Source organism: Enterococcus sp. AAFC-DPL-5182, assembly GCF_058216605.1.
This window is the reverse complement of the sequence record NZ_CM177101.1, coordinates 1,960,828-2,076,170: the sequence shown is the minus strand read 5'-3', so window position 1 is coordinate 2,076,170 and position 115,343 is coordinate 1,960,828. Positions and strand designations below refer to the sequence as shown.

At 36.3% G+C, this 115,343-nt stretch carries 116 protein-coding genes, 1 pseudogene and 1 riboswitch (2 of these 118 only partly in view); of the genes and pseudogenes, 93 read left to right on the top strand and 24 right to left on the bottom strand.

The features are described 5' to 3' along the window. Positions 1-1,199, top strand: partial view of a sensor histidine kinase gene (locus AC4BB7_RS09610; RefSeq protein ID WP_086313262.1) — the 3' portion only. It extends 268 nt beyond the left edge of the window; 1,199 of the gene's 1,467 nt are visible here — the last part of the coding sequence; its start codon lies beyond the left edge, outside the window; its stop codon occupies positions 1,197-1,199. A 41-nt stretch (positions 1,200-1,240) separates the two neighbouring features. Here AC4BB7_RS09610 and AC4BB7_RS09605 read toward each other — a convergent pair whose 3' ends face one another. The 3 genes from AC4BB7_RS09605 to AC4BB7_RS09595 all read right to left on the bottom strand — a co-directional run bounded on the left by AC4BB7_RS09605 (position 1,241) and on the right by AC4BB7_RS09595 (position 4,708). Beyond that, positions 1,241-1,792 (bottom strand): hypothetical protein, encoded by a 552-nt coding sequence (locus tag AC4BB7_RS09605; protein ID WP_490482869.1) that lies wholly within the window; start codon positions 1,790-1,792, stop codon positions 1,241-1,243. Between the two features lie 4 nt (positions 1,793-1,796). After that, entirely contained in the window at positions 1,797-2,507 is a 711-nt protein-coding gene (locus AC4BB7_RS09600; RefSeq protein ID WP_490482868.1) for a hypothetical protein, read from the bottom strand. 107 nt (positions 2,508-2,614) lie between these two features. Next, on the bottom strand, positions 2,615-4,708 hold the full coding sequence (locus AC4BB7_RS09595; RefSeq protein ID WP_490485139.1) for an LTA synthase family protein: 2,094 nt from the start codon (positions 4,706-4,708) through the stop codon (positions 2,615-2,617). A 321-nt stretch (positions 4,709-5,029) separates the two neighbouring features. On the opposite strand from AC4BB7_RS09595, the gene AC4BB7_RS09590 reads away from it, so the two are divergent. Continuing rightward, positions 5,030-6,202 (top strand): class I SAM-dependent rRNA methyltransferase, encoded by a 1,173-nt coding sequence (locus tag AC4BB7_RS09590; protein ID WP_490482867.1) that lies wholly within the window; start codon positions 5,030-5,032, stop codon positions 6,200-6,202. Positions 6,203-6,357: 155 nt separating this feature from the next. Here AC4BB7_RS09590 and AC4BB7_RS09585 read toward each other — a convergent pair whose 3' ends face one another. Next, a complete protein-coding gene (locus AC4BB7_RS09585; RefSeq protein ID WP_086313256.1) occupies positions 6,358-7,254 on the bottom strand; it encodes a LysR family transcriptional regulator in 897 nt (298 codons plus the stop codon). Between the two features lie 454 nt (positions 7,255-7,708). Between AC4BB7_RS09585 and AC4BB7_RS09580 the strand changes: the two genes are divergently transcribed. From AC4BB7_RS09580 to ybaK, 5 genes are all read left to right on the top strand, one after another. After that, positions 7,709-9,757 (top strand): oxidoreductase, encoded by a 2,049-nt coding sequence (locus AC4BB7_RS09580; protein ID WP_086313254.1) that lies wholly within the window; start codon positions 7,709-7,711, stop codon positions 9,755-9,757. Positions 9,758-9,781: 24 nt separating this feature from the next. Then, a complete protein-coding gene (locus tag AC4BB7_RS09575; protein WP_490482866.1) occupies positions 9,782-10,660 on the top strand; it encodes a shikimate dehydrogenase in 879 nt (292 codons plus the stop codon). Between the two features lie 29 nt (positions 10,661-10,689). Continuing rightward, a complete protein-coding gene (locus AC4BB7_RS09570) occupies positions 10,690-11,892 on the top strand; it encodes an MFS transporter (RefSeq protein ID WP_086313250.1) in 1,203 nt (400 codons plus the stop codon). 13 nt (positions 11,893-11,905) lie between these two features. Continuing rightward, positions 11,906-12,661 carry a type I 3-dehydroquinate dehydratase gene (gene aroD, locus AC4BB7_RS09565; protein WP_086313248.1) on the top strand — a complete coding sequence of 252 codons (756 nt, stop codon included), beginning with the start codon at positions 11,906-11,908 and terminating at the stop codon, positions 12,659-12,661. A 138-nt stretch (positions 12,662-12,799) separates the two neighbouring features. After that, complete coding sequence (ybaK, locus tag AC4BB7_RS09560) at positions 12,800-13,252, top strand: Cys-tRNA(Pro) deacylase (protein WP_490485138.1); 453 nt, start codon at positions 12,800-12,802, stop codon at positions 13,250-13,252. A 23-nt stretch (positions 13,253-13,275) separates the two neighbouring features. Here the strand turns inward: ybaK and AC4BB7_RS09555 are convergent, their stop codons facing one another. Continuing rightward, positions 13,276-13,671, bottom strand: coding sequence for a ribonuclease HI family protein (locus AC4BB7_RS09555; RefSeq protein ID WP_490482865.1), 396 nt, complete (start codon positions 13,669-13,671; stop codon positions 13,276-13,278). 83 nt (positions 13,672-13,754) lie between these two features. Between AC4BB7_RS09555 and AC4BB7_RS09550 the strand changes: the two genes are divergently transcribed. Beyond that, entirely contained in the window at positions 13,755-14,198 is a 444-nt protein-coding gene (locus AC4BB7_RS09550; RefSeq protein WP_490482864.1) for an EbsA family protein, read from the top strand. Positions 14,199-14,271: 73 nt separating this feature from the next. Here the strand turns inward: AC4BB7_RS09550 and AC4BB7_RS09545 are convergent, their stop codons facing one another. Further along, the gene (locus tag AC4BB7_RS09545) at positions 14,272-14,472 is read right to left on the bottom strand and encodes a cold-shock protein (protein WP_025869040.1); all 201 of its coding nucleotides are present in this window, start codon (positions 14,470-14,472) and stop codon (positions 14,272-14,274) included. Between the two features lie 400 nt (positions 14,473-14,872). Between AC4BB7_RS09545 and AC4BB7_RS09540 the strand changes: the two genes are divergently transcribed. The 17 genes from AC4BB7_RS09540 (at position 14,873) to AC4BB7_RS09460 (ending at position 32,097) form a co-directional block, all read left to right on the top strand. Beyond that, a complete protein-coding gene (locus tag AC4BB7_RS09540) occupies positions 14,873-15,256 on the top strand; it encodes a hypothetical protein (protein ID WP_490482863.1) in 384 nt (127 codons plus the stop codon). Next, positions 15,256-15,957, top strand: coding sequence for a CBS domain-containing protein (locus AC4BB7_RS09535; protein ID WP_490482862.1), 702 nt, complete (start codon positions 15,256-15,258; stop codon positions 15,955-15,957). Before AC4BB7_RS09540 ends, AC4BB7_RS09535 begins: the two co-directional genes overlap by 1 nt. A gap of 6 nt (positions 15,958-15,963) precedes the next feature. Beyond that, positions 15,964-16,440, top strand: a complete 477-nt coding sequence (gene lspA, locus AC4BB7_RS09530) for a signal peptidase II (RefSeq protein WP_490482861.1) — start codon at positions 15,964-15,966, stop codon at positions 16,438-16,440. Then, on the top strand, positions 16,427-17,332 hold the full coding sequence (locus AC4BB7_RS09525; RefSeq protein ID WP_086313236.1) for an RluA family pseudouridine synthase: 906 nt from the start codon (positions 16,427-16,429) through the stop codon (positions 17,330-17,332). The genes lspA and AC4BB7_RS09525 overlap by 14 nt, the downstream gene beginning before the upstream one ends. Positions 17,333-17,753: 421 nt before the next feature. After that, a complete protein-coding gene (gene pyrR / locus AC4BB7_RS09520; protein WP_086313234.1) occupies positions 17,754-18,311 on the top strand; it encodes a bifunctional pyr operon transcriptional regulator/uracil phosphoribosyltransferase PyrR in 558 nt (185 codons plus the stop codon). A gap of 33 nt (positions 18,312-18,344) precedes the next feature. Next, positions 18,345-19,631 carry a solute carrier family 23 protein gene (locus tag AC4BB7_RS09515; protein WP_490482860.1) on the top strand — a complete coding sequence of 429 codons (1,287 nt, stop codon included), beginning with the start codon at positions 18,345-18,347 and terminating at the stop codon, positions 19,629-19,631. 146 nt (positions 19,632-19,777) lie between these two features. Further along, positions 19,778-20,704 (top strand): aspartate carbamoyltransferase catalytic subunit, encoded by a 927-nt coding sequence (locus tag AC4BB7_RS09510; RefSeq protein ID WP_086313232.1) that lies wholly within the window; start codon positions 19,778-19,780, stop codon positions 20,702-20,704. A gap of 9 nt (positions 20,705-20,713) precedes the next feature. Further along, entirely contained in the window at positions 20,714-21,997 is a 1,284-nt protein-coding gene (pyrC, locus tag AC4BB7_RS09505; protein ID WP_490482859.1) for a dihydroorotase, read from the top strand. A gap of 2 nt (positions 21,998-21,999) precedes the next feature. Further along, on the top strand, positions 22,000-23,079 hold the full coding sequence (locus AC4BB7_RS09500) for a carbamoyl phosphate synthase small subunit (RefSeq protein ID WP_086313228.1): 1,080 nt from the start codon (positions 22,000-22,002) through the stop codon (positions 23,077-23,079). Further along, the gene (gene carB / locus AC4BB7_RS09495) at positions 23,079-26,258 is read left to right on the top strand and encodes a carbamoyl-phosphate synthase large subunit (RefSeq protein ID WP_490482858.1); all 3,180 of its coding nucleotides are present in this window, start codon (positions 23,079-23,081) and stop codon (positions 26,256-26,258) included. Before AC4BB7_RS09500 ends, carB begins: the two co-directional genes overlap by 1 nt. 261 nt (positions 26,259-26,519) lie before the next feature. Further along, positions 26,520-27,302 carry a dihydroorotate dehydrogenase electron transfer subunit gene (locus tag AC4BB7_RS09490; RefSeq protein WP_490482857.1) on the top strand — a complete coding sequence of 261 codons (783 nt, stop codon included), beginning with the start codon at positions 26,520-26,522 and terminating at the stop codon, positions 27,300-27,302. Then, a complete protein-coding gene (locus AC4BB7_RS09485; RefSeq protein ID WP_086313222.1) occupies positions 27,299-28,228 on the top strand; it encodes a dihydroorotate dehydrogenase in 930 nt (309 codons plus the stop codon). The genes AC4BB7_RS09490 and AC4BB7_RS09485 overlap by 4 nt, the downstream gene beginning before the upstream one ends. Then, entirely contained in the window at positions 28,225-28,944 is a 720-nt protein-coding gene (gene pyrF, locus AC4BB7_RS09480; protein ID WP_490482856.1) for an orotidine-5'-phosphate decarboxylase, read from the top strand. The genes AC4BB7_RS09485 and pyrF overlap by 4 nt, the downstream gene beginning before the upstream one ends. Then, positions 28,941-29,576: an orotate phosphoribosyltransferase gene (gene pyrE / locus AC4BB7_RS09475; RefSeq protein WP_490482855.1), complete on the top strand. Its 636-nt coding sequence runs from the start codon at positions 28,941-28,943 to the stop codon at positions 29,574-29,576. The genes pyrF and pyrE overlap by 4 nt, the downstream gene beginning before the upstream one ends. 177 nt (positions 29,577-29,753) lie before the next feature. Further along, complete coding sequence (locus AC4BB7_RS09470) at positions 29,754-30,455, top strand: carbonic anhydrase family protein (protein WP_490482854.1); 702 nt, start codon at positions 29,754-29,756, stop codon at positions 30,453-30,455. 14 nt (positions 30,456-30,469) lie between these two features. Next, complete coding sequence (locus AC4BB7_RS09465; protein ID WP_490482853.1) at positions 30,470-31,360, top strand: LysR family transcriptional regulator; 891 nt, start codon at positions 30,470-30,472, stop codon at positions 31,358-31,360. A gap of 119 nt (positions 31,361-31,479) precedes the next feature. Beyond that, positions 31,480-32,097: a hypothetical protein gene (locus AC4BB7_RS09460; protein WP_490482852.1), complete on the top strand. Its 618-nt coding sequence runs from the start codon at positions 31,480-31,482 to the stop codon at positions 32,095-32,097. A gap of 66 nt (positions 32,098-32,163) precedes the next feature. Here AC4BB7_RS09460 and hisC read toward each other — a convergent pair whose 3' ends face one another. Next, the gene (gene hisC / locus AC4BB7_RS09455) at positions 32,164-33,225 is read right to left on the bottom strand and encodes a histidinol-phosphate transaminase (RefSeq protein ID WP_490482851.1); all 1,062 of its coding nucleotides are present in this window, start codon (positions 33,223-33,225) and stop codon (positions 32,164-32,166) included. A 216-nt stretch (positions 33,226-33,441) separates the two neighbouring features. On the opposite strand from hisC, the gene AC4BB7_RS09450 reads away from it, so the two are divergent. Then, positions 33,442-34,611: a pyridoxal phosphate-dependent aminotransferase gene (locus tag AC4BB7_RS09450; protein WP_086313206.1), complete on the top strand. Its 1,170-nt coding sequence runs from the start codon at positions 33,442-33,444 to the stop codon at positions 34,609-34,611. 137 nt (positions 34,612-34,748) lie between these two features. Then, positions 34,749-35,654: a phosphate ABC transporter substrate-binding protein PstS family protein gene (locus AC4BB7_RS09445; protein ID WP_490482850.1), complete on the top strand. Its 906-nt coding sequence runs from the start codon at positions 34,749-34,751 to the stop codon at positions 35,652-35,654. A gap of 61 nt (positions 35,655-35,715) precedes the next feature. Here AC4BB7_RS09445 and AC4BB7_RS09440 read toward each other — a convergent pair whose 3' ends face one another. Both AC4BB7_RS09440 and AC4BB7_RS09435 read right to left on the bottom strand, forming a co-directional pair. Continuing rightward, positions 35,716-37,476: a sensor histidine kinase gene (locus AC4BB7_RS09440; RefSeq protein ID WP_490482849.1), complete on the bottom strand. Its 1,761-nt coding sequence runs from the start codon at positions 37,474-37,476 to the stop codon at positions 35,716-35,718. Beyond that, complete coding sequence (locus tag AC4BB7_RS09435; RefSeq protein ID WP_490482848.1) at positions 37,473-38,186, bottom strand: response regulator transcription factor; 714 nt, start codon at positions 38,184-38,186, stop codon at positions 37,473-37,475. Before AC4BB7_RS09435 ends, AC4BB7_RS09440 begins: the two co-directional genes overlap by 4 nt. Before the next feature lie 145 nt (positions 38,187-38,331). On the opposite strand from AC4BB7_RS09435, the gene AC4BB7_RS09430 reads away from it, so the two are divergent. The 4 genes from AC4BB7_RS09430 (at position 38,332) to ffh (ending at position 40,859) form a co-directional block, all read left to right on the top strand. After that, on the top strand, positions 38,332-38,805 hold the full coding sequence (locus AC4BB7_RS09430; protein ID WP_086313201.1) for a 2-thiouracil desulfurase family protein: 474 nt from the start codon (positions 38,332-38,334) through the stop codon (positions 38,803-38,805). Between the two features lie 76 nt (positions 38,806-38,881). Continuing rightward, the gene (locus tag AC4BB7_RS09425; RefSeq protein ID WP_170922950.1) at positions 38,882-39,031 is read left to right on the top strand and encodes a hypothetical protein; all 150 of its coding nucleotides are present in this window, start codon (positions 38,882-38,884) and stop codon (positions 39,029-39,031) included. A gap of 66 nt (positions 39,032-39,097) precedes the next feature. Continuing rightward, complete coding sequence (locus tag AC4BB7_RS09420; RefSeq protein WP_086313199.1) at positions 39,098-39,436, top strand: putative DNA-binding protein; 339 nt, start codon at positions 39,098-39,100, stop codon at positions 39,434-39,436. Positions 39,437-39,440: 4 nt separating this feature from the next. Further along, positions 39,441-40,859: a signal recognition particle protein gene (gene ffh / locus AC4BB7_RS09415; RefSeq protein WP_490482847.1), complete on the top strand. Its 1,419-nt coding sequence runs from the start codon at positions 39,441-39,443 to the stop codon at positions 40,857-40,859. Positions 40,860-40,920: 61 nt separating this feature from the next. Here ffh and AC4BB7_RS09410 read toward each other — a convergent pair whose 3' ends face one another. Genes AC4BB7_RS09410 through AC4BB7_RS09400 form a run of 3 tightly spaced genes read right to left on the bottom strand, consistent with a single transcriptional unit; the run spans position 40,921 to position 43,369 of the window. Further along, positions 40,921-42,090 (bottom strand): ABC transporter permease, encoded by a 1,170-nt coding sequence (locus tag AC4BB7_RS09410; RefSeq protein ID WP_490482846.1) that lies wholly within the window; start codon positions 42,088-42,090, stop codon positions 40,921-40,923. Continuing rightward, entirely contained in the window at positions 42,087-42,986 is a 900-nt protein-coding gene (locus AC4BB7_RS09405) for an ATP-binding cassette domain-containing protein (RefSeq protein ID WP_490482845.1), read from the bottom strand. Before AC4BB7_RS09405 ends, AC4BB7_RS09410 begins: the two co-directional genes overlap by 4 nt. Before the next feature lie 2 nt (positions 42,987-42,988). After that, positions 42,989-43,369: a GntR family transcriptional regulator gene (locus AC4BB7_RS09400; RefSeq protein ID WP_490482844.1), complete on the bottom strand. Its 381-nt coding sequence runs from the start codon at positions 43,367-43,369 to the stop codon at positions 42,989-42,991. Between the two features lie 143 nt (positions 43,370-43,512). On the opposite strand from AC4BB7_RS09400, the gene AC4BB7_RS09395 reads away from it, so the two are divergent. Beyond that, complete coding sequence (locus AC4BB7_RS09395) at positions 43,513-44,076, top strand: DNA-3-methyladenine glycosylase I (RefSeq protein WP_490482843.1); 564 nt, start codon at positions 43,513-43,515, stop codon at positions 44,074-44,076. 56 nt (positions 44,077-44,132) lie between these two features. Here AC4BB7_RS09395 and AC4BB7_RS09390 read toward each other — a convergent pair whose 3' ends face one another. Then, positions 44,133-44,684 (bottom strand): NADPH-dependent FMN reductase, encoded by a 552-nt coding sequence (locus AC4BB7_RS09390; protein ID WP_490482842.1) that lies wholly within the window; start codon positions 44,682-44,684, stop codon positions 44,133-44,135. Between the two features lie 286 nt (positions 44,685-44,970). Here AC4BB7_RS09390 and AC4BB7_RS09385 point away from each other — a divergent pair. From AC4BB7_RS09385 to AC4BB7_RS09365, 5 genes and pseudogenes are all read left to right on the top strand, one after another. Then, positions 44,971-45,054, top strand: a pseudogene (locus AC4BB7_RS09385) (hypothetical protein); the annotation flags it as partial. Positions 45,055-45,133: 79 nt separating this feature from the next. After that, positions 45,134-45,970, top strand: a complete 837-nt coding sequence (locus AC4BB7_RS09380; RefSeq protein WP_490482841.1) for a GNAT family N-acetyltransferase — start codon at positions 45,134-45,136, stop codon at positions 45,968-45,970. Between the two features lie 225 nt (positions 45,971-46,195). Next, the gene (rpsP, locus tag AC4BB7_RS09375) at positions 46,196-46,471 is read left to right on the top strand and encodes a 30S ribosomal protein S16 (RefSeq protein ID WP_010761445.1); all 276 of its coding nucleotides are present in this window, start codon (positions 46,196-46,198) and stop codon (positions 46,469-46,471) included. Positions 46,472-46,482: 11 nt separating this feature from the next. Continuing rightward, entirely contained in the window at positions 46,483-46,728 is a 246-nt protein-coding gene (locus AC4BB7_RS09370; protein ID WP_086313185.1) for a KH domain-containing protein, read from the top strand. A 106-nt stretch (positions 46,729-46,834) separates the two neighbouring features. Continuing rightward, positions 46,835-47,380, top strand: coding sequence for a TIGR01440 family protein (locus AC4BB7_RS09365; protein ID WP_086313183.1), 546 nt, complete (start codon positions 46,835-46,837; stop codon positions 47,378-47,380). Positions 47,381-47,437: 57 nt separating this feature from the next. Here AC4BB7_RS09365 and AC4BB7_RS09360 read toward each other — a convergent pair whose 3' ends face one another. Then, positions 47,438-47,776, bottom strand: coding sequence for a hypothetical protein (locus AC4BB7_RS09360; protein WP_490482840.1), 339 nt, complete (start codon positions 47,774-47,776; stop codon positions 47,438-47,440). After that, positions 47,754-49,082: a DUF1576 domain-containing protein gene (locus tag AC4BB7_RS09355; protein ID WP_086313180.1), complete on the bottom strand. Its 1,329-nt coding sequence runs from the start codon at positions 49,080-49,082 to the stop codon at positions 47,754-47,756. Before AC4BB7_RS09355 ends, AC4BB7_RS09360 begins: the two co-directional genes overlap by 23 nt. A 333-nt stretch (positions 49,083-49,415) precedes the next feature. Here AC4BB7_RS09355 and AC4BB7_RS09350 point away from each other — a divergent pair, with 333 nt between their 5' ends. After that, a complete protein-coding gene (locus tag AC4BB7_RS09350; protein ID WP_086314302.1) occupies positions 49,416-49,958 on the top strand; it encodes a TetR/AcrR family transcriptional regulator in 543 nt (180 codons plus the stop codon). A 125-nt stretch (positions 49,959-50,083) separates the two neighbouring features. Here the strand turns inward: AC4BB7_RS09350 and AC4BB7_RS09345 are convergent, their stop codons facing one another. The 3 genes from AC4BB7_RS09345 to AC4BB7_RS09335 form a co-directional block, all read right to left on the bottom strand. Next, positions 50,084-50,299 carry a hypothetical protein gene (locus AC4BB7_RS09345; protein ID WP_086313179.1) on the bottom strand — a complete coding sequence of 72 codons (216 nt, stop codon included), beginning with the start codon at positions 50,297-50,299 and terminating at the stop codon, positions 50,084-50,086. 106 nt (positions 50,300-50,405) lie between these two features. After that, complete coding sequence (locus AC4BB7_RS09340; protein WP_490482839.1) at positions 50,406-50,909, bottom strand: EutP/PduV family microcompartment system protein; 504 nt, start codon at positions 50,907-50,909, stop codon at positions 50,406-50,408. A 58-nt stretch (positions 50,910-50,967) separates the two neighbouring features. Next, entirely contained in the window at positions 50,968-51,726 is a 759-nt protein-coding gene (locus tag AC4BB7_RS09335; RefSeq protein WP_490482838.1) for a peptidylprolyl isomerase, read from the bottom strand. Positions 51,727-51,905: 179 nt separating this feature from the next. Here AC4BB7_RS09335 and AC4BB7_RS09330 point away from each other — a divergent pair, with 179 nt between their 5' ends. The 10 genes from AC4BB7_RS09330 to AC4BB7_RS09285 all read left to right on the top strand — a co-directional run bounded on the left by AC4BB7_RS09330 (position 51,906) and on the right by AC4BB7_RS09285 (position 60,560). Next, the gene (locus tag AC4BB7_RS09330) at positions 51,906-52,997 is read left to right on the top strand and encodes a DUF871 domain-containing protein (protein ID WP_086313173.1); all 1,092 of its coding nucleotides are present in this window, start codon (positions 51,906-51,908) and stop codon (positions 52,995-52,997) included. Positions 52,998-53,129: 132 nt separating this feature from the next. Then, a complete protein-coding gene (locus AC4BB7_RS09325; protein WP_490482837.1) occupies positions 53,130-53,759 on the top strand; it encodes an NUDIX hydrolase N-terminal domain-containing protein in 630 nt (209 codons plus the stop codon). 122 nt (positions 53,760-53,881) lie between these two features. Beyond that, on the top strand, positions 53,882-54,814 hold the full coding sequence (locus tag AC4BB7_RS09320) for an alpha/beta hydrolase (protein WP_086313169.1): 933 nt from the start codon (positions 53,882-53,884) through the stop codon (positions 54,812-54,814). A 161-nt stretch (positions 54,815-54,975) separates the two neighbouring features. Beyond that, positions 54,976-55,866: a site-specific tyrosine recombinase XerD gene (gene xerD / locus AC4BB7_RS09315; RefSeq protein ID WP_490482836.1), complete on the top strand. Its 891-nt coding sequence runs from the start codon at positions 54,976-54,978 to the stop codon at positions 55,864-55,866. Between the two features lie 30 nt (positions 55,867-55,896). Continuing rightward, on the top strand, positions 55,897-56,259 hold the full coding sequence (locus tag AC4BB7_RS09310) for a GNAT family N-acetyltransferase (RefSeq protein ID WP_490482835.1): 363 nt from the start codon (positions 55,897-55,899) through the stop codon (positions 56,257-56,259). A gap of 44 nt (positions 56,260-56,303) precedes the next feature. Beyond that, on the top strand, positions 56,304-57,083 hold the full coding sequence (locus AC4BB7_RS09305) for a segregation/condensation protein A (protein WP_490482834.1): 780 nt from the start codon (positions 56,304-56,306) through the stop codon (positions 57,081-57,083). Next, positions 57,080-57,697: an SMC-Scp complex subunit ScpB gene (gene scpB / locus AC4BB7_RS09300; RefSeq protein ID WP_490482833.1), complete on the top strand. Its 618-nt coding sequence runs from the start codon at positions 57,080-57,082 to the stop codon at positions 57,695-57,697. Before AC4BB7_RS09305 ends, scpB begins: the two co-directional genes overlap by 4 nt. Further along, positions 57,698-58,414 carry a pseudouridine synthase gene (locus tag AC4BB7_RS09295; RefSeq protein WP_490482832.1) on the top strand — a complete coding sequence of 239 codons (717 nt, stop codon included), beginning with the start codon at positions 57,698-57,700 and terminating at the stop codon, positions 58,412-58,414. It begins immediately after the preceding gene. 156 nt (positions 58,415-58,570) lie between these two features. After that, a riboswitch (FMN riboswitch) is annotated at positions 58,571-58,695 on the top strand. A 385-nt stretch (positions 58,696-59,080) separates the two neighbouring features. Further along, entirely contained in the window at positions 59,081-59,695 is a 615-nt protein-coding gene (locus AC4BB7_RS09290; RefSeq protein ID WP_490482831.1) for an ECF transporter S component, read from the top strand. Between the two features lie 139 nt (positions 59,696-59,834). After that, a complete protein-coding gene (locus AC4BB7_RS09285; RefSeq protein ID WP_490482830.1) occupies positions 59,835-60,560 on the top strand; it encodes an alpha/beta hydrolase in 726 nt (241 codons plus the stop codon). A gap of 143 nt (positions 60,561-60,703) precedes the next feature. Here the strand turns inward: AC4BB7_RS09285 and AC4BB7_RS09280 are convergent, their stop codons facing one another. After that, complete coding sequence (locus tag AC4BB7_RS09280) at positions 60,704-60,916, bottom strand: ferredoxin (protein WP_086313147.1); 213 nt, start codon at positions 60,914-60,916, stop codon at positions 60,704-60,706. Positions 60,917-60,955: 39 nt separating this feature from the next. On the opposite strand from AC4BB7_RS09280, the gene AC4BB7_RS09275 reads away from it, so the two are divergent. The 5 genes from AC4BB7_RS09275 (at position 60,956) to rpsA (ending at position 66,258) form a co-directional block, all read left to right on the top strand. Beyond that, entirely contained in the window at positions 60,956-61,987 is a 1,032-nt protein-coding gene (locus tag AC4BB7_RS09275; RefSeq protein ID WP_490482829.1) for a YpbB family protein, read from the top strand. Further along, positions 61,984-63,426: a RecQ family ATP-dependent DNA helicase gene (locus tag AC4BB7_RS09270; RefSeq protein ID WP_490482828.1), complete on the top strand. Its 1,443-nt coding sequence runs from the start codon at positions 61,984-61,986 to the stop codon at positions 63,424-63,426. The genes AC4BB7_RS09275 and AC4BB7_RS09270 overlap by 4 nt, the downstream gene beginning before the upstream one ends. A gap of 79 nt (positions 63,427-63,505) precedes the next feature. Then, positions 63,506-64,051 (top strand): SAG1386/EF1546 family surface-associated protein, encoded by a 546-nt coding sequence (locus AC4BB7_RS09265; protein ID WP_490482827.1) that lies wholly within the window; start codon positions 63,506-63,508, stop codon positions 64,049-64,051. 114 nt (positions 64,052-64,165) lie between these two features. Beyond that, positions 64,166-64,834, top strand: coding sequence for a (d)CMP kinase (gene cmk, locus AC4BB7_RS09260; RefSeq protein WP_086313126.1), 669 nt, complete (start codon positions 64,166-64,168; stop codon positions 64,832-64,834). 212 nt (positions 64,835-65,046) lie between these two features. Next, a complete protein-coding gene (gene rpsA / locus AC4BB7_RS09255; RefSeq protein ID WP_086313117.1) occupies positions 65,047-66,258 on the top strand; it encodes a 30S ribosomal protein S1 in 1,212 nt (403 codons plus the stop codon). 92 nt (positions 66,259-66,350) lie between these two features. Here the strand turns inward: rpsA and AC4BB7_RS09250 are convergent, their stop codons facing one another. Continuing rightward, positions 66,351-67,127: a helix-turn-helix domain-containing protein gene (locus tag AC4BB7_RS09250; protein ID WP_086313116.1), complete on the bottom strand. Its 777-nt coding sequence runs from the start codon at positions 67,125-67,127 to the stop codon at positions 66,351-66,353. 229 nt (positions 67,128-67,356) lie between these two features. Between AC4BB7_RS09250 and AC4BB7_RS09245 the strand changes: the two genes are divergently transcribed. The 6 genes from AC4BB7_RS09245 (at position 67,357) to AC4BB7_RS09220 (ending at position 74,269) form a co-directional block, all read left to right on the top strand. Then, entirely contained in the window at positions 67,357-68,697 is a 1,341-nt protein-coding gene (locus AC4BB7_RS09245; protein ID WP_490482826.1) for an aldehyde dehydrogenase family protein, read from the top strand. Between the two features lie 179 nt (positions 68,698-68,876). After that, positions 68,877-70,187, top strand: coding sequence for a ribosome biogenesis GTPase Der (gene der / locus AC4BB7_RS09240; RefSeq protein WP_086313114.1), 1,311 nt, complete (start codon positions 68,877-68,879; stop codon positions 70,185-70,187). 247 nt (positions 70,188-70,434) lie between these two features. Beyond that, positions 70,435-70,710 carry an HU family DNA-binding protein gene (locus AC4BB7_RS09235; RefSeq protein ID WP_010761417.1) on the top strand — a complete coding sequence of 92 codons (276 nt, stop codon included), beginning with the start codon at positions 70,435-70,437 and terminating at the stop codon, positions 70,708-70,710. Positions 70,711-71,414: 704 nt separating this feature from the next. Next, a complete protein-coding gene (locus AC4BB7_RS09230) occupies positions 71,415-72,461 on the top strand; it encodes a hypothetical protein (protein WP_490482825.1) in 1,047 nt (348 codons plus the stop codon). Positions 72,462-72,464: 3 nt separating this feature from the next. Beyond that, positions 72,465-73,724, top strand: a complete 1,260-nt coding sequence (locus AC4BB7_RS09225; protein ID WP_490482824.1) for a tetratricopeptide repeat protein — start codon at positions 72,465-72,467, stop codon at positions 73,722-73,724. Positions 73,725-73,732: 8 nt separating this feature from the next. After that, on the top strand, positions 73,733-74,269 hold the full coding sequence (locus AC4BB7_RS09220; RefSeq protein ID WP_490482823.1) for a ReoY family proteolytic degradation factor: 537 nt from the start codon (positions 73,733-73,735) through the stop codon (positions 74,267-74,269). A 53-nt stretch (positions 74,270-74,322) separates the two neighbouring features. Here the strand turns inward: AC4BB7_RS09220 and AC4BB7_RS09215 are convergent, their stop codons facing one another. Continuing rightward, positions 74,323-75,216, bottom strand: coding sequence for a YitT family protein (locus AC4BB7_RS09215; protein WP_490482822.1), 894 nt, complete (start codon positions 75,214-75,216; stop codon positions 74,323-74,325). 160 nt (positions 75,217-75,376) lie between these two features. Between AC4BB7_RS09215 and AC4BB7_RS09210 the strand changes: the two genes are divergently transcribed. The 25 genes from AC4BB7_RS09210 (at position 75,377) to AC4BB7_RS09090 (ending at position 98,349) form a co-directional block, all read left to right on the top strand. Continuing rightward, complete coding sequence (locus tag AC4BB7_RS09210; protein ID WP_086313109.1) at positions 75,377-75,724, top strand: nucleotide pyrophosphohydrolase; 348 nt, start codon at positions 75,377-75,379, stop codon at positions 75,722-75,724. After that, positions 75,717-76,505: a 4-hydroxy-tetrahydrodipicolinate reductase gene (dapB, locus tag AC4BB7_RS09205; protein ID WP_086313108.1), complete on the top strand. Its 789-nt coding sequence runs from the start codon at positions 75,717-75,719 to the stop codon at positions 76,503-76,505. Before AC4BB7_RS09210 ends, dapB begins: the two co-directional genes overlap by 8 nt. Then, complete coding sequence (locus AC4BB7_RS09200) at positions 76,502-77,713, top strand: CCA tRNA nucleotidyltransferase (protein WP_490482821.1); 1,212 nt, start codon at positions 76,502-76,504, stop codon at positions 77,711-77,713. The genes dapB and AC4BB7_RS09200 overlap by 4 nt, the downstream gene beginning before the upstream one ends. 5 nt (positions 77,714-77,718) lie before the next feature. Further along, positions 77,719-78,090 (top strand): thioesterase family protein, encoded by a 372-nt coding sequence (locus AC4BB7_RS09195; RefSeq protein ID WP_490482820.1) that lies wholly within the window; start codon positions 77,719-77,721, stop codon positions 78,088-78,090. Between the two features lie 82 nt (positions 78,091-78,172). Continuing rightward, on the top strand, positions 78,173-78,625 hold the full coding sequence (locus AC4BB7_RS09190; protein ID WP_086313105.1) for a hypothetical protein: 453 nt from the start codon (positions 78,173-78,175) through the stop codon (positions 78,623-78,625). A gap of 73 nt (positions 78,626-78,698) precedes the next feature. Next, positions 78,699-79,679, top strand: a complete 981-nt coding sequence (locus tag AC4BB7_RS09185) for an NAD(P)H-quinone oxidoreductase (protein WP_490482819.1) — start codon at positions 78,699-78,701, stop codon at positions 79,677-79,679. 16 nt (positions 79,680-79,695) lie between these two features. Then, positions 79,696-80,034 (top strand): nitrous oxide-stimulated promoter family protein, encoded by a 339-nt coding sequence (locus AC4BB7_RS09180; protein WP_490482818.1) that lies wholly within the window; start codon positions 79,696-79,698, stop codon positions 80,032-80,034. A gap of 396 nt (positions 80,035-80,430) precedes the next feature. Further along, on the top strand, positions 80,431-81,300 hold the full coding sequence (gene aroE, locus AC4BB7_RS09175) for a shikimate dehydrogenase (RefSeq protein ID WP_490482817.1): 870 nt from the start codon (positions 80,431-80,433) through the stop codon (positions 81,298-81,300). Between the two features lie 29 nt (positions 81,301-81,329). Further along, positions 81,330-82,352, top strand: coding sequence for a 3-deoxy-7-phosphoheptulonate synthase (aroF, locus tag AC4BB7_RS09170; protein WP_490482816.1), 1,023 nt, complete (start codon positions 81,330-81,332; stop codon positions 82,350-82,352). 62 nt (positions 82,353-82,414) lie between these two features. Next, complete coding sequence (gene aroB / locus AC4BB7_RS09165) at positions 82,415-83,476, top strand: 3-dehydroquinate synthase (protein WP_490482815.1); 1,062 nt, start codon at positions 82,415-82,417, stop codon at positions 83,474-83,476. A gap of 11 nt (positions 83,477-83,487) precedes the next feature. Continuing rightward, entirely contained in the window at positions 83,488-84,654 is a 1,167-nt protein-coding gene (aroC, locus tag AC4BB7_RS09160; protein ID WP_490482814.1) for a chorismate synthase, read from the top strand. 29 nt (positions 84,655-84,683) lie between these two features. After that, a complete protein-coding gene (locus tag AC4BB7_RS09155; RefSeq protein WP_490482813.1) occupies positions 84,684-85,781 on the top strand; it encodes a prephenate dehydrogenase in 1,098 nt (365 codons plus the stop codon). A 176-nt stretch (positions 85,782-85,957) separates the two neighbouring features. Continuing rightward, positions 85,958-87,205: a 3-phosphoshikimate 1-carboxyvinyltransferase gene (gene aroA / locus AC4BB7_RS09150; RefSeq protein ID WP_490485137.1), complete on the top strand. Its 1,248-nt coding sequence runs from the start codon at positions 85,958-85,960 to the stop codon at positions 87,203-87,205. Positions 87,206-87,220: 15 nt separating this feature from the next. Then, entirely contained in the window at positions 87,221-87,721 is a 501-nt protein-coding gene (locus tag AC4BB7_RS09145; protein ID WP_086313097.1) for a shikimate kinase, read from the top strand. A 12-nt stretch (positions 87,722-87,733) separates the two neighbouring features. Then, positions 87,734-88,582 (top strand): prephenate dehydratase, encoded by an 849-nt coding sequence (gene pheA, locus AC4BB7_RS09140; RefSeq protein ID WP_490482812.1) that lies wholly within the window; start codon positions 87,734-87,736, stop codon positions 88,580-88,582. A gap of 110 nt (positions 88,583-88,692) precedes the next feature. Continuing rightward, on the top strand, positions 88,693-89,820 hold the full coding sequence (locus AC4BB7_RS09135) for an LCP family protein (RefSeq protein WP_490485136.1): 1,128 nt from the start codon (positions 88,693-88,695) through the stop codon (positions 89,818-89,820). Between the two features lie 75 nt (positions 89,821-89,895). Continuing rightward, positions 89,896-90,744, top strand: a complete 849-nt coding sequence (locus AC4BB7_RS09130; RefSeq protein ID WP_490482811.1) for a DegV family protein — start codon at positions 89,896-89,898, stop codon at positions 90,742-90,744. Between the two features lie 134 nt (positions 90,745-90,878). Further along, positions 90,879-91,496 carry a DUF5052 family protein gene (locus AC4BB7_RS09125; protein ID WP_490482810.1) on the top strand — a complete coding sequence of 206 codons (618 nt, stop codon included), beginning with the start codon at positions 90,879-90,881 and terminating at the stop codon, positions 91,494-91,496. A 155-nt stretch (positions 91,497-91,651) separates the two neighbouring features. Continuing rightward, positions 91,652-91,843, top strand: a complete 192-nt coding sequence (locus tag AC4BB7_RS09120) for a hypothetical protein (RefSeq protein WP_490482809.1) — start codon at positions 91,652-91,654, stop codon at positions 91,841-91,843. Between the two features lie 74 nt (positions 91,844-91,917). After that, positions 91,918-92,400, top strand: coding sequence for a hypothetical protein (locus tag AC4BB7_RS09115; protein WP_490482808.1), 483 nt, complete (start codon positions 91,918-91,920; stop codon positions 92,398-92,400). A 165-nt stretch (positions 92,401-92,565) separates the two neighbouring features. Beyond that, a complete protein-coding gene (locus AC4BB7_RS09110; protein WP_086279471.1) occupies positions 92,566-92,844 on the top strand; it encodes a hypothetical protein in 279 nt (92 codons plus the stop codon). A 19-nt stretch (positions 92,845-92,863) separates the two neighbouring features. Further along, complete coding sequence (locus tag AC4BB7_RS09105; protein ID WP_490482807.1) at positions 92,864-94,927, top strand: cation:proton antiporter; 2,064 nt, start codon at positions 92,864-92,866, stop codon at positions 94,925-94,927. A gap of 56 nt (positions 94,928-94,983) precedes the next feature. Beyond that, positions 94,984-96,870 carry an ABC-F family ATP-binding cassette domain-containing protein gene (locus tag AC4BB7_RS09100; protein WP_490482806.1) on the top strand — a complete coding sequence of 629 codons (1,887 nt, stop codon included), beginning with the start codon at positions 94,984-94,986 and terminating at the stop codon, positions 96,868-96,870. 12 nt (positions 96,871-96,882) lie between these two features. Beyond that, positions 96,883-97,830: a thymidylate synthase gene (locus AC4BB7_RS09095; protein WP_490482805.1), complete on the top strand. Its 948-nt coding sequence runs from the start codon at positions 96,883-96,885 to the stop codon at positions 97,828-97,830. An 18-nt stretch (positions 97,831-97,848) separates the two neighbouring features. After that, positions 97,849-98,349 carry a dihydrofolate reductase gene (locus AC4BB7_RS09090; RefSeq protein WP_490482804.1) on the top strand — a complete coding sequence of 167 codons (501 nt, stop codon included), beginning with the start codon at positions 97,849-97,851 and terminating at the stop codon, positions 98,347-98,349. Between the two features lie 70 nt (positions 98,350-98,419). Here the strand turns inward: AC4BB7_RS09090 and lexA are convergent, their stop codons facing one another. Then, positions 98,420-99,040: a transcriptional repressor LexA gene (gene lexA / locus AC4BB7_RS09085; RefSeq protein ID WP_170922946.1), complete on the bottom strand. Its 621-nt coding sequence runs from the start codon at positions 99,038-99,040 to the stop codon at positions 98,420-98,422. 332 nt (positions 99,041-99,372) lie between these two features. On the opposite strand from lexA, the gene AC4BB7_RS09080 reads away from it, so the two are divergent. After that, a complete protein-coding gene (locus AC4BB7_RS09080) occupies positions 99,373-99,615 on the top strand; it encodes a DUF896 family protein (RefSeq protein ID WP_086313085.1) in 243 nt (80 codons plus the stop codon). Positions 99,616-99,713: 98 nt separating this feature from the next. Further along, entirely contained in the window at positions 99,714-101,708 is a 1,995-nt protein-coding gene (gene tkt / locus AC4BB7_RS09075) for a transketolase (protein WP_086313084.1), read from the top strand. A gap of 63 nt (positions 101,709-101,771) precedes the next feature. Here the strand turns inward: tkt and AC4BB7_RS09070 are convergent, their stop codons facing one another. After that, the gene (locus AC4BB7_RS09070; protein WP_490482803.1) at positions 101,772-102,914 is read right to left on the bottom strand and encodes an LPXTG cell wall anchor domain-containing protein; all 1,143 of its coding nucleotides are present in this window, start codon (positions 102,912-102,914) and stop codon (positions 101,772-101,774) included. Positions 102,915-103,232: 318 nt separating this feature from the next. On the opposite strand from AC4BB7_RS09070, the gene AC4BB7_RS09065 reads away from it, so the two are divergent. Further along, a complete protein-coding gene (locus AC4BB7_RS09065; protein WP_490482802.1) occupies positions 103,233-104,090 on the top strand; it encodes a glucosaminidase domain-containing protein in 858 nt (285 codons plus the stop codon). Between the two features lie 56 nt (positions 104,091-104,146). Here the strand turns inward: AC4BB7_RS09065 and AC4BB7_RS09060 are convergent, their stop codons facing one another. Further along, complete coding sequence (locus AC4BB7_RS09060; protein WP_490482801.1) at positions 104,147-105,142, bottom strand: 4-hydroxy-3-methylbut-2-enyl diphosphate reductase; 996 nt, start codon at positions 105,140-105,142, stop codon at positions 104,147-104,149. A 187-nt stretch (positions 105,143-105,329) separates the two neighbouring features. Here AC4BB7_RS09060 and cysK point away from each other — a divergent pair, with 187 nt between their 5' ends. The 6 genes from cysK to AC4BB7_RS09030 all read left to right on the top strand — a co-directional run. Further along, the gene (gene cysK, locus AC4BB7_RS09055; RefSeq protein WP_490482800.1) at positions 105,330-106,259 is read left to right on the top strand and encodes a cysteine synthase A; all 930 of its coding nucleotides are present in this window, start codon (positions 105,330-105,332) and stop codon (positions 106,257-106,259) included. A 197-nt stretch (positions 106,260-106,456) separates the two neighbouring features. Further along, positions 106,457-106,894: a peroxide-responsive transcriptional repressor PerR gene (gene perR, locus AC4BB7_RS09050; RefSeq protein WP_086313079.1), complete on the top strand. Its 438-nt coding sequence runs from the start codon at positions 106,457-106,459 to the stop codon at positions 106,892-106,894. 13 nt (positions 106,895-106,907) lie between these two features. Further along, positions 106,908-107,288: a RidA family protein gene (locus AC4BB7_RS09045; RefSeq protein WP_086313078.1), complete on the top strand. Its 381-nt coding sequence runs from the start codon at positions 106,908-106,910 to the stop codon at positions 107,286-107,288. Between the two features lie 254 nt (positions 107,289-107,542). Continuing rightward, entirely contained in the window at positions 107,543-108,892 is a 1,350-nt protein-coding gene (locus AC4BB7_RS09040; protein ID WP_490482799.1) for an NADH oxidase, read from the top strand. Positions 108,893-109,019: 127 nt separating this feature from the next. Next, positions 109,020-109,661, top strand: coding sequence for a YczE/YyaS/YitT family protein (locus AC4BB7_RS09035; protein WP_086313076.1), 642 nt, complete (start codon positions 109,020-109,022; stop codon positions 109,659-109,661). A gap of 463 nt (positions 109,662-110,124) precedes the next feature. Further along, positions 110,125-115,343 carry the 5' portion of an Ig-like domain-containing protein gene (locus AC4BB7_RS09030; RefSeq protein ID WP_490482798.1) on the top strand. Its footprint extends 379 nt past the window's final position, so 5,219 of the gene's 5,598 nt are visible here — the first part of the coding sequence; its start codon is at positions 110,125-110,127; its stop codon lies off the right edge, out of view.

Sequence of the window (115,343 nt, the reverse complement as noted above, 5' to 3'; positions counted from 1 at the left end):
ACAGAAATATGCAAGTTCAATATCCTTTAAATACACAACACAAACTAGATAATTCCGTTATAAAAGAAAATTGGGACGCTTTGATGGAAGGCCAGCAAGAATACGCAACAATCAACAAAGACATCTATGGAAATAAAAACATGTCGTCTTATGTGATGATGCCAGTTAGTACGACGAATGCCCAGAATGAAAATATAATCATCGGTGCATTAGTTATTACCCAGCCAGCCAAAAACGTTTCTGATAGCGTGGATGCAATCACAGCAAATTTATTTAAGGGATTTATCATCTCGAGTATCGTAGGCTTGATTTTAAGTTATTTCTTTGCCAGCTTCCAAGTGAAGCGGATCAATCGCATGAGAAAGGCTACAAAAGAGATAACAAGCGGTAATTTTGATGTAAAACTGGTTACCCATGATAAAGATGAATTTGATGATCTAGCTGAAGACTTTAATAAAATGGCGGAGTCACTGAAAGAATCTAGAGAAGAGATCGATCGTCAGGAGGATCGTCGTCGTCAATTCATGGCAGATGCTTCTCATGAGATGAGAACACCGTTGACAACGATCAATGGTTTGCTGGAAGGATTGCAATATAACGCGATTCCAGAAGGGCAAAGAGAGAATGCGATTAAACTTATGCAAAATGAAACATCTCGTTTAATCAGGCTTGTAAATGAAAATTTAGATTACGAAAAAATCAGAACCAATCAAATCAGTATTGTAGTGAAGAAATTTAATGCAACTGAAACGCTGAAAGACATTCTTACTCAGTTAGAAGGAAAAGCAGAATCAGCCAATGACAAGCTTATATTAGAAGCTGATGAAGCAATTGATGTTTATGCTGACTATGATCGCTTTGTTCAAATTATGGTCAACATTATTCAAAATGCGATACAATTTACTCAGGATGGAGAGATTCGGGTCCATTTGCAAAAAGGATACCTAGAGACGATCATTACGATTTCTGATACGGGTATTGGGATGACAGAAGAGCAAGTCCAAAATATCTGGGATCGTTACTATAAGGTTGATCCGTCGAGGAAAAATACAAAATATGGTGAATCAGGATTAGGTCTATCAATCGTTCAGCAGTTGGTTCGCTTACACAAAGGGAAAATTAGTGTGGAAAGTCAGGAAAACAAAGGAACTAGTTTCACTATTTCATTCCCTGATGTCGAAATAGAAGATGGTGCATAAAAAAATACCAGTTAAGCAGATTTTGCTCAACTGGTATTTTTTTATGCTATTTTGATGATTTTATCCATATATGGGCTTTCAGCAATTTGAATATCATTAGTCAAAACTAAAATGGCTTTCTGTTTTTCTTTTGCTATTTTTTGAAGTAAGGGCAATAATTCTTGTCTTTGACTAATGGATAGCTCTTGGAAAATATCGTCAATAATGATGATATCTTTTTTGATTAATAAGAGTTGAACTAATTGAAGTTTGACTAGTTCAAAGGCGCTTAATTCATCTTTAGACTTGTTTAAGATACTTGCGGTAAGTCCGACATAGTCAAAGAGAGCATTAAGTATCTTCTTTTTCTCTTTTTCTTTGATCGAGGAACCAACAAATAGATTATCTCTGATTGAAAGGTAAGGTAAAAAGATATTTTCAGAGAGAATAAAACCAATGGCCATAGATTGTTTCATATCAAATGTTTTATCAATAAGGAAATAAAAATCGGCTTGAATACTGCTCTGATCTTCCAAAACAACCGTCATATGTTGTTGTTGGAATAGTTCTTGGAAGCTTTCTTCAGTCCAGTTTTTTGCTAAAGGAAAATTCATTTACTCACATCCTAAATACGTTTTTCATTTTCTTTGAAAGAAAATAGGTTGATAACAAGGTAATTCCTGTCGTAATGGATAATAATAGAAGACAATTTTTTGAAAAAGCTTTGAAAATTGTTGAAGATGTTAAACTACTTATTCTCAGAGATACAAAATGTGTATCCCCAGTAGTATTGATTACTTGATTGGGAGTACTCTCAATAAGTACCTGGGAAGAGAATAACGGAATCCGTTTAATGCCCATGCCATTTGCAAGGAGTGGCCTAATGTGGAGTAAAATATATTCATATGTATGCTGACAAATGATCAGAAATAAAGCCGTGATAATAACACCTGCTATTACGGGAATGATACTTTCTATAATAGATTGCTTGATAACGAAGCGATTAGAAAAACCCATAATCCTCCATTTTATCATGTCCTGATTTTTTATTTTTAATGCGATAAATACCATGGTTGTAATCAGTATTATCCAAATCAATAAGGTTGTGAAGTACATAGAAGAATACATTTGCATGATTTTTCGATAATTCATGTGGTACTCAGTATTGTGGATCATAGAACTCATTTGATCATAAAACGATTTTTCTATATCTCTAAGATTCATAATACTCGTTAATAAAAATAGAAAAAAAACTGAGCAAACACCAATACTAAATGAAATTTTTTTATGATAAGAAACGCTGGCAAAAGCGTAACGTAAGTTTTTCAAATATGTTCACCTCACTAATTCAAGTATAAAAGAAGAATATGAATTAATTATGAATAAGATATAAAAAAGCTTGAGTAATTTACTCAAGCTTTCATGATTATTTTGTGTTATTTTGCAGATTTTAGATAATCTTGATAAGACTCAGTATGGTATTTATCAACAGTTGAGGTATTATTATTTTTACTATAAACACTCGTTGATTTTTTACCTTTGTCATCTTCGATTTTTTCCAATTGTTTTAATTGATCCTTGTAATTATAATCATCTGGATTTACTGGTGTTAAGCCACTGTTTGTATAGAAGCGTAATAGGTCACCATTTGTTGTTTGGTCTGACATTTGAAGCTGTAAGTTCGCTTTATCTTTTAGTTCTTTGGCTTCTTGTTTTTCTTGTTCAGTAGGTTCTTCTAGCAAACGACCAGTTGCCGTTTCATAGATACTAGAACCTAACATAGTGTATTTAGGTGACACATAATTGCCATTTCTAAAAGCAACTAATTGTGAATTTTCTTTAGAGAATAAGTCTTGTCCCATTTGAATATAATTCTTTGTATCGATCCCCATTAAGTGTAATAAGGTAGGTAAAGCATCAATTTGACCACCATAAGTATGGTTGATACCGCCGTTTGTTTGACCCGGAACATGAATCATGTAAGGAACACGCTGCATTGTTGAGTTATCAAAGTCGTTCCAAGTTGATTTTGTTTTACCAAGTAATTCAGCTAAGTTATCATTTCTAGAAGTAGAAATACCATAATGATCGCCATATAGGACGATGACAGAGTTGTCATATAAACCACTAGCTTTTAGATAGTTAAAGAACTCTTCGACTGATTTGTCAAGATAGTTTGCTGTAGCGAAATAGCCATTGATTGTTTCATCAGACGTTTGAGCAATCGGGAATCCAGCTTCATCATTTGTAAATTGAGAATACGGATAGTGATTTGAAACAGCAATAAATTTAGAATAAAAAGGTTGTTGTAGTCGTTCCAAATATTGTGCAGACTGTTGGAAAAATGGTTTGTCATGCAAGCCATATTGGAATGAATTATCTTCATTGACATCATAGTAGTTAGCATCAAAGAAGTAGTTATAACCTAAATGTTTGTAAGTTTCATTACGATTCCAGAAATTACCAGCATTTCCGTGGAAAACAGCACTCGTATAACCAGCTTCTTGACCCAAAATAGCAGGAGCTGCTTCAAAGGTATTTTTACCACCGACTTGAGTGAATAAAGAACCTTGATCTAATCCGAATAATGAATTTTCAAACATTGTTTCCGCATCACTTGTTTTTCCTTGTCCCACTTGGTGGAAGAAGTTATCAAAACTATACGTACTGTTGCTGTGATACAAGCTATTAATAAAAGGAGTAACGACGTGTTCAACGCCTTTTTCATCTTTTAATTTATAATCGATCAAAAATTGTTGGAAGCTTTCTAAGTGAATATAGATAACATTTTTTCCTTTAGCCATCCCGAAAGTATCAGGGTTTGGAGCTGCGTAGTGTCCTTTTACATAATCGGAAACAGCGTCCATATCATTTTCACTGGCTTCAGCTCGAACTTGGTTTGTTTGATAGGTTGTCACACCATCATAGACAGTAAACGCATTTAAACCTAAAAACTTAACGATATAATCACGGGAGAATTGGCGTCCTAATAATTGCGGGCGAGCTGTTTCAGCTAATGTTAAGTTTGCTACAAAAAATAAAGCAGATAACATGCTGATCGATACAGCAACACGAGCTCTAACGGGACGTTCATCCATCTTGATTTTTTTAGTCAGCAATAAAATACCAACAATAATAAAATCAATCCAATAAATCACATCATAGGGTCTAAATAGACGTAAGGCACTTTCACCAAGACCACTAGCAACTTTTCCAGCACCAAGCATAGTGTTAACAGTGATAAAGTCAGTAAATTCTCTATAATAAACAACATTTGAGAATAAAAGTAATGACATTAAGAAGTAAATCACCATCATGGTAATGTATGAAGCTTTCTTTCTCCTTACATACAGCGCAACTGCCAATAAGAAAAAGGTAGAGGCAATTGGATTGATGAAAAGAATGAAATATTCAAAAGCATTTTCAATTCGCAAATGAAAATCGACAGTATAAGCAAAAATATTTTTCAGCCAAATCAACACCGCAACTACCCCGAAAAGTCCTAATCGAGTGTCTAAAAACTTAGGCATATGCAGTTTTTTTATAATATTCAAAGTAAACGTATCCTTTCTAAAATCAGATCTAAAAGAAAGCAAATGAAAATAGTTCAAGTGCTTTTCATATACCCTTATAATTCTACTCTCTCTGCAAATCTATGTCAATTTAAATCAGGCTAGAACGAGTAAAAGTTAACAAAATTTTACTTTTCTTAAGATAATAGAACATTCATCTATAAATAAGAGCACTAACGACAGATGGCACATTATTTGATATACTAGCGAATGACGAGAAATCAAGCGGCTGAGTAGCGGCTTTAAGAAATTAAATTTGGATAAAGGATGTCGTTATATATGAATATAATAGTAACAAAAAAATCAGAAAAAAAATTCAAAGGAGGATATCCTCTCGTGCAGAAAGAGGATTTACTAAGCGTCCCTAATGATTTTTCGGATGAGTGGGTTACATTTGTTGACAGTAAAGGTCAATTTATTGCGACAGGCTATCTTGGTGAACAGAACAAGGGAATCGGTTGGTTAGTAAATTGGGATGGAAGGATAGATCCTTTCTTTTTAGAAAAATTATTTTCAGAAGCTAAAACGCATCGAGTTAAATATGAACAAGATGAATCAACATCTGCTTACCGCTTGTTTAATGGAGAAGGAGACGGACTTGGCGGGTTGATTATTGACCGTTATGATGATTATGCTGTTTTTTCTTGGTATAATGCAACCTTATATCAAAAAAAGGACGAAATCGTTCAAGCCTTTAGAAATAGTGTTCCAGAAATCAAAGGTGCGTATGAAAAAATTCGTTTTTCTACAACTTCACTGCCGGAATCTCAAAAATTATTTGGTTCTGATGCGCCTGAACCACTTTTAGTTTGTGAAAATGGGGTAACCTATGCAACGTATTTGAATGATGGTTTAATGACCGGGATTTTTCTGGATCAAAAAGAAGTAAGAGGCCGTTTAGTTGAAGGGCTTGCTGCTGGAAAAACTGTTTTGAACATGTTTAGTTATACTGGTGCTTTCTCAGTTGCGAGTGCGATGGGAGGATCTAGCACAACTACAAGTGTGGATTTAGCTAAACGAAGTTTGCCAAAGACAAAAGAACAATTTGAAGTCAATCATTTAGCAGTAGATGACCAAAAAATCATTGTAATGGATGTTTTTGAATATTTTAAATATGCTAACCGCAAGCAACTCAGCTACGACGTTATCATTCTTGATCCGCCAAGTTTTGCTAGGAATAAGAAAAAAGTTTTTTCAGTAGCAAAAAATTATGGAGACTTGGTAAAGGATTCCATTGATATCTTAAAGAAAGACGGTTTTTTGATTGCTTCCACAAATGCAGCCAACATTTCGTTGGAGAAATATAAAAAAATGATTATCCAAGCTTTGGAAGAAAAGCATGTACGTTATCAATTTAAAGAAACCTATCAATTACCTGATGATTTTAAAACAAATCAATACTTTGAAGAAGGTAACTATCTAAAAGTATTTTTTATTGAGATAAAAAAATAGCAAAAAAGTATAGTGATAAAACTCGGATAAATAGTGTAAAAAAATGAGTTTGGGACTGAATTCTATGTGAGTGGGGTATGACATAAAGAGTCATGTCCCACTCATTTTTTATCGAATCACTCAAGCTTATAAAGGGTTTTTATCAGAAGCAGATTTTATTGATAAAACATATTTTGAGCATAGGACACAATAAATTCTTTGAAACGCAACGCGGCAGGTGAAAGAAAATGATCCTTTTTTGTTGCTAAATAAATATAGCGGGGGAAAAAATTGTCTTCAAGGGAAATAGACTTGACGTTATAAGCTGAAATCGATGGGATTTTCGGCATCAATGCAATACCATAATCATGAGCAACAAAGCCTAACATGGTATGATCTTCTTCCACTTCGCAAGCAATCTCAGGTGTGATGGCTACAGCGGCTAGCATTTTATCTAGGTAGGGACGCAGGCCACTTCTTTCATTGAAGTAAACAAAAGGATAATCACTCGTTTCTTTCAATGAAATGCTGTCATAAATCGCTAAAGGATGATCAAAAGGAACAACCAAAACAATCTCTTGTTCTGTTAGAATCTCGTAATGGAGCTGTACATCTTCTTTTAATTTTGAAGTAATTGCAATATCCACTTCTTCTTTTAAGAGCAAATCAGTCATATCAGAAGAATTTCCTTGAAATAAATTGAACCGAATCTGCTCGTTACCAGGGTAGGCAGAAAATTCTTTCATCAACTTGGGTGCTAATAAAGAACCTGCAGTGTAAATAAAACCAAAATCAATAAGTCCTTTCTCTGGGCTCACTAATTCTTTTAGTGCTCGTTCGCCTTTTGCTAATTCTTCTAGAGCCGTTGACACATATGTATAGAAAAATTTGCCATATTTTGTCAGTTGAATATTTCGTCCTTTTTTTTCAAATAATTGAGCCTCTAATTCTTTTTCCAATTCAGACATGGAATGGCTTAAATTAGGTTGCGTTGTATTTAATAATTTTGCAGCATGCGTCATATGCTGGGTATCTGCCAACATTCTAAAAAATTCCAATTGTCGTAAATTCATGTGTAAAAACTCCTTGTCGTTCATTAATTTATAAGCACAGTTTATCAATAATCAAAGGAAGATGCACCAAAAAACATAAAATCGTTTCATTTCTAATGTATAAATTGTATTTATCAAAAGTATAAAAAACATTCATTGGAATTTATCAATATGTTGAATTAAAATAAGTTCATACCAATTGTGAAAAGAGTAACAATGAAAAAGCTAGGTAGATTGAGTTTGTTTTAGCTTTGGTGTTACTAGTTACATGACCAGTTCTTCAGATATGAATGAGATAAAAGTGATGTAACAATTTCACTAAGAACTGACGAGGTTTACTATACTTTATTTGTTATCGAGCTGTACAAGTCAATCCTGAATCAAGTAGATAAATTGTGAATAATACACAAAAATTTCATTGTCAATTTATAAAGGATCGATAGAGTTGTGCTGCTTTTAAATCGAGGAGGCAATCATGAATAATTATCAAGCAATCTTTGAACCATTAACTGTGAAACGTATGACATTGAAAAATCGTGTCGTCATGCCGCCTATGGGGACTAATTTCGCCAATATGGATGGGACATTCAGTATGCAGCATGTTTCGTATTATGAACAACGTGCTAAGGGAGGAACAGGTCTAATCACCTTAGAAAATGTTTGCATTGATTACCCTATGGGGACCAATGGCGCCCGTCAATTAAGAATGGACAATGATCAATATATTTCGGGATTATGGCATTTTAACGAAAAAATGCATGCATATGGTGCGTGTACTTCTGTTCAAATCAATCATGCGGGGGCTTCAGCGTATGGTTTACGTTTAGAAGGAGAACAACCAGTTTCAGCTTCTAATATTCCATCAAAAAAAGGGAACCCTATACCGCGTCCATTAACAGAAGAGGAAATTTATGGCATTGTTGACCGTTATGCGGATGGCGCTTTAAGAGCGCAAAGAGCTGGATTTGATTGTGTAGAAATTCACGCAGGACATTCGTATCTTTTAAGTCAATTTTTATCTCCTTTATATAATAAACGAACAGATAAATTTGGCGGAAGTCCAGAAAATCGTGCTCGGCTGACTAAATTAGTGGTTGAGGCTGTTAGAAAAGCTGTGGGGCCGTTTTTCCCAATTTCTCTTCGTTTTAGTGCGGATGAATTATTAGAAGGTGGCAATACATTGGAAGATACGATTGAAATTTTGAGTTATTTTGCCGATGAAGTAGATATCTTAAATGTTTCTGCCGCATTGAATGACAGCTTACAATATCAAATCGATAAAATGAACTTGGAAGATGGTTGGCGTGCTTACATGTCAAAAGCAGTGAAAGAACGTTTTCCTGATAAAGTGACCGTAACTTCTGGGAATATTCGCAGTCCTAAAAGAGCAACTGAAATTCTCGAATCAGGAGATGCAGACTTACTGGCGATGGGCCGCGGCTTGATTGCTGAGCCTAACTGGGTCAACAAAGTTGCCAATGGACAAGAAGATCTGCTTAGAAAATGTATTTCGTGTAACATTGGTTGTGCAGATCACCGAATTGCTAAAGCTCGTCCAATGCGTTGTACAGTCAATCCAGATTTACATTATGAAGACGATTATAAGATGAAACCAATTTTACACCCGACGAAAATGGTTGTGATCGGTGGTGGGACAACAGGACTTGAAGCAGCAGCGACTGCAGCGGAAGTTGGCGTAAGTGTGGAGTTATTTGAACAAAAAGGCTATTTAGGCGGCTTAGGTCATGAAATTGCTCGTTTCCCAGATAAGAAAAGAATCGATGATTTTATTACCTACGAAATTAATCGCTGTAAAGAATTGGATAATTTAGCAATTCATTTAAATCATGCAGCATCATTAGCAGATATTGAAGCAATTGGACCAGATATCATCGTTAATGCGACTGGAGCAAAACCATTACTTCCACCAATCAATGGGTTAAAAGAGCAACTAGAAAATCCAGATAGAAAAATCTTCTCTATTTTTGATATTTTAGAGGATATGTCAAAATTTCAAGAATTTGAAGGGAAAGAAGTCGTTGTAATCGGTGGAGGTGCTGTCGGTTTAGATGTTGTAGAATACTACGCTGAACGTGGTGCTAAAAAAGTGAGCATCGTGGAAATGCAAGGTGAAATCGGGAAAGATCTAGATTTAATTACAAAACTTGCAATGATGGAAATCGTCGAAAAATTCGATGTGGAAGTTCATGTAGAAACGAAATTAACAGAAGTTAGAGAAAATAGTTTCTTAGTTGAAAAAGATGGAGAAATGATTGAGTTACCGTTTGATTTAGGGTTCGTATGTCTTGGAATGCGTGCAGAAGCACCAATGATCCGTGAACTTGATAATTATGCTAGACGTAATGGTGCCGTTCTTTTAAATATGGGAGACAGCAAAGTGGCTAGAAGAATCATGGAAGGCACAAGAGAAGCACGAGATATTTTAAAAACGATTGAAGTTCTAGAAAATACTCGAACTCAAAAAATGTTATTTGAGCAAGCGAAAAGTCTTCAAGCAACATAAATTAAATAAAGTGAGGGAATTAATATGACAGAAAGAATTGATGGACACACATTATTAATCAGTTTAATTGCAACACCGATTCGCCACAGTTTATCACCAACAATGCACAATGAAGCATTTGCTAAATTAGGGTTGGATTATGCCTATATGGCGTTTGAAGTGGGAAATGAAGAGTTGAAAGATGCAGTTCAAGGAATTCGCGCGTTAGGAATTCGCGGCTCTAATGTATCTATGCCGAACAAACAAGCAATTATTCCTTATTTAGATGAACTTTCACCTGCTGCAAAATTAGTGGGTGCGGTCAATACTGTAACGAACAAAGATGGAAAAGGTCATTTAGTTGGACATGTGACAGATGGTACTGGCGCGATGCGAGCATTGAAAGAAGAAGGCGTAAACGTCAAAGATCAAATCGTGACAATGACGGGTGCAGGTGGTGCAGGAACAGCCATTGCGATTCAAGCGGCATTAGATGGCGTCAAAGAATTGCGGATTTTCAATATCAATGACCAACACTACAAAAATGCTGAAGAAACAGTCAAAAAAATCAACGAAAATACAGAATGTACAGCAACGCTAACTGATTTATCGAATCAAGCAGCTTTTAAACAGTCCATTGGTGAGAGTAGTATTTATATAGATGCTACAGGTGTAGGTATGAAACCTTTACAAGAGGAAAGTTTGATCAATGACCCAGAGGTTATTCGTCCAGATTTAGTCGTTTTTGATGTTGTATATATTCCTAAAGAAACAAAACTGCTGAAATTTGCCCGCGAACATGGTGCAAAGAAAACGATTAATGGACTTGGCATGATGCTTTATCAAGGTGCAGAAGCATTTAAACACTTCACTGATGAAGATATGCCTGTCGACTATATCAAAGAGCTACTATTTAAAGACTAAAAAGAATCTTATTTACAGGAGAGAAATAAATGAAAAACAAGTATGTACCAACAGCGTTAGGGCTGTATATCAATTATATTGTTCATGGGATGGGCGTTTTGATCATTATGCAAAATAAAGACGCTTTAGCAGCACAATGGCATACCAACATAGAGGGAGTCTCAGGGGTTGTTGCAATGCTTGGAATTGGAAGACTAGTTGCAATTTTAATTTCAGGTTGGCTGTCTGATAAATTTGGCCGTAAACCATTTGTTTATCTTGGAATGCTGATTTATGCACTATTTTTTGTTGGAATTTTGTTTAGTCCAAGTGTCCCAGTTGCGATGGCATTCGGTGTGATTGCAGGAATTGCCAATTCTTGTCTTGATTCTGGAACATATCCAGCGCTAATGGAGTCATTTCCTAAGACAGCGGGTACAGCTAGTGTACTGATTAAAGCAGCTGTCCAGATCGGTCAATTTGCTTTGCCATTTCTAATTGCATTTTTGGCTAGTAGTGGTCTATGGTTTGGTTGGTCGTTTATTGTCTGTTTAGTTTTATTATGCGCTAATGGTCTGTTCTTATTAAAATTACCATTCCCAGACTCAGATAACAAAGCGGCAGAAAAAGAGGGTGTTGAAGTTGAAGCCGCGCCCGTTACAAAATTCAAAAGTAAACCTAAAATGCATATTGAAGGCGTTGCATTTGTGATTTACGGATTTATTTCTCAAGCAACGTTTTATTTGATTAGTCAATATATTGCCGTCTATGGACAAGAAGTCGCTTCTATGTCTGAAAATGCAGCCAAATTACTTGTTTCATATTATTCTACAGGGTCATTGGTTTGTGTGGGGGTAACGGCAGTTGTTGCCGCTAAAATCCGCCCAGTTAACCTAGTGTTACCATATACTTTTGCTTCATTCTTGGCAATCACTGCGATGTGGTTATTCCCGACACCAATAGTCTTAACAATTGGTGCTGTCTTAGTCGGTTTTTTTGCAGCAGGTGGGGTTATGCAATTAGGCTTAACTGTGATGGGAGAAATGTTCCCAGCTGGTAAAGGAACTATTACGGGTATCTTTTACACATTCGGAAGTATTGCTTCCTTTGCTATTCCTGTAGTTTCTGGTAAAATCGCTAGTAGTAATCCACACGGTATTATGTTATTAGATGCTATTATTGCAGGAATCGGTTTTGTTTTAGCCGTTATTATTTTTATTCGCTATCGTCAAACGATCGATACATCCAAATAAGGAGGATGCAAAAATGAATACAGTCACCGTTAAAAATGTGACTCTTGGAAGTGGGAGTCCTAAAATTATTGTTCCTTTGGTAGGAAAAAATGAAATAGAATTAATAGAAGAAGCCAAACACTTATTGACGATCGATTGTGATTTAGTTGAATGGCGTGTTGATTTTTTTGACCGAGTTGCTGATTTTCAAGCGGCTGCTGAGATGTCCAAAAAAATTGCAGCGATTTTAACAGATAAACCTGTTCTGTTCACTTTCCGTACGAAACAAGAAGGAGGCGAAATTCCGTTTTCAGATGAACAATATTTTGGATTATACAAAACTGTCATCGAAAATGGCGCAATTGATTTATTAGATGTGGAGTTGTTCATGGATGAAGAGCTTGTTCAACAAACTATTGAAGCCGCTCATGAAAAAGAAATCAAAATTGTGATGTGTAACCATGATTTCGATAAAACTCCTGCTAAAGAAGAAATCGTTTCTAGATTATGTAGTATGCAGAAGAAACATGCGGATATCTGTAAGATTGCTGTTATGCCGCAATGCTCAGATGATGTGTTGACACTTTTAGAAGCAACCAATGAAATGAAAAAAGTGCACGCAGATCGCCCAATTGTAACGATGTCAATGGGACAATTAGGTATGGTTAGCCGGATGTGTGGCGAAGTTTTTGGTTCAGCGATGACTTTTGGTGCAGCGAAAAAAGCTTCCGCACCTGGACAAGTACCTGTAAATGAACTACGTGAGATTCTTCAAACTCTGGCATTTTAAAAAATAGGCTAGTTAGAAATGAGTGGTAACTTGTTTCTAGCTAGTCTATTTTTCTTGCATCGATCCATTTCTTTGATAAACTGAACTGTGAGGTGAATTCAATTGGTTAAGAAAAAGAAAATACAAAAAACAAATGCAATGAGAATCGTTGAACAACATAAAATTGCTTATAAAGAATATGAATTTGAATGGAGTGAGGATCATTTAAGCGCAGAGAGTGTTGCTCAAAAGATAGGAATCGAAGATGGGAAAATTTTTAAAACCTTAGTAACTATAGGAAATAAGACAGGACCTGTTGTTGCTGTAATTCCAGGAGATAAAGAATTAGATTTAAAAAAATTAGCTAGTGCAAGCGGCAATAAAAAAGTTGATATGCTTCATTTGAAAGATTTAGAAGAAACAACAGGTTACATCAGGGGCGGTTGTTCTCCGATCGGAATGAAAAAACTATTTCCAACCTTTATTGCATTGGAGGCAAATAAGTTTGATAGTATTATCATTTCAGCTGGCAAAAGGGGAATGCAGATCGAGTTGCCGCCAACCTCGATCCTTAAAATAACGAAGGGTAAAATGGTAGACTTGACAATGTAAAAGCAAATTCTTTTGATATAAGGTTACTGGTATTTTTGCAATGCTTGTCGTGCTAAAGTATCAGCACCTTTGTTTTGGCTTTCAGGCAGCCATTTTACCAATAATAAAGAAAAATGGCTTTCTAATTGCAGAAAGTCATGCAAGTATGGTTGAAATAAAGGGTTTTTAGCATGCTGTTTCTCGATTGTTTGGACAACGATTTTACTATCAGAATGAATCAACACAGTTTGATTGTTTAACTCTTTTTCAACGACTAGTTGCAATGCTTTAATAAAAACTTTAAATTCTGCTTCGTGATTGGAACACTCGCCCAGTGGCACATGGATTTGTTCGTGAAGTGAGTCTCCTACGAGAACGATACCACCGCCACTTGGACCAGGATTTCCTTTTGTTGCAGCGTCGACATATATTCGTAACATAAATATCTCCTTATTTTCTTTTCGTTCAAAGTTGAAGTATGTTACTATTATAACACACTGAATTTTTATTAAGGGGTCGCTACATGAAGAAAAAAGTCTATCATTGGCAACCAGAATTATCGACAGCGATAATTTATTGGTCTTGTACATTTGGCATTTTATTTTTTAGTTTGATATTGACATTGGAGCATACTCGTCCTTATTTGATTAGTAATATCGTTTTAGTCATTTTCTTTTTCTTTGCTTTATTAGGGTGTAATCGTTATTTTATGATTGACGATGAGTATTTAATCGTTCATGCATTATTACCAGTAAGACGAAAAAAAATAACATTATCTACTATCGAAATGATTCGGGTGGGGCCTAAATGCATTGAAATAAAATCTTCTGAATTTAAAGAAGGCACGCAAATGTTTATTATGACCAAGAAAAATAAGACAGCATTTTTAGAGTCAATCAAGGAAAAACCATTGTTTACAGCAACAGTTATTGATGATCCTGACTTGACCATTAGTAAACATTATTAAAAAGAGAAGAGCTGAACGAAACATAGATGTTTCGCTCAGCTCTTCTCTTTGTTACACAAAAACGCTAAATTTTTTATATTTTTTTCACATGTGCAGCTTGTAAACCACGTGTACCTTCCATTACTTCAAATTCGACAGCTTGATTTTCTTCCAAAGATTTAAAGCCATCTTCTTCAATTGCTGTGAAATGAACAAAGATTTCTTCGTCCTCATTGTAACCAATAAAGCCGTAACCTTTTCTATTATCGAACCACTTGACGAACCCTTTTTCCATTCAAATCACGCTCCTTTATTTTCTAAAGTCTAGCATCATTATAAAGTGAAAAAAGCACCCCGTCAATCTTTTGAAAAAAAGTTGATTTTCAGATAGAAAAGAGCTGAACGAAAGGCTATCTTAAAGAGCATTTTGGATAAGAATAAAGGAAGACTAAGTAAGGACGGAAATAGAAATACTTTAACGCGATGTCTACTGAGCATTTTTTGAGGGTGCGTATTTCTTAAAACGATCTTTCTAGGATTCATATTAAAGTCGGTTATTCAAAAAAATAGGCATTCTTGTTCGATAGATTGTTATTTATAAATACAACTATTTAATCATCAAAAAACTAACTTCTTTCTTCCAGTCTGTAGCTTTTTGTTATATACTTTAAACTAAAGCTCGAGGAGGGATCAACATGAAGATTCGTTGTACTAGAAATACCGGATTTTATGGAATGGGTAGTCCAATCGAGATTAAAAAAGACGATGAAAAATGGTTTTATTTAAGTCAGAATCAAACCAAACAAGTTGAAGTTGAAGCAGCAGAATGTACAATCCAAGCCAAATTTTTCTTTTTAAAAAGTGTCCCTTTTAAAGTGATTGATCAGGGACATATAATTGATTTAGAAATTACGATGAATCCAACGTTGATTTTCGTTTATGTTATACTATTTGTTGGCATGTTTTTAATTCCTGTGCTGCATTTGAACGTAATAGGAATTTTATTACTATTAATAATCTATTTTATTTTTGTATTTTCCATGTTAAGTAAAGCATATGTGATCAAGGAGAAAAACTGATGGGTGAAAGAGCAGAAGAGTTTTTAAGTAGTTTTAACCGTATCGAAAAGTGGTTTCGCGAGCAATTAAATAATCCTACAAATATGGGATTTAGTGAAATGGTTCGGAGACTATCAAGAAAAAAGGATAGCCACATCCCTTTGTTTCAGGATGATTTACTGCAAATGGCTCAATTGAGAAATGCAATCGTACACGAACAAATATCAACTGATTTCATCATTGCTGAACCGAATGAGTGGGCAGTCAATCGCATGCATGAAATTGAAGAAGCCTTGATCAGTCCTGAAAAAGTTCTACCACGTTTTGCTAAAAAAGTGACTGGATTTGACATAAATATTTCAATCAAAGAAATCCTATCCATTGTCGCTCGTAAGCAGTATTCACAATTTCCAATTTATGATAATGGCGTATTTAAAGGTTTGATTACAGTCAGAGGTTTGGGTATTTGGTTAGCTGTAGAAAGTTCTAAAGGTGATATTCAGTTAGAAGGAAGACGGGCTTCTGAGCTTTTGGTAAGTAATTATAAAGGCAGTAACTTCCAGTTCGTCAGTAAAGAGACCACGGTGTTTCAAGTGGAGGAAATGTTTGCAACACAAGTCAGACTAGAAGCGATATTGATTACAAAAGATGGCGATCCCAATGGCAGTTTGCTTGGGATTATCCGTCCGAGAGATTTATATAATAATTTAGAGAAGGAATGAAAGCCGTTGTTAGCAGTCTATTTAATAATCAGTGCCGTTTTGATCGGTTTAGATCAATGGGTGAAATATTTAACAGTAACAAATATCCAATTAGGAGAAACGAAAGAGTTTATTCCTGGATTCTTATCGTTTACGTATCTTCGTAATACGGGAGCGGCTTGGAGCCTGTTAGAAGGGAAAATGTGGTTCTTCTATATTGTTACGGTAATTGTGGTAGCCGTGGTTCTGTATATTTTAGTTAAAAATATTAATGGAAGCAAATGGTTTACAGTCGGTTTGAGTTTAGTCTTAGCTGGAGCAATTGGCAATTTTATCGATCGCTTGCGTCTAGGGTATGTTGTTGATATGTTCCAAACAGAATTTATTAACTTTCCTATATTCAATGTTGCTGACTCAGTGTTAGTAATTGGTGTAGTTTGTATTTTTATTTATTTGATTTTAGACGAAAAAGCAGCGAAGGATGGAAAAAATGGACCAAATTAATGTAAAGATAAAACAAGAAAAAGGACGGATCGATAAAGTTTTAAGTGATTTATTAAAAGATCATTCCCGTTCACAAATTCAGCAATGGCTAAAAGACCAAAATATCACAGTGAACGGTGAAATTACTCGCCCAAATTATAAAGTTAAAGAAAATGATGAAATCAGTATCAATGTGCCAGAACCAGAAGAACTAGATGTTTTGGCTGAAGATATTCCAATCGAAATCGTTTATGAAGACGATGATGTATTGGTCGTTAATAAACCCCAAGGGATGGTCGTTCATCCATCTGCTGGACATCAACATGGAACATTAGTAAATGCTTTGTTGTACCATATTAAAGATTTGTCTTCGATCAATGGGATTATTCGTCCAGGAATTGTGCACCGTATCGACAAAGATACCTCTGGCTTGTTAATGGTTGCCAAAAATGACAAAGCGCATATTGCATTAGCAGAACAATTAAAAGATAAAACTTCGCTCAGAAAGTACGTTGCCTTAGTCCATGGTGAAATCTCACATGATAAAGGTGAAATCAATGCACCCATTGGACGGTCTAAAAATGATCGTAAGATGCAAGCCGTGATCGAAGGCGGAAAACCAGCTGTCACACACTTTGAAGTCTTAGAACGATTTGAAGGATATACTTTGGTTCAATTGCAATTGGAGACAGGACGTACTCATCAAATTCGTGTCCATATGAAATATATTGGATTTCCAGTTGCAGGCGATCCACTTTACGGACCAAGAAAAACGTTAAAAGGTAATGGTCAGTTTTTACATGCCGAAGTACTGGGCTTTAAACATCCTACAACTGGTCAAATGATGGTCTTTGAAGCACCGTTACCTGATCTTTTTGAAAAAACTTTAGACCAATTAAGAAATAATGATTGATTTATTTCAAAAGAAAAGGTACACTGTTTTAGAAAGAAAATTAAATAAGTAATCCTTTAAGAGTAGTCCCGTGAGGCTAAGAAGGAAACATGCAGAACAATATCTAGGTGCGCCTAGAAAAAATCTGTGTGAACTGAATGGTATCTTTGTATAGATAAAAGATAAATTCAATCCTCCTATCCGAACACGGGTGGGAGGATTTTTTGTTTGCTGCGAATTGCTGTGAATCACGAAGAACAAAGTGATTCGATGATGAACAGTACTTGGCGAACGAAGTGAGCGAAGCTACTCCCAAAAACTCAACTACTTAAAATTGGAAAAGTCACACTATCACGTGAAAAAGAGCAAGCGTTCCGCCTTAAACGCTGAAACAGGAAGCTCATGAGGCAAATGAAAAACATTTTTTAGGAGGAGCAAAAAAATGCAAGGAAAAGAAGTCGTTGATGCAGTAACAATGAAACGCGCGCTTACTAGAATCACTTATGAGATTATCGAAAGAAATAAAGGAATTCAAGATATCGTTTTAGTGGGTATCAAAACCCGTGGTATTTACATTGCTCAAAGAATCGCTGAACGATTAAATCAATTGGAACACATTGAGGTTCCAGTCGGTGAACTGGACATCACTTTGTACCGCGATGATATGGACGGACAATCAATGAAAGAACGTTCATTAGAAGAACCTGAACTTCATTCATCCAATATTCCAGTTTCATTGGAAGGCAAAGAAGTGATCTTGATTGATGATGTGTTATTTACAGGACGAACGATTCGAGCAGCAATGGATGCTGTGATGGATTTAGGACGACCAAGAAAGATCTCATTAGCAGTTTTAGTCGATAGAGGACACAGAGAACTTCCGATCCGAGCGGATTATGTTGGGAAAAATATCCCTACTTCCATGGCAGAAGAAATCATTGTTGAAGTGGAAGAAAAAGATGGTGCAGATCGGATTTTGATTGCTAGCACTAAAGAATAAACAAATACAATAGCAAAGATAGGATAGGTTGAGATGACAGAAAAAGAATTTCGCAATGAAGAAGCAGTTTTAGATATTCACGATAAACCAAAGGCGGCACATTGGATCGGTTTAAGTTTACAGCATTTATTCACAATGTTTGGCGCAACAGTGTTAGTTCCGATTCTAGTAGGAATCGATCCAGGAATTGCCTTAGTTAGTTCGGGGCTTGGAACAATCGTCTATTTATTCGTAACGAAAGGGAAAATTCCAGCATATCTAGGAAGTAGTTTTGCCTTTATCGCTGCTATGCAGATGTTGATGAAAAGTGACGGCTACCCAGCAATCGCACAAGGTGCCATAACGACAGGACTGGTTTACTTGATTGTTTCCATCATCATCAGTAAAATCGGTTCGGATTGGTTAGATAAAATTTTACCGCCGATCGTAGTAGGACCTGTGGTGATGGTAATTGGATTAGGATTGGCTTCTAACGCAGCAAATAATGCCATGTTCAACAATGGAGAATACGATTTCAAATTCATTACAGTTGCACTTATTACACTTGGATTAACCATTTTTTATAACATGTTTTTCAAAGGTTTTCTAGGCTTGATTCCAATTTTGTTGGGCATCGTCAGTGGATATTTAGTTGCATTGTTATTCGGTATCGTCGATATTGAACCAATCAAAAATGCGGCTTGGTTTGCTATGCCGAATTTTGAAATTCCTTTTGTTCAATATCAACCGAAACTACATCTAAATGCAATTACAACGATGGCCCCAATCGCATTTGTCACAATGACAGAGCATATCGGACACTTGATGGTTTTAAATAAATTAACGAAACGAAACTTCTTCCAAGACCCAGGTTTATCCAAAACATTAATGGGTGATGGTGCTGCGCAAATCGTAGCAGGTTTGGTCGGTGGGCCTCCTGTCACAAGTTATGGTGAAAACATCGGAGTTTTAGCCATTACACGGGTACACAGTGTATTTGTGATTGCAGGTGCCGCGGTCTTTGCTGTAGGACTTGGGTTTGTAGGGAAATTAAGTGCAGTTATTTTGAGCATACCTGGCCCAGTTATCTCTGGTATCAGCTTTGTCTTATTCGGAGTAATTGCAGCGAGTGGATTGAAAATATTGATTGATAATCAAATCAATTTTGATAAGAAAAAGAATTTATTGATTGCATCAGTGATCTTAGTTATCGGTATCGGCGGTTTAGTCTTTAAACTTGATACCTTTGAATTATCATCAATGGCACTCGCGACAGTCTTAGGAATTATTCTAAACTTGATTTTACCTGAAACAGCACGCAGTGAAGAGAAGTCTAACTAGTGAAACGGAACGTTGTTACTATCGTTATCTAGCTTTAAGAGCTAGTCTCAAGGAAAAAAGATAGATTATAAATGAGGTTAAGAGCACCTCAGTCATATTTTTCTGTACGAGCTCTTACAGCTTTTAAAACAAGGAGGAATGAATGCATGATCATCACATCTGAACGTATCAGTTTAAAACATCTTTTAACAGTAGAAGTATTGAGTGATCAAGAAGTTATGGGCTTGATCCATCGTGCACAAGAATTTAAACAAGGAGCCACTTGGCAGCCTGAAAAAAAACAATACTTTGCAACAAACTTATTCTTTGAAAATAGCACACGAACGCATAAGAGCTTTGATGTTGCTGAGAAAAAGTTAGGAATCGAAGTGATTGAGTTTGAAGAAAGTATGAGCTCAGTGAAAAAAGGTGAGACACTTTATGATACAGTGCTGACAATGTCGGCAATCGGAGTTGATGTGGCAGTTATTCGTCATGGAGAAGAAAATTATTATGATGAACTGATCCAAAGTAAAACGATCCAATGTTCCATTATTAACGGTGGAGACGGCAGTGGACAACATCCCACTCAGTGCTTGTTGGATTTGATGACTATATACGAGGAATTTAAACACTTTGAGGGGTTGAAAATAGCAATTGTTGGAGATATCACGCATTCTAGAGTTGCAAAATCAAATATGCAAATGCTAAAACGGCTTGGTGCAACGATTTTTTTCTCAGGACCAGAAGAATGGTACGACAAACAATTTGAAGCTTATGGGCATTACATGCCTTTAGATGAAGTAGTTGAAACGGTAGACGTGATAATGTTGCTTAGAGTTCAGCATGAACGGCATGATGGGTCAGAACTATTTTCAAAAGAAGAGTATCATCAGGAATATGGTTTGACTGTTGAGCGGGCTAAACGACTTCAAAAACATGCTGTCATCATGCATCCAGCCCCTGTCAATCGTGATGTGGAACTGGCGGATTCTCTAGTCGAAGGGATTCAATCCAGAATCATTCAACAGATGAGCAATGGTGTTTATATGAGGATGGCAATTTTAGAAGCAGTATTACATGGAAAGGCATAGGTGAACAAAATGAAAACACTTATCAAAAATGGAAAAATCATTAAAAAAGATAATCAATTAATTCCAGCTGAAATTTGGATCGAAGATGGTAAGATCAGAGCAATTGGTGAAATGTTTGATGAAACGACTTTTGAAAAAGTATACGATGCAAAAGGCCAGCTGATCACACCGGGATTAGTAGATGTTCATGTTCATTTAAGAGAACCTGGATTTACGTATAAAGAAACGATTGAAACAGGGAGTAAATCTGCTGCTAGAGGCGGATATACAACAGTATGTGCTATGCCTAACTTGAATCCAGTTCCAGATACTGCCGAAAAATTAAAAGAAGTTTACGAGATCATCAAAAAAAATGCGGTGGTAAAAGTACTACAATATGCACCTATTACAGAAGAGTTGCGCAGCGAAACGTTAACAGATCAGAAAGCGTTAAAAGAAGTTGGCGCTTTCGCATTCACCAATGACGGTGTAGGGGTACAAACGGCTGGAACAATGTATCTTGCGATGAAAGAAGCAGCTGCGCTTGGCATGGCGATCGTGGCTCACACAGAAGATGAGTCACTGCTTTTTGGCGGAGTGATGCACGAAGGACAAATTTCTAAAAAATTAGGACTACCAGGAATTTTAAATTCGACAGAAGCCTCACAAATTGCTCGAGATGTCGTTTTAGCTGGTGAAACTGGCGTTCACTATCATGTTTGCCACGTTTCAACGAAAGAAAGTGTTCGGGTGATTCGTGATGCAAAACGGGCAGGCATTCATGTAACGGCAGAAGTTGCTCCCCACCACTTGATTTTGATTGATGAGGATATTCCGGAAGATAATGGTTTTTGGAAAATGAATCCCCCGCTTAGAGCAACAGCTGATCGTGATGCACTGATTGAAGGATTACTTGATGGTACGATCGATTGTATAGCAACCGATCATGCACCACATGGCTTAGAAGAAAAAGATCAAACATTCTTAAAAGCGCCCTTTGGAATCGTGGGAAGTGAAACTGCATTCCAGCTGATTTATACAAATTTTGTTGAAACAGGTAAATTTACTCTGGAGCAAGTCATCGATTGGATGGCTACAAAACCAGCTGAAATTTTTGGAATAGATGCCGGTACTCTTACAATTGGAGCGCCAGCTGATATAGCAGTTTTTGACTTAGAGTTGGAAGAAGCTATTGATGATAAAGACTTTGAGTCGATGGGTGTAAATACACCATTTGTCGGCTGGAAAGTTAAAGGAAATACATTAATGACTTTTGTTGATGGGCAATCAGCGTGGTCTAAGGGAGATGCATAAATTTGAAGCGACTATTGATACTAGAAGACGGAACCGTTTTTGAAGGAAAAGCATTTGGTGCAGAGGTCAATGTTGTTGGAGAAATCGTGTTTACAACAAGTATGACAGGCTATCAAGAAACGATCACTGACCAAAGTTTCAATGGTCAAATCATTACATTTACCTATCCAATGGTTGGGAATTATGGTGTCAATCGTGATGATTATGAATCAATCTCCCCAACTTGTAAGGGTGTAGTAGTAAAAGAGCATGCTCGACTTGCTTCGAATTGGCGTGCGCAAATGACGTTGGACGAATTTTTAAAAAGAAAAGGGATACCTGGAATTTCTGGCATTGATACTCGGGCATTAACAAGAAAACTTCGGTCTGTCGGAACGATGAAAGCTGGATTCATTGATGCTGATGATGATTTGACGCACGAATTTGATCAATTGAAAGCAACTGTTTTGCCTAAAAATCAAGTAGCACAAGTTTCCACGACTAAGCCATATCCGAGTCCTGGAATTGGGCGCAATGTAGTAGTGGTCGACTTTGGCTTAAAACATAGTATTTTAAGAGAATTGTCGAAACGTCATTGTAACTTGACTGTATTACCATACAACACAAGTGCTGAAACAATTTTAGAACTTTCTCCTGATGGCGTGATGTTGACAAACGGACCTGGAGATCCTAAAGATGTGCCAGAAGCAATTAAAATGATTCAAGAAATCCAAGGAAAAGTACCGATTTTCGGCATTTGCTTAGGGCATCAATTGTTTGCTTTAGCAAATGGAGCGGACACGTACAAAATGAAATTTGGTCATAGAGGCTTGAATCATCCAGTTCGAGAAATCGCAACTGGAAAAATCGATTTTACTTCACAAAATCATGGATATGCAGTAGATGAAAAAACTGTCGATCCTGAGAAATTGATGGTCACTCATGTGGAAGTAAATGACGGTTCAGTTGAAGGGGTGAGACATCGTCAATATCCAGCCTTCACAGTTCAGTATCATCCGGATGCTGCTCCTGGTCCGCATGATGGACTTCATTTGTTTGATGAGTTTATGGAATTAATGGATGCATGGAAGGAGCAAGACTAATGCCAAAAAGAACAGATATAAAGAAAATCATGGTCATCGGTTCAGGACCGATCATCATTGGTCAAGCTGCTGAATTTGATTACGCCGGTACTCAGGCTTGTCTTGCTTTGAAAGAAGAAGGCTATGAAGTTGTTTTGGTCAACTCAAACCCTGCAACGATCATGACAGATAAAGAAATTGCAGATCAAGTGTACATCGAGCCAATTACACTAGAATTTGTTTCTCGCATTGTACGAAAAGAGCGTCCTGATGCGTTACTTCCGACTTTAGGCGGACAAACAGGGCTGAATATGGCGATGGATCTTGCAGCGTCAGGTATTTTGGATGAATTGAATGTAGAGTTATTGGGGACAAAATTAAATGCCATCGACCAAGCTGAAGACCGCGATTTATTTAAGCAATTGATGGAAGAATTAGAGCAACCAATTCCTGAAAGTGAAATTGTTAACACCGTCGAACAAGCAGTAGCGTTTGCGAATACAATTGGGTACCCAATCATTGTTCGTCCAGCATTCACCTTAGGCGGAACAGGCGGTGGAATGTGCGATAATGAAGAAGAACTACGTATTATTGCTGAAAATGGGTTGAAGTTATCACCAGTGACTCAATGTCTGATTGAAAAAAGCATTGCGGGTTTTAAAGAAATAGAATATGAAGTGATGCGTGATTCTGCTGATAATGCAATCGTTGTTTGTAATATGGAAAATTTTGATCCTGTGGGAATTCATACAGGTGACTCGATTGTTTTTGCACCCAGCCAGACATTATCCGATCATGAATACCAAATGTTGCGTGATGCCTCTCTTAAAATCATTAGAGCATTGAAAATAGAAGGCGGCTGTAATGTTCAATTGGCTTTAGATCCTCATAGTTTCAATTATTATGTAATAGAAGTCAATCCACGTGTTTCCCGTTCGTCAGCGTTGGCGAGCAAAGCTACAGGGTATCCAATTGCTAAGCTCGCAGCCAAAATCGCTGTGGGACTTACCTTAGATGAAATGAAAAATCCAGTCACAGAAACAACCTATGCGGAATTTGAACCCGCCTTAGATTATGTTGTAGCTAAAATTCCCCGTTGGCCTTTTGATAAATTTGAAAAAGGTGAACGCCGTTTAGGAACTCAAATGAAAGCGACAGGGGAAGTTATGGCGATTGGTCGAAACATTGAAGAGTCCTTATTAAAAGCTGTCCGTTCACTTGAAATTGGCGCTTATCATAATGAGTTGAAGGAAATACAAGACGTTAGTGATGAATTATTGACTGAAAAAATTGTAAAAGCTCAAGATGATCGTTTATTTTACCTATCAGAGGCTATTCGAAGAGGGTTTACGATTGAAGATTTAGCTATGTTGACTAAAATCGATTTATTCTTTCTTGATAAATTGCTTCATATCGTTGAGTTGGAAACGTCCTTAGAGCAAAATATCAAGGATGTTGAGACATTGAAAGAAGCGAAACAGAATGGCTTTACCGATAAAAAAATTGCTGAGTTATGGCATATGAGTGAACAAGAGGTTGCTGATTACCGCCATGAGCAAATGATTCTGCCAGTCTATAAAATGGTAGACACTTGTGCGGCCGAATTTGAGTCTCAAACACCTTATTTTTATAGCACCTATGAGTTTGAAAATGAGAGTATTCGCTCTGAAAAACCATCAGTATTAGTTTTAGGTTCAGGTCCAATCAGAATCGGTCAAGGGGTCGAGTTTGACTATGCAACAGTTCATTCAGTCAAAGCAATTCAAGAAGCGGGTTTTGAAGCAATTATTATGAACAGTAATCCTGAAACTGTTTCAACAGATTTTTCAATTTCAGATAAACTTTATTTTGAACCTTTAACCTTAGAAGATGTCATGAATGTGATCGAATTTGAAAAACCAACAGGCGTTATTGTTCAATTCGGCGGTCAAACAGCAATCAATTTAGCTGAGCCATTAGTAAAACAAGGTGTCAAGATTTTGGGAACGTCGATCGAGGATTTAGATCGAGCTGAAAATCGAGACTTATTTGAACAAGCCCTACAGGCCTTAGATATTCCGCAACCACCAGGAGATACTGCTACGAGTGCTGAAGAAGCTGTAGCTGTGGCAAATAAAATTGGTTATCCAGTATTGGTTCGCCCAAGCTATGTACTAGGTGGACGAGCGATGGAAATTGTGGAAAATCAAAGAGATTTAGAAGATTACATGCGCAACGCGGTAAAAGCTTCACCAGAACATCCAGTGTTAGTTGATCGCTATCTCTTGGGGAAAGAGTGTGAAGTTGATGCGATTTGTGACGGTCAAACGGTCTTGATACCAGGCATCATGGAACATATTGAACGTGCTGGTGTTCATTCGGGAGATTCGATGGCTGTTTATCCTCCGCAAACTTTGTCAAACGACATTCAACAGATAATTGCAGATTATACTAAAAAACTTGCAATTGGATTAAATTGTATTGGTATGATGAATATCCAATTTGTAATCCATGAAGAGAAAGTTTATGTGATTGAAGTCAATCCACGAGCTAGTCGAACAGTCCCTTTTTTAAGCAAAATCACAGGAATTCCAATGGCTCAAATAGCAACGAAAGCTATTCTTGGTGAAAAATTAACGGATTTAGGCTATCAAAATGGTCTATATCCTGAGAGTCAGCAAGTACACATCAAAGCACCAGTGTTCTCTTTCACTAAACTTCAAAAAGTAGATACGTACTTGGGGCCTGAAATGAAATCAACTGGTGAAGTGATGGGTTCAGACTATAGTTTAGAAAAAGCATTATATAAGGCTTTTGAAGCTTCTGGACTTCATTTACCAAGTTTCGGAGCTGTCTTGTTTACAATTGCAGATGAAACAAAAGAAGAAGCGCTGGCTTTAGCAAAACGGTTCAATGAAATCGGTTATAGCTTGATTGCGACACAAGGTACTGCAAAATTTTTAACAGACAATGGTTTGTTGGTTAAAACAGTGCTTAAAATCAACCAAGGTGGAGAAACTGTACTTGATTTGATCCGAAGTGGTGAAGCTCAGGTTGTTGTGAATACGATGGATAAAAATCGTTCTGACCTAACTCAAGATGGATTTTTGATTCGTCGAGAAGCAGTAGAACATGGCGTTCCATTATTCACTTCATTAGACACAGCCGAAGCTATCTTAAAAGTTTTAGAATCACGAGCTTTTTCAACTCAGTCGATTTAAACTAAAGTGCTAGAGGCATAACACTACGAGTTATATGCTTGACTCAAGGAATCGCAATAAACGGTGGAAGCAGAAGCAACTCCTGTTAAAAGTAAGAGAGAATTCAAAAAAATTGAAAAGCACCGATTAGGAACCATTCAACATCAGAATTAAAAAATCCGTGTTTCTTGTCATTTTCGTGAATTCCCTCATATTTTTCGGAGTTAGACACTTCCGTCCACCCTCTTTTACTACAATAAAAGTTGCAAAGGAGCGGAATACATGAAACAGGAAATAATGACGATTACGTCTCAACAACAATTAGCACCTAGAATTTTCCAATTGACGTTAACGGGTGAGTTAGTCAATGAAATGGAAAAACCAGGTCAGTTTCTTCATATCAAAGTTCCACGAGCGGATATGCTTTTAAGAAGACCGGTCAGCATCAATCAAATTAATAAAGAAGACAAAACCTGTACAATCATTTATCGCACAGAAGGAGATGGGACTAAAATCTTCTCGGAACTTTCTGCTGGAGATACTTTAGATGTGCTAGGACCTTTAGGAAATGGATTTGATGTTGATTGTCTGTCTAGCGGTCAAAAAGCGTATGTCATTGGCGGTGGGATCGGCATTCCGCCACTGTATGAATTATCGAAACAATTGAAGCAAAAAGGCATTGAAGTTGTCCATTTTCTCGGTTATGCGTCAAAAGAAGTTGCGTATTTTCAAGAAGAATTTATGGCTTTAAGTGACACACGATTTGCAACAGATGATGGTTCTTTTGGCGTAGAAGGAAATGTCGGTAACCTGATACTAGAAGCTATTAAAGAAGAGCAACCTGACGCAGTGTATGCTTGCGGTGCTAATGGCATGTTGAAAATGGTTGCCCAAGTTTTTTCTGAAAATCCGAACGTTTTTCTTTCTTTAGAACAACGGATGGCTTGCGGAATGGGCGCCTGTTACGCTTGTGTATGTCATGTACCAGATGATGAAACTGGAACGAAAAGTGTCAAAGTTTGTGATGAAGGGCCGATTTTTAGAGCCAGTGAGGTGGTTTTATGATGCAAAATTCGTTAGCGATCAGTATTCCTGGTTTAGAATTAAAAAACCCAATCATCCCAGCTAGTGGTTGTTTTGGGTTTGGTGAGGAATATGCTAAATATTATGATCTTAGTAAATTAGGTTCAATCATGGTCAAAGCAACAACACCCAAGGCGCGCTTTGGAAATGCAACCCCAAGAGTGGCAGAAACACCTAGCGGTATGCTAAATGCAATTGGTTTACAGAATCCAGGTTTAGATGTAGTGATGCAGACTAAACTTCCAGCTTTAGAGGCCTATGATTTACCAATTATTGCCAATGTTGCTGGGGCCTGTGAAGAAGATTACGTAGAAGTTTGTAGTAAAATTGGTGATGCTCCTAATGTTAAAGCAATCGAATTAAATATTTCGTGTCCAAATGTAAAACATGGCGGTATTGCCTTTGGGACTGATCCGGATGTTGCGTTTCAATTAACACAAGCTGTAAAAAAAGTGGCCAAAGTTCCGATTTATGTGAAACTTTCTCCCAATGTGACAGATATTGTGCCAGTTGCACAAGCAATCGAAGCAGGAGGTGCTGATGGCTTTTCGATGATCAATACACTACTAGGAATGCGAATCGATTTAAAAACTCGCCGTCCAGTCCTAGCCAATCAAACAGGAGGGTTATCAGGTCCTGCAATCAAGCCTGTTGCTATTCGATTGATTCATCAAGTTTCTCAAGTATCCAATCTGCCGATCATTGGTATGGGTGGTGTACAAACGGTAGATGATGTATTAGAAATGTTTATGGCAGGAGCAAGTGCTGTAGGAGTAGGAACGGCTAATTTTACAGATCCTTATATTTGTCCTAAATTGATCGATGCTTTGCCTAAAAGAATGGCTGAACTTGGTATTGAATCATTAGAGCAACTAATCAAAGATGTTAGGGAGGGAAAAAATCAATGAGTCAACGACCGATCATCGCTTTAGATTTTCCTTCAAAAATTGAAGTAGAAACCTTTTTAGACAAGTTTCCTAAGGAAGAGTCATTATTTGTAAAAGTTGGAATGGAACTATTTTATCAAGAAGGACCAGAAATAGTTCGTTGGTTAAAAGCATTGGGGCATTCTGTTTTTCTTGATTTGAAATTACATGACATTCCTAATACTGTTGAAAAATCAATGGTTGGTCTTGCAAAACTTGGTGTCGATATCACCAATGTACATGCAGCTGGCGGGATCAAAATGATGAAAGCGGCTATGGCAGGACTAAAAAAAGGGACGAGAAATGGTGCGAAGATTCCGATTTTGATTGCTGTAACACAACTTACTTCAACAAGTGAACAAGAAATGCAGCACGATCAATTGATTGAAGTTCCATTAAAAGATAGTGTGATTCATTATGCTAAGTGTACAGAGACAGCGGGGCTAGATGGGGTTGTTTGTTCTGCATTAGAAGCCCAAGACATCCATCAAGCAACGAGTGAGTCTTTTGTTTGTTTAACACCTGGTATACGCTCAAGCGGCAGCGAGGTAGGAGATCAACAACGTGTAGTGACACCGACAGATGCAAGAAAAATTGGTTCGACATATATTGTAGTAGGACGACCAATAACTCAAGCAAAAAAGCCATATGAAGCATATCTATCAATAAAAAATGAGTGGAATGGAGAAAATAAATGACCGAATTAGCTAAAAAAATTGCCAAGGATTTACTAGAAATTGAAGCAGTATTTTTAAGTCCAAATGAGCCTTTTACTTGGGCTAGCGGCCTTAAAAGTCCGATTTACTGTGATAACCGTATCACAATGAGTTATCCAGTTGTGCGTAAAGATATCGCTAAAGGATTAGCAGAAAAAATCAAAGAAACATATCCAGATGTGCAAGTTATTGCGGGAACAGCAACTGCGGGAATTCCTCATGCAGCTTGGGTTGCGGATATTTTAGATCTGCCAATGGTTTACATCAGAAGCAAAGCTAAAGAACATGGAAAAGGAAATCAAATCGAAGGTCGAATTTTTAAGGGGCAAAAAATGGTTGTGATCGAAGATCTGATTTCAACTGGCGGTAGTGTCCTTGAAGCAACAGACGCGGCAAAACGTGAAGGAGCAGACGTTTTGGGTGTCGCTGCAATATTTACCTATGAATTACCGAAAGGCAAAGAAAAATTTGCAGAGCAAAAGATGGACTTACTTACATTAACGAATTATTCAACTTTGATTGAAGCTGCTTTGGAATCGAATTATATCGAGGACAATGATGTTACACTATTAAAAAACTGGAAACAAGATCCTGAAAATTGGTTAAATAAATAGTTAAAAATATAAAAGTGTAATTTTTGATAAGAATCAAAAGTTATACTTTTTTATTGATAGATGGCTGTATTCAGGTGTGTTATACTTTGATAAAATACAAAGCAGCGGTTGAAAATTGACTGTTTATAGTAATTAGTATAAAGTTATTTAAACAATAAAATCAAAAGGTGGGGTTTGATGAAAAATATTCGAAATATGGACGTAGAATGGGGATATGAAGGTGAGCTTGGTCCTGAACATTGGCACACGCTTTGTGATTGGTTTTCAACCGGCGCGAAATATCCTTATCAATCGCCAATCAATTTGTCAAAAAACTTAATCAATGGAGACTCTACGAATAGAGAGATTGATTTTTTTTATAAAACAGAAGAATTTACTGAAAAAGAATTTAAAAACACGTTTCATTTCATTCCACCAAATACAGAGAGCTATGTGGTTTTTGAAGATGAAAAATATTATTTAACAGACATTCACTTTCACACACCAAGTGAGCATACATTTGATGGAGAACATGCTCCACTGGAATTCCATCTTGTTCACATGAATAATTCTGGTGATAATTTAGTTGTGGGTTGCTTATTTACGATTACGAAAGATGACAATAGGTTTTCAAAAAAACAAACCACACTGGAATGGAATTCTGAAACCCATCAACAATGGTTTGATCCTTCGATCTTTTTACCAGAACAAAAATCACATTTTCATTATTTAGGTTCATTAACGACACCACCAACAAAAGGACCTGTCCATTGGTTTGTTTTCGATTCTATTCAGAAAATGGATCAAGATTTTTTTGAGCGGATCGATGAAGGCATGCTGCCATTTAATAATCGCCCAGTCCAAGCGTTGAATGGACGTAAAATCTATTTTTCTGAATAAGACGGAGGGCATCTATGAATATTCAACAGATGAAATACGTTGTAGCTGTTGCAAATAATGGTAGTTTTAGAGAAGCTGCAAAAAAACTTTTTATCACACAACCAAGTCTTTCTAACGGTATTCGTGAATTGGAAGAAGAAATCGGTGTAACTTTATTTATTCGTACCAATAAAGGTGCTTCATTGACTGAAGAGGGGTTGACCTTTTTAGAACATGCGGAAAAAATTTTGACCCAAATGGACATAATTGAAAATCGTTATCAAGAAGTGACGAAGAGTGAACGTTTTTCGATTTCATCTCAGCATTATGATTTCTTAGGAGAAGTAATGGGCAAAGTCATCCAGCAATTCAAAGACCAGTATAAAAACTTTCGGGTTTTTGAAACAACAACTCTAAAAGTGATCGAAGATGTAAAAAGTTATCACAGTGAACTGGGAATCATTTATTTAAATAGTCAAAATCAATCTGGAATCGAACGATATTTAGAACAAGCAAATTTAACATACGAGGTTGTTGGAAGCTTTAAAACCCATATTTTTCTTGGCAAAAACCACCCTTTAGCGAAACAAAAGGAGATAGAGTTAGAACAACTATGCTGCTATCCTCAAGTTCGATTTACACAAGAAGGGAGTAATTTTGCTTATTTTTCAGAAGATTTAATTGAAAATCAGGAGCAAGAAACAGTGATCTATACAAATGATCGAGGGACGTTGATGAATTTACTTGTAGAGACAGATGCGTATGCATCAGGATCGGGTGTAGTGACTGGATTTACGAAAAAAGAAATTAGGTTAGTCCCTTTAGCAGAAAGTACGAATAATAAAATCTGTGTCCTTTATCAAAAAAATCGTACCATCAGTACAATTGGTCAATTTTTTATGAAAGAATTAAAACAGCTGTTTTGAAATACACAAAGATTTTGTCTAAGCATAGAGAGTAGCTTACAACCTTCTAAGTTGAGTGAATAAGAGAACGATAGTGTTTTATAAGGACAATAAAGAGATCAGAAAAAGGAGAGCATCAAGTGAAAAGGAATAAAGTTGGGAAAACTTTCATTATTTTAGGGTTAGGTCTTCTCTTAACAAGTTGTGCTACAGTTGAAAAAAATAGTAAACAAGTGACAAATACAGAAAAAACTGAACAGAAAAAAGCCCCTGCAAAATCAAAAAATGAATCATCCACTAAAGCTAGTAGTGAGGATGAGACTGAAGAAATCATTGAGACTGAAAATGGTACTTTTTCTGTTTCCTTGCCTGATGGCTGGGTAGAAATAGACCCAACGGAATTAAACGATGATGCAGATGTTGGGTTAGAACATGAAGACAAAATGATGTATGTTGCTGTTTTAAGTGAATCAAAAGAAGACTACGATGGTTTTGAAGGATTTAAAGAAGTGACAGAATTTCCGGTAGAGGTCGAAGAAGAGACAGAAAAACCGATTGATCTTAACGGCTGGAAAGGAACTCGTCGTTTAATGACCGCTAAGATGGATGGCCTTAGATTCTACTATGTGTATGATCTAGTAGAATCAGATGCAGGACATTATGCTCAGAGAATGGCTTGGACAATGAACAGCAAAAAGAAAAAATATGGTAAAGAGTTGGAAAATATGTTGGATTCTATAAAAGATGTAACAAATTAATCCTATTGTTATATAAGAAGGAGGTTGGGGTGTGACTTTTAGAGTTACATCCCAACCTCCGTTCTTTCAGTTATTCTTTGTATCTTTAACAAAACGATTTAGTAACTGATTCACGGCTTCCATTTCATTTTGCGTACCAATCGAAATGCGTAAATAATTGTTCAGCCGTTTTATTTTTGGAAAGTAACGAACAAAGATATCGTGTGCTTCCAAGTAAAGATAAAGCTCCTTTATTATCAAATCAGGATGCGTTATCAGCACAAAATTTGTTTTGGAAGCCAATGAGGAAAAGCCTGATTTTTCAATATTTTTCGAAAACCAATCTCTCGTTTCACAAATGTCTTTAGTTATTCCTGCATAATACGCTTCATCTTCGACAGCAGCAGTAGCTAGATCTTCCGCTAACATATCAACAGAATAGGGATTAAATGATGACTTGATACTTTCTGCAATTTGAATATACGCTGGATTGCCAATGGCATAACCAACTCGTAACCCTGCTAAAGAATTTGCTTTTGAAAAGGTTCGAATAATAATCAGATTTGGGTATCTATCTAAAAGTGAGAGGGCAGACTGACCAGCAAAGTCAATGTACGCTTCATCGATGATCACGATAACGTCTTGATTGTCCTTTAATAAATGTTCGATTTCTTCAAGAGGTTTGAACAAACCTGTAGGTGCATTTGGATTGGCTATGATGATACCGCCGTTTAGTTGTGTATAGTCTTCCTCGACTAGCTCAAAATTATTGTTTAGCGGCACCTCTTTGAATGGAATTTGAAATAAATCAGCCCAAACTTTATAAAAGCCATAAGTAATATCTGGAAACAAAATAGGATCAGAGCTATTGAAAAAAGCGAGAAAGCAAAAAGCTAAGACTTCATCTGAACCATTACCAATTAAAAAGTGATCAGGAGATAGATTATGTTTCGCACTTAAAGCCTTTTTTAAAGAGAGGTTATCAATGGAACTATATCGTTTCAATCGTTCAACATCGAAATTTTTTAAACTCTCTGCTACTTTTGGAGAAGGTGGATAGGGATTTTCATTGGTGTTTAACTTGATCATATCAGAATAATTCGGTTGTTCTCCCGGAACATAGGGTGTGATTTTTCTAATGCCTTTCATCTGGTTCTCTCCCTTCATTTCACTTAACTATAAAGAAGAGAAGAAAGTTTCGCAAGAGGAAAATGTGAATTTGGGGAGAAAAAATCTAAAATTGAAATACAAATTTCATTTTAGGCTGACTTGTGCTATGATAGTTCCATTAAGAAAAATACAAAATGAGAGCACAACTATTTTAATTATCGTCGATTTGGCGATTAGATAAGAGGGGATGGTTTGATGGATTTAACAAAAAGATTTAACAAGCAAGTAGGAAAAATCGCTGTTTCGATGATTCGCCAATTTGATGAGCAGGTGACAGATATCGAAGGGATCATAAAACTTACTTTAGGAGAACCAGATTTTAATACCCCTGAACATGTAAAAACAGCTGCCCATGATGCGATCAATGCTAACTTTTCGCATTATTCAGGCATGGCAGGATTGACGGATGTCCGTGAAGCAGCTACATTTTTTATGAAAGAAAAATATGGTGTCAGCTATCAACCAGCTTCTGAAGTTTTGGTAACAGTAGGAGCCACTGAGGCGATTTCAGCTAGTTTATTATCTATTTTGGAACCTGGTGATAAAGTCTTGATGCCTGCCCCAATCTACCCTGGATACGAACCTGTAATTACATTGGCTCAAGCAGAACCTATTTATATTGATACGACCTCAAACCATTTTGTGTTGACACCTGCAATGATTGAAGCAGCGATGTTAGAGCATGGTGATCAAGTCAAGGCAATTATTTTAAACTATCCAAGTAACCCAACTGGCGTAACGTACAACCGTGAAGAAGTTCAAGCAATTGCAACTGTATTGAAAAAGTATCCGATTTTCGTAATCAGTGATGAGATATACAGTGAATTGACATACGAAGATCAACATGTATCAATCGCTGAGTTTATTCCTGAACAAACGATTTTGATTAATGGTTTATCAAAGTCACATGCAATGACTGGTTGGAGGATTGGCTTTATTTTTGGTCCAGAGAAATTAATTGCTGAAATAATCAAAGTACATCAATATTTGGTTACAGCTGCGTCTACCATTTCTCAAAAAGCTGCGGTCAGAGCATTAGTTGAAGGGATGAACGATGCTGCAGTGATGAAAGAAGAATACCGTGAACGTCGAGATTTTGTTTACGAACAAATGACTTCTTTTGGTTTTGAAGTTGCTCGACCTAATGGAGCATTTTACATTTTTGCTAAAATTCCTTCTGGGTACGAACAAGATTCGATGAAATTTTGTGTGGATTTAGCTCAGCAACAAGCAGTAGCAATTATTCCAGGAGTTGCATTTGGTAAAGAAGCACAAGGGTACGTTCGAATTAGCTATGCAGCTGATATGGCTACCTTAAAAGAAGCAATGAGAAGAATAGGAACATATATTAAAACGAACAGTTAAGCGAGCAATCGCCTAACTGTTTTTTTGCCTAAACAAAACCTTTACATTCCTTTACTCGTTATTTACAAAACGTTGAAACAGAATTAACACTACCTTGTTAAACTAAGCTTGTAACTAATTGAAAAGGACGTGTAAGAATGAAGAAACGTTTATTATCGGCAGTTGTATTAAGTGTAGGGCTTTTAATCGCAGGGTGTGGCAATCAAGGAGCTACGACTAGCGAGAGTACTAATAAATCTAAAGAGAGCAGTAATAGTAATCAACCCGTTAAAATTGTAGCAGTTGGTTCAACCGCTTTGCAGCCTCTAGTAGATGCGGCAAAAGATCAGTTCATATCTGAACATCCTAATTATACGATTTCAGTCCAAGGAGGAGGTAGTGGAACAGGACTATCTCAAGTCTCTGATGGCGCTGTAACAATTGGAAATTCAGATGTTTTTGCCGAAGAAAAATCAGGTGTTGATGCGTCGAAACTTGTTGATCATCGCGTAGCAGTTGTTGGCATGGGGCCTGTAGTCAATAAAGAAGTTGGTGTCAAGAATATCAGCAAGCAAGAATTGATCGATATTTTTACTGGAAAAACTAAAAATTGGAAAGACCTAGGCGGGAAGGATCAAGAAATCGCTGTTATCAATCGTCCAAGTGGCAGTGGTACGCGGGCAACTTTTGAAAAGTGGGGACTTGACGGCGCAACGGCTGTTCAGTCACAAGAACAAGACTCTTCAGGAACAGTTCGTCAAATCGTTGCACAAACACCAGGTGCAATCAGTTATCTTGCTTTTTCTTATATGGATGACTCAACGTTAGCATTGAGTATTGACGATGTAAAACCAACAGAAGAAAATGTAGCGGATAATTCTTGGAAAATCTGGTCTTACGAACATATGTATACAAAAGGCGAGCCAGATACTGATGTAAAACCTTTCTTAGACTTTATGTTGACAGATGATGTTCAAGAAGGTGTTGTGAAAGAGTTGGGCTACTTACCAATGACTTCGATGAAAGTTGAACGAGATGTATCAGGAACAATCACCAAAAAATAAATTCTTCCCCAAAAATAAAACAGCAGCTGAGATTCGTTTTACGACCAGCTGCTGTTTTATTTTATTTATTTTTAGGTAGATTTATTATAAAGGTTGATCCTAGTCCCAAGTGACTGTCGATCGTAACTGTACCACCTAATAATTCAGTATAATTATGCACGATCGACAAGCCTAATCCAGTTCCGCCAGAATGGCGACTGCGTGCTTTGTCGACTCGGTAAAACCGTTCAAAGATTCGCTCTTGATCCTCTAAACTAATACCGATCCCCATATCTTTCACTATATAAAAGAATGTATCTGAAAAACCAAAATCAATTGTAATCGTTCCATTTGATTGGGAATACTGAATCGCATTTTCAATCAAATTTTTCACGATCGGATAGAAAAGTTCATACTTTGTTGTATAGGTTATTGTCTCGTTACCAAGTATTTCAATCGTTAGATTCTTTTCTTTGATTGCTTTTCGATAGGAGCGTAGAATTTCTTGAGTAAAAGAGAATAAGGAAACTTCTTGGTCATCATATGAAATATTCTTTCCATCACGAGAAAGCTGTAGAATTTCTTGAATCAATTGTTGCAGACGCAACGTATCTTTTTGCATAATCTCTAAAAATTGTGATAAGGTTTCAGGATCATCTTTAGCACCATCCAATAGAGTTTCAGTAAAGCCTAAAAGGGACGTAACAGGGGTTTTTAATTCGTGTGAGACATTACTAACAAAGTCTTTTTGGATTTTTTCTAATTGTCTAACACGTGTTAAATCATAAGCAATTCCTAGCACTTGGTAATTATTGCCATCTTCTTCTATAAATCTTAAAGAGATATCCAGAATTTTTTCATTCAATGATTCGGTTAGCTTGATTTCTTGATGTATTGAGCTTTTTTCTGTAATAACTTGATGTATTAAATGAATCAGAGCAGGTTCGTTGATTACTTCAAAGTAATCTTTCCCTGTATCTTTTTCAGCAATCATTAAAATATCCAGCATTTTAGGATTGATCAGCTGTAATTTTCCATCAACATCAATCATAAACACACCAATCATCAATTCGTCTAATAAAGCATGAAATTGCTCTTCAGTAGATGTATAGGCTAAATAAGTTTGACTCATTTGTTGGCTCAAAAGGTTGACTGTTTGATACAGTTCATTCCATTCAGGAGAATCTTGAATGATTGAACGAGCTTCATCTGGGTATTTCACGATTTTTTTCAACACAGGTAAAACAGTCACTAGTGGTTCATTTTTTTGATGTAATAACAAAAAAACAAATGCCGTAATAATCAAAAATAATAGCCCCAATGTGAGTAAAATATACCGTTTAAATGATTGTATACTATTAGAAAATTGTGTTGTTTCTTCTGACATGCGAAGGATACCTATTCGCTCACCCTCTTTATCGACGGGTAAAGCTAAATAAAGTAATTCTTCTTTTAAAGTAGTGCTTTTTCTTAATGCAGAACCAAAATCAGCACCTGAAAGAATAGCTTTTACTTCGGGACGAGTACTTCTGGATTCATGAAGCGTCGAATCTACACTGTCGTAAAAAATATCTCCTTTGGCAGTCATCAAAGTCAGTCGTTCATTTTTGTCTGTTGCATAATGTTCAATGATTTTTTTTTCCTGATCTGAAAACTTTTGAGTCAAAAATAAATTAGGAGAGAGTTGATCGAGAATCAGAGTTCCTTTTTTTTGTAAGTATTCTTCTTGTTGAGATAATAACTCTTTTTTAAAAAATGAGTTTGTTAAAAAAATACTGCCTACAAATAAGGCAAGCATCACGATCCCAACTAACCAATATTCAAGACGCTGACGTTTTCTCATTTTTTAGGCTCCTGAAAACGATAGCCGAATCCTCTAACTGTGACTAGATAGGCAGGCCGTTTTGGATCGATTTCAATTTTATCTCTCAAATGGCTAACATGTACATCGACGATACGGCTTTGACCAGCGAAATCATAGTTCCAAATTCGGTCCAGTAAAGTATCACGATCGATCACTCGATCTTTACGTTTCATAAAGTAAACAAGAAGCTCAAACTCTTTTGGGGTCAACTCAATTTTTTCACCACGCACGCTCACTTCATAATTCTGCTCATCCACAAGGATTTCTCCTAATGTCAAAGGCGCTTTAGCTGCTTCATTAAAATCTTCTGATTTAGTTGGCGCGGGTTTTAAGCGGCGGAAGATTGCTTTCATCCTGGCTAAAACTTCTCTAGGGCTAAAAGGCTTAGTTAGATAGTCATCTGCACCAATTTCCAATCCAATGATTTTATCAACTTGATCATCTTTAGCTGTCAATATCAAAATCGGTGTATCGATTTTTTCTCTACGTAATGATTTTGTAATTTCCAAACCATCCATGTGCGGCAACATAACATCTAAAATAATAAAATCAAATTGATTGGAAAGAGCTAACTCATATCCAACTGCACCATCGACAGCTGTTGTCACCTTATAACCGTCTTTTTCTAAATTAAATGTCAACAACGTTACAATAGAAGGTTCGTCATCGACAACTAGTACTTTTTTCATCTGTTGGGCTCCTTTGAATGCGAAATAATCACAAAGTTATTTTATCACAGATTCCTAGCTATCAAAAACTTTATGGAATATTTGTAAAACTACTTTCAACGTCAAAGAAATGGTATAATAATAAAGATTGAAAAGAGGGAAGCAAATGATTGGAATTAGCGCATGCCTTGGTGGTATTTGCTGCCGCTATGATGGTCAGTCAAAAGAAATCACGGCTTTAAAGAAATTAGTAGAGAATGGTCAAGCAATACTTGTTTGTCCAGAAGTTTTAGGTGGCTTACCAATACCTCGGGAACCTGCTGAAATTAGTGGAGGAGATGGTTTTGACGTTTGGAATGCCAAAGCCAAAGTTCTTACTAAAACAGGAGAAGATATGACAGCTTTATTTAAACAAGGTGCAATTATCGCCTACCAAAAGTTAGTTGAAAAAGGTGTTACAACGATTATTTTGAAAGAAAATAGCCCATCGTGCGGAGGCAGTAACATTTATGATGGTACATTTTCTGGTGATCGTCGCAACGGGCCAGGTGTTGCAACAGCTTACTTCATATCCAAAGGCTTGGATGTAGTTTCAGAGAATGAGTGGCAAACAGTCATCAATGGTGAGGAATATCAATGACGGAAAATGGAGTACTAACATTATTTGATGAATAAAAGACAAAAAATGCAAGAAATCCATCTGAAAGGTTATAGGGATGAACTATCTTATTCCTAGTTATCGTCAGAATAATGATCAACAAGAAAGCATAGAATACTGCTTATCTAAAAAGGATTTTTGTGTAAATCCGCAAAGTTATTATGATCAATTGATTAAATCATTTGAAAAAAACGTGAAAATCAAATAAGAACTATTGACTAATCACTCTGAAATCGGTAACCTAAAAGGGATTGAAGATAGGAGTAAAAAAACTATGGAAATTGAAAAAACCAATCGAATGAACGCATTATTTGAATTTTACTCCACTTTGTTGACAGAAAAACAAATGAATTATATGGAGATGTACTATGCGGATGATTTCTCCTTAGGTGAAATAGCTGAGGAATACGATATCAGCCGTCAAGCAGTTTATGACAATATCAAGCGGACGGAAAAAATTTTAGAAGAATATGAAAAAAAACTTCATTTATTTTCTGATTATGTCGTTCGTGGAGAATTACTAGAAACACTAAAAAACTATGTAAACGAAACCTATCCGAAAGATACAACGATAGCCCATTATATAGAACAAATACAAGAAGTAGAGGAATGAGATTATGGCTTTTGAAAGTTTAACAGATCGCCTACAACAGGCAATGAGCAAATTACGTCGTAAAGGGAAAGTATCTGAAGCAGACGTAAAAGAAATGATGAGAGAGATACGCTTGGCATTGCTGGAAGCCGATGTAAATTTACAAGTGGTCAAAGATTTTACCAAACGTGTCCGTGAACGTGCAGTTGGTGTGGAAGTTCTTGAAAGTTTGTCGCCAGCGCAACAAATCGTTAAAATCGTTGATGAAGAATTAACCGCTACACTTGGAACCGAAACGGTTGGCTTGAACAAGTCAGAACGTATTCCAACTGTAATCATGATGGTTGGGTTACAAGGAGCTGGTAAAACAACGTTTGGTGGTAAATTGGCAAATCACTTAATCAAAAATGAAAATGCCCGTCCATTGATGATTGCAGCCGATGTATATCGTCCAGCCGCGATCGATCAGTTAAAGGTATTAGGACAACAATTAGATGTACCTGTTTTTGATATGGGAACAGATGTTAGTCCTGTTGAAATTGTTCGTCAAGGTATGGATTTAGCCAAAGAAAAGAAAAACGATTATGTTTTGATCGATACGGCAGGTCGTCTGCATGTCGATGAGGCGTTGATGGATGAATTAAAACAAATCAAAGAAGTAGCACAACCCGATGATATTTTACTTGTTGTCGATGCAATGACAGGGCAAGATGCGGTCAATGTTGCAGATAGTTTCAATCAGCAATTAGGAATCACAGGAGTTGTAATCACAAAACTTGATGGTGATACGCGTGGTGGTGCGGCACTTTCTATTCGTTCTGTCACTGGCGCACCAATCAAATTCATCGGTTCTGGTGAAAAACTAACGGACTTAGAAATTTTCCATCCAGATCGTATGTCCAGCCGTATTTTAGGTATGGGGGATATGCTGACCCTGATCGAAAAAGCCCAACAAGATTATGATGAGAAAAAAGCTGAAGAACTTGCAGTAAAAATGAAGGAAAATAGCTTTGATTTTAATGATTTTATTGAGCAGTTAGATCAAGTAATGGGGATGGGACCAATTGAAGATCTACTGAAAATGATTCCTGGAATGAATAATATGCCAGGGCTAGAAAACGTCAAAGTCGATCCAAAAGACGTAGCACGTAAAAAAGCCATGGTACTTTCAATGACACCAGCTGAACGAGAAAACCCGGACTTACTAAATCCAAGTCGCCGTCGGAGAATTGCTGCGGGTTCTGGTAATAACGTCGTTGAAGTTAACCGAATGATCAAACAATTCAAAGAATCTAAAAAAATGATGCAGCAAATGTCTAAAGGCAATATGGATATCCCGGGCATGGATCAAATGCTTGGTGGAGGTATCAAAGGTAAATTAGGAAAAATGGCTATGAATCGTATGGTGAAGAAAAGTAAGAAGAAGAAAAAGAAGAAAAAATAAAAAAATGAAGCTACCTAAAGTCATTAAACCTTTAGGTAGCTTCATTTGCATATAAGAAAAATTATGATTCAATACGAAAATCATTTTTTAATTGTCTTTTATTGTTGATCCATTCATGAATTTCTTTTCTAAAAACAAGATAAATTCCAATCAAAGCGGTGATTGTCCCATAGAAAAGTAAGCTAGGGATCGGGGAGCTATCTGTTCCACCGAGATACAAACCGCCACTAAATACAAGAACTATTGGAATGTATACGATCATAGCAATGACGACAGGGATTTTAAGTCTATCAAATAAAAGATAGTTTCCTTTCTTTTCCAAACTAAGCGTGGGAAATAAGAAAGAACCAAAAATGATTAAAAACACCGACAATACAAGAGAGACTATAATGGGGACTGTAGAAACAGGATCTTTTGTTACGGTGTACACGAAAAATTTATTCATTACAACAATATCTGTTGTTGTATTCGTAAAATAGTACCATGCATTTGTGAGGCCAGTGATAAAAAATTCTAAAGAGGCGCAGAACCCAAATACAGTTAGCGGTCCTAAAATAATATTTCCAGTTACTAAACCAATAAAAGCTGAAATAAAGAAATAGCCGATACAAGTTGCCCAACTAGCTAAAACATTTACAGTTAAATCTGTCATACTTATATTGACATACTCAGTTGGGATTCCAGTTGTAATAATGCTAACGAATAGAATTTTAGCCAGAAGTACACTGATTAAAATAGGGAAAGAAATCAGTATAAATTTTGAATAGTAAATTTTCCGTTTAGAAACACCTAATGAAAATAAAAATTCATTGAATGATGTTTTTAAATCAACGAAAAAGAGAAAGAATCCGATTATTGTAATAGCTGCGATCAATAGGAGCGGATTTTCATTGAAATACATAGTATAGTATGGTTGGTCAACGGAGACGGAGGTAATCAAATTTCCCTGTTCATCATATTCTTTCGTTTGATAAAACAAGCGCAATCCTTCTTTTTTATCTAATTTTTGTCGTTCTTCAAGTGACAATCCTTTAAAACTAGGATTATCTTCTTCGGACATTTCTTTTAAATTTGTGATATATTCCTCAGAGCTGTAATAATTGTTCATATCTTTCCAACGATTGACATCGCTAATACCTAAATAGCTATAAAACAATATAATAGATAGACTGGCTACAATCAATGTAAGTCCGTATCGCTTTTTCAAAATAGTCATTAACTGTTTATTCATAACGTTTCTCCTTGTAAAGAGTCATTTGTTTTTTCATTTGCAAGGTTTACTTCAAAGACATCTTCTAATGTTAGTGGTAGTTCTTCAAATAAAATAGGCTCCTCTGCTTGAATCAACGTTCTCAATTCTTCTGTATAATCTTCAAAAATAGCTGTAACAACACGCCCTTGAAAGTGAAGTGATCTACTGTTTTCTTTAACGAATTGAGGGACTTTCTTCGTTTTAAAAACCATTTGGATTTTTCGAGCACTTTCTCTTAGCGATTCCAAGTGATAATCAAGCTGAATTTGATTCTTTTTCAAAATCAATGCTCGATCGATAATACTCTCTAGTTCATTTAAATTGTGAGAAGAGATGATAATTGAGCGACTATTTTCACTGACGTCATCTAAAAGAATTCCTAATACGTTCTTTTTGACAATGATATCTAATCCATCTAGAGGTTCATCCAATAAAACATAATCAGCATTAGAACAAATAGCTAAAATCATTTTATAAAGCCCCTGCATACCTTTTGACATCGAACGATAGTTGAAACGGGGGTTTAGATTGTTTTTCTTTGTTAAGGCTAAATATTTTTCTTTGTTAAAACCTGCATATGCATTTTGGTAGAAAGTGAGGATTTTCTTTAATGTATAGCCTGAAAGAAAATTATATTGTTCATCAATATAAAAGATTTTTTGCTTGAGTAATTTATTTTTTTGAAGATCTTCTTGATCGATGAGGATCTGACCTTGATCTAACTCATAGTGACCGGCAATTGATCTGAAAAAGGTTGTTTTACCAGAACCATTTCGTCCAATCAACCCTGTGATTTCCCCTTGGTTGAATGTCAAGTTTATATCCTTTAGAATAACTTGTCGATCGATCTTTTTTTCTAAATTTTCTATTTTCATGTTTACTCTCCCTTCAATTCTTGATAACTTTCATCTAACCATTGAGTCATTTCATTTTTAGGAACGTTTAAATAATTTGCTTCAATAACTAAATCAGTAAACTTTTTTTTGATTTTTTCGATCTGATATTCGTCTCGAAGATCTGTATCAATTTTTTTTACATAGGTGCCTTTCCCTTTAACGGTTATGATGACTTCTTGTGCTTCTAATAGTTTGTAAGCCTTACTGACTGTATTAGGATTCATCGTAAGCTGTCGGGCCATTTCTCTAACGGAAGGAAGACGGTCACCAGATTGTAGTAAACCGCTTAAGATATCTTCTTTGATTCCTAGCATTAGTTGCTCGTAATAAGGTTTACTACTAGCTTTATTAATAGAAACCATAAATTTCTCCTTTCAAAAAAAGGTGTTTGTTGTGTACTAGTATACATAGTACAGTTTGGTTTGTAAACATTTTTTTCTAACTTTTGCTAGAATGAAGATATGTTATAAAAAAATTAAGATTTAGCGATTGGAGGAAAAAGTAAATGAAACAGAGGTGTTCTTGGGCGAAGGGGAATGAAAAAATGGAAAACTATCATGATACGATTTGGGGTGTCCCTTTACATGATGATCAGAAATTATTTCGAAAATTAATCTTAGATATCAACCAAGCTGGGTTAAATTGGCAAACTATTTTGAATAAAGCAGAACATTTTGACGCTGCTTTTGATGATTTTGATATACAGAAAGTCGCTTACTATGACGAAAAAAAAATTGAAGAATTATTGAGTGATCCAGGAATTATCCGTAATCGTAGAAAAATTGAGGCTGCAATCCATAATGCCCAAAAAGTTATAGAGATCCAAAATGAGTTTGGCTCATTTTCTAGTTATTTATGGGCTTTCAACTCTCATAAAGTTTTGAAAAATTCTTATCAAGATCAACTAGAAATTCCTACAACAAATGAATTATCTGATAGAATAACGAAAGATTTGAAAAAAAGAGGGTTTAAGTTTGTCGGTAGTACGATTATTTATGCATTTCTAGAAGCTGTTGGAGTGATCAATGATCATGTGACAACATGTTTTCGTTACGAAGAATTAAAGTAAGAAAATAGTCTAGACCAAACTATTTTTCAGTTTTGGTTTAGACTATTTAAATGGAATTAACTATTTTTTTCTAAAAAGATAAGGTAAGAATCAACGATTGTTTTGAAAAAATTCATAGTATTCTCAGCAATAGTGCCATCATCATTGATTAAATTTACGACATTACCGATATAGGCTTCGGGCTGTTGTAAAGTAGGGACATTAAGAAAAACAAGCGATTGACGCAGATGATGATTTGCACCAAAAGCACTTAATGCGCCAGGTGATACGCTCACAACTAATCCTGGTTTTCCATCCCAAACATTTTGACCATAGGGACGGGAGCCAACATCTAAAGCATTTTTCAAAACACCTGGGACAGAGCGATTATATTCTGGTGTGACAAATACAAGACCAGAAAGCTGTTTAACTTCCTCTCTAAATGCTGTCCAAGCGGCAGTTGGAGTTCCTTCGTCATCCAAATCTTGGTTATACATTTGCAGTTCTTGCAAGTTGATGAAAACAGGTTCATATTCTTCTGGGAATAAACTTGAAATAGCAGTTGCGACTGTCTTACTGTAAGAGTTTTTTCTTAAACTTCCGACAAAAAAACCAATTTTTTTCTTCATACTATTATTCCTCCATTTGGTAAATAACGTTTATTATTTTATTTTAAGCTGAAGTTTTCGTTTTTGCAAGAAATCGAGTCATGTGATTGTCACAAGCAAATCAATGTTCATAGATAAATAATCTCTATATAATAAAAATTGGCTAAAAAATGGAGGCTAAAATGATGTATAGAATAAGGCGACTAGGTAAATTAAGCCTGTTTTTAGTTATTTCATGGTTGATGATGGTAGGAATTACGACGAAAACAGCAACAAAAATCAGCAGCGTTTACTAAATACTGGTGAAACTAGCTCACTCGTTTTACTGATTATTGGGATTTTATTATCTGTCATTGCATGTGGAATGATATTTAGCAGAAAGAACGTTTGATAATAATTAACGATTAGTAGATTGCATTATTCTAAACTCTTCGATATACTCAACCTAAATTAGATACAAAGGAGAATAAATGATTCTAAAACAAACAATTCAAAAGCACTTAGAACCACAAGAAATTAAGGATGTCCAAGTCTTAAAAGAAATCAATAAAAAAGTCTATTCGATTGAATACAAATTGGATTTAAGCTTCTTCAAAAAAGCAAATGAAAAAGTGAATCATTTGCTGTGTTGGGAGGAAGAGGTCTTAGTTGGTTATGCAGCCCTAAGTAATTTTGACCCTGAAGAGTTGGAAGTAACTATCATCGCCCAACCAAACAAAAAAATTATCGATAAGATACAAGAGGCTATAATAAGCTTTTCTCGTCAACGTATGATCAAGGAAATTTTGTGGATCATTGATCGAAAAGATCACTTTCTAAATTCGTACGTTAAAGAAGTAAGTGGTTATAAATATAGTTTTTCAGAATATGCGATGATTTTGGCTACAGATCAATTTGTTTTGACTCCTTCAGATTACGCTATAGAACCTGCAAGGATGGAAGAAGCGAAGGCAATTGCTGCATTAGAAGATGGAAAATCAACAGATGAAATTGTACCCATAGATCAAGAGGATCTGAAAAAAACACTTGTTTTAAGAGAAAATGGACAAGTAATCGCAAGTATTCGATTGGAAAACGAAGATAATTCTTATGGTATATACGGATTTGTCGTAAGACCAGATTATCGTGGTCAGGGTATTGGTAGAAAAATAATCTGTCAGCTTGTTCAGCAATTGATCGATAAACAAGCAGCGAAAATTTATTTAGAGGTTGATTCTACGAATGAAGCGGCCCGCCATTTATATCATTCGATAGGCTTTGAAGAACAGACGTTGTTTGACTATTACATCTATACATTAAATAGATAAAAAATAAGCGATGAACTAAAGAAATGTCTTCTTTGGTTCACCGCTTATTTTCGTTAAGCAACAATTGATTGCCCCTGCCAAGGTAGATTAAGTATAGAGCTAAAGGAGCTGAAAAGCAACGTTTTAAAGCTTTTTTTAAGGTGTCAAGAAAAAACTCTTTACAGCTTATTAAAAATCTGGTAAACTAACATTTGTGATTAAGTTAATGGAGGTGTAATATATAAAATGTCAGTAAAAATTCGTTTAAAACGCATGGGTTCTAAAAAGAGTCCTTTTTACCGTATTGTAGTCGCAGATTCTCGTTCTCCTCGTGATGGACGTTTCATCGAAACTGTTGGAACATACAATCCTTTAAAAGATCCAGCAGAAGTAGTTTTAAAAGAAGATTTAGTTTTAGACTGGTTGTCTAAAGGCGCTCAGCCTTCAGATACTGTTCGTAACATCCTTTCAAAAGAAGGCGTTATGAAAAAACACCACGAAGCTAAACTTGAAAAGAAATAAGGTGACCGATTATGACAGATGTGAAAGAGTTAGTCTTAACTATCGTTCGCCCATTAGTCAGTCAACCTGAGCTAGTCAAGTTAGAAATAGAAGAATCTGATGTTTTTCTAGAATATAATTTGACTGTATCGCCTGAAGATATTGGACGTATCATCGGAAAGCAAGGACGTGTTGCTAAAGCAATTCGGACCATTGTTTACAGTGTACGTTTGGATGGACCCAAAAAAGTTCGTTTGAATATCGTAGATGGTAAATAGCACGAAGTAGAGCACTCAATTTTTGAGTGCTTTTTTTGTGTATTTTGACGAATTGTTTGATATCCGCTACTATAAACAAAAAGAGATATAAATGGAGGAGAAATCAATGGAGGACTTGAAAAGTTATCAAGAACAACTATTGCAAGCACTTGATGAATATATTGTACAAGCTGAATTAGAAGCAGGGGATATTTTTGTACTCGGCTGTAGCAGTAGTGAAGTTGCTGGGGGAGTCATTGGCAAATGTTCTAATTTGGAAATAGGAGAAATGATCGTTTCAACAATCAAAGATACTTTAGTCCAAAAAAAGATTCATCTTGCTGTACAAGGATGCGAGCATATCAATCGTTCACTCGTTATTGAAAAAGAAGTTGCTAAGTACCAACAGTTTGAAATTGTTTCAGTCGTACCAGCACTTCATGCTGGAGGAGCTGCTGCGGTGGCTGCCTTTAAATTATTCCAAAATCCAGTAGTGGTGGAAAAGATAACGGCGCAAGGCGGCATAGATATTGGTGATACATCGATTGGTATGCATATCCAGCATGTTCAAGTTCCTGTGCGTACATCGATCAAAGAAATCGGAGGAGCACATGTCACTTACTTACGTACGCGTCCAAAATTAATAGGAGGAATTCGTGCGGTTTATGAATAAAAAGCGAGGATGAGATCCCCCTTAAACCATAGGGCTCTCATCCTCTTTTTTGAGTAGTTATTTTTTTCTAAATACTTTAATTTCAAAGTCGGGTGAAACAAAACTAATTTCTGCTTCATCAATCATTAACCCTAGTAGATGATAGTCTTCTTCTTCATGGTGAGTAATGCCGAGTAATTCATCATAATAACTTTCAATGCTTAAATCTCTAGGTGTATTTAATAACTCTAATAAATGCAGGACATTGTTTGGTTCTTTCTCAGTTTTGCCATGTATGTTGATGTAAAAACCTTCCGAAGTAAAATCTACGTCAATCCGAATCTTTTCAATACCATTTGAAAAAAAGTAAGTCAATAATTCATCTACAATTCGTTTAGCTTTGTCTCTTTCTTGCATGTTGTTTCACCTTTCTGATCTGTAAAATATTATCTAGTAATGGTACCATGACAGCCGCAACAAAACCAGTAGAAAACCCATTATTATAAAGATTCAATCCGCCATGGAGGTAGCTGACATTTGTAACTAAGGACATATGTAAAAATCCTGCAATCAAGCCAAAAGTAATGCCATAATATCCTGCAATCGGTGCTAAACCAGTACCGAAAATACCCGCAAGAACCACAGTCGTTTGATTTACTTCAAAAACCGAAGAGAGCTGTGCAGTCAAAAAAACGCTGATGAGCAAAGGTAAACTATTCAGAATATGGTTACCAAAAGCGCTAAAACCAACCGCAGATAAAATTGCACCAACAATCGGTCCGTTAAGTGTAGAGTGACTAACTTGAGTGTATCCGACCAATAATAATCCCATTAGAGACATATTCATCATCGTGGCACCAACGCCTGAAATAGAAATAAAATCAGTAATCAATTTCCCAGATGTTTTACTGATTGCTTTTAGCCCTTTCAAAGAAAAATGATTGACTATGAATCCAACTAAAAACATCATAAAAAATAAAAATAATAGAAAAAATAGAAGTTTAGTATGATATTCAGTTGAAACTAAATTTTTTCCTTCAATCTTCCAGCCAAACATCCTCAAAATACCTGTAAACATCATAGCAATAAGTCCAGAAGTAAAACCGACATTATATAAAGAAAAGCCTTGATGAAAGGTAAGTATGTGAGAAGCTAAAGGAGGTAAAATCAACCCGATGAAAATACCCACTAAGCATCCTAAAGGGATTGAGAACTGTAATGGTAAGGAAATTCCAAATGTAAGGTAGCTGATGATCGGAGAAAGAGCACTACCAAATAAGCTAACAACAATAAATTGTGAAAAAGGTTTTTTTACAATTTTTGCATAGCAGAGTCCACCAATAATAATTGGAATTGAATTATATAAATTTTTTCCAAAAAAGGAGCAACCTGATACGGTAAACAAAGCTGCGATCATAGGACCGTTGATGGGGATTTTTTCTTTTTTAGCGAGCAGTACACTGATTAAGGTAAGTAAGCCGCTATTAACAAAAGCACTGCCGAAAGTACCAAGTTCAATATAATCAGTTAATAGATTACTGGGAGAGGTTAAAATACGCGCCATTCCTGCCCATAAAAGAGTGATAGGTTCACTAAAAAGACCGATAATGATTAAGATGAAGCAATACCCAATTAAAAGATAATAGTGTTTATTTTTATGCGTCTTATCCAAATTTGTTTTATCAGTATGTAAAAAAAGTGCTTGGCTGTTTTCTTTAGCCATAAAAAATACCTCCATTGTCTGTCAATAACTTAACTATAGCTTGTAAAACATTCATCGGTCAATCATATTTTAGGAAAGTCGAGTAAATTATCACGTTTTTTGGATATAACTATAATTATTGAGAAAATGAGCTGCCAAAAGAGTGTAAAATAAAAGAATAAACATTAAAAAAATAAATAATGATAAATAGAAAATAGTTATCTAGTTATATGAGAGAGTTTAACGGAGAATAGAAAAATGGAAAACACTAAAAAGATCATCTTTAATTTTTCCTATTTTACATTGAACGCTATTCGAGCTAGTTCAACTTTTATATCTGGAGGAGGGATTTTTTTGGTTAGGAAAAAAGTTTATAAAAAACAACATATTTTAGTAGCGGCAAGAGAACTATTAGCAGAAAAAGGTTTTTCATCTATAACAGCAAGAAATGTGGCTGAGTATATGGGGATTTCAACTCAACCCATCTATCTTGAATTTAAAAATATGGAAGAGTTGAAGTTGACTTTGTTAAAAACAACGTATGATATTTTAGAAACTGAATTTTTCTCTAAAAAACAAACGTCAAATAATGTAGTAAATTTTGGATTAAATTACCTTGATTTTGCTAAAACAAATAGTAAATTGTATATATCGTTATACATAGAGCAACATTCATATGGACAAGAATTACAACAATTATCCTTTGACTCATTTCAACATTCTATTAAAGAAGATAAATATTATGCAACGTTTTCTAATGAAAAACTTAAGAAGTTACACATGAATTTATTGATCGTTACTATTGGCATGGCTTCATTGAGTATTTCAGGAATAGTGAACCAGACAAGAGCACAATTGATGACAGCATTCGAAGATATTGAACAAAAGATACAATAATAAAAAAGACTGCAACAATAACATAATCTAACTAACGTGAGTTAAACAAAAGAAAAACAATTACTTTTGTTCCAAGGTAGTATAGAGTATGTATTCAGCAGTCTTTTTTGGAGTAATCAATTTGTTCAAACAGCCTGAGGTATAAAGTCAATTGTACATAAATCGTTATAATGAAAATGGAGAGTTGCTTGAATCTGTCCATCTTCGATCAATTTTTGTGCAGTGTCTTTTACGTCTTCTTGGTCAAATTGCTGGAAATTGATCACGTTTGCTACAAAATGAGGAGATTTCCTATTGGAAGCCTCAAGTATGAGCGTTTCGATCTGTGGATTAAACGTCATTCGCTTTCACCTCTTTTATCAACAGTACCATTTTAAACTTAAATTGAATAGTAATTTGTTACTAAATGAGGATATGGAAAGAATTTTTTTCACAATTTCGCTGACATCAACCCTCATTATGGAAAAAATCAGTATGACGGGTTTTCAGTATCGTTAGTTTTTTGTTTAAGGAGTCTGCTATTTTTTGTAGTTCAAGTATATTCTTTTTTTCATAATGATGATTCCAAATAAACATCATTTTCAGTAATTGGAAAGTTGGTTTATAATTAGCGGTTTCTTGATTAGTGATTTGCTTGATGAAACGACTAAAAATACGATAAACGCGAATAGGGTAAGGGGGTAGCAATACTAAGATGATGTCTGCATCATTTACTGCGAGTTTGATCCAGTTTTTAGTTGTGGTACCTTCAATGATCCAAGTTTCTTTTGCTAAAATAGCTTGTAGTTGATGTGTAGATTCTTCTTCAGAGTATGGTATATCTCCAGAAGGTTGACGATTCCAAATCAGATTGTCCAATTCATAATAAGGAATCTTTTTCTTAGCGGATAATTTTTTGGCAAAAGTTGTCTTTCCGCTCCCAACAGGTCCAGCAATCATGATTTTTTTCATATTTAGGCTCCCATCTAAATAAAAAAAGAATGGCAATGAGGCACCATTCTTTTTTTATTTATTTTTTCGCTTCTTGTAAAATGTTTATTTTTTCGATTCGGATATCTTTCTTTGGTTTGTCCTGTTCACCAGTTTCAGCAGCAGCAATTTTATCTACAACATCCATACCTTTCGTTACTTGACCAAAAACAGTGTGCTTACCATCTAAGTGAGGTGTGCCACCTTTTTTGTATGCATCGATGATTTTTTCTGGTTTATCATCTTTTAGTAAGCCGTCCGACATATCATCCGTATTTTGAACGATAAAGAATTGACTACCATTCGTACCATTTCCTTTTTCATCTTTACCAGCATTGGCCATTGATAATGCTCCGCGGATGTTATAAAGCTGATTAGAGATTTCATCATCAAAAGAACCATTCCAAATGCTTTCTCCGCCAGTGCCGTCACCTTTAGGATCGCCGCCTTGAATCATAAAGTTCTCAATAACACGATGGAAAATAACATTATCGTAATAACCATTTTTTGCATGTGTTATGAAGTTTTCAACTGTTTTTGGAGCTTGTTTTGGAAATAATTTGATTTCGATTGATCCTTCTGTTGTGACCATTTCTACCAAATCTTCATCTTCGCTGACTTTGTCTGATAATTGAGGTAATTCTAGTGAATTTAAATCAACGGATTCAGATGTTTTAGTTTCACTCGAAGAAGTAGCAGAAGAATCTGCCGTTTTTTTCTCATTTTTAGGTCCACAAGCTGCGAATAATACTAATGATGTTAAAAGTGTTGTCGCAACAATGAATTTTTTTGTTTTCATAAAGTTAAGTCTTCCTTTCAAAAATAGGTTTACATCTCATCATAACAAATCCTCTTTAGAACCGCTAGTCAAAATGGAATTTTTTTAAGATTTCCAAAAGGTGTAGACCACTTTTTTTTATTCTGCTATAATGAAAATGGATACATTATAATCAATACAAATCTTAGGAGGCAGTAATAATGGGAAAATTAGGTATTTCTATTTATCCAGAACGTTCAACTTTTGAAAAGGACAAAGCTTATCTAGACTTAGCACATAAATATGGATTTAAACGCGTTTTTACAAGTTTACTTCAAATCACAGAAGACAAAGAAAAGGTATTAGGAGAGTTTAAAAAAGTCGTTGATTATGCTAACAGTCTTGGAATGGAAGTTATGGTTGACATTAATCCTGCCTTATTTGAACAATTAGAAATTTCTTATGATGATTTATCATTTTTCGACGAGATGGGTGCTTATGGTGTGCGCTTAGATGTTGGGTTTACAGGGGCTGAAGAAGCTAAAATGACGCGTAATCCTTATGGCATCAAAATCGAAATTAATATGAGTACAGGAACGAGTTATGTAGACAATATTATGAGCTACTCACCAAATACAGATAATTTGTTAGGATCACATAATTTCTATCCACATCGTTATTCTGGTTTGGGGTATGATCATTTTGTTTTTTGTTCTGAAAAATTCAGAAAATATAATTTAAATACAATGGCATTTGTGAACTCACATGACGCAACATTTGGTCCGTGGCCAACGCAAGATGGATTATGTTCTTTGGAAGATCATCGTGATTTAGAAATCGCTACACAAGTAAAACATTTAGTATTAACAGGTTTGATCGACGATATTTTGGTCGGAAATGCCTATGCATCAGAAGCAGAACTTAAAGCAATGGCGGATGCATTTAATGCAGAATATCCTTCTGTCAAAGTTGATGTAGCAAAAGATATTTCGGATGATGAGAGAGAAGTACTGTTTACAAGTCTTCACAGCTATCGCGGAGATCGCTCCGAATATATTTTACGCTCTACTATGACACGGATTCATTTTAAAGATCGTGCGTTTCCAGCTCATAACACGAAAGATATGACAAAAGGTGATGTCTTGATCGACAATGTTGGGTATGGTCAATATAAAGGTGAAACACAAATCGCATTGAAAGAAATGAAAAATGACGGACGTGTCAATGTTGTTGGACGTATTTCTGAAGATGAGTTATTCTTATTAGATTTCTTAAAACCATGGTCTAGCTTTAAATTAATTGAAAATAAATAATAAAATAGAGAAGAGATCAGACGAAAGTAACGTACAACTTTTGTTTGATCTCATTTTTTTATTAAGATTCTTCATAAATGGGTTTAATACGAGGGTGATTTCGATAAAATAGAAAGTAACGAGGTGAAATTCATGGAAAAAGAACTAAGTATTTTATTAGCTAAACTTCAAGGGATTGCTCAAACGGGAAAAAAATATGGGAAAGATATTTTTGATCGAGAGCGTTATGAAGAGCTTTCTAAAGTAACAAAAAAGTTAATGGAAACACTTTACCCTAGTTTATCTGATCAAGAGTTAACGATTCTTGTTGATAAAGATGAAGGCTATGCAACGCCGAAAGTTGATATTCGAGCAGTCATTTTTAATCAAGAAGGGAAATTATTGCTAGTAAAAGAAAAAAGTGATCATTGTTGGTCTTTGCCTGGAGGTTGGGCAGATATTGGCTATTCACCAAAAGAAATTGCTGAAAAAGAAACGATGGAAGAAGCCGGAATACCCGTTACAGCTAAGCGTTTGATTGCTGTGATAGACATGTCAAAACATGATTTTCCACCTTCATTGACTTATGTCTATAAGTTTTTTATTCACTGTGTCGCTGAGGATGGGGAATTAAAAACAGGAATTGAGACAAATGACGTTGGTTATTTTTCGCTACCAGAAATTTATTTACTTAAACTTTCTAAACAACGAAACATCATCGATAATTTTGAAATGATTTTTGCTGATTACCAAAATGAAAAAAATATCATGATCTGTGATTAATATTGCGAAAACGCCAATAAAACATTATACTATTTAAGAATTTGAAAAAATTAGTATCATTTGGTTTTTATTCTAAGAAAAAGACAGTGTTGTGAATGATACGTTTAATGGGGAGTAATCGGATGAATCGCATAGTAAAAATTTTGATTGTTATAGTCGTTTTAGTTGTAATCGTACTAACAGGAGCTGGGATGTATTTCTATAATTATGCTGTTGTTCCATCAGAGAAGGATTTTCTAGCTGGAGATACACCAGGGACAGATGTCGAGGTAAAAACGCCAGAAGAAAAATGGTTTAAAGATGAAAAGAGCCGTTCATACTGGGAACTGACTTCTAAAGATGGTTTAAAGTTAAAAGCAATTTATTTACCTGCTGAGGGGAAAACAGATAAAAATGTTATCATGGCGCATGGTTACATGGGAAGTGCTGAGACAATGGCTAGTTTTGCTAAAATGTATCATGACTGGGGCTATAATGTTTTAGTGCCAGATGCTCGAGGTCATGGTGAAAGTGAAGGGGATTATATTGGTTTTGGCTGGCCAGAGCGAAAAGATTATCTTCAGTGGATCGATAAAATGATCGCTGAAAATGGCAAGGATGCTCAAATCACTTTATACGGCATTAGTATGGGTGGAGCAACAGTCATGATGACCAGCGGGGAAAATTTACCGAAAAATGTTAAAGCAATCGTTGAAGATTGTGGTTATTCCACGGTAAATGAAGAATTAGCCTATCAATTAAAAGATATGTTTAATTTACCAGCGTTCCCATTAGTTCCAGTAACAAGTTTGATCACCAAAATTCGTGCTGGTTATTTCTTTGGTGAAGCAAGTTCAGTTGCACAATTGAAGAAAAATAAAGTACCAATGTTGTTTATCCACGGTGATGCAGATAAATTTGTGCCATTTGAAATGTTGGATGAAGTATATAATGCAACAGATGTACCAAAAGAAAAATTTGTGGTGTCAGGTGCTGGACATGCTAAAGCTTACACAGTTGACCCTAAAGCGTACAAGGCGAAAGTTGAAAGTTTTTTAACAAAATATGTAGATTAATGATTATCGTCATCCAGTTTGAAAAAATTGGTGACGATTTTTTGAAGTAGAAAAACGTCATTTGGTTATATAAATGTCATAAAAAAATTATCCTTACTAATTTTACTATACATCTGCTAGAATTCTTTGATATGATAATAAAAAGAAATGAGGTAAAATAGATGGAAGAACAAATTATTGACTATCTGCATTACTTACAAATAGAACGAGGACTTTCTCTGAATACAAGAAAAAGCTATGAACGCGACTTACATAAGTATTTAGTGTTTCTACAAGATCAAAAGGTAGAGAAATGGCAGTTGATCGACCGTTACATAATTATGGAATATTTACAAACGCTGCATAATGAGAACAACTCCTCTGCAACGATCATTCGAATGATTTCAAGTTTAAGAGGCTTTCATCAGTTTTTAAGACAAGAACGATTCACAGATCATGATCCAATGCAACATATCGATTCACCTAAAAAAGCACAAAAACTTCCTAGCACATTATCAGTTGGGGAAGTTACTTCATTGATAGAAACACCAGATACAACGAAACCTTTAGGGATAAGAAATCGAACGATTTTAGAGGTCATGTACGCAACTGGATTGCGAGTGACTGAGTTAGTAGATCTAAAAATCGGCGATCTACACTTATCGATTGGTTTATTGCAGACTATTGGTAAAGGCGATAAAGAGAGAATTATCCCTTTGGGGGATTATGCGATTCAATGGATTGAAAAATATCTAGAAGAAGCCCGGCCGACTTTAATCAAAAAAAACCAAAATGAAACACACTTATTTGTAAATCATCATGGGAAACCATTGTCACGCCAAGGAGTTTGGAAAAATCTAAAACAAATTGTACAAGAAGCTGGGATCAACAAAAACATTACCCCACATACATTACGGCATAGTTTTGCAACGCATTTATTAGAGAATGGAGCAGATCTAAGAATTGTCCAAGAACTTTTAGGTCATGCAGATATTTCTACGACGCAAATTTATACCCATATTACCAAACAAAGAATGGCCGATGTTTACAAACAACATTTTCCACGAGCTTAACTAATTAAAAAAGGAAAGAAGGTGAAAATCATGTTAACTTATTATCGAAAAGAGCAACGAAAAATAGCGATGGGACTATTGAGTTTCCACCAAAAACTAACTGAATATCATTCCCTACTAAAAGAAATTGATATGTATGAAACTGACGAGAATCTGCACTTACTTTTTTGGATACCAGATGGAGAACAAAATATTCAGGGGGTTGTCGGAATCGAGATAGAAACATCTGATGCGATGATTTTACATGATATATCAATCAATCCTTCTTTTAGAGGTGAAAAGTTAGGGTTTGACTTGCTAAATGAAATGGTAGAGCTTTATCCTGAAATGAAAATTTATGGAACATTAGCCACATCTGCTTATTTATCTAAGTGGAAAGAACACAACGCTTGAATTTTATGGTAAACTAAAGAGCTGAAAAAGAAAGTTGGATGATCTTGCAGGAAATTAATGTGAAATTGGATGTATTTGAAGGACCGTTAGATCTTTTATTACATTTAATCCAAAAATTGGAAATCGATATTTATGATATTCCAATTGCTGCAGTAACGGAACAGTATATGAACTATATCCATACAATGAAGACGTTGGAATTAGAAATTGCTGGAGAATATTTGGTGATGGCAGCGACATTGATGGCAATCAAAAGTAAGATGCTTTTGCCTAAACAAGAATTGGAACTGACTGAAGATGATGAAATCCTTGATGGTGAAGATCCACGGGATGCTTTGGTTGCTCAATTATTGGAGTATCGTAAATTTAAATATGCAGCAGGTCTTTTGCATGAAAAGGAATCAGAAAGAAGCCTCTATTATACGAAAGAACCGATGGATGTTGATGAATATAAAGAAGACAATCCTTTGTTATCACCAAATCAACTGAACACGATTGATTTGTTTTTAGCTTTCCACGCAATGTTAGAAAAGAAAAAAAGTCGACAGCCAGTGGAAACGACTGTCGCTGGAGATGATGTATCAATTGAAGAAAAAATTGCGACCATCACTCAAAAAATGTGCCAAATTGATCGGGATACACCGGTCAATTTTGAATCCTTTTTCGCCTCATATTCTAAACAAGAAGTAGTTACTACCTTTATGGCTTTGTTGGAATTAATGAAAAAAGGGATTGTTTATGTAGAACAAGAGGACAATTATAGTACTATTTTACTATATAACACCTCTGAAGAGATTGAATCAAGTACGGAGGAAACAATGTGACCACAGTTAGTCAAGTCGAAGCGATTCTATTTGTTGTTGGGGAAGAAGGAATTGGTTTAGAAGAATTGTCCTATTTATTGGGGCTTTCTACTGCTAAAACATACGAAGCGCTGACCGCTTTAAAAGAACGCTATGAATCAGATAAAGACGCAGCTTTAAATATCCTAGAAGTCGGAAATCATTTTATTCTATCAACTAAGAAGGCTTTTGCGCCTTTATTAAAAAAATATGCACAATCGCCTATTTCGAATTCTTTGTCTCAAGCAGCTCTCGAGACATTATCGATCGTTGCGTATAAACAGCCTATTTCAAGGGTAGAAGTAGATGAAATTAGAGGTGTGCAGTCAGCAGGTTCAATGCAAAAATTAGTTGCTCGCCAGTTGATTGAAGAAAAAGGCCGAGTCGACGGTCCTGGTCGAGCTATTTTATATGGAACCACTGCTTATTTCATGGATTATTTTGGTTTAAGATCTCTAGAAGAGCTACCAGATATCCAACAAATGGAAGAAGAAATCGCAGAAGAGTTACCTTTAGACCTCTTTTTCGATCGTTACAAAGAGTTAAATGAAGAAGAAGCAACAATGGAGATAAACGAATCGGAGGAAGAAAACTAAATGGAAAGACTTCAAAAAGTAATCGCGCATGCAGGGATTGCATCTCGCAGAAAAGCAGAAGAATATATCGTCAATGGACGTGTCAAAGTAAATGGAAAAATCACTCGAGAACTAGGGACACAAGTCGGTAAAAACGACAAGGTAGAAGTGGATGATGTACCGATTTATAAAGAAGAATATGGTTATTATCTGTTCTACAAACCAAAAGGGGTAATTTCTGCTGTTTCCGATGATAAAGGTAGAAAAGTTGTCACTGATTTTTTCTCACACATTAAAGAACGCATTTACCCTGTAGGAAGATTAGACTACGATACTTCAGGTTTATTGCTATTAACAAATGATGGAGAGTTTTCTCAAAAATTAACCCATCCAAGCCATGAAATCGACAAAGTGTATGTAGCGAAAGTAAAAGGCCTAGCCAAAAAACATGATCTGCTTCCATTAACAAAAGGGATTAAAATCGAAGGGTACAAAACAGCTCCTGCCGCTTTTGAGATTATATCTGTTGACCTAAAGACAAATACTAGCATAGTAGAATTAACCATTCATGAAGGTCGCAATCATCAAGTTAAAAAAATGCTTCAAGCAGTCGGATACCCAGTACAGAAATTAAAAAGAGAAAAGTATGGAGATTTGACCTTAAAAGGACTTCGTCCAGGTGAATACCGTAATTTAAATAAAAAAGAAATTAGTGTCTTAATGAATCAATCAAAATAATTTTTTTAGAAGGAGGAGTCTGAACTGAGTGTAGTTCGGGCTCATTTTTCATAGTGATAATTCTTCATAGTCAACTAAATATGTGACCTATTGAACATAAATATTGCTTTTTTCTAAAAAGGTTGTATACTGTAATTGTACAAAAATTTAATAAAGGTTCGTCTTCAGGGGCAGGGTGCAATTCCCGACCGGTGGTTATAGTCCACGACCTACTTCATTTGAAGTGGCTGAATTGGTGTAATTCCAATACCGACAGTAAAGTCTGGATAAAGAAGATAGGGCTTATTTGAATTGGCATTTTTCAGATAAGATAACTCTACTCTATTTTCCCTGTTGGAAAATAGAGTTTTTGTTGTGAATCACTAAGAGCTAAGTCTCTAAGAATTGAAGGCCAACGATTGGCCAAGGGGCAGAGTAGATGATGAACAGCACTTGGCGAACGAAGTGATAGAAGTCACTTTCGTACGGAAATACCATACTTAATCAAAAACTAAATATGAGTGAATTCTTTGTATAACTAAATACTGTTTTACCTCAATAGTAGTTTGTTATAGTAGTCTAATTGTTTGATCAAGCAAGATTTCACAGCAAATCAAGAGTAATCACTGAAAAGAATCAATTTAGAAAAGTTCGTTTGAAGATGGGTCCTTAACAGGAGGATTTCATATGCGAAACAACAAGGTACAAAAAATGGTAAGTGTAGCAATGTTAGCAGCAATAGGGGTGGTTTTGCAGTTTGTAGCATTTCCGATCATGCCCATACCTGCGCTCAGTTTCTTGAAAGTTGATTTTAGCGATATTCCAGTCATGATCAGTATGTTTTTATTTGGTCCATTAGCTGGAATTAGTACAGCTTTTATAAGGTCTGTATTACATCTGTTTACAACGGGTGCATCGCCACAAAATTTAGTCGGGGATGTCACTGTTTTTTTTGCGACAACTGTTTTCACTTTACCGATGTATTATTTTTTCAAACAGGGAAGCGATAAGCTTTCAAATAAAGTTTTAGGAATTTCTACAGGAATAATTGCGTTAACCGTCTTCATGAGCATCGCAAACTATTTCGTCATCACACCGCTTTATTTGAAATTATTCGGCGTATCCGCTGGGCAATTTTTAGGCATGTCACTAGCGAAATATGTTATGATTGGGATTATTCCATTCAATTTGATTAAAGGCGCAATTGTGAGTACTGCTTTCTTAGTGCTTCATGCAAAACTTTTACCATGGTTGTCTAGAAAACAATATCAGTTGGGCGATAAAAAAACGATAATGAAATAAGTCTTTATTATAAATAGTTGAAGCATGGAGAGGAACCATTAAGTTCCCTCTATGTTTTTTTGGTAGTCAGGACTAAATATTCTAGATATTGAATATTTTCTGATAAAATAGTTAAAGTAAGAACAGGAGGAGTAATAAAATGAAAAAATGGCAGAAACGCTTACTTTGGTTCGGCGGAATACTAGTGGTATTGATCTTAGTTGGTTTATTTTATATAAAAACCATTACATATACACCTACGACGATCGCCTTAGAATCCTCTGAACAAGCAATAGATGAAAATGGCACACTATTTTTCAAGGGAAACAAAGAAAAAACAACAGTGATTTTTTATCAAGGTGCACTGGTTGAAAATGCTAGTTATAGTATTTGGGCTGAAAAAGTAGCAGAAGCCGGCTTTTCAGTTTATCTTGTAAAAGAACCCTTTAATCTAGCTGTGTTAGGGCAAAATAAAGCGGAACAAATCATCGAGGCAAATCATTTAAGCAATTATGTGATTGGCGGGCATTCATTAGGTGGCGTTATGGCTAGCCGTTTTGCTGCTGAGCAAGAGGGTCATAATGCGTTAAAAGGTGTGTTTTTCCTAGCAAGTTATCCTGATGAGAAAGGTAGTCTCGCAACATTTAATGGTCAAGTACTTTCATTGACGGGTTCTGAAGATGGTGTTTTGAATTGGCAAGCATACAATCAGTCGAAAAAATATTTGCCTAACCAGACTATTTTTGAAGAAATCAAGGGTGGAAATCATGCTGGCTTTGGTAGCTATGGTGAACAAAAAGGCGATAAACCAACTTTGATCAATAATGATGAACAGCAAGAAGCCGTTGCTGGTCAGTTGATCGACTGGTTAAACACGATAAAATAAACAATAAAAGAGTTTAGCTCTGAGAATTAAGAAGGAGTTACTTTTTTCTCGCTGTTTATTCAGATTTAAAGCCCAAAACAAAACTGTTTTTTAGTTTTGCCCTGGGCTTTTTGTAATTGCTTAAATAAATGCTCTGATTTTTATTATTTTTCTATGATCTCTATTGCACGAACAGGGCATTTACGGTACGCTGTTAAGACATTGTCCCTTTCGTTTTCGGGAACAAATTCTTGCGTTGCCTTATTATCATTTTTTAAAATGACGATTCCATCATCATTATAATCGAACGTTTCTGGTGCATACACTTGGCATAAGCCACAAGCAATGCATTTTTCAGGAATTATTTTACATAACATATAAGCACATCCTATTCTATCATTGAAAGAGGTGGTAATATGGAACCTTCTTTTATTTTAGCGTTATTTCAACATGGATACAAGGCGCGAACTTCGACTTTGTATCATCTTTTAAAAGGCAAGCGGACAAGTTCTGTGTTGCTTTATGGTTTTATATATGAAAATTTACGTTTTTTCCAATTATGCCCAGAATTATCTGAAAAACAGTTTAACGACATACTAGATAACTTGATCCAACAAAAGTTATTATACCAAGATATAGAAGGTGAGGTTCAGATATCAAGTAAAGGAATGGAATTAATAGACCGTGATCGTAATCGCTTAACTCAAATCGATAATTATCGTTTTGGTAAAACCGATGATATTATTTGGCGATTATTACAATTTACGGTACAAGTTGTTTCAAATTTATCTTATGCTAACAAAAATTATGTTCCACTTGAACAATCGCCATTGTATCAAAAACAAGTAAAAATGTATATAAAATCAATGCCCAAAGCACAATTAATTCAAACCGTTAAAACAGAATGGACCGAAATTTTTTCCAAACTCCCTAAAGATGAAGCGGATTTTTTCGCCCGTCAATTGTCAGGTTATCAGCAAATTGGTAAAACCTCTTTTCAATTATTGGGAAATCAACCTAAAGCATTTGAACGGTATCTGCTAAAAAAAGAAAAACTTCATCATTTGTTAACTACAATCTGTTTGATGCCAGAAGGAAGTTTTTTGAAGAAGTTGATTCTTCAATTAGTTCAACAAAATGAAAATAAAAGTATGAGTGAAACAAGCTATTATTTAAAAAAGCAGCTTTCAATCGAGGCGTTAGCTCAGCAAAGAAACGTTAAAATAAGTACGATAAAAGACCATCTGATGGAGCTTGCTTTAACAAAGGAGTTTCCGTTTGAACAATTTGTATCCAGTGAAACTTCTCATCATTTAATGAACTATCCCAAACCATATCAGGACTGGGTATACCGTACAGTAAAACAAATAAGTCCAAAACTCGACTACTTTGAGTTTCGTTTATATCAAATTCAAAAACTTAGAGAAGAAAGAGAATTAAGCAAATGACAATTATTTTAGAGGAAATATTACAAAAGAAATTTGGATTCAATACATTTAAACCAGGACAAAAAGAAGTCATTGAGCAACTGTTAAACAAACAAGATACATTAGCTGTTTTGCCAACAGGTACTGGAAAATCCTTATGTTATCAGCTAGTCGGACAATTGGTCGAAGGAACAGTATTGATTGTTTCTCCGTTGTTATCTTTAATGGAGGATCAAGTAATCCAGTTGCAAAAAAAAGGAGAAGCAAGTGTTATTGCCTTAAATAGTAGTTTATCTTTTTTTGAAAAGCAATATGTATTGAATCATTTAAGTGAGTACAAATTCATTCTGATTAGTCCTGAAACGTTGATGCAAAAAGAGGTTCGAACGAAAATTGCTGCGTTAAAGATTGCCTTGTTTGTAGTTGATGAAGCCCATTGTGTTTCCCAGTGGGGCGTTGATTTCAGGCCAGAATATACTCAGCTAGCAAAAATCCAAGCGGAATGTCATTATCCATTGACGTTAGCCTTAACAGCAACAGCGACTCCATCTGTAAAGAATGAGATTATCAGCCAAGTATTTGCCCACCGTAAAACGATTTCTGAGGTGATTTTCTCGGTGAACCGCCCTAATATTGGGTTGATCGTCAACCAAACAACAGAAAAAAATGATGTATTACTTGCTTATCTTTTGCAGTTAAGAAATAAAGGAATCATTTATTGTGCAACTAGAAAATCGTCTGAAAAAATCAATCGACTGATCAATGAAGAAACGAATTTGAAGTCTGCATTTTATCATGGTGGTTTGACAGCGAATGAGCGTAGTTTACTCCAGCAACAATTTGTTTCCAATCAAATCGATGTTTTGTGTGCGACGAATGCTTTTGGTATGGGGATCGACAAACCAGATGTTCGCTTCGTGATTCATTATGATTGCCCTGATAGTTTAGAAAACTATGTTCAAGAGATTGGCAGGGCTGGCCGCGATGGTCAAAGTAGTGTTGCGATTTTACTCTATCAAAAAGGAGACGAATTTATTCATTATTATTTCCAGTCGGAAAGTCGCCTTGATCGTGAGCTTTTAAATGAATTAGCAGGATATCAATCAGAAAAGCAAGGAAATAGTCTGCCTGCATTAAATGAAATTCAACAAAAGTGGTTACAAGGATATTTAGAAAATGACTATACGATAGAAGAACTAGAACAAAGATTATTAAGAAAAGAGAAAGAGCGGCAACAGCAGTTAAGCATTATGTTAAACTATATCAAGGAAGAAAAATGCCGTCGTGCGTTCATTCAGCATTATTTTTCAGAAGAAATCAAGAAAAAATCACAAGAAAATTGTTGCGATCAGTGCGGCTTATCCTTTGACAACTACAAAGGGCAAATAGTACAATCACCAGAAGAAAACGAAATCTCTGAACAGTGGGAGGACATTTTAATAAGATTATTTAAAGAATGAAAATAATCTTTTTTTAGACTGCAGTTGAGGAAAAGCTGTGGTATAATAACAAACGAAAGAATTTTAGGAGGAACGATACGTGAGTAAAAAAGATAGTAAAAAACCATCAGGTGCACGTGAACCTTGGGAGCAGTCGATTTATGATACTGATAAAAATACTGGGGGCTCTCGCTCAGAGAAACGTCAACAAAAAAAAGGGAATACGGTCTTTCTAACAATTTTAGTTATTCTTTTACTTTTGATCATTGCTTTACCAGTAGGTACTTATCTATATGTGATGCGGGATAAACCGAATGACAATAAACAAGCGAGCCAACCTTCTTCATCAGTGGTTGTTCAATCGTCGACAAAAAATAGTTCAACACAGTCATCGTCTTCAAGTGCTAATGCATCACAAGAGACACCAGCATCGTCTTCAGATGCCGTGACTGATGGCGCGCAAAGCAGTGTACCGCAAGAAACTACTCCGACAAGTGAAGCGGCTGTATACGATCAAGTTCGTGATGGAGAAGGGCCAAATCAGGTGGCTCGAAGAAATGGTATTTCTGTAGAAGAGTTATTACAGTTAAATGGTATTTCTTTAGATACTGTTTTACAACCGGAGCAATCTTTACGCGTTAAATAACAAAAATCGGGAGAAAAGATATAATCCCTTTTCCCGCTTATTAAGGGTCTGAAACAAAACAATCGATGTTTTGTACCAGACTCTTTTACTATGTGATAAACAAAGGAGCGCATTATGAAAAAAATAAGTATTGCCATTGACGGACCAGCATCTTCTGGGAAAAGTACGGTAGCTAAAATTTTAGCAAAAAAACTGAATTACATTTATTGTGATACTGGTGCAATGTATCGAGCTTTGACCTATTTAGCAATGGAAAAGAACATTGATTTTGAGAATGAACAAGGCTTAGTCGATCTTTGTCTCAATCATGAGATTTCGTTTAAACAGACAGATAAAGAGCAATTGGTTTTTGTCGATGGAATCGAAGTAACTGAAGAAATCAGACAACCTGATGTCACAAATGCTGTTTCGATCGTGGCAAAACATGGAGCAGTTCGAGAAAAAATGGTAGAGTTGCAACAAATCATCGGGCGTGCTGGCGGAGTTGTCATGGACGGACGAGATATTGGGACTGCAGTATTACCTGATGCGGAAGTTAAGATTTTCCTCGTTGCTAGTGTTGAAGAACGAGCTGAAAGGCGTTATAAAGAAAATCAAGAAAAAGGAATCATGACGGATTTCGCTACATTAAAAAACGAAATTGAGCATCGAGATTTCCTTGATTCAACTAGGGAAGTCTCTCCTTTAAAACAAGCAAAAGATGCGGTGAAAATCGATACAACTGGGATGAACATAGAAGAAGTCGTGGAAGCTATCGAAGGGGTCATCTTAGCAAAAAGATAAGTATTAATAGTTGAGCTAAATTGGCTGAAAAGAAAGTATGATTAAGTAAAAGTTATACTTTCTTTGCCTTTAAGCAAGAAAATGTCTTCTTATTTCAAAGAAAAAGAAGAAAATGAGAGAAATCGCTTTATTTTTTCAGCAAAATCCCGTACTATTAAAGGAGTAGGTCAGTTTTTTACGAATTTTTTGGTGGCATAGGAGGATAAGTATTCATGACAGAAGACAAAAAAGTGGAAATCAACAATGAAACAATGGAAGATGCAATGAACAGTGTCCAAGAAGTAAATGTAGGTGACATCGTTAAAGGTGAAGTACTTGCAGTCGAGGACAAACAAGTTGTCGTTGGTATTGAAGGTGCTGGCGTCGAAGGTGTAGTACCTGCAAAAGAATTATCTACAACACAAGTAGAAGATATCAATGAATTAGTAAAAGTTGGTGACATTTTAGATTTGGTTGTCATCACATCAATTGGTAAAGACAAAGAAAATGGCAGTTACTTACTGTCTAAACGTCGTTTGGATGCTAAAAAAGTTTGGGAAGAAATCGAACAAGACTTTAAAGCAGGCAAAATCATCGAAGCACCCGTTACAAATGTTGTAAAAGGTGGTTTAGTAGTGGATGTCGGCGTTCGTGGCTTTGTTCCAGCGTCAATGGTGGAAGACCATTTTGTTGCTGATTTTTCAGAATACAAAGGTCAAACACTGACATTTAAAATCATCGAGATCGAACCTTCTGAAAATCGTTTGATTTTATCTCATAAGGCAGTTGTTGCGGCTGAGAAGAATTCTAAGAAAAAAGATATTTTAGCAACACTTCATGATGGCGATATCGTTGAAGGAAAAGTTGCTCGTTTAACTGATTTTGGAGCGTTTATTGATTTAGGCGGGATTGATGGCTTAGTTCATGTTTCTGAAATTGCTCATCAACATGTTGGCAAACCAAGTGATGTACTAACGGTTGGTGATGATGTAAAAGTTAAAATTCTTTCAATCAATCCAGATGAAGAACGTGTTTCACTATCAATTAAAGAAACATTAGCTGGACCTTGGGAAGATATCGAAAATAAAGCTGCTGTCGGTTCTGTTCTTGATGGAACTGTTAAACGTTTAACAAGCTTTGGGGCATTCGTTGAAGTGTTCCCAGGAGTTGAAGGTTTAGTGCATATTTCTCAAATTTCACACAAACACATTGCAACACCTCACGAAGTCTTACAGGAAGGTCAAGCAGTTCAAGTGAAAGTTTTAGAAGTCAATCCAGAGGAACACCGAATTGCATTAAGTATCAAAGCATTAGAAGCAAAACCTGAATCTCAAGAAGAACCAAAAGATGTTCAAGAATATGAGTTACCAGAAGAAAATACTGGTTTCACAATGGGTGATATCTTAGGGGATGCTTTAAAAGCACAAGATTCTGATTCAGAATAATTTTATCAATAGAGCGAAGGGAGACCTTCGCTTTTTTCGTCTAAAAAACACCCACTAAAATAAGATAGTGGGTGTTTTTTTTTGTTTAGATACTAATTATAAATAACTCGCAAATCTGCGGGTGTATGTTCACCCCGATATTGTTTACGAAATTGGTAAGGAGATTGTCCAACTTTTTTCTTGAATAATTTACTAAAATACGTTGAATCAATATAGCCAACTGTACCAGAAATTTCTGTGATCGATTCTTCCGTTTTCATTAATAATTGTTTGGCTTTTTCTATGCGGTAGGCAGTTAAGTAATCAATAAAATTCATTCCAACAGCCTCTTTAAAGAATCGACTTACATAGTGTCGATTTAAATGCATGATATCTGCTAACGTCGTTAAGTTGATTTCTTCATCATAATGATCATGAATATAATCTAAAATAGTGTTGATTTGTTCTTTTGCTAAGACCGTCGGCTTATTATTCAATACATCCATTAAAGAAACTTGATTGAGTGATTTAACACTCCGATCAATGGCAAATTTTAACTCGTTGAAGTCAATAGGGGTCAATAAGTAATCGATCACACCACAGCGCAACGCTTGGTGGATACTTTGAAAATTATCTCGTTCTGTTAATATGATTACTTTGATATTTGGTAGTTGTTGAACTATTTTGCGTTTTACGATAAAACCATCAACGTCTAAATGATCTATCGCAATCAAAAGAATTTCAGGAAGTAACTTTTCAGCAATGGCTAAAGCTTCTTGCTCTGTTTCAGCTGGAGGTAACACTTTTATATTCATGAATGAGTCGTTGATCGTTTGTTGAAGTGTTTGTTGTTCTTTGGCGTCATTACTGACAATCAATAATCGGCACATAAGTAAACCCTCTTTTCTTTGATGAGATAATAGTTCTTCTGTTTGTGAAAATTTCTTTACTACTCTATAATACCTTGAATAAATAAAGCTTTCAAGTGCAATTCTTTGTGAAAAAATTACGCAAATAGGTAAATTTTGTCCATAATCTTCTTAAAATATTCCCTAACAAATTGCATAAAATAGATTAAAATCAATTTGTAAGCGTTTAAAAAAGAAGGAGTGTTCAAATATGACTGAAATAATTAAAGTAGAAGAAATTGAAACACTAGTCGAAACAGCAAAGAAAGCACAAGCCGTGTATGAAAATTATACACAAGAGCAAGTAGATGCTATCGTGAAAAATGTCTATCAAAAAACACTTGATAATGCCGAAAAATTAGCTATTTCAGCAAATGAAGAAACTGGCTTTGGAAAAGTTTCTGATAAAGTGATCAAAAATACCTTTGCAAGTGAACAAGTATATGAAAGTATCAAAGATCTGCCAACAGTAGGAATAATCAATCGCCGTAAAGAAGAAAAAATAATTGAAATTGGAATTCCTTTAGGTGTTGTCGCAGGTTTGATTCCTTCAACAAATCCGACTGCAACAGTTATTTTCAAGTCACTGATTGCTTTAAAAACTAGAAATGCGATTGTTTTTTCACCACATCCTAAGGCGTTAAAATCAATTTTGATGGCGGTGGAAATCATTGAGCAAGCAGCGGTTGAAGCAGGTGCACCAGCTGGCTTAGTTCAAGTGATCCAAAATCCTACCTTAGATGCTACAAGTGCTTTAATGAAGCATACCGATGTTTCCTTGATTCTTGCCACAGGTGGTAAAGCAATGGTTCAAGCAGCATATAGCTCTGGTAACCCAGCAATTGGGGTAGGTCCTGGAAATGTTCCAGTATTAATCGATGCAACAGCTGATATTGCTCACGCGATTGATTGCGTAGTCAGCAGTAAAACATTTGATAATGGAATCATTTGTGCTTCAGAGCAAGCTCTTGTAGTTGATAAAACTGTGAAATCTGATGTTATTGAACAATTAAAAGCGAAAAAAGCTTACTTCATGAATGAAGAAGAATCAGCGAAAGTCAGTCAATTTATTTTAAGAGAGACAGGAACATTGAATCCAGAAATCGTCGGAAAAAGTGCTCCAGATGTTGCGAAATTGGTAGGTATCTCTGTACCGGAAGATACAACTATTCTAATTTCAGAGCAATCAGAAATCGGTCATCACAATCCTTATTCAAGAGAGAAATTAACACCGATTTTGGGACTATTCACAGTTGATTCATTTGAAGATGGGGTAGAAACATGTAAGGCTTTACTTGCAAATGAAGGAACAGGTCATACAGCAGTGATTCATACTACAACTGATGCAAACGCAGAGACGTTTGGCTTAGAAATGAGAGCATCACGTATCTTAGTGAATACATTAGGAGCATTAGGAGCAATCGGAGCTACAACTAAATTAGCGCCTTCGATGACATTAGGCTGCGGTGCGATGGGCGGCAGCAGTACGACTGATAATGTAACAGCTCATCATTTGATGAATGTTAAACGCATCGCTTATGGTATTGAATAAGAGTAAATAAAAGAATTAAAATAAAATAACCTGTAATTGCAGTTTTGAAGATTCGCAATTACAGGTTATTTTTTTGCATCAAGAAGGTTAATTCACTTAATTCACTAGTTTTTCTTGCATCTTAGACAAGCTTTAGGTAAACTAGTAAAGATTGAAAACTTGTCAAGGAGGTAATTTGAATGGCAAATCCAACAATTGCAATTGTCGGTCGTCCCAACGTAGGGAAGTCGACAATTTTTAACCGTATAGCTGGTGAGAGAATTTCTATCGTAGAAGATACACCAGGTGTAACAAGAGACCGTATTTATGCCACAGGAGAGTGGTTAGGACGTGAGTTTAGTATTATTGATACAGGTGGTATCGATCTAAGTGACGAACCGTTTATGGATCAAATCAAGCATCAAGCAGAAATTGCTATTGAAGAAGCAGATGTGATTATTTTTGTCGCAAGCGGCAGAGAAGGGGTTACAGATGCAGATGAATTAGTTGCAAGAATTTTGTATCGCAGCAACAAACCCATTATTTTAGCTGTCAATAAAGTTGATAACCCTGAAATGAGAAATGATATCTACGAATTTTATTCTTTAGGACTAGGCGATCCATTTCCTATTTCTGGAAGTCATGGTTTGGGTATTGGAGATGTTTTAGACGAAGCTGTTAAACATTTTTCAACTGAAATTGAAGAAGAAGATGAAGATACGATCAAATTTAGTTTGATTGGGCGTCCAAACGTGGGTAAATCTTCATTGATCAATGCGATTCTTGGTGAAGACCGTGTGATCGTTTCAGAAATAGAAGGAACAACTCGTGATGCAATCGATACGCATTTTGAATCAGAAGATGGGCAAAAATTCTTGATGATCGATACAGCTGGTATGCGCAAACGAGGCAAAGTTTATGAATCAACAGAAAAATACAGTGTGATGCGTGCCATGCGCGCCATTGAGCGTTCTGATATTGTTTTAATGGTTTTAAATGCGGAAGAAGGAATTCGGGAGCAAGATAAGAAAGTTGCTGGATACGCTCATGAAGCAGGGCGAGGGATCATCATCGTTGTGAATAAGTGGGATACAGTCGAAAAAGAAACAAATACAATGCGTGATTTTGAAGAAGAGATCCGCGAAGAGTTTCGATATCTTGATTATGCACCGATCATCTTTGTTTCAGCCTTGACAAAACAACGTTTGAATAAATTACCAGAGTTGATCGAACTGGTCAGCATGAATCAAAATCTACGTATTCCATCAGCCTTGTTGAATGATGTAGTGATGGATGCTATTGCCATCAATCCAACACCAACGGATAAAGGAAAACGTTTGAAAGTCTTTTATGGAACACAAGTGGCAATCAAGCCGCCAACTTTTGTTATTTTTGTAAATGAAGAAGAATTAATGCATTTTTCGTATGCACGATTCTTAGAAAATCAAATTCGTAAAGCTTTCACTTTTGAAGGAACACCAATCAAAATTATTCCAAGAAGACGGAAGTAGCGCATTTTACCACACTTTTTTCAAATGTACAAATAAATTCATTGAGTTATAAAAAAAAATGATAGTTTTAGAAAAAACTGGTTAAAACGCATCAAAAACCTTGCTATTACAAGCTTCCTATGATATCGTGATAACAGAATATTGATCCAATTCAATATTTGTACGTCATTTTTGGACCACTCAAAAATAAACGTAAATTAGATATCTTTTAGATATCCTATCCCTTGTGGAGGAGGTGAAATAATCCATGGCAAATAAAGCAGAATTAATCGAAAACGTTGCATCTTCAACTGGTTTAACTAAAAAAGACGCAACTGCAGCAGTGGATGCTGTATTTTCAACAATCCAAGAATCTCTTGCTAAAGGTGAAAAAGTTCAATTAATCGGTTTTGGTAACTTTGAAGTTCGCGAACGTGCGGCTCGTAAAGGACGTAACCCACAAACTGGTAAAGAAATTCAAATCGCTGCAAGTAAAGTACCTGCGTTCAAACCAGGTAAAGCGTTGAAAGATGCTGTTAAATAAGACAGTTCTTAGAACCCTTGATTATTCAAGGGTTCTTTCTTTTTTTATAGATATGAAGCATTTCCAAGGCTAGGGTAAAAATAGATTAGCGTAAAAAAGGCTAACAAATGATCACTAATCTTTACAACATACGTCAGACATAGCAATACCCATAATCATGCCAGAAGCAGAGAGGGCTAATGCTGCAATTAAGCCAGCATAGAACACTTTTTTCATTTGATTTACCTCCTATATTTGCAACGAGTATAGCACAAGTTCAATTAATAGGGCAATTAAATGGTTAAAAACTGAAAGAGCCAATCTTTTCAGATTGGCTCTAGAGATCATGAATAATTAGCTATGTTAAAAAACGTATAGCCTTACTATGAATTTTGGAAAGTGCTAATTATTCAAATTAGACTGAATCACTCTGTTTCTAAGAATCTGTATTTTTTTAAGAAGTGCGCTATAGTTCTTAAAAGTTGTAGGTTCTTGAAACAATTTTAGTATATCGAATAATTAAGTTTTTTCTACATAGAAAGATATGAATATATATAAAGAAATAGTGAATCAATAATGCCTGTTCTTTAAGAAAAATAAAAGAACAATTGTCTTTAGTTGAAAACTCAAAGAAGATTTAATTTTAAATGGTGTGTTTCAATAAAAACATCCTTCTTTTGGTTTTACAACAACTAATGGTAAAATAAGGAAGAGGGGTGTTATCGATGGAAATAGTATACGAAAAAAATCAGTTACGTACAACGATCGTTTATGGAGAAACATTTGCTTCACAACTTAAATCGATCTCACTTGGCTCGAAACATCTTTTTCTAATTACTAATCAGCGGTATTATGATCTATTTTCTGAGAAACTGATTCAGCTTTTTGATGACAAATTAGAATTAGATTGGTATATTTGTAAGAATGACGCTTATTGTAATAATATGAATGAGTTGGAGGCGCTATTACGTTTTTTAGCAGATTTTGATCAACAACAGGAATTTCTTTTTCTAGGTGTTGGTAATGAAGGGGTTGTTCAGTTAACCAATTTTTTACATGAAACATCTGTATTAACGTCTGAATGCTGGCTCTTACCATTATCGATTCAGTCGCTAAGTAAAAGTTTGATCGGTGAAGTTCAAATAGAACTAAAGAATCATCCTGTTTTGCAGAGTCGTATATTAGCAGATAGAATACTCTATGATCGGACGCTAACAACAGATCATGGTGATGGGAAATTAGTTGATTTTCTTGTTTTTATTCGCTGCGGCTTGGTTTGCAGCCACGATTTTTTACGGATGCTTTTTAAAAATTACAGTGATGCAACTCGTTTAAATCAACACTCTTTTACTGGCATGCTAGATGAAATGATACGTTATTATGAGACAGACGCGCAAATAATTGATCAATTTGGACAACTATTTGAACAAGGCTTTTTAGAAACACCAAATGGACACTTACTGTCTAGCCATATGAAACGATTTTTAGGCTGTTTGTTGCAGTTGCTTTGGGCGCAAGAGCTCAATGGGTTTTCATTTCATTATAAAAACTTCATCATTTGGTTGATTCGTTTAGGATTTCCCGTTGATTTTCCTGATCAAATATTAGTTAGCGATTACGTGGAAGGTGTTCTAAAATGCGTACATCGTGGCGAAGCAGCAACCTTATTGAAAGAAGTCGGTGTATTTGATTCTGTGCAACAACCTAAAACAGAAGATCTATTAGCAACGGTAGAAAAATATAAAACTATTTTAAAAGAAATTAGAGGATAAAATATGACAACTTACAGTGAAAAAATGTTGCAAGCATTACATGAAGAAGATTTAGCACAAGTACAACTAATGCTAGCTGAAGCAATTAGAAAAGATGATGACGATACACTTGCTGATTTAGGCGAGGAATTATTATCCTTAGGATTTTTAGAAGAAGCAAAATTAGTTTTTGAGCATTTATTGTCTATTTTTCCAGAAGCAGAGGGCTTAAATATTCCTTTAGCAGAGATTGCAATTGAAAATGATTTAATCGATGATGCGTTTGTTTACTTGGAAAAAGTGGGAAAAGATAGCGATAGTTATGTTCAAAGTCTACTTGTGACAGCTGACTTGTATCAAGTGATTGGCATACCAGAAGTTAGTGAAGCAAAATTAAAAGAAGCCCAACGATTAATGCCGGATGAACCATTGATTTTATTTGCTTTAGGAGAACTGTATTTTTCTAATGGACAGTTCCAAGAAGCGTCAGCTGCTTACCAAGAGCTGCTTGAGGCGCAAGTTACAGAAATATCGAGTGTTTCTATCAATGAACGTTTAGGAAGCACTCATAGCATGTCAGGCGATTTTGAAGAAGCGATCCCATTTTTAGAAAAAGCATTAGAAGAAGGTCAGACAGATGATCGTTTATTCCAATTAGCTTTCACATACCTACAATTACATGAAAACCAAAAAGCAATTGCTCTATTACAGCAATTAAGAGTATTAAATCCACATTATCAATCGCTGTATTTATCACTAGGCGAAGCACTGCAAGAAGAAGAACAATTAGAAGAAGCGCGCACTGTTTTAGCAGAAGGAATCAAAGAGAATCCTTTCCAAGTAGACTTATACCAATTAGCATCTGAGAATGCTTACCGATTGCACGATACAGAAAAAGCTGAATCGTTGTTGTTACAAGCTTTAGAACTGGGAGAAAAGACCGACGAAACTAGACTTACATTAAGTAACTTGTACTTGAATGAAAATCGCTTTGATGAAGTAATTGAAGTTGTACAGAAAATGGAAGAGCAAGGTCATCCTTATGGGGAATGGAATCTAGCACATGCTTATAATGAATTGGAAGAATTTGATTTAGCAAAAGTTCATTATGAACAAGCATATCAAGAACTTTCTCACGAACCAGAATTTCTAAAAGAATATGCGGTATTCCTTCGTGAAGAAGGAGATCTAGAGAAAGCAAAGGAATTATTACAACACTATCTTCAACACGAACCTGGTGATAATGAAGCAGAATCACTGTTAGAAGATATTGAAGAAAGATAGGTGATAAAATGTTTGTCAATGTCGCAGATAAAAAGGAATTTTTAGTTTGGTTAGTCAATAATATTTCGTTTAGTCAAAGGGAAGTTTTGTGGATTTTAAATTATTTGATCAACCATGAAGCTATTTTGAATAATGTACATTTTATAGAGAAAGCAGATAAAGCTGTTCGTGGAATAAAAGTGACAGCAAGAGAAATGGAAGATGAGCCGATTCGATTATTTTTATCTGGAAAAGAATTTACTGATACTGACCAGATTTTTCATGAAATCCGCATGAATTGGAAAGAAGCGCTATATATAGAGTGTGTATTTGAAGGTTCGTGGCAAAATAGCCAGTATCTATCTATATTGGAGGATAATCCATACGCTCGTTGGAATGAACAGGTCAGTGAAGATGTGATCGAAAGTATTAATGATTTCTTTGCGCAAGAAGAAAAACAAGCGAAGTTAAATTTGTTGTATAGCCAAATTGATTTAGCGTTGGAAGATAATAATTATGAAGCATTTTTAGAATTAACAGATGAATTAAATCGTTTGAACAAGTAAAAAAGGTAAAGTAGAGTGGTGTTATTCCTGTCTACTTTACCTTTTTAAGTGTTTTAATTCAGTTGTTTTTTTCTTTTAAATAACATTTTAGTAGGTCTAGCATAAGTAAAGCCTTCTCCAATGGCTTCGTGGACGTTGATAACAGAGATAAACGCTTTGCTATCAAGTTCGTGAACAATTCGCTTGATCTCCATGATTTCACTTGGACTAACTACTACATAGAGGACCTTTTTATCAATTTGAGAATAACCTCCTTGACCATCTAAATAGGTTACGCCGCGCTCTAATAATGCCATGATCACTTCACCTATATCTTCAGAATGATCTGAAATGACCAGAATTCCTTTTGCTGCATAAGCTCCATCCAAGACAGAATCAACTACCTTACTGAAAACAAATGAGACAATCAACGTATACATCATTCGTTTGACATCAATATAACTCAAAGACAAAATCAATACTAAAATATCAAAAATCAGCAATGAACGGCCCATACTGACACCATAATTTTTTTCTAGAATTCGCGCTACCACATCGGTTCCACCAGTTGTGCCACCTACGCGATACACTAAGCCGCTGCCAATACCAGCTGCAAGTCCAGCCAATAATGACGCAATCAGCAAATCATGATCTAAATTGATTTCTATTGGAAATCGTTGCCATAACCATAAAAAGACGGATAAAGAGACGGTTCCTAAGATCGTATAATAAAATGAATGCTTCCCTAAAACTTTCCCGCCAATCAAGATCAGTGGGATATTGATAATCAAGGTTGAATAAGCTGGATCGATATAAAAAAGCGCACGTAAAATCAAGGTAATACCTGTTACGCCACCTTCTGCTAAATCATTTGCAATATTGAATGTTACTAACCCAAATGCATAAAGACAGGTCCCCGCTAAGATCAGCAAGACATCTTTAACATAAAACTTTTTTTCTTCAATCATCGTGTTCACTCCTAAAACGTATTGGCCAAAGGTATCCGTCTTTGTACCAAAGAACCCTTATCCAGTACTCACTTTATCATTCTCATTATAAAACAACAAGTAGAACCTTTTCAGATTGCGTAGTTTTTGATAAGATGTGTAATAGAAAGGTTGGGGTAAAATGAAAGACGAAAATCAATCTCTGCTTTCGATGCAAGCAGAAGTGGATGCTTATATCCAGCAATTTAAAACGGGTTATTTTTCTCCATTAAGCCAAATGGCACGATTAACGGAAGAAGTAGGGGAGCTAGCCAGAGAAATCAATCATTATTATGGTGAAAAGCCTAAGAAGCTAGATGAAAAACCAAAAACTGTTTCTGAAGAATTAGGTGATGTATTATTTGTCACGATGATTATGGCGAATTCATTAGATATAGATTTAACTGAGGCATTTCAAAAGAATATGGAAAAATTCAATCAACGGGATAAATATCGTTTTGAACGAAAGGATGGACAAACGAATGATTAAAATTTTAGTCGCAGGTTTTAAAGGGAAAATGGGGGCAACCGCAACAAAAATGGTTTTAAATCATGAACAATTTGAATTGGTAGGTGTGTTGGACCCATTTGAAGAAAAGACAAATCTTAATGAGTTAGTAGAATATTCGTCAGTCGATGTACCGATTTTCAAAACGAAAGAAGACGTTCTTTCTGTTCATCCAGATGTTTGGATCGATTTTACAATTCCAGCAGTTGCATACGAAAATACGCGCTTTGCGATTGAGCACAAAATCTCACCAGTTGTCGGTACAACAGGTTTAACAGAAACACAATTAGTTGAGTTGACAGATCGTTCAGAAACTTTAAAGGTCGGTGGATTGATAGCACCAAATTTTGCAGTTGGCGCTGTTTTGATGATGCAATTTGCGCAAAAAGCTGCTGCCTATTTTCCAGATGTGGAAATCATAGAATTACATCATGATAATAAATTAGATGCTCCAAGTGGGACGGCAATAAAAACGGCTGAAATGATGAGTGAAGTTCGTTCAAAAAAAAGCCAAGGTCATCCAGAAGAAAAAGAATTGATAGAAGGTGCACGTGGCGCGGATTTTGAAGGGATGAAGATTCATAGCGTTCGTTTACCTGGCATGATCGCACACCAACAAGTGCAATTCGGTGGTGTTGGAGAAGGTTTGACAATTAGACATGATTCCTATGATCGCAGTTCATTTATGACAGGAGTCGCTTTAGGTTGTCAAAAAGTCGTTCACTTAGATACATTAGTGTATGGGTTGGAAAATCTATTATGAAGCTTGAGAGAATACCAGATGAATTCACTAAAGCTGCGAGTGTGCTGAAAGATATCCAGGCTCACGGATTTGAAGCTTATTTTGTTGGCGGAAGTGTTCGCGATGCACTATTGAGACAACCGATCCATGATGTTGATATCGCTACTAGCGCATATCCAGAAGAAATCAAGCAAATTTTTCCTCGAACAGTTGATGTGGGTATCGATCATGGAACAGTTCTTGTCTTGGTTGGTGAAGAACAATATGAAATCACTACTTTTAGAACGGAGTCAACGTATCAAGATTTTAGGCGACCTGATACAGTAACCTTTGTTCGTTCTTTAAGAGAAGATTTAAAGCGTCGAGATTTTACGATCAATGCTTTAGCAATGAATGTTGAAGGGACGATCATTGATTTATTTGATGGCATGAATGATTTAGAGAAACGGATTATTCGAGCGGTTGGAAATCCTAAGGAACGATTTCACGAAGATGCTCTGCGAATGATGAGAGGGTTACGCTTTGCCAGTCAATTGGACTTTACGATTGAGCCAAATACATTAGCGGCTATTGAAGAATTTCATCCACTTTTAGGAAAAATTTCTGTAGAACGAATTGCTGTGGAGTTCATCAAACTTTTATTAGGAAAAAATAGAAAAAATGCTTTTCAGCCTTTTATCGAGACCGAATGTTATCTATATTGCCCCGAATTAAATAAATATGGCGAAGCATTGTTTAACTTTTTGGATCTGCCAAATAAACAGATTGAAACGGATAGTCAAGCTTGGGCTTTATTGATCAATACATTAAATCTAAAAGATAATGAAATTCGCAGCTTTTTGAAGTCTTGGAAACAATCGAACCAAATGATTCATGAAGTGCAACAACTAATTTATGGATTGAACCAACGACTTTTAGATAACTGGCAAGTCATGGATTTATTTAATTTAGGGTTGAATGCGGCTTTATCTGTGGAAAAACTATTGTTTTATTATGGGCAAAATAGTAAACTTGAAGAAGTAAGAGAACGTTATTTATGTTTGCCTATTCATGACAGAAAACAACTTGCAATCACAGGTAATGATTTACTCACTTATTTTGATAAAAAACCAGGAAAATGGTTGGGTGAGATGATTGAAGCGATTGAAGCAGCTGTTGTAAATGGGGAAATAGCAAATAATAAAGAAGTGCTGATTACATTTGCGAAGGATAAGATTGATAAGGAGTGATAGGCATGAAAGAGTTTTCTAAAAAGTTCGTTGTTGGTTCTAAAGATACTGCAAAAGAAATCGGTTCTGGTGATCTAGATGTATTAGCCACCCCAGCAATGCTAGCGATGGTCGAAAATACGACCAAAGAATATTTGCATAAAGAATTAGCATCAGAAGAAACGAGCGTTGGCACATTGATCAATGCTAAACACCTACGTCCTTCTAAAGTTGGTGCAACTATTACTGTCAAAGTAAAAGTTGAGTCTCAAGAAACGTCTAAAATAAATTTTTCTTTTGATGTTTTTGATGAGGAGGAGATAGTGGCAACGGGAATCCATCAACGGGCTGTTATCTTAACGGATGTTTTTTTGGATAAATTGGCACTTCGTAAGTAATGAAGCGAATAGTGTGACCTAGCTTGAAAGTTATGCTAAACTTAACTTTGTAGAAATTATTTTAGATAAGGGGACTTAAATTATGAGTAGAGAAATGACTGGATTAAAGTTTTATTTTAGAAATGGTGAAACATGGACGATCGGTCGTCGTTTTATCGGAGATTTATGGATCAAACAAATCTCAACTAGCTTTGGCCGTATCCACGGAAGTGAATTTATGGAAATCCATCCATGTGAAGGATTTAAAATCGAAATTTTCCAAGAAGGTGATCACGTTCAAACACATGATATCAACCTTGGTGGATTAGAACTAGGTATGTTCGCTCGTGCGTTAAAATATGAAGATATTGAGCGCATGGAAATTTTATACAAAACTGGTACACCAGATTTAGTATACTTCCCATACAAAGATAAAACTGACGAAGGTTTAGACAATGTATACCAATCTACTAAAGTCAGCGAAAAAACAAAAAGTTTATATATCGTGATCGATCCAAAACAAACCGTTGATGACGTTTATGGTGAAGAACTTTAATAAATAATTGATTTGACCGTAGATTTCTTTTAAAGATTCTACGGTTTTTTCGTTAAAATCGCGAGGTGTAAAAATGAGAGCTATCGAGTTATCTTATAAGGAAAATCAACCAATCTTAGACCTGACTAAAGATGCAGCATTACCTGAACGAACTTCTAACCAGTTATTGATCAAAGTTGAAGCCGCAGCCATCAATCGTACCGATTTAGTGGCAATAGATACAGGAAAACTACCAAAAGGGAACACAATTTTAGGCGTTGAAGTTTCAGGAACAGTAGTAGAAAGTGACTCTGATGCATTCCCTTGTGGAAGCCGTGTGATGGGGCTTGTAAACGGCGGTGGATATGCAGAGTATGCTGTGATGAGCCTTGGTAATGCAATGCTTTTATCTGATCAATTAACGTTTGTTGAAGGAGCGGCAATTCCAGAAGTATTTTTGACAGCATATCAAACATTATTTTGGCTGGGCGAATTAGGTCCAAATCAATCTGTTTTGATACATGCTGGTGCTAGTGGTGTGGGAAGTGCCGCAATTCAGCTAGTCAAACAACTGACTTCTGCGAAAATCTTTGTCACCGCTGGCTCAGCTGATAAACTTGAATTATGTCGATCATTAGGAGCAGATGTTGTGATTAATTATCATGATGAAGATTTTAGTAAAAGAGTTCTGACTGAGACTGCTGGACAAGGAGTGGATGTTATTTTAGATTTTATTGGTGCCTCTTATTGGGAAAAAAATCTAGCTAGTATTGCTTACGATGGTCGCTTGATTCTTATTGGCATTTTAGGTGGTACAATTATAAAAGAGCTAAATTTAATGGATCTATTAGAAAAAAGAATAGCTATCAAAGGAACTTTACTCACACCCAGAAGTGACTCCTATAAAGCAAAACTGACTAAAGAATTTTCGGATAAGACAACTTCACTTTTTGAAACTGGATACTTAAAACCAGTTGTAGATACGGTTTTTTCACTTGAAGATGTAGAAAACGCACATCAATATATGCGAAGCAATAAAAATAAAGGGAAAATCATTTTAAAAATCAATGACTGAAAAGTGAGAGATGGAAATGGTAAAAAAGAATACTGGACCAAAAATACAAGAAGAAAAACGTACTATTCGAGCAATGATCGATATCTATTATAAAAATCACGAAGCAACTAAGATCAATAAACAAATGTTATTGTCTTATTCACATCTTCGATTGGATGTCTGTCGTTTTGGAGAAGAAAAGCCAACGTGTAAGCAGTGTCCTGTACATTGTTATCGACCGGATTATAAAGAGCAAATGAAACAAGTGATGAGATATTCTGGACCAAGAATGTTGCTTTATCATCCAGTTTTAGCTGTAAAACATCTTCTAAAAGAAAATAAAAGTAAAAAAAGCAGTCAAAACCTCGGCAATTAAAGGTTTTTAATTTAAAAAGACAAAAAAATTCAGAACAAAAAGAAAAATAGGTTGACACTTAGTTTTCCTAGGTATATACTGAGAACAATTCTTAAATAAATCAGTTACGGAGTGATTCATATGACAACCATGAAGCATAACCAATCACAACTGAATAATTATTACTTTAGCTATTTTAGATGAGTTTGTATTCATAAACATTATGGATGCAGACTAGCAAGTTTGTATCTATGATGGCTAGGGAATTTTGAGATGACTTTCAGCCGCGTAGATGAGAAAATCTATAGTGGCTTTTATATTACCTATTTTTTGTGAGGTGTTCACTGTAGATTTTTCTAAAAATTTACGTGAATACCTTTTTTGTTTGAAAAAAATCATTTTTTAGGAGGAATTAAGATGGAAAATAAGATTACAGGCCACACTAGACTGGCTGCATTATTTGCTACACCGATCCGTCACAGTGTATCACCAATGATCCATAATACAGCTTTTCAAACATTAGGAATAGACGCGGTATATCTTGCTTTTGAAGTGGGAACAGATGGATTGAAACAAGCCATCGATTCAATCAAAAACTTAGACATGATTGGTGCAAACTTATCAATGCCTAATAAAATCTTAGCCGTTGAGTATATGGATGAGCTAAGTGAAGCCGCTCGCCTGATTGGTGCAGTCAATACTATTACTAATGATCATGGTAAGCTGACAGGACATAATACTGATGGTACTGGTTTTATGAGAAGCTTAGACGATATTGATGTTGCGATCATTGGGAAAAAAATGACGATCATCGGTGCAGGTGGTGCTGCCACAGCAATTATTGTACAAGCCGCGTTAGATGGGGTTAAAGAAATCACTGTTTATAACCGCAAAGATGAGTTCTACGAAAAAATCAAAGAAAAATTAGCTTATATTTCAGAAAATACAAATTGCATTATTACGTTAAACGATTTATCTGATGAACACAGTTTGGCTAAAGATGTAGCTGAAAGTGCACTATTATTAAATGCAACAGGTGTCGGAATGAAACCACTAGAAAACCAAACGCCGATTCAGGATTTCTCTATCATTCGTCCAGATTTAGCGGTGTGCGATGTCATCTACACCCCTAGAGAAACAGAATTCCTAAAACAAGCTCGTTTACGTGGCGCTAAAACCAACAATGGTTTAGGAATGTTACTATATCAAGGAGCTGCAGCATTTGAAAAATGGACAGGACAAGAAATGCCAATAGAAATCGTAAAACCAATTATTGAAAACAACTAAATTAGAATTGACTGAAGGAGAGAATATACATGATCGTAATTATGAAATCAGAAGCAACAAAGGCACAAATCAAATCGGTGATCGAACGAGTAAAAAAAGAGGGACTAGAAGTTCATTTAAGTGAAGGCAAAGAGCAGACCATCATTGGTTTGGTTGGTGACACAAGAAAAATGCAAGATGTAGCATTCAATAGTTACGATGGTGTTGAAAACGCAGTAAGAATTTCCTTAACATACAAATTAACAAGTCGGGAATTTCATCCAGAAAACACAGTTGTGAATGTTGATGGCGTTAAGATAGGCGATGGAAGTATGACGATGATGGCAGGACCTTGTTCAATCGAAAGTTTAGATCAAATCCGTGAATGTGCCAGAATCGCAAAAGCAGGAGGCGCAACGATTTTACGTGGTGGTGCATTTAAACCAAGAACATCTCCTTACGCTTTCCAAGGCTTAGAAGAAGAAGGGTTAAAATACATTCGCCAAGCAGCCGATGAATTTGACATGAAAGTTATTACAGAAGTGATGGACGAAGCACATATCGATATGATTGCTGAATACAGTGATATTTTACAAATCGGTGCTAGAAACATGCAAAACTTCAAATTATTACAAGCTGTTGGGAAAACGGGTAAACCAATTGGCTTAAAACGTGGTATTTCTGGTACAATTGATGAGTGGCTAAATGCAGCTGAATACATCGCCGCTCAAGGAAATTTCAATGTAATTTTCATTGAACGTGGCATTCGTACCTACGAAACGGCAACACGTAATACACTTGATTTAAGTGCTGTTCCGTTAATTAAAAAATTAAGTCATTTTCCAATCATTGTTGATCCAAGCCACGGGGTAGGAATTTGGGATCTAGTTCCTTCGATGGCACGAGCTGGGGTTGCAGCAGGGGCAGATGGTTTGATTGTTGAAATTCACCCAGATCCAATTAATGCATGGTCTGATGGTCCACAATCACTAAACGAAAAAACTTACATGCGTATGATGAAAGAAGTTCATATTATTGAAAAAGCAATGAAAGAAATCAATGCTTTAGGATAAATAAGTAAAACAAAGAACAACTGAAGGTTATTATTTTCTCATTAAAAAAGGAGTTGAAACATTTGAAACTAACAGTAAATTTACCCAATCATTCGTATGATCTGACTATCGAAAAAGGCTTGTTAAAAGACATTGGTCCTTGGACAAAGAAACTGTGGTCGCCACAAAAGATTGTGATCATAACGGATACGAATGTTCAACCTTTATATGGAGATCAAGTTTACAAAAGCTTGAGAGACGCAGGATTTGAACCTTCAACTTTTATGATCGAAGCAGGAGAGCAAAGTAAGAGCTTGTCTGTAGCCGCTGATATTTATGATTTTTTGGCAGATGAAGGATTGACTAGAAGCGATGGGATCATCGCTTTAGGTGGCGGTGTTGTGGGAGATTTGGCTGGTTTTGTTGCCTCAACCTATATGCGTGGTCTTCATTTTTTACAAGTTCCAACGACATTATTGGCTCAAGTAGATAGTAGTATTGGTGGGAAAACAGCAGTTAATACAAAAAAAGCTAAAAACTTAGTCGGTACATTTGCTCAGCCTGATGGTGTTTTAATTGATCCAGATACTTTGAGTACGTTGGAAATCAGACGGATTCAAGAAGGGATTGCTGAAATCATCAAATCTGCTGCTATTGCCGACGAAGATTTATGGCACAAGCTAGACTTACTAGTAGACGAACATGATTTGATTGTACATGCAACTGAAATTATTTCTGCATGCTGTAAAATCAAACGGAAAGTTGTCGAAGAAGACGAATTAGATAATGGCGTTCGTTTGCTTTTAAACTTTGGTCATACAATTGGTCATGCATTAGAAAATACTGCTGGCTATGGTAATTTAACTCATGGTGAAGGTGTAGCAATCGGGATGAGCCAAATCACAAGAGTAGCCGAAAGTAAAAATTTGACACCGGTTGGTACGACCGAGCAATTAAATAAAATGATTCGAAAATTCAATTTGCCAACTACATCAGATCAATGGGATCATGAACAGTTATACACGGCACTGACTCATGATAAGAAAACACGAGGCGGGAAAATCAATATTATTTTATTAGAATCTATTGGAAAAGCCAAAATTGTTCGTATCCCAATAGAAGAAATGAAGAGTTATTTAGACTAGGAGGAAAACACATGCGTTTTATTACTGCGGGAGAATCACATGGACCAGAATTAACAGCAATTATCGAAGGCCTACCGGCAGGTATGCCGTTATCACCAGAGGATATCAATCTGGAATTAGCAAGAAGACAAGGCGGATATGGCCGTGGAGGGAGAATGTTGATCGAAAAGGATCAAGTAAGAATCACTTCTGGTATTCGTCATGGCAAAACATTAGGTTCTCCAGTGACACTTGTCGTTGAAAATAAAGATTGGAAAAATTGGACTTCAGTAATGTCGATAGAGGAAGTTTCTGAAAAAGAGAAAAAGATCCGTCGGGTAAATAAACCACGCCCAGGCCATGCAGATCTTGTCGGCGGTATCAAATACCAACATGATGATCTCAGAAATGTCTTAGAACGTTCTTCAGCGCGTGAAACAACGATGCGAGTTGCGATTGGTGCAGTTGCTAAAAAGTTACTAAAGGAATTGGATATTGAAGTAGCTGGTCATGTTGCCATCTTAGGCGGAATCAAAGCTGAAATTCCTGATAATTTAACAGTTAAGGAAATTCAAGAACGCTCGGAGAATTCAGACGTTCGTGTGCTTGATCCGTCTGTTGAACAAGAAATTCGTGACTTGATTGATAGAACAAAGAAAAATGGTGATACAATTGGCGGTGTTGTAGAAGTCGTTGTTGGCGGTGTTCCAATCGGGTTAGGCAGTTATGTTCAATGGGATCGCAAACTAGATGCAAAAATTGCTCAAGCTGTGACAAGTATTAACGCCTTTAAAGGTGTTGAATTCGGGATTGGCTTTGAAATGGGCTTTAAACCCGGCAGCCAAGTCATGGATGAAATCGTTTGGAATAAAGACACGGGTTACACAAGAACGTCCAATAATCTAGGCGGTTTTGAAGGCGGGATGACAAATGGGATGCCTATCGTGGTTAGAGGCGTTATGAAACCTATTCCGACTTTATATAAACCATTGCAAAGTGTTAACATCGATACAAAAGAACCTTATAAAGCAAGCGTAGAGCGATCTGACAGTACAGCTGTTCCTGCAGCAAGTGTTGTTTGTGAAGCTGTAGTTGCCACTGAAATAGCGCAAGCCATGTTGGAAAAATTTGGTAGTGATGCTTTTGAACAAATGAAAGGAGAAGTTGAATCCTACCGTCGCTATACTCAGACGTTTTAATCAAAATTAAACATGGAGAGTGAAGCGAAATGAATAAAAAGGTTCTGATTGTCGGTCTAGGTTTGATTGGCAGTTCATTAGCATTATGTATCAAAAAAGAGCATCCATCTGTAGAAATTATTGGAATGGATAATCAAGTAAACTCGGAAGAATTTGCTTTGAAGCGAAAAATTATCGATCAAAAAGCAACTTCTTTTGAAGAAGCAGCGGTGAAAGCAGATATCATTTTTCTATGTACTCCGGTTAAAAGCATGCTGAAGCAATTAACATTATTGGGAACTTTGCCGTTAAAACAAAATGTGATTATTTCCGATGTCGGAAGCACGAAGCTAGAAATTATTGAAACAGCTAAAAAAGCAGGCTTGCATACCTTTATCGGCGGACATCCAATGGCTGGATCACACAAATCAGGTGTAACGGCTGCAGATGAAAATTTATTTGAGAATGCGTATTATATTTTAACTTCCTCGGAAGTAGAGAAGCAAAGTCAAATTCGAGAACTACAAGAATTACTACACGGGACACGAGCAAAATTTGTAGTTCTTACAGCTGAAGAACATGATCAAATTACAGGAATGCTCAGTCATCTGCCTCATATTATTGCCGCAGGTTTAGTGAATCAAAGTAAGGTTTTCAATGAGGAACATCCGCGTTCTCAACAATTAGCGGCTGGCGGCTTTCGGGATATTACACGAATTGCTTCTTCTGACCCGCAGATGTGGACGGATATTTTGTTAAGCAACAAAAAGGCATTATTAGCGTTAATAAGTTCATGGCAAAATGAAATGGAACAAGTTTCCACTTGGATTCAAACTGAAAATAAAGAAGCTATTTTTCAATTTTTTTATGAAGCAAAGGAAACTCGTAACCAAATGCCTGTGCACAAGGAAGGTGCCATTCCGGCATTCCATGATTTATTTGTAGATGTACCCGATGTACCAGGCGTGATTGCTGAGATTACTGCTTTATTGGGGAGAGCTCAACTTTCATTAATTAATTTGAAAATTCTTGAAACTCGTGAAGATATCTATGGTATTTTGCAATTGACGTTTAAACGCCAAGAAGATTTAAAAAGAGCAAAACAAACAATAGAAAAAGAAACAGATTATTTGTGTTATGAAAAATAATTAATATGGACTTTTTTTTAGAGGAACTGTTATGATTTTAGATACGTTGCTGTGCAAATCAATCTTTAGGAAAAGATACACATCAATACCTTCTACAAGATGCTAGGATTTGTTCCGCTTTTAAAATTAGGAGGGATATTTTGGATTTAGTAATCAACAAAGTTGGCTTGAATGGAATGATCGATATTCCTAGCGATAAATCAATTTCGCATCGAAGTATTATGTTTGGCGCAATCGCACAAGGGAAAACGACAATCAAAAATTTCTTGCGTGGCGATGACTGTTTAAGTACTTTAAAAGCTTTTCAGGATTTAGGCGTTAACATTGAAGATGATGGCGAAACAATTACAGTTCACGGAACAGGTTTTTCGGGATTAACACAAGCTAAGCAGGCAATCGATGTTGGAAACTCAGGGACTACGATTCGTTTGATCATGGGAATTTTAGCAGGAACGAATTTTACTACAGAGCTCTTTGGTGATCATTCCATTGCCAAACGACCGATGAACCGTGTAATGATGCCGATCAATCAGATGGGGGCTGAATGTACAGGTCATGATGGAACAGAATTTCCGCCGCTAACTGTAAAAGGGACAGAAAATCTTAAGCCGATTAATTATCAAATGCCGGTCGCCAGTGCACAAGTCAAGTCTGCAATTTTATTTGCGGCTTTACAAGCACACGGAGAATCCGTTATTGTAGAAAAAGAAAAAACACGAGATCATACAGAAGACATGATTCGTCAATTCGGTGGTAACATTGCTGTTTCAGGAAAGGAAATTCGGATTGAAGGACCACAAAAATTAGTAGGACAAGAAGTTACTGTACCAGGTGATATTTCTTCCGCCGCCTTTTTCCTTACAGCGGGTTTGATTATTCCAGATAGTCGAATTGTCCTAAATAATGTAGGCTTAAATCCTACCCGTACTGGAATTATTGATGTTATTCAGCAAATGGGTGGGAAACTAATGATCGAAGAGACAATGAGTGACGTGAATAAAGCGGGGACATTGATTGTTGAAACGAGTGAGTTAAACGGAATCGAAATCAGTGGCGAAATTATTCCAAGATTGATTGACGAACTACCGATCATCGCCTTGTTGGCAACACAAGCAAAAGGGACTACGATCATTCGAGATGCTGAAGAGTTAAAAGTGAAAGAAACCAATCGAATCGATGCTGTGGCCAATGAATTAAACAAAATGGGTGCTAATATAGAACCCACAGATGATGGGCTGATTATCCACGGTAAGACGAAGCTGCATGGGGCAAAAGTTACTAGCTACGGCGATCACCGTATTGGTATGATGTTGCAAATCGCCGCTCTTTTAGTAAAAGAAGGAATGGTGGAATTAGAAAAAGCTGAAGCAATTTCTGTTTCTTACCCCAGATTTTTTGATGATTTAACTAAATTATATCGATAAACGGAGGAGCAAAGTATGAAGGGAATTATTTTAATTGGTTTTATGGGAGCAGGTAAGACAACAGTTGGGAAACTACTGTCAGAAAAAACAGGTATGGAGCATATCGATTTCGACGATAAAATCGTTGAAGAAATTGGTATGACGATTCAAGAATATTTTGATTTACATGGGGAAGAAGCATTCAGAGAAAGAGAAACGAATGTCTTAAAGCGATACCTAAACCACAATCAAGTTGTATCAACTGGAGGCGGGATCGTTATGAGACCGGAGAATCGGGAGCTTCTAAAACAAATGGCTCCTGTTGTTTATTTACAAACGAAACCGGAAGTTTTTATCCCACGCTTGAAACACGATCATACAACTGTCAGACCTTTAGTTGTGTCAAAATCTCCAGAAGAAATCAGAGAGGTTTTTGAACCAAGAATTCCATTCTATGAGGAAAGTGCCAGCTTAGTTGTTGCGACAGATGATCGAACACCAGAAGAAATTGTACACGAAATATTAGAGAAGATATAAGTAGGTGAGCCAATGAAAGTCGGATTTTTAGGTCCAGAAGCTTCTTTTACTCATAATGCAACGAAAACTGCTTTTCCTGATGATGAGTTGATCTCTTATCATTCGATTCCGGCTTGTATAAAAGGTGTTGAGTTTGGAGAAGTCGACTTAGGTGTTGTGCCGATTGAAAATACGATTGAAGGATCTGTCAACACAACAGTAGATTATCTTTTTCATCAAACCACGATTCCTGTAGGAGCAGAAATCGTCTTACCAATTTATCAACAATTGATGGTCGCAAAAAACAACAAAGATATCTGGCAGGAAACAACTAAAATTTTATCGCATCCTCAAGCATTGGCGCAATCACAAGAATTTATTCGCACCTATTTTCCAATGGCTGATCTTGAAGCAACGCCGTCCACCGCTTATGCTGCAAATTTTGTTGCGAGCCATCCAGATCAAAAAATTGCAGCAATTGCACCCAAACTTTCTGCTGAGAAATATGATCTTAAAATTGTTGGCAAAGACATTCAGGATGTGGCGATTAATCAAACCAGATTCTGGGTGATCGGATCTGAAAAAGTCGAGTTACCGATCAAAGCAACTGACAAAAAATTAACCATTGCATTGACGATGCCAAATAATATGCCAGGAGCTTTACACAAAGCATTATCTGTTTTTAGTTGGCGAGAAATTGATTTAAGTAAAATTGAATCACGACCTCTGAAAACAACTTTAGGAGAATACTTCTTTTTAATTGATATCAATGTTCAAAAACCGCAGCAGTTACTAGATAATGCTCTAGAAGAAATACGTTTAATGGGTGGATCAGTAAAAATATTCGGGAATTATGCGATTCATCCAATCAACGGAGTATAAAGATCTGAAAAGGTCTTTTTATTTTTTGTTAAATTTTAGCTATCTAATAGGAATTTTTAGTGAAATAAGGTATGCTTATAACTGTTGTTAATTAAAGTGAGGTGGAAATGATGAGCCGTGTAGATCGCTATAAACACATACATGATAAATCAAAACCAATAGAAGAAAAAAACGGTTTTAATCCTAGAAAAGAAAAAAATCATACAGAAGTACCTAGAGATAGCTATAATCAGGAACAAGAACCACTAAATGAGCAAAATCAAAATGTTGAACCAACAAATAGCACTGAAAAAGCAAAAGGCTTTACGAAGAAAGAAAAAAAACCGAAGAAACCAAAAAGAAAAAGACGGTTTAGTTGGCCCAAAAGAATCGTTTTATTTTTTGTGTTGCTGATAGTCTTAGCAGTGGGATTCTTTTTCAAAGGGAAATCTTATGCTGAAAATGATAATTCGTTACCTAAAGAAGCAATAGAAACCTTTAATGGGGTGAAAAGTGCGAATGGTGCGAATAATATCTTGATTTTAGGTAGTGATACAAGGGGCGAAGATGCTGGACGTGCAGACACTATTATGGTGCTTCAACTAGATGGACCTTCTAAAAAACCTAAATTGATTTCATTCATGCGGGATACCTTTGTTGATATTCCAGGTTATGATGACAATAAGATCAATGCGGCTTATGCATTAGGTGGAGCAGATCTAGTTCGTCAAACGTTAGCTGAGAACTTCAATATTCAAACTAAATACTATGCGAAAGTCGATTTTCAATCATTTGAAAAAATTATTGATTCAATGTTTCCAAGCGGTGTCAAAATTGATGCTGAAAAAGATTTAAACTTAGATGGGGTGGACATTGCCAAAGGTAGCCAGAAGATGGATGGACACACACTGTTGCAGTATTCACGCTTTAGAAAAGATGAGGAAGGCGATTTCGGTCGTGTTCGCCGGCAACAACAAGTGATGACAGCTGTTATGGGACAATTAAAAAATCCTTTAGCGTTACTCCGTACTCCAGAATCTCTAGGTCGTCTAGTTGGCTACATGTCAACGGATGTTCCTACAACATTTATGCTGAAAAACGGCCCATCCTTAATGTTAAAAGGGGGCAGTGGGATTGAGCGCTTAACAATTCCAGTTGAGGGATCTTGGAGTAACCTAGATATTGATTACGCGGGTAGTGTTCTTCAAATTGACTTGGGCACAAATAAATCAGCCGTTCAAAGTTTTCTGGGTCAATAAGTATTTTATTTAATTATGACCTGATTTATGCTATATTTATAGTACCGTGTAAAATTAGTGAAACGAGGTTACAAAATGAAAATTGCTATTGTGACAGATAGTACGGCTTATTTACCTGAGCGAATCAAGAACTCTCCTGATCTGTTTGTTATTCCTATACCTGTAATTCTGGATGGGAAGATTTATAATGAAGGAATTGATATCGAAGCTGATGAATATTACAGCTTGTTGAATAGTAGTAAAGAATTTCCGACAACTTCTCAACCTGCATTAGGTGAAGTGATTGAACTGTACAAAAAAATTGCTGCTAAAGGATATGATACAATTATTAGTATCCATCTCTCATCTGGAATTTCAGGATTTGTTAATACGTTATTTACGTTAACCGATTCGATCGAGGGCGTCACGCTTTATCCTTACGACTCTAAAATAACGAGTGTACCAATGGGACATATGGTTGAAGCAGCCTTGGATTTAGTGAAAGAAAATGCGAGTTTGGAAGAGATCTTTGCAAAATTAGACATCATTAGAGATAATACGTATGCTTATTTGATTGTTGATGATTTGAATAATCTAGTGCGCGGCGGTCGTTTAACCAATGGTGCGGCATTGATTGCTGGATTATTGAAAATCAAACCTATTTTGACTTTTGAAGATGGAAAGATCGTCCTCTTTGAAAAAATTCGTTCAACGAAAAAAGCATTTGCTCGTGCTGAGCAAATCATTGGTAAACGAGATGAAGAAATCGGTAGACCTGTGAAATTATATGTGATTCATGCAAACAATTTAGAAGTTGCCGAAGAAGAGAAAGCAAAGCTCCAAGAAAAATACCCAAATGCAATTATTGAAATTGGTCATTTTAATCCGGTTATCGGAACTCATTTAGGTGAAAAAGCTATTGCACTATGTATCTCAGCTCAGTAACTAAAGTATAGAATTTAAGGGTGAAATAAAGCTGTTAGCCAGTTTTATTTTATCCTTATTTTTTTGTTTCGTACTTTAGATGGATACCTTTTGATGACAATATTTGTTATGATTAAAAGAAGGAGGAGAAGTAAATGAAAAAATGTCGGGTTAAAAAGGCTACAGCTTTTGTTTTTTTAATGTGTAGCATGTTGGCTGTATTAAGTGGTTGTCAAAATATTAGAATGTTTTTTAAAGGGTTTGAAGAAAATTTTAAAGGATTAGAGATGTCGATCCAAACATATGATGAACAAAGTCAGCTGGTTGATCAAGTTGTCGGCAAATCAGTGAAAATTGAACGAGATGAGACATTTGACATTCAGGAAGGGGAAAATGAAAAACAAGGCGATGTCATTCAAATCACCATCGGAAAACACGAGATGCATCATGTAGGTTCTTCAATGATTATCAGTGAAACTGGATTGGATAATGTCTTTGAAAAGTATGCGAAGACGATAGATGTTGAAAACTTTGATCGAGGTGTCCCTTTCATTAATAGTATGGTCAATGACTTAAAAAACTCGTTTACTGGTAAGAAAAAAGTTATCTTGATTCGCAGTCAAAATGGTACGCCATTAGCAACTTATGCAGGGGATAAAGTCTCAATGTATCAAACGGATGTCCCTAAGAGTACTGGGTTATTGATAGATGGAAAGTATTTATTTATTTATCGCTGTGATTACACCATTTATGATACAGATTTATTGAGTTAACAACTGTATCTGTATCGTTCAACTAAAAAGAAATAGTGTGTTACAATAAAAAATAAATCATGCTATTTTAATCGATTATCGATAAAAAATAACGATTCAATAGTCATTTTCCTTTAAAAATAAGGTATACTTAAAGAAAAAAGGAGGGCGAGTGGATGAATCTAATAGAAGAACGTTTGCAAAAAGAAAAAATGAAACAAGTTCAACTACTCGCAGCATATTACCAAGTGGTCAATCGTTTACCTCTTGGTGATAAGAGAGATCAGATGATTCGAGATATATTAGCTTGCAAAGATAAAATAAAAAAAATAAATCAGCAATTAACAGAATTAAATAAAAATGGCTAACTAGTTTTCGGGTGTGTCTACTTACATTCATTTAGGTAATTAAATAGTAAAATCCATTTATAAAGGAGTATATTTTGGCAATAGATTTTTTTACAGTATTACTCGCAGCTTTTGTTGTGGTTATGTATAGTTACTTGGGTTTGGTAAGAAGAAGTGTTTTGATCAAAAATGTTAAAAGAAAATTTATTTTTGGTGTAGTGATTGGATTCAGTTTGTTTATCTTGATCCTCTCTTTGATCAGCGAACAAACGGTCGATCAAAGAATTCGTAGTTTCCTTTCAATTTTGCTTGTTTTGAGTTTTTTACTGGATACAAAGGGTCTTTCAGATGATCGACTTATTTTAGGTCCATTTGATAAGAATGGCGTCATGTATCAAGATATCGAGAAAATGGCTTTATTACTTAAGAAAGAAGAAATCCGTTTAAATTATTTTAAAAATGGCCGGCGTGGTCCAATGATGACATTTTCAATTCCCTTAGAGGATTTATTAGCGTTTCTCTCTGAGCGTTTAAATGAAGAGACTGAAATCAGTATTTTAGTGGATGAAGAGAAATAAACGAGCAAAAGAGGAGAAAACAATATGTTTTTTTCAGTGTTTATCAAAGTTGTGGAAACAGGTAGTCAATTTGAAAAGATTTTTTTAAATAATAGTTAATTTTAGTAGGTATTTCTTTAACTGTTTGCTATAATGTGCAGAGAAATTCTGAAAGGAAGTATTGTTGTGAATAAAGAAATAGAACAACGAATCGCTGAATTACGTGAAAAATATAAAGAATTGCCCCCAGAGAAAAAAGCTGAATGGGAGCGTCATATAAAAAAGAGAAATTTTTTGAACTATAAAAAAATTGAATTAATCAAATCTGAGTTACTTCGTTTAGAAGCGCGCCGTGCTCAATTAGAACTGTGTGATAAAGAGAAAGAGCTTGGATTAATAGAGAAAAAAATTACCTGTAAAAAAGAAAAATTATTACGGTATTTAGGGAAACAGCTTAATCAATAATGAATAAGGGGGATACGAGATGGAGTTTGTTTATTTAATTATTGTTTTTGCTTTTGCGATAACATTCTCAAATGTCTTCAATCGAATCGTTCCAATCATTCCTTTACCAATCGTACAAATAATCGTTGGAGTTTTAATTGGTTTGACAGATATTGGTCGGGAGATAACATTTGAACCAGAAATATTTTTAGTGATGATCATAGCGCCATTGTTGTTCCGTGAAGGAGAACGAAACGATATTTCTGCTACTATGAAAAATTTTAGTGTTATTTTATTTTTAGCTTTCATTGGCGTTTTGATCACACTTGTAAGTGTGGGATGGGCTTTACATATGGTTATTCCTGCTTTGCCGATTGCAGCTTGTTTTGCTTTGGGTGCAGCACTTGGACCTACAGATGCAGTCGCTGTAGGTTCTTTATCTGGAAAAATCCAGATACCACCTAAAGCGATGCATATTTTAGAAGGCGAAGGCCTGATAAACGACGCATCTGGTGTTACTGCCTTTCAATTTGCGCTTGCAGCATTGCTGACAGGCAGCTTCTCCGCTACAGATGCGGGAATTACGTTGATTGTTTCCAGCATCGGTGGTGCCATTGTAGGTGCTGCTTTGGTCATGATCAAGCGGCAAGTCGTGATGATTTTAGAAAAAGCTTCTGCAAGAGATGTAACTGGTTATTTATTATTAGAGTTATTGTTGCCTTTTTTGGCATATATGGTTGCTGAACTTTTTCATGTTTCTGGAATTATTGCTGCCGTTGTGGCAGGGGTTATGCAAGCCGCTAGTTTTAAAAAGGTCTCATTATTCGAGGCAGAACTTTCAAACGTTTCTGAAAGCACTTGGGGTACTATTACATTTATGTTGAATGCATTAGTCTTTCTTTTTTTAGGAATAGAGTTATCACAAGTTTTTTCACCGATTTGGAATAGTGAAACGTATTCAAATAGTTTCTTAATGGTAGTTGTTCTGATTTTAAGCGTTACACTATTTGTTGCACGTTTTTTCTCGATCGTATTGATCTATAGTGTAAAGAATGGTTTGAAAAATGTTTGGCAGTCAATGAACGAAATGTTGATTCTAACATTTGGCGGAGTCAAAGGAACAGTTAGTTTAGCGACGATTTTCATCTTGCCTTTAACTATCAATGGGCAAGATTTTCCTGAACGATCCTTGCTTTTATTTATTACAGCGTGTGTAATCTTAGTTACATTAGTTGGCGGCATTCTTGTTTTGCCATTTTTAACTGAGTCTGATGAGGTAGAAAGTACCAATATTCAAGGTATTACTTTGTTGCAAGAAGTTATGGAGAGACTTAAAAAGATAAATCATGAAGATCCTCATGTCGAAATGAATGTTGTCATTGAGAATTACCAAGACCGTGTGAAAGAATTATATACAGAGCAATTGCCTTCGGATCAGAGACAAGAGGTACAGGAATTAAGGGCACTGATTGTTTCGATTGAGCGTGACGGTTTAGAAGAAAGCTTCCGCCAAAAAGAAATTGGGATCGAAGGTTATCGACTTTATGAACGCCTGATTTCAAGGATGGAACGTTCTATTGCAAGGCAGCTTTTGTCTATTATTGGTTTTTGGTTGCTCTTTGTTCGTCAAATCATTGCATTTTTTGTTCATCCTAATTTATTGTTTGCCAAAAAAGATGAAGAGAATCGACGAGAATATCAAAAAGAAGAATTAGAAAATGTTCGACAAGTCTTTTTACAAAATACAGAAGTTATTTTAAAAAGTTTAGATAATTTAAAAGGTGTTTATGATGATGAAATCATACAATTCTTTATTGAGGGGCGTTTACAATTTGCTCATAGATTAGAAGATGGAACTTTTATTGATTCATTTATCGTACGTTCTCAGTCCAACTATGTTAAGGAACTTTTGATTGGATATCAAGAAGAACGAAGAATGATCGATGAATATGAGCTTTCTGAAAAAATATCTTCTTTTGAAGCAAATGAATACCGTAAAAATGTTAATTTATTAGAATCATATTCAATCAATGATGTTTCCAGTACCATTCCATTGAGAAAATTGACAAGAGAATTAAAAAAAGAAGCAGACCAAGAAAACTAGCTTCTTTTTTTTACTTTTATTTGTTACAATAGGCAGGATGAAAAGGGCGTGAGCATATGAATGAGTTAAAAGTAAATGAATTGACCAAAACATATGGAGAGAAGACATTATTTGATCATATTTCTTTCCATATTCATGATAAAGACCGGATTGGTTTAATCGGTACAAATGGAACGGGGAAAACGAGCTTATTAAATATTTTGGCAGGTAAGGATAGCGGTGATGGGGATATTGAATCCATTCAACAAGCGAATGATTATCAAATAGGCTACCTTTCTCAAGATCAGGAGTTTGACCCTGATTTAACCGTGGTAGAAGCTGTTTTTCAGGGAGATACACCTATTATTCAAGCGGTAAAAAACTACGAATTGGCGTTACTTGCTTTGGCTGAAGATGGTCTTAGCGAAGTTGCACAAAAACAATATGCACAAGCAGAAGAACGTATGAATAAAGAAGATGCTTGGACTGCTGATACTGATGCCAAAATTATTTTACAAAAATTAGGCATAGAAACGTTACATAAAAAAATTGGTGAGTTATCCGGTGGGCAAAAGAAACGTGTTAGTTTAGCTCAAGTATTGATAGAATCACCAGATCTACTATTACTTGATGAACCGACCAACCACTTAGATTACGAAGCAATCAGTTGGCTTGAAAGCTTTTTAAATGGTTATCGCGGGGCAATTTTAATGGTAACTCATGACCGTTATTTCTTAGATCGAGTAACAAACCGAATTTTTGAATTGTCTTTTGGGAAGTTATATGAATATAAAGGGAATTATGAAGCTTATATTATTGCTAAAGCAGAACGTGAGCGTGTTGGTGTTGAACAAGAAGAAAAAAGAAAACAACTTTACAAACAAGAACTAGAGTGGATGCGTGCTGGCGTAAAAGCACGTGGGACTAAACAACAAGCGAGACAAGACCGCTTCCATGATCTTAAAGAAAACCTCCATCAAGTCAATCAAAAAGGGCAATTGGAAATAGATGTTGCGACACAAAGATTGGGTAAAAAAGTTTTAGAAATCAAAGATGGAAGTTACGGAATCGAGCAAAAAACACTTTTAAAAGAATTTGACTTACTTGTTCAAGCAAAAGATCGCATTGGTATTACTGGGAAGAATGGTGCTGGAAAATCGACACTATTAAATATTTTAGCTGGGCGTTTACCTTTGGATAGTGGGATGTATTCGATTGGAGAAACAGTTAATCTTGCATACTATACACAGCAAAATGAAGCAATGGATCCGACTCAACGCATGATTTCATATTTACAAGATGCAGCAGAACAAGTGCAAAGAACAGATGGAACAAGTATCGGGGTTGCCGAGCTACTGGAACGATTTCTGTTTCCACGGTTTATGCATGGTACGATCATCGGCAAACTTTCTGGTGGTGAAAAACGCCGCTTATACTTGTTAAAACTATTGATTGGTCAACCAAATGTGTTATTATTGGACGAACCGACAAATGATTTAGATATTGATACTTTAACAATATTAGAAGATTATATTCAAACATTTAAAGGGGCTGTGATCGCTGTTTCTCATGACCGTTATTTTCTTGATAAAACAATGGATAAGTTATTAGTTTTTCAAGGAGAAGGTCAAATCACAACCTATTTTGGTTCAATGAGTGAGTATCTTACTACAAATAAAGAGAAATCGAAAAAGTTAGTTAAAACTGAAACAACACCACTTAAAGAAACTGAAAAAAAAGCAAAGACCAAATTAACCTACATGGAACAAAAAGAGTGGGCATCAATTGAAGATGACATAGCAAAACTTGAAGAACGTTCAGATCAACTTACACAAGAGATGAATCATCAAGGAGATGACTTCACAAAATTACAAGAGCTTCAGTCAAGCTTGTCCATAGTGGAACAAGAACTTGAAGAAAAAATGGAACGTTGGGAATATTTGAGTGAATTTGCAGAAAATTAGGAGGCAGTAACTATGGAAGAAGCATATTTAGCATTAGGCCGTAAGATTTTAGAGGAAGGTCATTTGAAAGAAGATCGCACTGGAACAGGTACAAAAAGTATTTTTGGACATCAAATGCGTTTTGATCTGACAAAAGGATTTCCTTTGTTAACGACTAAGCGAGTGCCGTTTGGTTTAATTAAAAGCGAGCTTTTATGGTTTTTAAATGGTGATACGAACATCCGCTATCTCCTGCAACATAACAATCACATATGGGATGAATGGGCTTTTGAACGTTATATCAAAAGTGATGAATACCAAGGTCCTGATATGACAGACTTTGGTCGTCGTGTTCTTGTTGATGAAGAATTTAAGAAAAGCTATGAAAAAGAACATAAAGAATTCTGTAATAAAATTTTATCGGATGATATTTTTGCTGAGAAACATGGTGAACTAGGCAATATTTATGGAGCTCAGTGGCGCCATTGGGAAACCAAAGACGGTAGTTTCATCGATCAACTAAAAAATGTTATTGAAATGATAAAAAAAGCGCCTGATTCAAGACGTCTGATCGTGTCTGCTTGGAATCCAGAAGATGTTCCATCAATGGCTTTGCCGCCGTGTCATACAATGTTTCAATTTTATGTGAATGATGGTAAACTAAGTTGCCAGCTGTATCAACGCAGTGGAGACGTTTTTTTAGGTGTTCCTTTCAACATTGCCAGTTATGCTTTATTAACGCATTTAATTGCTCATGAAACAGGTTTAGAAGTAGGCGATTTCGTGCATACATTAGGAGATGCACATTTATATACCAACCATGTTGATCAAATGAATGAACAACTTACTCGAGAGATTCGATCTTTTCCTACGATAAAATTGAATCAAGAAAAAAAATCTGTTTTTGATTTTGATATGGAAGATATTGTTATAGAAGGATATGATCCGCATCCAGCAATCAAGGCACCGATTGCCGTTTAATTTGAAAGGAGTTTCCTGATGCTAGCAGCCATATGGGCACAAGATGAAAAAGGGACGATCGGTAAAGAAAATCGATTACCTTGGCATTTGCCAAATGATCTGAAATTTTTTAAGCAAATGACTGAAGACAACACGATTGTTATGGGAAGAAAAACTTTTGAGGGAATGGGAAGCCGCCCACTGCCGAATCGTCAGACGATCGTCCTGACAAGAGACAAAGGATACCGTGCAAAAGGGGTCATTGTATTTCATACGATTGATGAAGTTCTAGATTACGCTAAAACTTTTGCTGGGATTACATTTATTGCAGGTGGTTCAGCAGTGTATGAGGACTTTTTACCTTATTGTGATGTGCTGTATCGTACAGTGATTCATCATATATTTGATGGTGATACGAAATTTCCAACTGTTGCTTGGGATGATTGGACATTAATCAATTTAAGTGAAGGATCTAAGGACGAAAAAAATAGTTATGAGTATCAGTTCGAGACATATCAGCGTAAAGTAGCAGCTGATTAAAACGTTAATGAGGCTTATTCGGAGGAATAACAAAAAAAACATACTATTGCTAGTATGTTTTTTTTGTTATTTAAATATGATTGCGGTATAAACCAACAACTTTACCTAAAATACTCACATTACTTAAAATAATTGGATCTAGCGCATCATTTTCAGGTTGTAAACGAATATGATCTATCTCTTTAAAAAATCGTTTGCAAGTAGCTTCATCTTCATCAGTCATGGCAATGACGATGTCACCATTTGATGCAGAGCTTTGTTTACGGACAATTACTTGATCACCATCCAAAATCCCTGCGTTGATCATACTTTCACCTCTGATAGTCAGCATAAACAGAGCATTTTCTTCTGCTTTTAAATCAGGAGGAAGAGGGAAGAAATCAGAAGCTTCTTCTACAGCTAAGATAGGTTCCCCAGCGGTAACAACTCCGAGCATCGGGATAACTGTTGGTTTAACACCAATTTTATCCAGGCCGTCCGCTGTTAATTCAATTGCTCTTGGTTTAGTGGGATCACGTAAAATCAACCCTTTTTTTTCTAAACGGGCTAAGTGTCCATGAACAGTAGATGTTGAAGAAAGATCAACCGCCTTACCAATTTCTCTAACGGTCGGGGGATAGCCTTTCAGTTCGACTTGTTCGTATATATATTTTAAAACCTCGACTTGCCTTGTGTCTGTACGTTTCACCAAAACCCGCACCTTCTTTCAATTTATAATTTTAGTGTACCATAGTTTTATATAGGAATCAAACAGGCGTTCGTATTTTTTTGAAATAAGTACTGTTAGGGCAATTTTTGTATAGAATAGGCGGTTTTGTTTCTTTTTTATCTAAGAATATAGTTGTATTTTTTGTGTGCATCTTATAAGATAGACATGGAATGTAAACTTGTCTAGCTATATGGGATAGCAATAAGCTCGATTTTTTATAAAAATAGAATATGACTGCGAAAAAGTATTACAGAACTATTTTTATCTGAGCGCTGAGCGAGCCTATCTAGTTTTTAAAATAAGGAGGTATGACTATGTTATCGTCTGAAAAAATGAACCGAATCAATGAACTTGCTAAAAAGGCAAAAGAAGGTGAATTGACTGAGAAAGAAAAAGCAGAACAAAAAGTACTTCGTCAAGAATATTTAGCTGCTTTTCGCGGTGGTATGCGTCATCATATCGAGGGAATGAAAGTGGTTGATCCTAAAGGAAATGATGTAACGCCAGAAAAATTGAAAGAGATCCAGAAAGCTAAAGGATTGCACAATAGGAAATAATTTTAGTTTTTTTTACTAAAAGTAATTGCTTTCATAAACGAAATACGATAAAATATAGTTAATAAAGGTAAAAAAAACCTAAATAGGAGATGATTTTTTTGTTCGACAACACTGATCAGTTAGGCGTCAATACAATTCGCACACTAAGTATCGAAGCAGTACAAAAAGCAAATTCAGGACATCCTGGATTACCAATGGGTGCTGCACCTATGGCCTATGCGCTTTGGACAAAGCATTTAAAAGTAAATCCAAAAACATCAAGAAATTGGGTAGATAGAGACCGCTTCATTCTATCTGCTGGTCATGGTTCTGCAATGTTGTATAGTCTGCTTCATTTAGCAGGATACGGTGTATCGATGGATGATCTGAAAAGTTTCCGTCAATGGGATAGCAAAACACCCGGACATCCTGAAGTTCATCATACAGATGGTGTTGAAGCAACGACTGGTCCTTTAGGACAAGGCATTGCAATGGCTGTTGGTATGGCAATGGCTGAAGCGCATACTGCTGCGACTTATAATCGTGATAGCTTTCCAGTAATCGATCACTATACTTATGCACTATGTGGTGACGGTGATCTGATGGAAGGTGTTTCGCAAGAAGCTAGTTCAATGGCCGGACATATGAAGCTAGGTAAGCTGATCGTGTTATATGATTCAAATGATATCTCATTAGATGGACCAACATCAAAAGCATTTACAGAAAATGTTGGGGCTCGCTACGAAGCATATGGTTGGCAACATATCTTAGTGAAAGATGGTAATGATTTAGAAGAAATTTCAAAAGCAATCGAAGCAGCAAAAGCTGAATCCGATAAACCAACATTGATAGAGGTCAAAACAGTTATCGGTTATGGCGCTCCAAAAGAAGGAACATCTTCTGTTCATGGCGCACCAATCGGAGCAGAAGGAATTACTGCTGCTAAAGCCGTTTATGGTTGGGAATATCCTGATTTTACAGTTCCAGAAGAAGTTGCTGCTCGTTTTAAAGAAACAATGGTAGACGAAGGCGGAAAAGCCGAAGACAAGTGGAATGAAATGTTTGCCAATTACACAAGAGAGCATCCTGAATTGGCTAAACAATTCAAACAAGCCTTCTCTGATGAGCTTCCTGAAAATTGGGATAGTGAACTACCAACTTATGAAGTAGGTTCAAGCGCAGCTAGTCGAGTAACGAGCAAAGAAACAATTCAAGCAATTTCTAAGGCTGTACCAGGTTTCTGGGGCGGTTCTGCTGATTTATCTGCTTCAAATAATACAATGGTCGCAGCTGAAAAAGATTTTGAGCCGGGACAATATGAAGGCCGCAATATTTGGTTTGGTGTCCGTGAATTTGCAATGGCGGCAGCAATGAATGGCATTCAATTACATGGAGGAAGCCGTGTTTATGGCGGAACATTCTTTGTTTTTACAGACTACTTACGTCCTGCAGTCCGCTTAGCAGCGATCCAAAATACGCCTGTAACCTATGTGCTAACACATGATTCTGTCGCTGTAGGTGAAGATGGACCAACGCACGAGCCTGTTGAACAATTAGCAAGTATTCGTTGTATGCCAGGTGTCCAAGTGATTCGTCCAGCCGACGGTAACGAAACAGTTGCAGCATGGAAGATTGCTATGACAACAAAAAATGCTCCAACAGTGTTAGTTCTAAGTCGTCAAAACTTACCTGTTATTGAAGGAACAAAAGAACATGCAGGAGAACTTGTCCAAAAAGGCGCTTATGTAATTTCGAAGCAAAAAGGCGAAAAACCAGAAGGTATCTTAATTGCAACTGGTTCAGAAGTTAATTTAGCGATTGAAACCCAAAAAGCTTTAGCAGAACAAGGAAAAGATGTTTCGGTTGTTTCAATGCCTAGTTTTGATTTGTTTGAAAAACAATCGGCGGAATACAAAGAGTCAGTTTTACCTAAAGCTGTGACCAAACGAGTAGCAATTGAAGCTGCTTCACCATTTGGCTGGGAACGGTATGTTGGAACTGAAGGCACAACTGTAACGATTGATCACTTTGGTGCTTCTGCTCCTGGAGATCTAGTCTTGAAAGAATTTGGTTTTACCGTGGATAATGTAGTTTCAAAATATAATAGTCTATAAAAATAAAAAACAGAAATTCACGAGTTGTGACTTTCTGTTTTTTTATTTTTTAAATTAAGAATTTTATATTATCTTTTTATAGATAAAAGGTATTGATAAAATGGTAAGAAAACCTAGAATGACCAATTTGAAATTTTTATTTTCTCCTGTTTTAGGAAGATTTTTTGTTGTTTTACCAATTGGTTTGGTACTTATCGTAGTATGAGAAGAAGCTGTTTTTTCTGGAATAGTAAATGAGACGGTTTCACTGTAATCATCCCCAAGATAGGCAGTGATAGTTAGCACAGTGCCTGGAGCAAGGGGGGCTTCTTTATATGAAAAATAGCCGTTTTCATCACTCATTACACGTGCTTGTCCCATAGTAGTTGGCATCGTAAGTCCAACAGCTGCATGAGGAGCAGTTTTTCCACTAAGGGTTCCTGTGTCATGATCATAAGATAAATCACTGATTGTTAAGGTGGCAGCTTTCGTCGGGATTGTATAACTGATCTCTTCACCAGAAGCCCCGTTTAAATAAGCAATAAACATGACTTCCTGACCAGAAGAAAATTGACCTACAAACGAAAAGTTCCCATTCTTATCTGTTGTTGTTAAGTCATCTACTTTTGGACTTTTATTAGTAGAAAGAGTAGCATAAATTTCAGCACCAGGAGCAGTTTTACCTGAAACAGTTTTAGTTGCAAAATCATAAGATAAATTTGAAATTGTTAACGAAGGATCATTCGGAATAATAAAAGTAGTCGGTTCACTAAGTACGTCATTTAGTTGTGCGGTAAGGCTTATTTTTCTTCCTGTATCAAAAAGGTGATTAATGGAAAAATGTCCATTATTGTCAGCTTCCGCTGTCGCACTTGGTTCCGCAATTCCGTTTGAATCATAAACAATTGTAGCGTAAACTGTAGCTCTTGGAGCGGTTTTACCTGAAATAGTTTTAGATACAAAATCATAGGATAAACTTGAAATAGTCAAACTAGAATCGGCTGAATTTCTATTTTCGCGTGAACTCTCAGTCGAATTTTCAGTTTTTTTCGTTTTAGACTCTGCAGAAGAAGTTGATTGCTCTTCAGATACTGCTTCAGATGTTACAGGAATATTACTGGAATTTTCTTCAGAACTTGTAATTGTTTCTCCCAAACTGATAGTAGGTAATACTGTTAAACCGACTAATAATGTGCTTATACCCAACCATATTGCCATTTTTTTCATTTTATTCACTCCATTTAAAGTTTTTTTGTAATCATTACGTAATAATTGTAACATGAAAAGAAAGTATTGCAATCGTTTTATAGGCATTTAAAAAAACTTAATAATTGCGGGACAAAGGTATTTATCTAAAAAAAAACGTCCGAATAATAGACACTAAGTAAACTGTATAAAACAAATATAGGATTGGTCAATAAAACAAAAATTTCAACTGGGTTACGCCTGTTTTAAAACTTCAAATTTCAAGAGTAAATAATTGTTTATAAGAAAGACCCCGAGTAGAATGATGGTACGATGTTCTAATTGAGGAGGAACAAATGAATGGACGAGATTAAAACAAGAAGTAGTAGACACCAGCAAAAAGAGCATAAAAATAGACGTATGCGTCTGACCTCTATGGTAGGGACTTCATTAGTATTTCTTCCAATTGCAGGTAATTTATTACCACTAGGAGTTCAAGCAACTGAAGTTGAAACGCAAAACGAAGTTTCTCAACAAGCATTTATTGATTCTATTGGATATTCGGCTTCTTCCGTAGCTGATGCCAATGACTTATATGCCTCTGTTATGATTGCACAAGCATTGTTAGAAAGCAGTTACGGTACGTCAGGCCTAGCAGCGGCGCCTAATTACAATTTATTTGGTGTGAAGGGCAGTTACGGTGGTCAAACAGTTTATATGCCTACATCAGAGTATTTAAATGGCGAATGGGTGACAGTGACTGAACCTTTTAGAAGTTATCCATCATATACTGAATCATTTCAGGATCATGCGAATGTCCTAAGAACAACCATAGCCTCCAGCGGTAATTACCATTATTCAGGCGTGTGGAAAAGTAATACGTCTAGTTATATGGATGCTACAGCAGCACTAGCTGGACGTTATGCAACGGATCCTAATTATGCAAGCAAATTGAATTGGTTAATTTCTGCTTATGGTTTAACAGCTTATGACAGTGGAAGCACTGGATCATTTGTGACAAATGATAATTCAACGACGGACCAATCAACGATTGGTCAAAGTAGCACAACTACCACTGCTCAATCTTACACTGTAGCCTCTGGAGATACTCTATGGGGGATTGCTGAAAAGTTTGGCATTTCTGTGGATCAACTTATGGCATCAAACGGCATAACTGCTGAATTAATTACTGTTGGGCAAGTATTACAAGTCGTATAAAATAAAGCTAGCAACATTTTGTCATCTCAATGACTTTTTGTTGTTAGCTTTATTTTTTATCGTTTACCTGATCGCAATTCTTCTAAACGCCGTTGACGATTTTTCGTAAGATCTTTTATTCTTGGTCTAGGTAAAATGTCTTCAGGCATTGTTCTTGAATTCCTTATGTGAGTGTTGGAATCATCAATATCAAAATGAGTTAAATAATCAATAACTTCACGAACAATTTGAGTGGGAGTAGAAGCGCCTGCCGTTACAGCGATTTGCTCAACATCAGCCAACCAGTTAGGGTCTATTTGTGAAACATCAGAGATTCTGTGCGCTGGAACTCCAGCTTGTTCAATAGAAACTTGCGCTAATCGATTACTGTTATTGCTTTTCGGATCACCAACAACAATTGTTAAATCACAACCTTGAGCTTGTTCAACGATCGCTTCTTGACGAACCTGGGTCGCTTTACAAATATCTTTGTGAATCACCACATGAGGGTATTTCTCCTGAATGGAATCCATCAAGTCACTAACATCCCATTGGCTCATAGTTGTTTGATTGGTCACAAAGATTTTATCAGCATCCAGCTGTAAATTCGCAATATCAGGTAAATTAGCAACTAAATGAACATGTTCGGGTGAAACACCAATCGCGCCTTCAGGTTCCGGGTGATTTTTTTTTCCAATATAAATGATTTCATAACCTTCTGCAACTTTTTCAGCGATTAATTCGTGTGTAATCATCACATCAGGACACGTTGCATCAATAACAGTCAAACCTTTTTCGATAGCTAACTCTTTTACTTTTGGTGAAGTGCCATGCGCTGTGAAAATAACGGTTCCCTGATCGACTTGGGATAGAATCTCTTCACGGTTATTACCATCTAATGTATGGATTCCGATGCTTTCAAAGGCGTCTGTTACGTGTTTATTGTGAACGATCATACCTAAAATATAGATTGGACGTGGTAAGCTTTCATCAAGAGACGCGTTTCTAGCAATAACCATTGCATCAACAACTCCGTAACAATAGCCACGGGGACTAATATTTTTAATTTTCATAAGGGAATATACTCCTATTTACGATTTTTAAGTCTTCTCTACTATACACTATTTTTGTTAAATTTGTTTAAAGAGTATAGTCCAAGTAGGGAATAGTAGCAAAATGATAGCCAGATAAGATCATATGAGCTATTATAAATACAAGAAAGTTTTTACGTATTCGAATAACAAAATGGAGGAATGGATCATGACTCAAATTTTTAATTCTGTTACCGAATTAATAGGGAAGACTCCTATTGTAAAGTTAGGACACATTGTCCCTGATGGAGCCGCTGATATTTTTGTGAAACTGGAATTTTTTAATCCGGGCGGAAGTGTAAAAGATCGAATTGCATTAAGTATGATCGAGAAAGCTGAAAAGACCGGTCAACTTAAAGCGGGCGATACCATCGTGGAACCAACTAGTGGAAACACTGGTATCGGTTTAGCAATGGTCGGAGCTGCCAAAGGGTATAAGGTAATTATTGTTATGCCGGATACGATGAGTGTTGAACGTAGAAAATTAATGCAGGCATACGGCGCTGAGTTATTGCTTACTCCAGGTTCTGATGGCATGAAAGGTGCAATCGCTAAAGCATCCGAATTATCAGAAAAAGACGGCTACTTTATGCCGATGCAATTTGATAATCCAGCTAATCCAGAAGCTCATGAAAAAACAACTGGGAAAGAAATACAAGATGTTTTTGGACCAGCAGGGTTAGAAGCGTTTGTAGCTGGAGTGGGAACTGGTGGAACGATTACTGGAGTTGGAAAAGAACTGAAACGAGTTTATCCGAAAATTTCAATAGTTGCAGTTGAACCGACTGAGTCACCTGTTTTAGAAGGTGGAACTCCGGGTCCGCATAAAATACAAGGAATCGGCGCAGGTTTCATACCCAAAGTATTAGACACAGATATCTATGGAGAGGTCATTGCAGTGGCTAGTGAAGATGCAATGGAAACTGCTCGTCAATTAGCAATGCAAGAAGGGCTGCTCGTTGGGATATCAGCTGGAGCTGCGGTACATGCCGCTATTCAAGTCGCGAAAAAATTAGGACCAGGTAAAAAAGTATTGACTGTTATTCCTGACAATGGTGAACGTTACTTGTCAACAGCGTTTTATAATTTTCCAGAATAATAAGATTGTAAAAGGGAAGCGTGAAATTACGGTTTCCTTTTTTTGTATATATAATCAACCAAAAAGTGTGTAATAATTATATTATTTTTAAAAATTGGTGTTAAACCTGATATTTCCTAGGGTATTTACGTAATTATTCTTGTCAATATAGATTAGAAATAGTATCATTTAGGAAAGAAGACTGGGAGGGGAAACAAATGGACAATGTATTGGTAAAAAATGCACTTGAAGAGTTAAAAGAAGCCAATATTCGTATTACTCCTCAAAGGTATGCAATTTTGGAATATCTAATTGAGAATCATAGCCATCCAACAGCCGATGAAATTTATCGTTCACTAGAAGATCGTTTTCCGAATATGAGTGTTGCAACTGTTTATAATAATTTACGTTTGTTTACTGACATTGGTTTTGTTCAAGAGATGAATTATGGTGATGCGTCTAGTCGCTTTGATTTCAGCTCTAAAAAACATTACCATGCCATCTGTCAGAATTGTGGTAAAATCGTCGATTTTCATTATCCAGGTTTGGAAGATGTTGAAATGGCGGCGAGTAAATTGACTGGCTTTGAAATTAATGAACATAGATTAGAATTATATGGTCTGTGTCCAGACTGTCAAAAAGCAAAAAAAGAATGAAATGAGGGGTAAAATGAAATCAATCAATACAGATAAAGCGCCAAAAGCAATTGGTCCTTATGTACAGGGGAACATTGTGAATGGCTTGTTATTTGCCTCAGGTCAAGTTCCATTAAGTCCTGAAACTGGCGAAGTTGTTGGTACTACGATTGAAGAACAAGCTGAACAAGTTCTTAAAAATATTGCTGCGATTTTAGAAGAAGCAGGTAGTGACTTTGATCATGTTGTCAAAACCACATGTTTTTTAAAGAATATGAACGATTTTGTAGCATTCAATGAAGTTTATGCAAAAGCCTTTACCAATCAATTACCTGCGCGTTCTGCTGTAGAAGTAGCCCGTTTACCTAAAGATGTTCTTGTTGAAATAGAAATTATAGCTTCAATAAATCAATAGCAACTTATTTTCACAAGCTGAGAAATTAACATTTCTCGGCTTTTTTTGTTGAAAAGACAGTGTTTAGAAGTGTTTATATAGTTAATTTGATGAAAATAAGGTTAAAAATAGACGAGTTTGTGAAAAAATAAGTTTTCGATTCACAAGCAAAGAACTCGAATATGGCTTTCTATTTTGTTATATTTTTAGTATACCAATAGATTCATAATGAGTTCGTTGGTGAAAAATTTAACTTGAAAGAAGGGATTTACAAAATGAAAGTCGTAGTCGTAGGATGTACGCATGCAGGAACAGCTGCAGTCAAAAGTATTTTAACAAATCACCCAAATGCGGAGGTAACCGTTTATGAACGAAATGATAATGTATCGTTTCTATCATGCGGGATTGCTTTATACGTTGGAGGAGTAGTGAAGGAGGCTAGCAGCTTATTCTATTCAAGTCCTGAAGAACTAGCGTCTCTTGGTGCTACAGTTAAAATGGAACATGAAGTCGAAACAATCGATGTTGATCATAAAACAGTAACTGCAAAAGATTTACACACTGGTGTTGAAGAAACGGTGTCATACGATAAATTAGTTATGACAACAGGTTCTTGGCCAATCATTCCGCCAATTAAAGGAATTGAAGCAGAAAATATTTTATTATGTAAAAACTTTAACCAAGCGAATGTCATTATCGAACGTGCAAAAGATGCGAAAAAAGTTGTCGTTGTAGGTGGCGGATATATTGGTATCGAGTTAGTTGAAGCTTTTGTAGAGTCAGGAAAAGATGTTACACTGATCGATGGATTAGACCGTATTTTAAACAAATATTTAGACAAGCCCTTTACAGATGTTTTGGAAAAAGAACTTGTGGATCGTGGCGTAACGTTAGCACTAGGTGAGAATGTTCAAGAATTCAAAGCTGATGCAAGCGGACATGTGAATAAAGTAATTACACCTAGCCAAGAATTTGAAGCGGATATGGTCATCATGTGTGTTGGATTCAGTCCTAATACAACATTGCTTAAAGATAAAGTAGATATGCTACCAAACGGAGCTATCGTTGTAGATAAATATATGAGATCAAGCAACCCTGATATTCTTGCCGCAGGTGATAGTGCAGTTGTACACTATAATCCAAGTAATACGACGAATTATATTCCGCTAGCGACAAATGCTGTTCGCCAAGGAATGTTAGTTGGTTATAACTTAACAGAACAAAAATTAGCTTACCGCGGAACGCAAGGGACTTCTGGGCTATACTTGTTTGGTTGGAAAATTGGATCGACGGGTGTTACTTTAGAAAGTGCAAAAATGAACAACTTAGATGTTAGTGCAACACAATTTGAAGACAACTATCGTCCGGAATTCATGCCAACGACTGAAAATGTCATGATGGAATTAGTCTATGAAAAAGGGACAAATCGTATCGTCGGGGGACAATTGATGTCTAAATATGATATTACTCAATCAGCTAATACTCTATCATTAGCTGTTCAAAATGAAATGACAGTTGAAGATCTTGCCTTATCAGATTTCTTCTTCCAACCGCATTTTGATCGTCCTTGGAACTATTTAAACTTGTTAGCACAAGCTGCATTAAAAGATATTGCTCATAATTAATTGATTAGAAAAACTAGAGGTGAATGCAGGTTCACTTCTAGTTTTTTTCAGTACTCAATCGTTAATCTTGCCTTTTAATTTGATTTTTGAGATGCTTAATGGGTTAAATTAAATGAGGTGTTAGAAAATGAAGAAAAAACAGAAAAGTGAGTGGTTGATTCGCTCGTTGTACGCGTTGATAGGTGTAGCAATTTTATCTTTTGGAGCAGCAACGTTACGGATTGGCCAAGTAGGATTAGACCCCTACACAGCAGCGAATATCGGAATAGGGGAGAGTTTAGGCTTATCTTTAGGGGTGTATCAACTAATCATCAATATAGTTATTTTGGGGTTAGTTTTTGTTTTCGGAAGAAAATATATTGGTCTTGGAACAGTGATTAATATGGTTCTAACTGGTTTTTTTATTGATTTTTATACATGGCTATATTCAACCTTTGTCACAATAAAAATCAATCTATTTACTCAAGGACTGCTGCTTATTTTAGGTGTATTGATATTTACTTTTGGTGCATCGTTTTACATGTCAGCCAAAATTGGCAATGCTCCATATGATGCCATTGCCCCTATTATCGTAGAACGTACTAAAGCTCAATATCGTATAGTAAGGATCATACAAGATATCTTTTTCGTGATTTTAGCTTTTATTTTTGGGGGACCAGTTGGTCTAGGAACTGTGATTAATGCATTTTTCACTGGTCCTCTAATTGATTTTTGGAATAAAAAAGTCAGTGAACCAATCATTGAAAAAAGTGTAAAAGAAAAACTGTGATTTGACGGTTAAATTAATCAATAATAAAAAACAAAGATTATTCATTTTCTTTGTTTTTTATTTACTTTTATTCGTTGGCAAAGAGTAACTCTAGAATAAAAAGGAAGCGCTTTCTGTTATTTTAAATCAAAATGAGATATTAATTGAATAATAGATTGTGGATGCAACGCCTTTTTTTTATTATAAAATAATTAATAAATAAAAATCGTTTATACGTTGTTAAATAAGCTTTTCCGCTTGTTTTTCTTGCCGGTTTCATTTAATTATTATAAGTATATAAAAAAATAATAAGCATTTTCAATACATATCATTTCCAAAAATATTATAAAGGTTATAAAATCTGTAGGTAGAAGCTTAATTAAGTTATGTTGCTCACGATTTAAGAAAGGAGAGTGTCAATTTTTTTAAAAGCTTCTAGTTGTTCGTTATGTGGTATCAGTTTGATTGCAAGAGGAGGATAATTATGAAAGATGATAAGCAAAAAAAGAAAAGCACTAATAAATCAAAAAAACAGAATAAATATCGCGCATTATCATTAGTGTTAACAAGTAGTCTAGTTATTGCACCATTGACTGTTCCCTTGACATTTTATTTGCCAGGAGGAATTACTGCTTCCGCTGCTATATTAGATGCTGAAATCCTATCTAATATAACAAGTTCAAACGATAGTGGAACTACTACTGCCAATCGTTTTGCTGCAGATGGTGCTACAAAGAATGTCAATTTTTCAATTTCTGGAAGTGAGCTAGTTGGTGGTTCTGTTATCGCAAGCGGCACAAAGCAAGCAGTTTTATCCATTCCAACCGAATTAAATGGACGTGTTTCTACAAATGGACCGGCTCAGATTGATACAAATATTACTTTAACTGTAGGGGACCTAACATTTTTAACGGGAACATTAGATGCTGTTAACACACTATCTAATTTGTTAACTGATATTGTTGATGGTTCCTTAGGTAGTTTAACTGGTGTTACATTGAATTTAACTGAAGTTAATCAAAAAATCGATGCGTTAAATAACCTTGAAAATTTTGGTAGTGCGCAATTTAGTTCTACTGCTGTTCTTTCTCCTGACGGTAAATATATTCAAGCCAATATTGATGATGGATTAGGTTTAGTTTTAGCTCAGAATGTTTCAACACTTTTACAAGATTTGCAAGCTGCCGTTACCGCTTTAGAGGCAGATGGTAGCGGAATTGGTAGTAATATAGTTGCTGCAGCCATTAACGCTGCGCTACTTCCAGTTAAAGGCACAGTGAATACAGCTATTAACGTGGCATTACCGTTAGTCGGTCTTGGCGGAGCGGGGGTCAACCAACTGGCTGATGCTTCTGTATTAGGATCTACAACAATCAATATCCCAACAACTGTTGTTAGTCCAACAAGCTTATCTCAAAACTTAGATGCTAGATTTGTTGGTACTGTTATAAAAGCTGATACTATTGATGTTAGTTTGATCAATACGGCTAATGGGGTTTCTGATATCTATTACGCTGGTAACGCAGTAGTGGTAGCGCCTCCAGTAGTAACAAATACAACAGGTACCTCAGCAACGGGTTATACAGTAACAGGTACAGCGACAGCTGGAAATACTGTTGAAATTCGCAATACGGGTGGAACGGTAATTGGAACGGGTACAGCGGATGGTAGTGGAAACTTCAGTATTACTATTCCACAAGGTCAAGCAACAGCTAATGAGTCATTAACTGCAGTTGCCAAATCTGGATCAGACGAAAGTACACCAACACCATTTACTACACCAGCAGATACAGTAGTAGTAGCACCGCCAGTAGTAACGAATACAACAGGTACCTCAGCAACGGGTTATACAGTAACAGGTACAGCGACAGCTGGAAATACTGTTGAAATTCGCAATGTGGGTGGAACTGTAATCGGAACAGGTACAGCAGATGGAAGTGGTAACTTCAGTATTACTATTCCACAAGGCCAAGCAACAGCTAATGAGCCATTAACTGCAGTTGCCAAATCTGGATCGGATGAAAGTACGCCAACATCATTTACCACGCCTGCAGATGCAGTAGTAGTGGCACCGCCAGTAGTAACAAATACAACAGGTACCTCAACGACGGGTTATACAGTAACAGGTACAGCGACAGCTGGAAATACTGTTGAAATTCGTAATACAGGTGGAACGGTAATTGGAACGGGTACAGCGGATGGTAGCGGTAATTTCAGTATTTCAATTCCGCAAGGTCAAGCAACAGCCAACGAATCTTTAAATGCAGTTGCAAAATCTGGTTCAGACGAGAGTACACCAACCGCATTTACAACACCTGCTGATCCAATTGTAGTGGCACCGCCAGTAGTAACAAATACAACAGGTACCTCAGCAACAGGTTATACAGTAACAGGTACAGCGACAGCTGGAAATACTGTTGAAATTCGCAATGTGGGTGGAACTGTAATCGGAACAGGTACAGCGGACGGCAGCGGTAATTTTAGTATCCCGATTTCGCAAGGTCAAGCAACAGCAAGCGAGTCTTTAACTGCAGTTGCCAAATCTGGCGTAACTGAAAGTACGCCTACACCGTTTACGACGCCAGCAGATCCAGTGGTTATCGCAGCACCAACCGTTGACAATGTAACAGGCACATCCACAGCTGGCTATACAGTAACAGGTACAGCGACAGCTGGAAATACTATTGACATTAAAAACACAGGTGGCACGATAATTGGGACGGCTGTTGTGGACCCTAGCGGGAACTATACAGTGACTATTCCAGCAGGTTCAGCAACACCAAACGAACAATTATCTGCAATAGCAAAAGACGCTGATGGTAATCAAAGTCCAGCAACAGCGTTCGCCACACCAGCAGATCCAGTCGTTGTCACAGCGCCAACAGTTGATACTGTAACAGGTACTGGAGCAACAGGTTACACTGTGACAGGTACAGCGACAGCTGGAGACACAGTTGAAATTAGAAATACAGGAGGAACAGTCATTGGAACAGCGATCGCAGATCCAAGTGGCAATTACTCAGTAGTGCTTCCAGCAGGTTCAGCAACACCGAGTCAACAATTATCTGCAGTAGCCAAAGACGCTGACGGCAATCAAAGTCCAGCAACAGCATTTACAACACCAGCAGATCCGGTAGTAGTTGCAGCACCAACCGTGGATAGTGTAACGGGTACTTCAGCAACAGGGTATACCGTAACAGGTACAGCCACAGCTGGTAATACAGTGGAGATCAAAAATACAGGTGGAACGGTAATCGGAACAGCAATTGCAGATCCAAGTGGCAACTATACTGTTACGATCCCAGTTGGTCTAGCAACACCAAACCAACAATTATCTGCAGTAGCAAAAGATGCGGATGGCAATCAAAGTCCAGCAACAGCATTTACAACACCAGTGGATCCAGTCGTTGTTACAGCACCAACAGTGGATAGCGTAACGGGTACTTCAGCAACAGGTTATACAGTAACAGGTACAGCGACAGCTGGTAATACTGTAGAAGTTAAAAATACAGGCGGAACGGTAATTGGAACAGCGATTGCAGATCCAAGTGGCAACTACACAGTTGTGATTCCTGCAGGCTCAGCAACACCAAGTCAACAATTATCTGCAGTAGCAAAAGATGCGGATGGCAATCAAAGTCCAGCAACACCATTCACAACACCAGCAGATCCAGTAGTAGTCACAGCACCAACAGTAGACAGTGTAACGGGTACCTCATCAACAGGTTATACCGTAACAGGTACGGCACCAGCTGGGAGTACTGTAGAAATTAAAAACACAGGTGGCACAGTTATTGGAACAGCAGTTGCAGATCCAAGTGGCAATTACACAGTTACGATTCCGGCTGGCTCAGCATCACCAAATGAACAATTAACCGCAACAGCAAAAGATGCGGATGGTAACACAAGCCCTGGAACATCATTTACAACGCCAGCAGATCCAGTAGTAGTCACAGCACCGACAGTAGATACTGTAACAGGTACAGCTGCAACAGGTTATACCGTAACGGGAACCGCAACGGCTGGAAATACTATAGAAATCAAAAACACAGGTGGGACAGTAATCGGAACAGCGATTGCAGATCCAAGCGGCAACTACACCGTTACGATTCCAGCTGGGCAAGCAACACCAAGTCAACAATTAACCGCAACAGCCAAAGACGCTGATGGCAATCAAAGTCCGGCAACACCATTTACAACACCAGCAGATCCGGTAGTAGTTGCAGCACCAACAGTGAATACAGTAACAGGTACCTCAGCTACCGGTTATACAGTAACAGGTACAGCGACAGCTGGTAATACTGTAGAAATCAAAAATACAGGTGGCACGATTCTTGGAACAGCAGTTGCAGATCCAAGTGGAAACTTTTCAATTGTGATTCCAATCGGTTCAGCAACACCAAGTCAACAATTAACCGCAACTGCTAAAGACGCTGATGGAAACCAAAGCCCAGCAACACCATTCACTACGCCAGCAGATCCAGTGGTTGTCACAGCACCAACAGTTGATAGTGTGACAGGTAATTCAACAACAGGTTATACAGTGACAGGTACAGCACCAGCAGGAAGCACTGTAGAAATTAAAAATACAGGCGGAACGGTGATTGGAACAGGAGTAGCAGATGGTAGTGGCAATTACACAGTTACGATTCCAGCAGGCTCAGCATCACCAAACGAACAATTAACAGCAACTGCTAAAGACGCGGACGGAAACACAAGTCCTGGTACAGTCTTTACAACACCAGCAGATCCAGTGTCAATCCAAGCACCAGTGGTTACTAGTGTAACTGGAACTTCAGCAACTGGATATACAGTAGTTGGAACAGCAGTTGCAGGAGATACTGTTTCAATCAAGAAATTAAATGGAACTGTAATTGGTTCAGCTCAAGTAGATGGTAGTGGAAATTACTCAGTAGTGCTTCCAGCAGGCTCAGCTAGTCAACTTGAACAATTGAGAGCAATAGATTCTGACGGGGCAGGTAATCAAAGTCCAGCGACATCATTTACAACGCCAGCAGATCCAGTAGTAGTTGCAGCACCAATCATAACAAGTGTAGTAGGGAACTCCCAAACGGGCTATACAGTGACAGGGACAGCAACTGCAGGCAATACAGTATCACTTAGAACTCTTTCGGGAACTGAGGTAGGAGCTGGAGAAGTCGACGGAACGGGCAACTTCTCAATTGAATTGACTTCTCAAGATGTAGACCCATTACAACAATTAAATGCAGTCGCAATCGATGATGCGCTTAACTCAAGCTTACCAACATTATTTACAATTCCAGCTGATCCTTCATCAAATGTCGAGGCACCTGCTATCGATAACGTGACAGGGACATCTAAAACAGGTTACATTGTAACAGGTAGAGCAACGGCTGGAAATAAAGTGAAAATCCGCAATGCGGCAGGAAGAGTTATCGGATCAGGTGTAGCTGATTTGAATGGAACAATTTCAGGTGGAGCTCCACTTGCACTAGACGGTGAGTTTGCTATCGCTTTACCAATAGGAGCTGCTACTGAAAATGAACCACTAACAGCAATTGCTGAAAATAGCAGTGGAGATGTTAGTACAGCGACACCATTTATGACACCAGCTGATCCAACAGTTTATGTTGCTACTCCAATCATTAACAGTGTAACCGGTAATTCAATGACAGGTTATACAATCAAAGGAATTGCAACACCAGGAAATGATGTAGAACT

Coding starts and splice junctions, on each gene's coding strand:
- AC4BB7_RS09605 (WP_490482869.1), bottom strand. CDS start 1,792: ATGAATTTTCCTTTAGCAAAAAACTGGACTGAAGAAAGCTTCCAAGAA.
- AC4BB7_RS09595 (WP_490485139.1), bottom strand. CDS start 4,708: ATGCCTAAGTTTTTAGACACTCGATTAGGACTTTTCGGGGTAGTTGCG.
- AC4BB7_RS09590 (WP_490482867.1), top strand. CDS start 5,030: ATGAATATAATAGTAACAAAAAAATCAGAAAAAAAATTCAAAGGAGGA.
- AC4BB7_RS09585 (WP_086313256.1), bottom strand. CDS start 7,254: ATGAATTTACGACAATTGGAATTTTTTAGAATGTTGGCAGATACCCAG.
- AC4BB7_RS09580 (WP_086313254.1), top strand. CDS start 7,709: ATGAATAATTATCAAGCAATCTTTGAACCATTAACTGTGAAACGTATG.
- AC4BB7_RS09575 (WP_490482866.1), top strand. CDS start 9,782: ATGACAGAAAGAATTGATGGACACACATTATTAATCAGTTTAATTGCA.
- AC4BB7_RS09570 (WP_086313250.1), top strand. CDS start 10,690: ATGAAAAACAAGTATGTACCAACAGCGTTAGGGCTGTATATCAATTAT.
- aroD (WP_086313248.1), top strand. CDS start 11,906: ATGAATACAGTCACCGTTAAAAATGTGACTCTTGGAAGTGGGAGTCCT.
- ybaK (WP_490485138.1), top strand. CDS start 12,800: ATGAGAATCGTTGAACAACATAAAATTGCTTATAAAGAATATGAATTT.
- AC4BB7_RS09555 (WP_490482865.1), bottom strand. CDS start 13,671: ATGTTACGAATATATGTCGACGCTGCAACAAAAGGAAATCCTGGTCCA.
- AC4BB7_RS09550 (WP_490482864.1), top strand. CDS start 13,755: ATGAAGAAAAAAGTCTATCATTGGCAACCAGAATTATCGACAGCGATA.
- AC4BB7_RS09545 (WP_025869040.1), bottom strand. CDS start 14,472: ATGGAAAAAGGGTTCGTCAAGTGGTTCGATAATAGAAAAGGTTACGGC.
- AC4BB7_RS09540 (WP_490482863.1), top strand. CDS start 14,873: ATGAAGATTCGTTGTACTAGAAATACCGGATTTTATGGAATGGGTAGT.
- AC4BB7_RS09535 (WP_490482862.1), top strand. CDS start 15,256: ATGGGTGAAAGAGCAGAAGAGTTTTTAAGTAGTTTTAACCGTATCGAA.
- AC4BB7_RS09525 (WP_086313236.1), top strand. CDS start 16,427: ATGGACCAAATTAATGTAAAGATAAAACAAGAAAAAGGACGGATCGAT.
- pyrR (WP_086313234.1), top strand. CDS start 17,754: ATGCAAGGAAAAGAAGTCGTTGATGCAGTAACAATGAAACGCGCGCTT.
- AC4BB7_RS09515 (WP_490482860.1), top strand. CDS start 18,345: ATGACAGAAAAAGAATTTCGCAATGAAGAAGCAGTTTTAGATATTCAC.
- AC4BB7_RS09510 (WP_086313232.1), top strand. CDS start 19,778: ATGATCATCACATCTGAACGTATCAGTTTAAAACATCTTTTAACAGTA.
- pyrC (WP_490482859.1), top strand. CDS start 20,714: ATGAAAACACTTATCAAAAATGGAAAAATCATTAAAAAAGATAATCAA.
- carB (WP_490482858.1), top strand. CDS start 23,079: ATGCCAAAAAGAACAGATATAAAGAAAATCATGGTCATCGGTTCAGGA.
- AC4BB7_RS09490 (WP_490482857.1), top strand. CDS start 26,520: ATGAAACAGGAAATAATGACGATTACGTCTCAACAACAATTAGCACCT.
- AC4BB7_RS09485 (WP_086313222.1), top strand. CDS start 27,299: ATGATGCAAAATTCGTTAGCGATCAGTATTCCTGGTTTAGAATTAAAA.
- pyrF (WP_490482856.1), top strand. CDS start 28,225: ATGAGTCAACGACCGATCATCGCTTTAGATTTTCCTTCAAAAATTGAA.
- pyrE (WP_490482855.1), top strand. CDS start 28,941: ATGACCGAATTAGCTAAAAAAATTGCCAAGGATTTACTAGAAATTGAA.
- AC4BB7_RS09470 (WP_490482854.1), top strand. CDS start 29,754: ATGAAAAATATTCGAAATATGGACGTAGAATGGGGATATGAAGGTGAG.
- AC4BB7_RS09465 (WP_490482853.1), top strand. CDS start 30,470: ATGAATATTCAACAGATGAAATACGTTGTAGCTGTTGCAAATAATGGT.
- hisC (WP_490482851.1), bottom strand. CDS start 33,225: ATGAAAGGCATTAGAAAAATCACACCCTATGTTCCGGGAGAACAACCG.
- AC4BB7_RS09450 (WP_086313206.1), top strand. CDS start 33,442: ATGGATTTAACAAAAAGATTTAACAAGCAAGTAGGAAAAATCGCTGTT.
- AC4BB7_RS09445 (WP_490482850.1), top strand. CDS start 34,749: ATGAAGAAACGTTTATTATCGGCAGTTGTATTAAGTGTAGGGCTTTTA.
- AC4BB7_RS09440 (WP_490482849.1), bottom strand. CDS start 37,476: ATGAGAAAACGTCAGCGTCTTGAATATTGGTTAGTTGGGATCGTGATG.
- AC4BB7_RS09435 (WP_490482848.1), bottom strand. CDS start 38,186: ATGAAAAAAGTACTAGTTGTCGATGACGAACCTTCTATTGTAACGTTG.
- AC4BB7_RS09430 (WP_086313201.1), top strand. CDS start 38,332: ATGATTGGAATTAGCGCATGCCTTGGTGGTATTTGCTGCCGCTATGAT.
- AC4BB7_RS09425 (WP_170922950.1), top strand. CDS start 38,882: ATGAACTATCTTATTCCTAGTTATCGTCAGAATAATGATCAACAAGAA.
- AC4BB7_RS09420 (WP_086313199.1), top strand. CDS start 39,098: ATGGAAATTGAAAAAACCAATCGAATGAACGCATTATTTGAATTTTAC.
- ffh (WP_490482847.1), top strand. CDS start 39,441: ATGGCTTTTGAAAGTTTAACAGATCGCCTACAACAGGCAATGAGCAAA.
- AC4BB7_RS09410 (WP_490482846.1), bottom strand. CDS start 42,090: ATGAATAAACAGTTAATGACTATTTTGAAAAAGCGATACGGACTTACA.
- AC4BB7_RS09405 (WP_490482845.1), bottom strand. CDS start 42,986: ATGAAAATAGAAAATTTAGAAAAAAAGATCGATCGACAAGTTATTCTA.
- AC4BB7_RS09400 (WP_490482844.1), bottom strand. CDS start 43,369: ATGGTTTCTATTAATAAAGCTAGTAGTAAACCTTATTACGAGCAACTA.
- AC4BB7_RS09395 (WP_490482843.1), top strand. CDS start 43,513: ATGAAACAGAGGTGTTCTTGGGCGAAGGGGAATGAAAAAATGGAAAAC.
- AC4BB7_RS09390 (WP_490482842.1), bottom strand. CDS start 44,684: ATGAAGAAAAAAATTGGTTTTTTTGTCGGAAGTTTAAGAAAAAACTCT.
- AC4BB7_RS09380 (WP_490482841.1), top strand. CDS start 45,134: ATGATTCTAAAACAAACAATTCAAAAGCACTTAGAACCACAAGAAATT.
- rpsP (WP_010761445.1), top strand. CDS start 46,196: ATGTCAGTAAAAATTCGTTTAAAACGCATGGGTTCTAAAAAGAGTCCT.
- AC4BB7_RS09370 (WP_086313185.1), top strand. CDS start 46,483: ATGACAGATGTGAAAGAGTTAGTCTTAACTATCGTTCGCCCATTAGTC.
- AC4BB7_RS09365 (WP_086313183.1), top strand. CDS start 46,835: ATGGAGGACTTGAAAAGTTATCAAGAACAACTATTGCAAGCACTTGAT.
- AC4BB7_RS09360 (WP_490482840.1), bottom strand. CDS start 47,776: ATGCAAGAAAGAGACAAAGCTAAACGAATTGTAGATGAATTATTGACT.
- AC4BB7_RS09355 (WP_086313180.1), bottom strand. CDS start 49,082: ATGGCTAAAGAAAACAGCCAAGCACTTTTTTTACATACTGATAAAACA.
- AC4BB7_RS09345 (WP_086313179.1), bottom strand. CDS start 50,299: ATGACGTTTAATCCACAGATCGAAACGCTCATACTTGAGGCTTCCAAT.
- AC4BB7_RS09340 (WP_490482839.1), bottom strand. CDS start 50,909: ATGAAAAAAATCATGATTGCTGGACCTGTTGGGAGCGGAAAGACAACT.
- AC4BB7_RS09335 (WP_490482838.1), bottom strand. CDS start 51,726: ATGAAAACAAAAAAATTCATTGTTGCGACAACACTTTTAACATCATTA.
- AC4BB7_RS09330 (WP_086313173.1), top strand. CDS start 51,906: ATGGGAAAATTAGGTATTTCTATTTATCCAGAACGTTCAACTTTTGAA.
- AC4BB7_RS09325 (WP_490482837.1), top strand. CDS start 53,130: ATGGAAAAAGAACTAAGTATTTTATTAGCTAAACTTCAAGGGATTGCT.
- AC4BB7_RS09320 (WP_086313169.1), top strand. CDS start 53,882: ATGAATCGCATAGTAAAAATTTTGATTGTTATAGTCGTTTTAGTTGTA.
- xerD (WP_490482836.1), top strand. CDS start 54,976: ATGGAAGAACAAATTATTGACTATCTGCATTACTTACAAATAGAACGA.
- AC4BB7_RS09310 (WP_490482835.1), top strand. CDS start 55,897: ATGTTAACTTATTATCGAAAAGAGCAACGAAAAATAGCGATGGGACTA.
- AC4BB7_RS09295 (WP_490482832.1), top strand. CDS start 57,698: ATGGAAAGACTTCAAAAAGTAATCGCGCATGCAGGGATTGCATCTCGC.
- AC4BB7_RS09290 (WP_490482831.1), top strand. CDS start 59,081: ATGCGAAACAACAAGGTACAAAAAATGGTAAGTGTAGCAATGTTAGCA.
- AC4BB7_RS09285 (WP_490482830.1), top strand. CDS start 59,835: ATGAAAAAATGGCAGAAACGCTTACTTTGGTTCGGCGGAATACTAGTG.
- AC4BB7_RS09280 (WP_086313147.1), bottom strand. CDS start 60,916: ATGTTATGTAAAATAATTCCTGAAAAATGCATTGCTTGTGGCTTATGC.
- AC4BB7_RS09275 (WP_490482829.1), top strand. CDS start 60,956: ATGGAACCTTCTTTTATTTTAGCGTTATTTCAACATGGATACAAGGCG.
- AC4BB7_RS09270 (WP_490482828.1), top strand. CDS start 61,984: ATGACAATTATTTTAGAGGAAATATTACAAAAGAAATTTGGATTCAAT.
- cmk (WP_086313126.1), top strand. CDS start 64,166: ATGAAAAAAATAAGTATTGCCATTGACGGACCAGCATCTTCTGGGAAA.
- rpsA (WP_086313117.1), top strand. CDS start 65,047: ATGACAGAAGACAAAAAAGTGGAAATCAACAATGAAACAATGGAAGAT.
- AC4BB7_RS09250 (WP_086313116.1), bottom strand. CDS start 67,127: ATGTGCCGATTATTGATTGTCAGTAATGACGCCAAAGAACAACAAACA.
- AC4BB7_RS09245 (WP_490482826.1), top strand. CDS start 67,357: ATGACTGAAATAATTAAAGTAGAAGAAATTGAAACACTAGTCGAAACA.
- der (WP_086313114.1), top strand. CDS start 68,877: ATGGCAAATCCAACAATTGCAATTGTCGGTCGTCCCAACGTAGGGAAG.
- AC4BB7_RS09235 (WP_010761417.1), top strand. CDS start 70,435: ATGGCAAATAAAGCAGAATTAATCGAAAACGTTGCATCTTCAACTGGT.
- AC4BB7_RS09230 (WP_490482825.1), top strand. CDS start 71,415: ATGGAAATAGTATACGAAAAAAATCAGTTACGTACAACGATCGTTTAT.
- AC4BB7_RS09225 (WP_490482824.1), top strand. CDS start 72,465: ATGACAACTTACAGTGAAAAAATGTTGCAAGCATTACATGAAGAAGAT.
- AC4BB7_RS09220 (WP_490482823.1), top strand. CDS start 73,733: ATGTTTGTCAATGTCGCAGATAAAAAGGAATTTTTAGTTTGGTTAGTC.
- AC4BB7_RS09215 (WP_490482822.1), bottom strand. CDS start 75,216: ATGATTGAAGAAAAAAAGTTTTATGTTAAAGATGTCTTGCTGATCTTA.
- AC4BB7_RS09210 (WP_086313109.1), top strand. CDS start 75,377: ATGAAAGACGAAAATCAATCTCTGCTTTCGATGCAAGCAGAAGTGGAT.
- dapB (WP_086313108.1), top strand. CDS start 75,717: ATGATTAAAATTTTAGTCGCAGGTTTTAAAGGGAAAATGGGGGCAACC.
- AC4BB7_RS09200 (WP_490482821.1), top strand. CDS start 76,502: ATGAAGCTTGAGAGAATACCAGATGAATTCACTAAAGCTGCGAGTGTG.
- AC4BB7_RS09195 (WP_490482820.1), top strand. CDS start 77,719: ATGAAAGAGTTTTCTAAAAAGTTCGTTGTTGGTTCTAAAGATACTGCA.
- AC4BB7_RS09190 (WP_086313105.1), top strand. CDS start 78,173: ATGAGTAGAGAAATGACTGGATTAAAGTTTTATTTTAGAAATGGTGAA.
- AC4BB7_RS09185 (WP_490482819.1), top strand. CDS start 78,699: ATGAGAGCTATCGAGTTATCTTATAAGGAAAATCAACCAATCTTAGAC.
- AC4BB7_RS09180 (WP_490482818.1), top strand. CDS start 79,696: ATGGTAAAAAAGAATACTGGACCAAAAATACAAGAAGAAAAACGTACT.
- aroE (WP_490482817.1), top strand. CDS start 80,431: ATGGAAAATAAGATTACAGGCCACACTAGACTGGCTGCATTATTTGCT.
- aroF (WP_490482816.1), top strand. CDS start 81,330: ATGATCGTAATTATGAAATCAGAAGCAACAAAGGCACAAATCAAATCG.
- aroC (WP_490482814.1), top strand. CDS start 83,488: ATGCGTTTTATTACTGCGGGAGAATCACATGGACCAGAATTAACAGCA.
- AC4BB7_RS09155 (WP_490482813.1), top strand. CDS start 84,684: ATGAATAAAAAGGTTCTGATTGTCGGTCTAGGTTTGATTGGCAGTTCA.
- aroA (WP_490485137.1), top strand. CDS start 85,958: ATGATCGATATTCCTAGCGATAAATCAATTTCGCATCGAAGTATTATG.
- AC4BB7_RS09145 (WP_086313097.1), top strand. CDS start 87,221: ATGAAGGGAATTATTTTAATTGGTTTTATGGGAGCAGGTAAGACAACA.
- pheA (WP_490482812.1), top strand. CDS start 87,734: ATGAAAGTCGGATTTTTAGGTCCAGAAGCTTCTTTTACTCATAATGCA.
- AC4BB7_RS09135 (WP_490485136.1), top strand. CDS start 88,693: ATGAGCCGTGTAGATCGCTATAAACACATACATGATAAATCAAAACCA.
- AC4BB7_RS09130 (WP_490482811.1), top strand. CDS start 89,896: ATGAAAATTGCTATTGTGACAGATAGTACGGCTTATTTACCTGAGCGA.
- AC4BB7_RS09125 (WP_490482810.1), top strand. CDS start 90,879: ATGAAAAAATGTCGGGTTAAAAAGGCTACAGCTTTTGTTTTTTTAATG.
- AC4BB7_RS09120 (WP_490482809.1), top strand. CDS start 91,652: ATGAATCTAATAGAAGAACGTTTGCAAAAAGAAAAAATGAAACAAGTT.
- AC4BB7_RS09105 (WP_490482807.1), top strand. CDS start 92,864: ATGGAGTTTGTTTATTTAATTATTGTTTTTGCTTTTGCGATAACATTC.
- AC4BB7_RS09100 (WP_490482806.1), top strand. CDS start 94,984: ATGAATGAGTTAAAAGTAAATGAATTGACCAAAACATATGGAGAGAAG.
- AC4BB7_RS09095 (WP_490482805.1), top strand. CDS start 96,883: ATGGAAGAAGCATATTTAGCATTAGGCCGTAAGATTTTAGAGGAAGGT.
- AC4BB7_RS09090 (WP_490482804.1), top strand. CDS start 97,849: ATGCTAGCAGCCATATGGGCACAAGATGAAAAAGGGACGATCGGTAAA.
- AC4BB7_RS09080 (WP_086313085.1), top strand. CDS start 99,373: ATGTTATCGTCTGAAAAAATGAACCGAATCAATGAACTTGCTAAAAAG.
- AC4BB7_RS09070 (WP_490482803.1), bottom strand. CDS start 102,914: ATGAAAAAAATGGCAATATGGTTGGGTATAAGCACATTATTAGTCGGT.
- AC4BB7_RS09065 (WP_490482802.1), top strand. CDS start 103,233: ATGGACGAGATTAAAACAAGAAGTAGTAGACACCAGCAAAAAGAGCAT.
- AC4BB7_RS09060 (WP_490482801.1), bottom strand. CDS start 105,142: ATGAAAATTAAAAATATTAGTCCCCGTGGCTATTGTTACGGAGTTGTT.
- cysK (WP_490482800.1), top strand. CDS start 105,330: ATGACTCAAATTTTTAATTCTGTTACCGAATTAATAGGGAAGACTCCT.
- perR (WP_086313079.1), top strand. CDS start 106,457: ATGGACAATGTATTGGTAAAAAATGCACTTGAAGAGTTAAAAGAAGCC.
- AC4BB7_RS09045 (WP_086313078.1), top strand. CDS start 106,908: ATGAAATCAATCAATACAGATAAAGCGCCAAAAGCAATTGGTCCTTAT.
- AC4BB7_RS09040 (WP_490482799.1), top strand. CDS start 107,543: ATGAAAGTCGTAGTCGTAGGATGTACGCATGCAGGAACAGCTGCAGTC.
- AC4BB7_RS09035 (WP_086313076.1), top strand. CDS start 109,020: ATGAAGAAAAAACAGAAAAGTGAGTGGTTGATTCGCTCGTTGTACGCG.